General features: G+C 35.6%; 105 protein-coding genes and 1 tRNA gene (2 of these 106 only partly in view). 42 read left to right on the forward strand and 64 right to left on the reverse strand.

From position 1 onward, the window contains the following. The 23 genes from rpmD to rpsL all read right to left on the reverse strand — a co-directional run. Nucleotides 1-143, reverse strand: the 5' portion of a protein-coding gene (gene rpmD / locus KO493_RS02025) for a 50S ribosomal protein L30 (RefSeq protein ID WP_150939535.1). The gene continues 37 nt to the left of window position 1, outside the view; the window shows 143 of its 180 coding nt (coding positions 1-143); it begins with the start codon at nucleotides 141-143; the stop codon falls past the left edge of the window. 11 nt (nucleotides 144-154) lie between these two features. Beyond that, nucleotides 155-679, reverse strand: coding sequence for a 30S ribosomal protein S5 (rpsE, locus tag KO493_RS02030; protein WP_216066275.1), 525 nt, complete (start codon nucleotides 677-679; stop codon nucleotides 155-157). A gap of 6 nt (nucleotides 680-685) precedes the next feature. Next, nucleotides 686-1,042 (reverse strand): 50S ribosomal protein L18, encoded by a 357-nt coding sequence (rplR, locus tag KO493_RS02035; RefSeq protein WP_216066276.1) that lies wholly within the window; start codon nucleotides 1,040-1,042, stop codon nucleotides 686-688. 10 nt (nucleotides 1,043-1,052) lie between these two features. Next, a complete protein-coding gene (gene rplF, locus KO493_RS02040) occupies nucleotides 1,053-1,595 on the reverse strand; it encodes a 50S ribosomal protein L6 (protein WP_216066277.1) in 543 nt (180 codons plus the stop codon). A gap of 17 nt (nucleotides 1,596-1,612) precedes the next feature. After that, nucleotides 1,613-2,011: a 30S ribosomal protein S8 gene (gene rpsH, locus KO493_RS02045; protein WP_216066278.1), complete on the reverse strand. Its 399-nt coding sequence runs from the start codon at nucleotides 2,009-2,011 to the stop codon at nucleotides 1,613-1,615. A 79-nt stretch (nucleotides 2,012-2,090) separates the two neighbouring features. After that, nucleotides 2,091-2,360 (reverse strand): 30S ribosomal protein S14, encoded by a 270-nt coding sequence (gene rpsN / locus KO493_RS02050; protein ID WP_042499141.1) that lies wholly within the window; start codon nucleotides 2,358-2,360, stop codon nucleotides 2,091-2,093. A 3-nt stretch (nucleotides 2,361-2,363) separates the two neighbouring features. Next, entirely contained in the window at nucleotides 2,364-2,915 is a 552-nt protein-coding gene (gene rplE / locus KO493_RS02055; protein WP_216066279.1) for a 50S ribosomal protein L5, read from the reverse strand. Between the two features lie 2 nt (nucleotides 2,916-2,917). Next, a complete protein-coding gene (gene rplX, locus KO493_RS02060; protein WP_150939550.1) occupies nucleotides 2,918-3,229 on the reverse strand; it encodes a 50S ribosomal protein L24 in 312 nt (103 codons plus the stop codon). Between the two features lie 15 nt (nucleotides 3,230-3,244). Continuing rightward, nucleotides 3,245-3,613, reverse strand: a complete 369-nt coding sequence (gene rplN, locus KO493_RS02065; protein ID WP_069831953.1) for a 50S ribosomal protein L14 — start codon at nucleotides 3,611-3,613, stop codon at nucleotides 3,245-3,247. Between the two features lie 2 nt (nucleotides 3,614-3,615). Further along, nucleotides 3,616-3,873 (reverse strand): 30S ribosomal protein S17, encoded by a 258-nt coding sequence (gene rpsQ, locus KO493_RS02070; protein WP_019386276.1) that lies wholly within the window; start codon nucleotides 3,871-3,873, stop codon nucleotides 3,616-3,618. Between the two features lie 13 nt (nucleotides 3,874-3,886). Continuing rightward, a complete protein-coding gene (rpmC, locus tag KO493_RS02075; RefSeq protein ID WP_150939552.1) occupies nucleotides 3,887-4,078 on the reverse strand; it encodes a 50S ribosomal protein L29 in 192 nt (63 codons plus the stop codon). Nucleotides 4,079-4,091: 13 nt separating this feature from the next. Beyond that, complete coding sequence (gene rplP / locus KO493_RS02080) at nucleotides 4,092-4,511, reverse strand: 50S ribosomal protein L16 (protein WP_216066280.1); 420 nt, start codon at nucleotides 4,509-4,511, stop codon at nucleotides 4,092-4,094. A 21-nt stretch (nucleotides 4,512-4,532) separates the two neighbouring features. Beyond that, on the reverse strand, nucleotides 4,533-5,258 hold the full coding sequence (rpsC, locus tag KO493_RS02085; protein WP_068602672.1) for a 30S ribosomal protein S3: 726 nt from the start codon (nucleotides 5,256-5,258) through the stop codon (nucleotides 4,533-4,535). Between the two features lie 9 nt (nucleotides 5,259-5,267). After that, the gene (gene rplV / locus KO493_RS02090; protein WP_216066281.1) at nucleotides 5,268-5,675 is read right to left on the reverse strand and encodes a 50S ribosomal protein L22; all 408 of its coding nucleotides are present in this window, start codon (nucleotides 5,673-5,675) and stop codon (nucleotides 5,268-5,270) included. 6 nt (nucleotides 5,676-5,681) lie between these two features. Further along, on the reverse strand, nucleotides 5,682-5,960 hold the full coding sequence (rpsS, locus tag KO493_RS02095) for a 30S ribosomal protein S19 (protein ID WP_150939558.1): 279 nt from the start codon (nucleotides 5,958-5,960) through the stop codon (nucleotides 5,682-5,684). A gap of 3 nt (nucleotides 5,961-5,963) precedes the next feature. Then, on the reverse strand, nucleotides 5,964-6,791 hold the full coding sequence (gene rplB / locus KO493_RS02100; protein ID WP_216066282.1) for a 50S ribosomal protein L2: 828 nt from the start codon (nucleotides 6,789-6,791) through the stop codon (nucleotides 5,964-5,966). Between the two features lie 10 nt (nucleotides 6,792-6,801). Continuing rightward, nucleotides 6,802-7,092 carry a 50S ribosomal protein L23 gene (gene rplW / locus KO493_RS02105; RefSeq protein ID WP_216066283.1) on the reverse strand — a complete coding sequence of 97 codons (291 nt, stop codon included), beginning with the start codon at nucleotides 7,090-7,092 and terminating at the stop codon, nucleotides 6,802-6,804. Between the two features lie 7 nt (nucleotides 7,093-7,099). After that, entirely contained in the window at nucleotides 7,100-7,729 is a 630-nt protein-coding gene (gene rplD / locus KO493_RS02110) for a 50S ribosomal protein L4 (RefSeq protein ID WP_150939562.1), read from the reverse strand. Then, entirely contained in the window at nucleotides 7,729-8,346 is a 618-nt protein-coding gene (gene rplC, locus KO493_RS02115; protein ID WP_216066284.1) for a 50S ribosomal protein L3, read from the reverse strand. Before rplC ends, rplD begins: the two co-directional genes overlap by 1 nt. A gap of 417 nt (nucleotides 8,347-8,763) precedes the next feature. Beyond that, complete coding sequence (gene rpsJ, locus KO493_RS02120) at nucleotides 8,764-9,069, reverse strand: 30S ribosomal protein S10 (RefSeq protein ID WP_007650482.1); 306 nt, start codon at nucleotides 9,067-9,069, stop codon at nucleotides 8,764-8,766. Between the two features lie 18 nt (nucleotides 9,070-9,087). Further along, nucleotides 9,088-11,208 (reverse strand): elongation factor G, encoded by a 2,121-nt coding sequence (fusA, locus tag KO493_RS02125; RefSeq protein WP_216066285.1) that lies wholly within the window; start codon nucleotides 11,206-11,208, stop codon nucleotides 9,088-9,090. A 5-nt stretch (nucleotides 11,209-11,213) separates the two neighbouring features. Further along, nucleotides 11,214-11,690, reverse strand: a complete 477-nt coding sequence (rpsG, locus tag KO493_RS02130) for a 30S ribosomal protein S7 (RefSeq protein WP_216066286.1) — start codon at nucleotides 11,688-11,690, stop codon at nucleotides 11,214-11,216. 21 nt (nucleotides 11,691-11,711) lie between these two features. Next, nucleotides 11,712-12,086, reverse strand: a complete 375-nt coding sequence (gene rpsL / locus KO493_RS02135; RefSeq protein ID WP_019386263.1) for a 30S ribosomal protein S12 — start codon at nucleotides 12,084-12,086, stop codon at nucleotides 11,712-11,714. 112 nt (nucleotides 12,087-12,198) lie between these two features. On the opposite strand from rpsL, the gene KO493_RS02140 reads away from it, so the two are divergent. The 6 genes from KO493_RS02140 (at nucleotide 12,199) to rlmB (ending at nucleotide 20,935) form a co-directional block, all read left to right on the forward strand. Next, nucleotides 12,199-13,959, forward strand: a complete 1,761-nt coding sequence (locus KO493_RS02140; protein ID WP_252723135.1) for a POTRA domain-containing protein — start codon at nucleotides 12,199-12,201, stop codon at nucleotides 13,957-13,959. 117 nt (nucleotides 13,960-14,076) lie between these two features. Then, the gene (locus KO493_RS02145) at nucleotides 14,077-17,238 is read left to right on the forward strand and encodes a SusC/RagA family TonB-linked outer membrane protein (protein ID WP_216066287.1); all 3,162 of its coding nucleotides are present in this window, start codon (nucleotides 14,077-14,079) and stop codon (nucleotides 17,236-17,238) included. 10 nt (nucleotides 17,239-17,248) lie between these two features. Then, nucleotides 17,249-18,766 carry a SusD/RagB family nutrient-binding outer membrane lipoprotein gene (locus KO493_RS02150; protein WP_216066288.1) on the forward strand — a complete coding sequence of 506 codons (1,518 nt, stop codon included), beginning with the start codon at nucleotides 17,249-17,251 and terminating at the stop codon, nucleotides 18,764-18,766. 17 nt (nucleotides 18,767-18,783) lie between these two features. After that, nucleotides 18,784-19,452 carry an immunoglobulin-like domain-containing protein gene (locus tag KO493_RS02155; RefSeq protein ID WP_216066289.1) on the forward strand — a complete coding sequence of 223 codons (669 nt, stop codon included), beginning with the start codon at nucleotides 18,784-18,786 and terminating at the stop codon, nucleotides 19,450-19,452. 14 nt (nucleotides 19,453-19,466) lie between these two features. After that, nucleotides 19,467-20,138, forward strand: coding sequence for a lipid-binding protein (locus KO493_RS02160; RefSeq protein ID WP_216066290.1), 672 nt, complete (start codon nucleotides 19,467-19,469; stop codon nucleotides 20,136-20,138). A gap of 62 nt (nucleotides 20,139-20,200) precedes the next feature. Continuing rightward, nucleotides 20,201-20,935, forward strand: a complete 735-nt coding sequence (gene rlmB, locus KO493_RS02165) for a 23S rRNA (guanosine(2251)-2'-O)-methyltransferase RlmB (protein WP_216066291.1) — start codon at nucleotides 20,201-20,203, stop codon at nucleotides 20,933-20,935. Here rlmB and KO493_RS02170 read toward each other — a convergent pair. After that, nucleotides 20,932-21,663 carry a rhomboid family intramembrane serine protease gene (locus tag KO493_RS02170; RefSeq protein WP_216066292.1) on the reverse strand — a complete coding sequence of 244 codons (732 nt, stop codon included), beginning with the start codon at nucleotides 21,661-21,663 and terminating at the stop codon, nucleotides 20,932-20,934. The two genes, rlmB and KO493_RS02170, sit on opposite strands and share 4 nt — an antisense overlap. Nucleotides 21,664-21,806: 143 nt before the next feature. Here KO493_RS02170 and KO493_RS02175 point away from each other — a divergent pair, with 143 nt between their 5' ends. Continuing rightward, nucleotides 21,807-23,084 (forward strand): replication-associated recombination protein A, encoded by a 1,278-nt coding sequence (locus KO493_RS02175; protein WP_216066406.1) that lies wholly within the window; start codon nucleotides 21,807-21,809, stop codon nucleotides 23,082-23,084. Between the two features lie 8 nt (nucleotides 23,085-23,092). Here the strand turns inward: KO493_RS02175 and KO493_RS02180 are convergent, their stop codons facing one another. The 3 genes from KO493_RS02180 to radC form a co-directional block, all read right to left on the reverse strand. Then, nucleotides 23,093-23,869, reverse strand: coding sequence for a hypothetical protein (locus tag KO493_RS02180; protein ID WP_216066293.1), 777 nt, complete (start codon nucleotides 23,867-23,869; stop codon nucleotides 23,093-23,095). A 111-nt stretch (nucleotides 23,870-23,980) separates the two neighbouring features. Beyond that, nucleotides 23,981-25,282: a polysaccharide deacetylase family protein gene (locus KO493_RS02185; protein ID WP_216066294.1), complete on the reverse strand. Its 1,302-nt coding sequence runs from the start codon at nucleotides 25,280-25,282 to the stop codon at nucleotides 23,981-23,983. Next, nucleotides 25,282-25,980 carry a RadC family protein gene (gene radC / locus KO493_RS02190; RefSeq protein WP_216066295.1) on the reverse strand — a complete coding sequence of 233 codons (699 nt, stop codon included), beginning with the start codon at nucleotides 25,978-25,980 and terminating at the stop codon, nucleotides 25,282-25,284. The genes KO493_RS02185 and radC overlap by 1 nt, the downstream gene beginning before the upstream one ends. 108 nt (nucleotides 25,981-26,088) lie before the next feature. Here radC and KO493_RS02195 point away from each other — a divergent pair, with 108 nt between their 5' ends. Both KO493_RS02195 and KO493_RS02200 read left to right on the forward strand, forming a co-directional pair. After that, on the forward strand, nucleotides 26,089-26,976 hold the full coding sequence (locus tag KO493_RS02195) for a dienelactone hydrolase family protein (protein ID WP_216066296.1): 888 nt from the start codon (nucleotides 26,089-26,091) through the stop codon (nucleotides 26,974-26,976). Between the two features lie 54 nt (nucleotides 26,977-27,030). Then, nucleotides 27,031-29,700 carry a mechanosensitive ion channel family protein gene (locus KO493_RS02200; RefSeq protein WP_216066297.1) on the forward strand — a complete coding sequence of 890 codons (2,670 nt, stop codon included), beginning with the start codon at nucleotides 27,031-27,033 and terminating at the stop codon, nucleotides 29,698-29,700. A 228-nt stretch (nucleotides 29,701-29,928) separates the two neighbouring features. Here KO493_RS02200 and KO493_RS02205 read toward each other — a convergent pair whose 3' ends face one another. From KO493_RS02205 to KO493_RS02215, 3 genes are all read right to left on the reverse strand, one after another. Continuing rightward, nucleotides 29,929-30,147, reverse strand: a complete 219-nt coding sequence (locus KO493_RS02205; protein ID WP_216066298.1) for a cupin domain-containing protein — start codon at nucleotides 30,145-30,147, stop codon at nucleotides 29,929-29,931. 15 nt (nucleotides 30,148-30,162) lie between these two features. After that, nucleotides 30,163-31,518, reverse strand: a complete 1,356-nt coding sequence (locus KO493_RS02210; protein ID WP_216066299.1) for a UDP-N-acetylmuramate--L-alanine ligase — start codon at nucleotides 31,516-31,518, stop codon at nucleotides 30,163-30,165. Between the two features lie 230 nt (nucleotides 31,519-31,748). Continuing rightward, entirely contained in the window at nucleotides 31,749-32,699 is a 951-nt protein-coding gene (locus KO493_RS02215; protein ID WP_216066300.1) for a tetratricopeptide repeat protein, read from the reverse strand. 219 nt (nucleotides 32,700-32,918) lie between these two features. On the opposite strand from KO493_RS02215, the gene KO493_RS02220 reads away from it, so the two are divergent. Genes KO493_RS02220 through KO493_RS02230 form a run of 3 tightly spaced genes read left to right on the forward strand, consistent with a single transcriptional unit; the run spans nucleotide 32,919 to nucleotide 41,328 of the window. Continuing rightward, entirely contained in the window at nucleotides 32,919-39,398 is a 6,480-nt protein-coding gene (locus KO493_RS02220) for an MG2 domain-containing protein (protein WP_216066301.1), read from the forward strand. An 8-nt stretch (nucleotides 39,399-39,406) separates the two neighbouring features. Then, the gene (locus KO493_RS02225) at nucleotides 39,407-39,910 is read left to right on the forward strand and encodes a hypothetical protein (protein WP_216066302.1); all 504 of its coding nucleotides are present in this window, start codon (nucleotides 39,407-39,409) and stop codon (nucleotides 39,908-39,910) included. Between the two features lie 32 nt (nucleotides 39,911-39,942). Beyond that, nucleotides 39,943-41,328 carry a T9SS type A sorting domain-containing protein gene (locus KO493_RS02230; RefSeq protein WP_252723137.1) on the forward strand — a complete coding sequence of 462 codons (1,386 nt, stop codon included), beginning with the start codon at nucleotides 39,943-39,945 and terminating at the stop codon, nucleotides 41,326-41,328. 8 nt (nucleotides 41,329-41,336) lie between these two features. Here the strand turns inward: KO493_RS02230 and KO493_RS02235 are convergent, their stop codons facing one another. The 5 genes from KO493_RS02235 to KO493_RS02255 all read right to left on the reverse strand — a co-directional run bounded on the left by KO493_RS02235 (nucleotide 41,337) and on the right by KO493_RS02255 (nucleotide 46,077). Continuing rightward, the gene (locus KO493_RS02235; RefSeq protein WP_216066304.1) at nucleotides 41,337-42,062 is read right to left on the reverse strand and encodes an SDR family oxidoreductase; all 726 of its coding nucleotides are present in this window, start codon (nucleotides 42,060-42,062) and stop codon (nucleotides 41,337-41,339) included. Between the two features lie 250 nt (nucleotides 42,063-42,312). Then, complete coding sequence (locus KO493_RS02240) at nucleotides 42,313-42,861, reverse strand: HNH endonuclease (protein ID WP_216066305.1); 549 nt, start codon at nucleotides 42,859-42,861, stop codon at nucleotides 42,313-42,315. A 182-nt stretch (nucleotides 42,862-43,043) separates the two neighbouring features. Then, a complete protein-coding gene (locus KO493_RS02245) occupies nucleotides 43,044-43,562 on the reverse strand; it encodes a DUF4136 domain-containing protein (protein WP_216066306.1) in 519 nt (172 codons plus the stop codon). A 272-nt stretch (nucleotides 43,563-43,834) separates the two neighbouring features. Further along, on the reverse strand, nucleotides 43,835-44,830 hold the full coding sequence (obgE, locus tag KO493_RS02250; RefSeq protein ID WP_216066307.1) for a GTPase ObgE: 996 nt from the start codon (nucleotides 44,828-44,830) through the stop codon (nucleotides 43,835-43,837). A 137-nt stretch (nucleotides 44,831-44,967) separates the two neighbouring features. Continuing rightward, nucleotides 44,968-46,077: an adenylate kinase gene (locus KO493_RS02255; RefSeq protein WP_216066308.1), complete on the reverse strand. Its 1,110-nt coding sequence runs from the start codon at nucleotides 46,075-46,077 to the stop codon at nucleotides 44,968-44,970. A gap of 141 nt (nucleotides 46,078-46,218) precedes the next feature. On the opposite strand from KO493_RS02255, the gene KO493_RS02260 reads away from it, so the two are divergent. The 4 genes from KO493_RS02260 (at nucleotide 46,219) to KO493_RS02275 (ending at nucleotide 50,646) form a co-directional block, all read left to right on the forward strand. Beyond that, nucleotides 46,219-47,373 (forward strand): 5-(carboxyamino)imidazole ribonucleotide synthase, encoded by a 1,155-nt coding sequence (locus KO493_RS02260; RefSeq protein WP_216066309.1) that lies wholly within the window; start codon nucleotides 46,219-46,221, stop codon nucleotides 47,371-47,373. Nucleotides 47,374-47,375: 2 nt separating this feature from the next. Continuing rightward, nucleotides 47,376-47,855, forward strand: coding sequence for a 5-(carboxyamino)imidazole ribonucleotide mutase (gene purE, locus KO493_RS02265; RefSeq protein WP_216066310.1), 480 nt, complete (start codon nucleotides 47,376-47,378; stop codon nucleotides 47,853-47,855). Nucleotides 47,856-48,007: 152 nt separating this feature from the next. Continuing rightward, the gene (locus KO493_RS02270; protein WP_216066311.1) at nucleotides 48,008-50,047 is read left to right on the forward strand and encodes a M3 family metallopeptidase; all 2,040 of its coding nucleotides are present in this window, start codon (nucleotides 48,008-48,010) and stop codon (nucleotides 50,045-50,047) included. A 47-nt stretch (nucleotides 50,048-50,094) separates the two neighbouring features. Then, complete coding sequence (locus KO493_RS02275) at nucleotides 50,095-50,646, forward strand: sigma-70 family RNA polymerase sigma factor (RefSeq protein ID WP_216066312.1); 552 nt, start codon at nucleotides 50,095-50,097, stop codon at nucleotides 50,644-50,646. A gap of 242 nt (nucleotides 50,647-50,888) precedes the next feature. Here KO493_RS02275 and KO493_RS02280 read toward each other — a convergent pair whose 3' ends face one another. Continuing rightward, entirely contained in the window at nucleotides 50,889-51,707 is an 819-nt protein-coding gene (locus KO493_RS02280) for a hypothetical protein (RefSeq protein ID WP_252723138.1), read from the reverse strand. 120 nt (nucleotides 51,708-51,827) lie between these two features. Here KO493_RS02280 and gcvP point away from each other — a divergent pair, with 120 nt between their 5' ends. The 4 genes from gcvP to KO493_RS02300 all read left to right on the forward strand — a co-directional run bounded on the left by gcvP (nucleotide 51,828) and on the right by KO493_RS02300 (nucleotide 57,299). Then, nucleotides 51,828-54,677 carry an aminomethyl-transferring glycine dehydrogenase gene (gene gcvP, locus KO493_RS02285; protein WP_216066313.1) on the forward strand — a complete coding sequence of 950 codons (2,850 nt, stop codon included), beginning with the start codon at nucleotides 51,828-51,830 and terminating at the stop codon, nucleotides 54,675-54,677. Between the two features lie 104 nt (nucleotides 54,678-54,781). Continuing rightward, nucleotides 54,782-55,843 (forward strand): 3-oxoacyl-ACP synthase III family protein, encoded by a 1,062-nt coding sequence (locus KO493_RS02290; RefSeq protein ID WP_216066314.1) that lies wholly within the window; start codon nucleotides 54,782-54,784, stop codon nucleotides 55,841-55,843. A 60-nt stretch (nucleotides 55,844-55,903) separates the two neighbouring features. Beyond that, nucleotides 55,904-56,425: a methyltransferase gene (locus KO493_RS02295; RefSeq protein ID WP_216066315.1), complete on the forward strand. Its 522-nt coding sequence runs from the start codon at nucleotides 55,904-55,906 to the stop codon at nucleotides 56,423-56,425. Between the two features lie 25 nt (nucleotides 56,426-56,450). After that, nucleotides 56,451-57,299: a glycosyltransferase family 2 protein gene (locus tag KO493_RS02300; RefSeq protein WP_216066316.1), complete on the forward strand. Its 849-nt coding sequence runs from the start codon at nucleotides 56,451-56,453 to the stop codon at nucleotides 57,297-57,299. Here the strand turns inward: KO493_RS02300 and KO493_RS02305 are convergent. Further along, nucleotides 57,292-58,101 carry a DNA/RNA non-specific endonuclease gene (locus tag KO493_RS02305; protein WP_216066317.1) on the reverse strand — a complete coding sequence of 270 codons (810 nt, stop codon included), beginning with the start codon at nucleotides 58,099-58,101 and terminating at the stop codon, nucleotides 57,292-57,294. The two genes, KO493_RS02300 and KO493_RS02305, sit on opposite strands and share 8 nt — an antisense overlap. After that, nucleotides 58,102-59,745, reverse strand: coding sequence for an alkaline phosphatase PafA (pafA, locus tag KO493_RS02310; RefSeq protein WP_216066318.1), 1,644 nt, complete (start codon nucleotides 59,743-59,745; stop codon nucleotides 58,102-58,104). 108 nt (nucleotides 59,746-59,853) lie between these two features. On the opposite strand from pafA, the gene KO493_RS02315 reads away from it, so the two are divergent. From KO493_RS02315 to KO493_RS02325, 3 genes are all read left to right on the forward strand, one after another. Continuing rightward, on the forward strand, nucleotides 59,854-60,591 hold the full coding sequence (locus KO493_RS02315; RefSeq protein ID WP_216066319.1) for an MlaE family ABC transporter permease: 738 nt from the start codon (nucleotides 59,854-59,856) through the stop codon (nucleotides 60,589-60,591). Next, a complete protein-coding gene (locus tag KO493_RS02320; RefSeq protein WP_216066320.1) occupies nucleotides 60,591-61,358 on the forward strand; it encodes an ABC transporter ATP-binding protein in 768 nt (255 codons plus the stop codon). The genes KO493_RS02315 and KO493_RS02320 overlap by 1 nt, the downstream gene beginning before the upstream one ends. A 104-nt stretch (nucleotides 61,359-61,462) precedes the next feature. Beyond that, a complete protein-coding gene (locus tag KO493_RS02325) occupies nucleotides 61,463-63,211 on the forward strand; it encodes a sulfatase-like hydrolase/transferase (RefSeq protein WP_216066321.1) in 1,749 nt (582 codons plus the stop codon). A gap of 106 nt (nucleotides 63,212-63,317) precedes the next feature. On the opposite strand, the gene KO493_RS02330 is transcribed toward KO493_RS02325, so the two are convergent. From KO493_RS02330 to porU, 11 genes are all read right to left on the reverse strand, one after another. Then, on the reverse strand, nucleotides 63,318-64,790 hold the full coding sequence (locus KO493_RS02330) for a DUF389 domain-containing protein (RefSeq protein WP_216066323.1): 1,473 nt from the start codon (nucleotides 64,788-64,790) through the stop codon (nucleotides 63,318-63,320). Between the two features lie 6 nt (nucleotides 64,791-64,796). After that, nucleotides 64,797-65,876 carry a mannose-1-phosphate guanylyltransferase gene (locus KO493_RS02335; protein ID WP_216066324.1) on the reverse strand — a complete coding sequence of 360 codons (1,080 nt, stop codon included), beginning with the start codon at nucleotides 65,874-65,876 and terminating at the stop codon, nucleotides 64,797-64,799. Between the two features lie 5 nt (nucleotides 65,877-65,881). Beyond that, entirely contained in the window at nucleotides 65,882-66,478 is a 597-nt protein-coding gene (locus tag KO493_RS02340) for a SprT-like domain-containing protein (protein ID WP_216066325.1), read from the reverse strand. A 64-nt stretch (nucleotides 66,479-66,542) separates the two neighbouring features. Next, nucleotides 66,543-67,193, reverse strand: a complete 651-nt coding sequence (locus tag KO493_RS02345; RefSeq protein WP_216066326.1) for an HAD family hydrolase — start codon at nucleotides 67,191-67,193, stop codon at nucleotides 66,543-66,545. Between the two features lie 57 nt (nucleotides 67,194-67,250). Further along, on the reverse strand, nucleotides 67,251-67,934 hold the full coding sequence (locus tag KO493_RS02350; protein WP_216066327.1) for an SDR family NAD(P)-dependent oxidoreductase: 684 nt from the start codon (nucleotides 67,932-67,934) through the stop codon (nucleotides 67,251-67,253). Then, a complete protein-coding gene (locus KO493_RS02355; RefSeq protein WP_216066328.1) occupies nucleotides 67,927-68,874 on the reverse strand; it encodes a M28 family metallopeptidase in 948 nt (315 codons plus the stop codon). Before KO493_RS02355 ends, KO493_RS02350 begins: the two co-directional genes overlap by 8 nt. 83 nt (nucleotides 68,875-68,957) lie before the next feature. Beyond that, nucleotides 68,958-70,601 (reverse strand): pyruvate dehydrogenase complex dihydrolipoamide acetyltransferase, encoded by a 1,644-nt coding sequence (locus KO493_RS02360; protein WP_216066329.1) that lies wholly within the window; start codon nucleotides 70,599-70,601, stop codon nucleotides 68,958-68,960. A 3-nt stretch (nucleotides 70,602-70,604) separates the two neighbouring features. Beyond that, on the reverse strand, nucleotides 70,605-71,603 hold the full coding sequence (gene pdhA, locus KO493_RS02365; RefSeq protein WP_216066330.1) for a pyruvate dehydrogenase (acetyl-transferring) E1 component subunit alpha: 999 nt from the start codon (nucleotides 71,601-71,603) through the stop codon (nucleotides 70,605-70,607). Nucleotides 71,604-71,806: 203 nt separating this feature from the next. Continuing rightward, entirely contained in the window at nucleotides 71,807-72,292 is a 486-nt protein-coding gene (cdd, locus tag KO493_RS02370; RefSeq protein ID WP_216066331.1) for a cytidine deaminase, read from the reverse strand. A gap of 115 nt (nucleotides 72,293-72,407) precedes the next feature. Beyond that, on the reverse strand, nucleotides 72,408-73,628 hold the full coding sequence (porV, locus tag KO493_RS02375; protein WP_216066332.1) for a type IX secretion system outer membrane channel protein PorV: 1,221 nt from the start codon (nucleotides 73,626-73,628) through the stop codon (nucleotides 72,408-72,410). A 34-nt stretch (nucleotides 73,629-73,662) separates the two neighbouring features. After that, on the reverse strand, nucleotides 73,663-77,547 hold the full coding sequence (gene porU, locus KO493_RS02380) for a type IX secretion system sortase PorU (protein ID WP_216066333.1): 3,885 nt from the start codon (nucleotides 77,545-77,547) through the stop codon (nucleotides 73,663-73,665). 264 nt (nucleotides 77,548-77,811) lie between these two features. Here porU and gldJ point away from each other — a divergent pair, with 264 nt between their 5' ends. Together gldJ and KO493_RS02390 are read left to right on the forward strand one after the other, a co-directional pair. Further along, complete coding sequence (gene gldJ / locus KO493_RS02385; protein ID WP_216066335.1) at nucleotides 77,812-79,500, forward strand: gliding motility lipoprotein GldJ; 1,689 nt, start codon at nucleotides 77,812-77,814, stop codon at nucleotides 79,498-79,500. An 81-nt stretch (nucleotides 79,501-79,581) separates the two neighbouring features. Further along, nucleotides 79,582-80,862 carry a UDP-N-acetylmuramoyl-tripeptide--D-alanyl-D-alanine ligase gene (locus tag KO493_RS02390; RefSeq protein WP_216066336.1) on the forward strand — a complete coding sequence of 427 codons (1,281 nt, stop codon included), beginning with the start codon at nucleotides 79,582-79,584 and terminating at the stop codon, nucleotides 80,860-80,862. Nucleotides 80,863-81,084: 222 nt separating this feature from the next. Here the strand turns inward: KO493_RS02390 and KO493_RS02395 are convergent, their stop codons facing one another. The 8 genes from KO493_RS02395 to KO493_RS02430 form a co-directional block, all read right to left on the reverse strand. Beyond that, nucleotides 81,085-81,855, reverse strand: a complete 771-nt coding sequence (locus KO493_RS02395; RefSeq protein WP_216066337.1) for a LuxR C-terminal-related transcriptional regulator — start codon at nucleotides 81,853-81,855, stop codon at nucleotides 81,085-81,087. A 114-nt stretch (nucleotides 81,856-81,969) separates the two neighbouring features. After that, nucleotides 81,970-82,044, reverse strand: a tRNA-Val gene (locus KO493_RS02400). Between the two features lie 65 nt (nucleotides 82,045-82,109). Further along, nucleotides 82,110-83,327: a bifunctional folylpolyglutamate synthase/dihydrofolate synthase gene (locus tag KO493_RS02405; protein WP_216066338.1), complete on the reverse strand. Its 1,218-nt coding sequence runs from the start codon at nucleotides 83,325-83,327 to the stop codon at nucleotides 82,110-82,112. A gap of 3 nt (nucleotides 83,328-83,330) precedes the next feature. Continuing rightward, nucleotides 83,331-84,218 (reverse strand): energy transducer TonB, encoded by an 888-nt coding sequence (locus KO493_RS02410; RefSeq protein WP_216066340.1) that lies wholly within the window; start codon nucleotides 84,216-84,218, stop codon nucleotides 83,331-83,333. Between the two features lie 2 nt (nucleotides 84,219-84,220). After that, complete coding sequence (locus KO493_RS02415; protein WP_216066341.1) at nucleotides 84,221-84,613, reverse strand: ExbD/TolR family protein; 393 nt, start codon at nucleotides 84,611-84,613, stop codon at nucleotides 84,221-84,223. Nucleotide 84,614: 1 nt separating this feature from the next. Continuing rightward, the gene (locus KO493_RS02420) at nucleotides 84,615-85,316 is read right to left on the reverse strand and encodes a MotA/TolQ/ExbB proton channel family protein (RefSeq protein WP_216066342.1); all 702 of its coding nucleotides are present in this window, start codon (nucleotides 85,314-85,316) and stop codon (nucleotides 84,615-84,617) included. Between the two features lie 112 nt (nucleotides 85,317-85,428). After that, the gene (gene nhaD, locus KO493_RS02425; RefSeq protein ID WP_216066343.1) at nucleotides 85,429-86,823 is read right to left on the reverse strand and encodes a sodium:proton antiporter NhaD; all 1,395 of its coding nucleotides are present in this window, start codon (nucleotides 86,821-86,823) and stop codon (nucleotides 85,429-85,431) included. A gap of 487 nt (nucleotides 86,824-87,310) precedes the next feature. Continuing rightward, on the reverse strand, nucleotides 87,311-88,375 hold the full coding sequence (locus tag KO493_RS02430) for an anhydro-N-acetylmuramic acid kinase (protein ID WP_216066345.1): 1,065 nt from the start codon (nucleotides 88,373-88,375) through the stop codon (nucleotides 87,311-87,313). 95 nt (nucleotides 88,376-88,470) lie between these two features. Between KO493_RS02430 and KO493_RS02435 the strand changes: the two genes are divergently transcribed. The 7 genes from KO493_RS02435 (at nucleotide 88,471) to KO493_RS02465 (ending at nucleotide 96,660) form a co-directional block, all read left to right on the forward strand. Next, nucleotides 88,471-89,613, forward strand: coding sequence for an acyl-CoA dehydrogenase (locus tag KO493_RS02435; RefSeq protein ID WP_216066346.1), 1,143 nt, complete (start codon nucleotides 88,471-88,473; stop codon nucleotides 89,611-89,613). A 146-nt stretch (nucleotides 89,614-89,759) separates the two neighbouring features. Then, nucleotides 89,760-90,095: an arsenosugar biosynthesis-associated peroxidase-like protein gene (locus tag KO493_RS02440; protein WP_216066347.1), complete on the forward strand. Its 336-nt coding sequence runs from the start codon at nucleotides 89,760-89,762 to the stop codon at nucleotides 90,093-90,095. Nucleotides 90,096-90,159: 64 nt separating this feature from the next. Further along, the gene (gene arsS / locus KO493_RS02445; RefSeq protein WP_216066349.1) at nucleotides 90,160-91,215 is read left to right on the forward strand and encodes an arsenosugar biosynthesis radical SAM (seleno)protein ArsS; all 1,056 of its coding nucleotides are present in this window, start codon (nucleotides 90,160-90,162) and stop codon (nucleotides 91,213-91,215) included. Nucleotides 91,216-91,243: 28 nt separating this feature from the next. Further along, nucleotides 91,244-91,738: a rhodanese-like domain-containing protein gene (locus tag KO493_RS02450; RefSeq protein ID WP_216066350.1), complete on the forward strand. Its 495-nt coding sequence runs from the start codon at nucleotides 91,244-91,246 to the stop codon at nucleotides 91,736-91,738. Continuing rightward, nucleotides 91,731-92,333, forward strand: coding sequence for a TIGR04282 family arsenosugar biosynthesis glycosyltransferase (locus tag KO493_RS02455; protein WP_216066351.1), 603 nt, complete (start codon nucleotides 91,731-91,733; stop codon nucleotides 92,331-92,333). The genes KO493_RS02450 and KO493_RS02455 overlap by 8 nt, the downstream gene beginning before the upstream one ends. Before the next feature lie 126 nt (nucleotides 92,334-92,459). Continuing rightward, entirely contained in the window at nucleotides 92,460-95,408 is a 2,949-nt protein-coding gene (locus KO493_RS02460; RefSeq protein ID WP_252723139.1) for a PEP/pyruvate-binding domain-containing protein, read from the forward strand. 4 nt (nucleotides 95,409-95,412) lie between these two features. Then, nucleotides 95,413-96,660, forward strand: a complete 1,248-nt coding sequence (locus KO493_RS02465; protein ID WP_216066353.1) for a serine hydrolase — start codon at nucleotides 95,413-95,415, stop codon at nucleotides 96,658-96,660. Here the strand turns inward: KO493_RS02465 and KO493_RS02470 are convergent. After that, the gene (locus KO493_RS02470) at nucleotides 96,644-99,397 is read right to left on the reverse strand and encodes an NTP/NDP exchange transporter (RefSeq protein WP_216066354.1); all 2,754 of its coding nucleotides are present in this window, start codon (nucleotides 99,395-99,397) and stop codon (nucleotides 96,644-96,646) included. The genes KO493_RS02465 and KO493_RS02470 overlap by 17 nt on opposite strands. Nucleotides 99,398-99,471: 74 nt before the next feature. After that, nucleotides 99,472-100,188, reverse strand: a complete 717-nt coding sequence (locus tag KO493_RS02475) for a serine hydrolase (RefSeq protein WP_354667414.1) — start codon at nucleotides 100,186-100,188, stop codon at nucleotides 99,472-99,474. A 310-nt stretch (nucleotides 100,189-100,498) separates the two neighbouring features. Between KO493_RS02475 and KO493_RS02480 the strand changes: the two genes are divergently transcribed. The 5 genes from KO493_RS02480 to KO493_RS02500 all read left to right on the forward strand — a co-directional run bounded on the left by KO493_RS02480 (nucleotide 100,499) and on the right by KO493_RS02500 (nucleotide 105,146). Beyond that, on the forward strand, nucleotides 100,499-101,311 hold the full coding sequence (locus tag KO493_RS02480; RefSeq protein WP_216066356.1) for a purine-nucleoside phosphorylase: 813 nt from the start codon (nucleotides 100,499-100,501) through the stop codon (nucleotides 101,309-101,311). Between the two features lie 216 nt (nucleotides 101,312-101,527). Beyond that, on the forward strand, nucleotides 101,528-102,496 hold the full coding sequence (arsM, locus tag KO493_RS02485) for an arsenosugar biosynthesis arsenite methyltransferase ArsM (protein WP_216066357.1): 969 nt from the start codon (nucleotides 101,528-101,530) through the stop codon (nucleotides 102,494-102,496). Nucleotides 102,497-102,773: 277 nt separating this feature from the next. Further along, nucleotides 102,774-103,670 (forward strand): sterol desaturase family protein, encoded by an 897-nt coding sequence (locus KO493_RS02490; RefSeq protein WP_216066358.1) that lies wholly within the window; start codon nucleotides 102,774-102,776, stop codon nucleotides 103,668-103,670. Nucleotides 103,671-103,675: 5 nt separating this feature from the next. Then, a complete protein-coding gene (locus KO493_RS02495) occupies nucleotides 103,676-104,449 on the forward strand; it encodes a DUF547 domain-containing protein (protein ID WP_216066359.1) in 774 nt (257 codons plus the stop codon). Beyond that, the gene (locus KO493_RS02500; protein WP_216066361.1) at nucleotides 104,442-105,146 is read left to right on the forward strand and encodes a TIGR04283 family arsenosugar biosynthesis glycosyltransferase; all 705 of its coding nucleotides are present in this window, start codon (nucleotides 104,442-104,444) and stop codon (nucleotides 105,144-105,146) included. The genes KO493_RS02495 and KO493_RS02500 overlap by 8 nt, the downstream gene beginning before the upstream one ends. 18 nt (nucleotides 105,147-105,164) lie before the next feature. On the opposite strand, the gene KO493_RS02505 is transcribed toward KO493_RS02500, so the two are convergent. Further along, nucleotides 105,165-105,893, reverse strand: coding sequence for a metallophosphoesterase family protein (locus KO493_RS02505; RefSeq protein WP_216066409.1), 729 nt, complete (start codon nucleotides 105,891-105,893; stop codon nucleotides 105,165-105,167). A gap of 195 nt (nucleotides 105,894-106,088) precedes the next feature. Next, the gene (locus tag KO493_RS02510) at nucleotides 106,089-106,247 is read right to left on the reverse strand and encodes a hypothetical protein (protein ID WP_216066362.1); all 159 of its coding nucleotides are present in this window, start codon (nucleotides 106,245-106,247) and stop codon (nucleotides 106,089-106,091) included. Nucleotides 106,248-106,262: 15 nt separating this feature from the next. Between KO493_RS02510 and KO493_RS02515 the strand changes: the two genes are divergently transcribed. From KO493_RS02515 to KO493_RS02535, 5 genes are all read left to right on the forward strand, one after another. Next, nucleotides 106,263-107,582, forward strand: coding sequence for an NAD(P)/FAD-dependent oxidoreductase (locus KO493_RS02515; RefSeq protein ID WP_216066363.1), 1,320 nt, complete (start codon nucleotides 106,263-106,265; stop codon nucleotides 107,580-107,582). 154 nt (nucleotides 107,583-107,736) lie between these two features. Then, entirely contained in the window at nucleotides 107,737-109,338 is a 1,602-nt protein-coding gene (locus tag KO493_RS02520) for a 4Fe-4S binding protein (protein WP_216066364.1), read from the forward strand. Between the two features lie 334 nt (nucleotides 109,339-109,672). Continuing rightward, nucleotides 109,673-110,365: a glycosyltransferase family 2 protein gene (locus tag KO493_RS02525; protein WP_216066365.1), complete on the forward strand. Its 693-nt coding sequence runs from the start codon at nucleotides 109,673-109,675 to the stop codon at nucleotides 110,363-110,365. Then, a complete protein-coding gene (locus KO493_RS02530; RefSeq protein ID WP_216066366.1) occupies nucleotides 110,362-111,849 on the forward strand; it encodes a cellulose synthase family protein in 1,488 nt (495 codons plus the stop codon). The genes KO493_RS02525 and KO493_RS02530 overlap by 4 nt, the downstream gene beginning before the upstream one ends. A 98-nt stretch (nucleotides 111,850-111,947) precedes the next feature. Beyond that, nucleotides 111,948-113,417: a mannosyltransferase gene (locus KO493_RS02535; RefSeq protein ID WP_216066367.1), complete on the forward strand. Its 1,470-nt coding sequence runs from the start codon at nucleotides 111,948-111,950 to the stop codon at nucleotides 113,415-113,417. A gap of 452 nt (nucleotides 113,418-113,869) precedes the next feature. On the opposite strand, the gene KO493_RS02540 is transcribed toward KO493_RS02535, so the two are convergent. From KO493_RS02540 to KO493_RS02550, 3 genes are all read right to left on the reverse strand, one after another. Continuing rightward, the gene (locus KO493_RS02540; RefSeq protein ID WP_216066368.1) at nucleotides 113,870-114,091 is read right to left on the reverse strand and encodes a hypothetical protein; all 222 of its coding nucleotides are present in this window, start codon (nucleotides 114,089-114,091) and stop codon (nucleotides 113,870-113,872) included. Nucleotides 114,092-114,162: 71 nt separating this feature from the next. Then, nucleotides 114,163-114,471, reverse strand: a complete 309-nt coding sequence (locus KO493_RS02545; RefSeq protein WP_216066369.1) for a hypothetical protein — start codon at nucleotides 114,469-114,471, stop codon at nucleotides 114,163-114,165. Between the two features lie 42 nt (nucleotides 114,472-114,513). After that, nucleotides 114,514-115,343, reverse strand: the 3' portion of a protein-coding gene (locus KO493_RS02550; RefSeq protein WP_216066370.1) for a bifunctional GNAT family N-acetyltransferase/carbon-nitrogen hydrolase family protein. 706 nt of this gene lie beyond the right edge of the window; only the last 830 of its 1,536 coding nucleotides appear in the window; its start codon lies off the right edge, out of view — the gene reads right to left on this strand; the stop codon is at nucleotides 114,514-114,516.

The raw sequence follows: 115,343 nt of genomic DNA on the forward strand, positions 1-115,343 counted from the left end.
GCAACCATACCAAGAATATTTGGTGTAGCTTCATGCTCTTTTACTTGACCAATCTTGTTAAGACCTAGAGCTACTAAAGTTCTCTTTTGTCTTTGTGGGCGATTGATTGCGCTTTTAACTTTTGTTACTTTAATCTTTGCCATCTCTGTCTATATTAAGCGTTAAAAACCTGTTCAAGTGAAATACCTCTATCTTTAGCGATAACGTTTGCATCCCTTAATTGTAATAAAGCATCAAAAGTTGCTTTTACTACGTTATGCGGGTTTGACGAACCTTGAGATTTAGATAATACATCGTGTACACCAACTGCCTCTAACACAATTCTTACAGCACCACCGGCAATTACACCTGTACCAGGAGCAGCAGGAATAATATTTACTCTAGCTCCACCGTATTTACCTTTTTGCTCATGTGGTAAAGTTCCTTTAATAATAGGAATTCTAACTAGGTTTTTCTTAGCATCTTCTACTGCCTTTGCAATCGCACTAGCAACATCTTTAGATTTACCTAAACCTTGTCCTACAACACCTGCTTCATCACCAACCACTACAATTGCTGAAAAACCAAATGCTCTACCACCTTTAGTTACTTTTGTAACTCTCTGTACACCAACTAAACGATCTTTAAGATCTAATCCACCTGGTTTTACTAACTCTGCACTTTTATATTTTTGAAACATAATTTCTTAGAATTTAAGTCCTGCTTCTCTAGCTCCTTCAGCTAATGATTTAACTCTACCGTGGTATAAGTAACCACCTCTATCGAAAGAGATCGTTTCTACACCAGCTTTTAAAGCTTTTTCAGCAAGTGCTTTACCTACTAATTTAGCTACTTCAGATTTAGTTGCTTTTGCAGAACTAATGTCTTTATCTCTTGAAGATGCTGCACTGATAGTATTACCAGTAACATCATCAACTATTTGAGCATAAATTTCTTTATTACTTCTATAAACAGCTAATCGTGGTCTTGCTTCTGTACCAGAAACAACCTTACGGATTCTGTTTTTTATTCTTAGTCTTCTTTCGTTCTTTGTCAATGCCATAACTTAATTATTAAGCTGATTTACCTGCTTTTCTTCTTATTACCTCACCTACGAACTTAACTCCTTTACCTTTATAAGGCTCTGGTCTTCTGAAACCACGAATTTTTGCCGCTACTTGACCAACAAGTTGTTTATCGAATGATGTTAGTTTTATGATTGGATTCTTTCCTTTTTCAGAAATCGTTTCAACCTTAACTTCTGGAGCAATGTTTAAAATGATATTGTGAGAAAATCCTAAAGCTAAATCTAATTTTTGACCTTGGTTAGATGCTCTATAACCTACACCAACCAATTCAAGTTCTTTTGTCCATCCTTTAGATACACCTTCAATCATATTATTCATTAAAGATCTGTATAAACCGTGTTTGGCTTTTTGATCTTTAAGATCAGAAGAACGTGTTACTAAAACATTTCCATCTTCCACCTTAATTCCAACAGTGTCGAAATTTTGTGTTAATTCACCTAATTTTCCTTTTACAGTAACAACGCTATCTTTAACATCTACTGTTACACCTTCTGGAATGGCTACTGGATTATTTCCTATTCTTGACATTTCTTTCTGGCTTTAAATTAGTATATGTAACATAAAACTTCACCACCTACGTTATCTCTTTTAGCTTGTTTGCCTGTCATAACTCCGTGAGAAGTTGAAACGATAGCAATACCAAGACCATTAAGGATTCTAGGTAAATCTTTAGATCCAGAATACTGACGTAAACCTGGAGTACTAATTCTTTGAAGTTTCTTGATTACTGGTTCTTTTGTTTCTTTGTTGTACTTAAGCGCTATTTTAATAGTCCCTTGTACTGAAGAATCATCAAATTTATAACTTAAAATGTATCCTTGTTCGAATAAAATTTTAGTTATGTCTTTTTTCAAATTAGATGCTGGAATCTCTACCACTCTGTGGTTAGCACGCACCGCGTTTCTAATTCTTGTCAAATAATCCGCAATTGGATCTGAGTACATAATGAATTGATTTTGTGATTTTGGTTTTCGTCTCAATAATTATCGAGATCGAACCTTAAATCTGATTATTTAAATAATATTACCAACTAGCTTTTCTTACTCCAGGGATAAGACCTTGATTAGCCATTTCTCTAAAAGTTACACGAGAGATCCCGAAAGTTCTCATATACCCTTTTGGTCTTCCTGTTAATTTACATCTATTATGCTGACGAATAGGAGATGCATTTTTAGGTAACTTTTGTAATGCTTCGTAATCTCCAGCTTCTTTCAAAGCTTTACGTTTCTCAGCATATTTTGCTACTGTTTTTGATCTTTTTACCTCACGGGCTTTCATTGATTCTTTAGCCATATCTTAGTTCTTTTGAAAAGGTAATCCTAATTCGGTTAATAATGATTTTGCTTCTTTATCAGTATCTGCTGTGGTTACAAATGTAATATCCATTCCTGAAATTTTGTTGACTTTGTCAATGTTTATTTCTGGGAAGATAATTTGTTCGGTAATTCCTAAGTTGTAATTACCTCTACCATCGAAACCTGTTGCTTTTATACCGTTAAAATCTCTAACACGTGGAAGTGCAGAAGTTACTAAACGGTCTAAAAATTCATACATGTTATCACCACGTAAAGTTACTTTTGCCCCAATTGGCATCCCTTTACGTAATTTAAATGATGCAACATCTTTCTTAGATAAAGTAAATATTGCTTTTTGTCCAGATATAGTTGTTAATTCTTCAACTGCATAATCAATCAACTTTTTGTCTGCTACCGCTGCTCCAACACCTTTAGATATTACTATCTTAGTAAGTTTAGGAACTTGCATAACATTCTTATATCCAAATTCGTCTGTAAGAGCTGCAATTACTTTGCCTTTATACTCTTCTTTAAGTCTAGGTGAATATGCCATAACTATATTACTTCATTAGATTTTGTTGAAAATCTTACTTTTTTATCGCCTTCTACTCTATATCCAACTCTAGTTGTTTCTCCTTTTGAAGTTAACAATGATAAGTTTGAAATATGAATAGCTGCTTCTTTCTCTACGATTCCACCTTGAGGATTTTGTGCACTTGGTTTAGTATGTTTCTTAACCATGTTTACACCCTCAACAATCGCTTTGTTCTTTTCTATTAATACTTTTTGTACAACACCTTCAGATCCTTTGTGATCTCCAGCGATTACTTTTACAGTATCTCCAGTTTTTATTTTAAGCTTTGTCATCTTACTTATTATGTATTAAAGCACCTCTGGTGCTAATGATACAATCTTCATGAATTGTTTATCACGAAGCTCTCTAGCAACAGGACCAAATACACGTGTACCTCTCATCTCACCCGTTGGGTTTAATAATACACAAGCATTATCATCAAATCTTATATAAGATCCGTCTGGTCTTCTTACTTCCTTCTTGGTACGCACAACAACTGCTGTAGAAACTGCTTTCTTCTTAATGTTTCCATTAGGCGTTGCATCTTTCACAGAAACAACTATTTTGTCTCCTACAGAAGCGTATCTTCTTTTAGTACCTCCCAATACACGGATAACCAAAACTTCTTTTGCTCCTGTATTGTCTGCTACTTTTATTCTTGATTCTTGCTGTAACATAATTATTTAGCTCTTTCTAGGATTTCTACTAATCTCCAACATTTAGATTTACTTAAAGGTCTTGTTTCCATGATCTTTACTGTATCTCCAATATTACAATCGTTTGTTTCATCGTGTGCAACGTATTTTTTCGTTTTCAACACGAACTTACCATACATAGGGTGTTTTACTTTTTTAACCTCTGCAACAACTATTGATTTTTGCATTTTGTTACTAGTAACAACTCCTATACGTTCTTTTCTTAAATTTCTTGTTTCCATCTTTTCGGCAGAATTATTGTAATTCTCTTTTAGTTAATTCGGTCGCAATTCTAGCTACAGATCTTCTTACTGAACGTAATTGAATTGGATTTTCTAAAGGAGATATTGCATGAGCCAATTTTAGGTCTGAATAACTCTTTTTTGTTTCACTAAGTTTCTCTTGTAACTCAGCTACAGATAATTCTTTAATTTCTGATTGTTTCATAATATCAAATAAATTATGCTTCGTAATCTCTAGCGATTAAAAACTTAGTTTTTACAGGTAGTTTTTGTGCTGCTAAACGTAATGCTTCTTTTGCAACGTCTAAAGGCACACCACCTATTTCAAATAAAACACGACCTGGTCTACAAACGGCTACCCAATACTCAACGGCACCTTTACCTTTACCCATACGTACTTCAAGAGGTTTCTTTGTGATAGGCTTGTCTGGAAATATTTTAATCCATAACTGACCTTCTCTTTTCATGTAACGTGTAGCGGCAATACGTGCTGCTTCAATTTGACGTGACGTTATAAAAGTTGCGTCTATTGCTTTTATTCCAAAAGTACCATTTGAAAGTTGGTGTCCTCTACCAGAGAGACCTTTCATACGTCCTTTTTGTTGTTTACGAAATTTTGTTCTTTTAGGCTGTAACATTTTTCTTTACTTTATAAAAAATTACTTTCTACGACGAGGGTTAGATTTGTTTCCACCACGTCCTCCGGCTCCACCTTTTCCTTGCTTCTTAGATAAACCAACAAGCGGAGAAAGTTCTCTTTTACCATATACTTCACCTTTCATGATCCATACTTTAACACCCAATCTACCATAAGTAGTGTGTGCCTCAACTAAAGCATAATCAATATCGGCTCTGAAGGTTGATAAAGGAATACGTCCTTCTTTGTAGTGCTCAGAACGTGCCATTTCAGCACCATTTAAACGCCCACTAATTTGGATTTTAATTCCTTCAGCATTCATACGCATTGTAGCAGCAATAGCCATCTTGATTGCACGTCTGTATGAAATTCTATTTTCAATTTGACGAGCGATGCTTGATCCTACTAAAAATGCATCAAGTTCAGGTCTTTTGATTTCAAAAATATTAATCTGAACTTCTTTTCCAGTAATTTTCTTAAGTTCTTCTTTTAACTTGTCTACCTCTTGACCACCTTTCCCGATAATAATACCAGGTCTTGCAGTTGTGATAGTAACGGTTACAAGTTTTAAAGTTCTTTCGATAATTACTCTACTAACACTAGCTTTAGATAAACGCGCGTGAACGTATTTTCTAATTTTATCGTCTTCGGCAAGCTTATCTCCATAATCATTACCTCCGTACCAGTTAGATTCCCATCCTCTGATAATACCTAAGCGATTTCCGATTGGATTTGTTTTTTGTCCCATACTTCTATCTTAGCTTTGTGTGTTATTTTTAGCTCCAACAACGATTGTTACGTGGTTTGAACGTTTTCTAATTCTGTGTGCACGACCTTGAGGTGCTGGACGTAATCTCTTTAACATTGATCCGCCATCAACTCTAATCTCTTTTACTATTAATCCAGCCTCTTCGATGTTTCCTTCTTCGTTTTTAGCTTGCCAGTTTGCAATTGCAGACAATAACAATTTCTCTAAACGCCCAGAAGCTTCCTTTTGGTTGAATTTTAAGATATTTAGTGCATGTTCAACTTTTTCACCTCTTACTAAATCGGCTACTAAACGCATTTTTCTCGGTGATGTAGGACAATTATTAAGTTTAGCGAAAGCTACTTGCTTTTTACCTTCCTTAATAGCGTCTGCCATTTGTTTTTTACGACTTCCCATAGCTTACTACTTTTTACCTTTATTTTTAGCACCTGCATGTCCACGGAATGAACGTGTTGGTGAAAATTCTCCTAATTTATGACCTACCATGTTCTCAGTAACATATACTGGAACAAATTGACGGCCATTGTGTACTGCAATTGTTTGTCCAACAAAATCTGGAGTAATCATACTTGCTCTTGACCAAGTCTTGATTACTGTTTTTTTGTTTCCTTCAACATTAACAGCAACTTTTCTTTCTAATTTATAATGAACGTAAGGTCCTTTTTTTAATGATCTTGCCATGTCTTATTTCTTTCTACGTTCTACAATATATTTATTACTTGCTTTAGTCTTAGAACGGGTTCTGTAACCTTTAGCTGGAATACCGTTTCTAGAACGAGGATGTCCACCTGAAGATTTACCTTCACCACCACCCATTGGGTGATCAACTGGATTCATTACAACTGGTCTAGTTCTTGGTCTTCTACCTAACCATCTTGTTCTACCTGCTTTACCTCCAACTAATAATTGGTGGTCTGAGTTAGAAACAACACCTATAGTAGCCATACAGTTAGCAAGAATTAATCTTGTTTCACCTGATGGTAACTTTACTGTTGCAAACTTACCATCTCTTGCCATTAACTGAGCAAAAGCACCAGCACTACGAGCCATAACAGCTCCTTGTCCTGGACGTAACTCTACACAAGAAATAATAGTTCCTAATGGAATTTCACTTAACGGCATTGCATTTCCAATTTCTGGAGCAATTCCTTCTTGACCAGATACTACATTTTGTCCAACTTGTAAACCATTTTGAGCAATAATGTATCTTTTCTCGCCATCTTGATAATTCAATAATGCAATAAAAGCTGTTCTGTTTGGATCGTATTGGATTGAAGCTACTTCAGCAGGGATTCCCCCTTTGTCTCTTTTAAAATCGATAATACGATACTTTCTTTTATGACCACCACCAATGTAGCGCATAGTCATTTTTCCTTCACTGTTTCTACCACCAGATCTTTTGTTCGGAACGAGTAAACTCTTTTCCGGCTTATCAGTAGTAATGGCATCGTATCCATTTACTACTCTAAAACGCTGTCCTGGGGTGATTGGTTTTAATTTTCTTACTGACATTTGTCTTTAATTACATGTTACTGTATAAATCAATCATTTCACCTTCCGCCAGTTGTACAATTGCTTTTTTAACGGCATTTGTTTTACCATGTTGAATACCAGTTTTAGTAAACTTGGTACTACGATCTGGACGGACATTTATAGTACGAACTTTTTCAACAGAAACACCATAAGCAGCTTCCACCGCTTTTTTGATTTCTACCTTGTTCGCCTTAGTGTTCACTGCGAAAGTATAGCAATTTCTTAACTCGCTATTTGCAGTCGCTTTTTCTGTGATTATAGGTTTAATTAAGATACTCATCTGTTTCTTATTTACTTAAGTTTGTTTCAATTCCTGCTAATGCTCCTTCTAATAAAACAACTTGTCCTGCATTTAGGATTTTGTAAGTGCTCAATTCTGAAGCAGTAATAACCTCTGTACGTTGTACATTACGAGACGCTAAATAAACATTGTTATTTGCAGCACCTAATACGAACAAAGTTTTTTTGTTTTCAAGCTCTAAAGCTTTTAAAACAGCTGTAAAGTTTTTTGTTTTTACAGAATCAAAATTAAAGTCTTCTAAAACTGTAATTGATTTTTCTCCTGCTTTGATACTTAAGGCAGACTTACGCGCTAAACGCTTTAAGTTTTTATTAAGTTTGAAGCTGTAGTTTCTTGGTCTTGGACCAAACATACGCCCACCACCTTTAAATACACCTGACTTAATACTACCTGCTCTTGCTGTACCAGTTCCTTTTTGCTTTTTAATCTTACGTGTAGATCCAGAAATCTCAGCTCTCTCTTTCGATTTGTGAGTTCCTTGTCTTTGGTTTGCTAAATATTGTTTAACATCCAAATATACAGCGTGATTATTAGGCTCAATAGCAAACACATCTTTAGAAAGGTCTGCCTTTCTACCTGTGTCTTTTCCGTTTATATCTAAAACTGCTACTTTCATTACTTTCTAATAATTACATAAGCGTTTTTGTGTCCAGGTACACACCCTTTAACAACAAGTAAGTTCTTTTCAGTAACTACTTTTAAAACTCTTAAATTTTGAACTTTAACTGTGTCTCCACCCATTCTTCCTGCCATTTTCATTCCTTTGAAAACTCTTGCAGGGTAAGACGCAGCACCAATAGATCCTGGCGCTCTTAAACGGTTATGTTGACCGTGAGTAGCTTGACCTACACCACCGAAACCATGACGTTTTACAACACCTTGAAATCCTTTACCTTTAGATGTTCCAGCTACGTCAACAAATTCACCTTCAGCGAAATGTTCAACAGTAATGGCATCTCCTAATTTGTACTCCGCATCAAAACCTTTGAATTCAACGATTTTACGCTTAACAGAAGTACCCGCTTTTTTAGCATGACCTAAGTCAGCTTTAGTAGCGCTTTTTTCTGTCGCGTCATCGAAACCAAGTTGTACAGCACTATAACCGTCAACTTCCTCAGTTCTGACTTGGGTAACGATACATGGTCCAGCTTCGATTACTGTACAAGGAATGTTCTTCCCGTTTTCATCGAAGATGCTGGTCATACCGATTTTCTTTCCAATTAACCCAGACATATTTAATTATTTATTAATGATTTACTATTTATTAAAAACATTCAAGGCTGAAAAATACGTTTCAGCCTTGAAGTGTATTTTTTGCCGTTTTTCCCGCAACCGCATTGGTGGGACATGTAAATATGAGCTTAAACCCCATATTTTAGGAGTGCAAATGTAGCCTTTTATTTTGGTTTAAAAAAATGATTATCAAATAATTCGGCATAAATTCTTTATAGCCACACATTTAGTGTCTTTTGTCTTGTTTTTTTAATCGGTATTTATTGAATTACAAACCTAAAAATTTGATTGAATTTATGGCAAAACACCAATAAACACGGGACAAAACCTCCTAACATGAAAAAAGCATCAAGATAATTGCTTATCCTGATGCTTAATTTATTAAGTACTCATAAAAGTTTACACTTTCGAGTATACTTATACTTTAATTTCTACTTCTACACCACTTGGTAACTCTAATTTCATTAGAGCATCAATCGTTTTTGAAGATGAAGAGTAAATATCAAGTAAACGCTTGTAAGAGCTTAATTGAAATTGTTCTCTAGATTTCTTGTTTACGTGTGGAGAACGTAATACAGTGAAAATTTTCTTGTGAGTTGGTAATGGAATTGGTCCCGTTACAACAGCTCCAGTACTTTTTACTGTTTTTACAATCTTATCAGCAGACTTATCTACTAAGTTATGATCGTAAGACTTTAATTTTATTCTGATTTTTTGACTCATTTTCTTAACTTTTTAAGATTATTCTCCTTTTGCTGCTTTGATAACCTCTTCAGATATGTTAGAAGGTGTTTCAGCGTAGTGTGAAAATTCCATTGTTGATGTTGCACGACCTGAAGATAATGTTCTTAATGTAGTTACATATCCAAACATCTCAGATAATGGCACAGTAGCTTTTACAGTTTTTGCACCTGCTCTATCTCCCATGTCACTAACTTGTCCACGTCTTCTGTTTAAATCTCCAACAATGTCACCCATGTTTTCTTCAGGAGTAATTACCTCAAGTTTCATGATTGGCTCCATGATTACAGCTTTTGCAGCTTTAGCACAAGCTTTAAATCCTAATTTAGCAGCTAATTCGAAAGAAAGTTGATCCGAATCCACATCGTGGTAAGACCCATCTTTCAATGTTACTTTCATAGCATCAATTTCGTATCCTGCTAAAGGACCATTAACCATCGCTAATTTAAATCCTTTTTCAATTGAAGGGATAAATTCTTTAGGAACGTTACCACCTTTAATAATAGATTCAAACTGTAAACCTACAGCACCTTCTTCAGCTGGCTCTACCGTAAATACGATATCGGCAAACTTACCACGACCACCAGATTGTTTCTTATAAACCTCTCTATGATCTGCAGATTGTGTGATAGCTTCTTTATACTCAACTTGTGGTTGACCTTGGTTAACTTCTACTTTGAATTCACGTTTTAAACGATCAACAATTACATCTAAGTGAAGCTCACCCATTCCAGAGATAATAGTCTGTCCTGAAGCCTCATCTGAACGCACAGTAAATGTAGGATCTTCTTCAGCTAACTTAGCTAATCCCATACCTAATTTATCTACATCTGCCTTAGTTTTAGGCTCAACCGCGATACCAATTACTGGATCTGGGAAGTCCATAGATTCTAAAACAATAGGATGCTCTTGAGAAGAAAGGGTATCTCCTGTTTTGATAGATTTAAATCCAACAGCAGCTCCAATATCTCCAGCTTCTATAAAGTCAATTGCATTTTGCTTGTTAGCATGCATTTGATAGATACGAGAAATACGCTCTTTTTTACCTGAACGGTTATTTAAAACGTAAGAACCTGCATCTAAACGACCAGAATATGCTCTAAAGAAAGCTAAACGTCCTACGAAAGGATCGGTAGCAATTTTAAATGCTAAAGCAGCAAATGGCTCCTTTACATCTGGTTTACGTAAAATAGAATCTCCTGAATCAGGATCTGTTCCTACGATTCCTTCTTTATCCACTGGAGAAGGTAAATAACGACAAACAGCATCTAATAAGAACTGTACCCCTTTATTCTTAAAAGCAGAACCACAAATCATTGGAATGATAGCCATATCCATTACAGCAGCTCTAAGTGCAGCGTGCACTTCATCTTCTGTAATAGAATCTTCATCTTCCATGAATTTTTCAAGTAAGTTCTCGTCGTAACCTGCTACTTCTTCAATTAATAAAGCTCTATATTTTTTAGCTTCAGCTTTAAGCTCTTCTGGAATTTCAATAACATCAAAAGTTGCCCCTTGTGTATCATCATGCCAGATAATTGCTCTATTCTTAACTAAATCGATAATACCTTTAAAGTCATCTTCGTCACCAATGTTTAAAACGATTGGCACCGCATTAGACTTTAACATATCTTTTACTTGTTGACAAACATTTAAAAAGTCTGATCCTTGACGGTCCATTTTGTTAACGAAACCAATTCTAGGCACTTTATAGTTATCAGCTAGTCTCCAGTTAGTTTCAGATTGAGGCTCAACACCATCAACTGCACTAAATAAGAATACTAATCCATCAAGTACACGTAATGAACGGTTTACTTCAACCGTAAAATCAACGTGGCCCGGAGTATCAATAATATTAAAGTGATAATCTTTTGTATCTGGTAATGGCTGTGCATTCTCTAAAGGGAATTTCCACTCACAAGTTGTTGCAGCAGAAGTAATTGTAATACCTCTTTCTTGCTCTTGCTCCATCCAGTCCATTGTTGCAGCACCATCATGTACTTCACCAATTTTATGAGACACACCCGTATAATAAAGAATACGTTCTGTAGTAGTGGTTTTACCTGCATCAATATGTGCAGCAATACCAATATTTCTAGTTAATCTTAAATCTCTTGCCATTTCTATTAAAATCTAAAGTGAGAGAATGCTTTGTTTGCTTCTGCCATTTTGTGAGTATCAACTCTTTTCTTAACGGCTGCTCCTTCTTCTTTAGCTGCTGCTAAAATCTCAGTAGCTAAACGTAACGCCATAGACTTTTCATTTCTTTTACGAGAATAGCTAATAAGCCATTTCATCGCTGTAGAAACCTTACGGTCTGGACGGATTTGCATTGGAATTTGGAATGTTGCACCTCCAACACGACGACTACGTACTTCTACGTGAGGCATCACATTAGATAAAGCATCTTTCCAGATCTCTAAAGCTGTTTTCTCTTCGTCAGTTTTTTTCGAATCTACAATATCAATTGCATCGTAGAATACTTTAAAAGCTACCGATTTCTTACCATCCCACATCATCATGTTAACGAAACGAGTTACTAACTGGTCGTTAAAACGCGGATCCGGTAAAAGCGGTCTCTTTTTTGCTGCTCTTTTTCTCATGTCTTCTTCTTAAAGTTTTAATTACTTCTTAGGGCGTTTTGCACCATACTTAGATCTACGTTGCGTTCTACCTGAAACACCTGCTGTGTCTAAAGCACCACGTACAATGTGATATCTAACTCCTGGTAAATCTTTTACCCTTCCACCTCTAACCAATACTATCGAGTGCTCTTGTAGGTTATGTCCTTCACCACCGATGTATGCGTTAACCTCGTTACCGTTCGTTAAACGAACCCTTGCTACCTTACGCATTGCTGAGTTAGGTTTTTTAGGAGTCGTTGTGTAAACACGAGTACACACACCACGTCTTTGCGGACAAGAATCTAAAGCAGCCGATTTACTCTTCTTGGTTATTTTGGCTCTTCCTTTTCTTACTAATTGCGAAATTGTTGGCATATATATTATATATAAATTTTATTATCCTCTTCTAAGAGGGCTGCAAAGGTAGAAATTAAAAATTAGATTTCAAATCCTAATTCATTAATTTTCAACAGAAAGTAAAAATAATTTGCGCTATTATATTATTAGCCTTTATTTTCCGTTAGATTTACACATTAAATTAGCCGTTATAAAAGTGCATAAACCAACCTATCTCTTTATCCTTATATATATACTTTTTTCTTCGGAAGGGTTTTGCCAAAACTTACACCTTATCATTTATGGTGGCTCAAAAACTGAAACAGCCACAATAGATTCATTAAATTATTCTAAAACCCACATTGACTACCAATCCATATCGTCAGAAATTGAAAACTTTCAGAACACCTTATTAAAACAAGGTTATATTGAAAATCAATTGATGGGTATTGAAAAAATTAATGACTCTACGTTTCGTTCTGAAATTCATCTAAAAAAGAAATTCAACACCATATATATATACTACAATAATCTAGAGGTAGAAAAATCAACTTTAAAACGCATTTCAAAAGAAATAACAGATGATTATTTCACACTACATATTACAGAAATAGAAAGTGGTTTAAACTTTATTAATTCAGAGTTTTCAAAAAATGGCTTTCCATTCTCAAAACTAAACCTTACTAATATTCGAAAACAATCAAAAAACAGGCTAGAAGCCGATTTAACCTTAAACCGTTCTTCTTCAAAAAGAACCATCAATGAAATTATAATAAAAGGCTACGAAAAGTTTCCAAGATCCTACGTAAAACACTACTTAAAAATTAAACCTAACCAAATTTTCGATCTGCAAACCATTCAAAACAAAACAACACAACTCAACAACCTAGCTTTTGCACGAGAAACAAAAACTCCGGAAGTATTATTTTCTCAAGATTCAACTAACCTATACCTCTATTTAGAAAAAACAAAAAGCAATACTTTTGATGGGTTTTTAGGTTTTGGAACAAACGAAAACACCAACAAATTGGAATTTGATGGCTACCTGAATTTAAGCCTTATTAATAATTTAAACTATGGAGAAGCATTTAGGGTGCTATATAAAAGCGATGAAAATGATCAAAAAACATTCGAGGCCGATTTATCAATACCCTATTTATTTAAGTCACCTATAGGTGTCGATTTCATGCTACGCATATTTAAAAAGGATTCCTCCTTCACAACCGCGAATCAATCAGTAAAGATTCATTATCAAATTAACGCAAAGCATAAAACTTTTGCTGGTATAACAGCGACAGAATCAAACAACTTACTTTCTTCTAATCCTACAGGACTATTATCGGACTTCGAAACATTTAATTACAATATAGCTTATCAATTTTTAAATGCGCAAGTATTAAACCGCCTTTTTCCATTAAACTCAAAACTATATGCCGAAGCTGGATATGGAAATCGCAAAACGACAGACACTAAAGAAAAGCAATCAAATTTTACTCTAGATGCTTTTAAAATATTTAATCTCAATCCAAAGAATAGTCTTTATTTAAGAGTTAATGGCGCTACTTTAATTTCCGACACCTATTTTGAAAATGAGTTACTACGCTTTGGAGGTATTAATTCTGTTAGAGGTTTTGAAGAAAATAGTATTTACGCCACACTTTATGGTGTAATTAACACAGAATATCGCTACCAAATTAACAATAGCATCTACATACACTCCATAATAGATGCATCCTATTTTGAAAACCAAATAGCCAATGCAGACCAAAAACTTTTTGGTTATGGTTTTGGTTTCGGACTATTAACTAAGGCTGGATTGTTTAAATTAAACTACGCAAACGGCAAAAATGAAGGCTCGAATTTCAAATTCTCAAATTCAAAGCTACATTTAAGTTTATTAGCTAATTTTTGATATTCGATTACAATTTTATTACATTTTTTAACCTAATTGGTAAATTTTAACCATAATTTGTTGTTTTATTAACTTATTATTATGACTTTTGGCGTGACTAATTCAAATAATTATAAAATGAAAACAAAGTTTAGTGGAATTCTAACGCTATTACTAGTGTTAGTTGTGCAACTTACGTTTGCACAAGAAAAGACAATTTCAGGTACGGTTACAGATGATACTGGCCTACCGCTTCCTGGAACGACAGTCTTAGTAAAAGGTACAGCAAATGGTACCTCAACAGATTTCGATGGTAATTATTCGATTCTTGCAGAAACAGGAGATGTTCTTGTTTTTAGTTTTGTTGGTTACACGACAAAAGACGTTACAGTTTCTAAAGAAACCATTAACGTGGTATTAAAAGAAGATGCTGAATCATTAGACGAAGTAGTTGTGACTGCAATGGGGATTTCAAAAGAAAGAAAAGCCGTTGGTTCTTCTGTTCAATCTTTTGACAACACAGAATTAACTAGTGCTAAAGTAGTAAATACTATGGATGCATTACAAGGTAAAACTTCTGGTGTTGACATTACTGCAGCGCCTTCACCTGGTTCTACTCAGAACGTAATCATTCGTGGAGCATCTTCTTTCGGGAACAATCAACCATTATATATTGTAGATGGTGTTCCATTAACAAATGATCAGAATAGATCTGGAGATAACTTAAACTCACAAGTTGATTTTGGTTCTGGTATTAACGCCATTAACCCGAATGACATTGAAACACTTACTGTACTTAAAGGAGCATCTGCAACGGCCATTTATGGTTCGCGTGCTGCTAACGGTGTTATCATGATTACAACTAAAAGTGGTAAAGAAGGCGTGCTACAAGTAAACTTCAATAACTCTCTCTCTCTTTCAAGAGTTGGAGTATTACCTGAAAGACAAACTCAATTCGGACAAGGATGGAGTGGAGATAGAGCGCTAGATGAAAATGGAAACTGGGGATCTGCATATGATGGTAAGGACCGTGTATGGGGTAACGTTGTTGATAACAGTCAACAAATAAAACCTTACGTTTATTTAGAAGATAACGTAAGAGATTTTTATGACTACGGAAAAAACATTGCGAATTCATTATCATTATCTGGTGGTTCTGATATCACAAAATATTACTTCTCTGTGTCTCAAAACTCAGTTGATGGTGTTGTACCAGAAGACAAGGATACTTATGAGAGATTAACATTATCTACTAGAGGATCTCACAAATATAAAAACTTACTTATTAGTTCATCTATTAACTACAGTAACGAGATCACTCATGCTGTACCTACTGGACAAGGAACTTCTTTATTAAGATCTTTATACGAAATTCCTAACGATGTTTCAATTGTAGATCATAAAGATTACAATAACAAATTCAATAACTTAGACAACTACTTTACACCTTACGGTGTTAACCCATACTTTATTTTAGATAATGATGGAGCAGAACAAGTTAAAAATAAGTTTTTCGGTAAATTTCAATTGGATTATGATCTTTTAGATAACCTTAAATTAACTTACCGTTTTGGTGGTGATATTGAAAACACAATCGAACAAACACATACTGGAATTATTAGTTTCAGCGAGGGGGCTATTAACGCAGGATCTAGTACAGCTAATCCAGGTTCATATAGAGAAGAGCGTATTCAAAGAGTTCAAATGAATCACGACTTTACTGCTAGTTATAATACAACAATTGGAGAAGACACTTCAATTCATGGTTTGGCTGGTTTTAATGCCAACGAAAGAAAATGGTCTTCATTATACGGAGAAATTTCTTCTATTGATGTGCCAGGTTTTTACAACCTTTCAAACAGTTTAACACCAGCCACTTCTGGTCAAGATCATTCTCAAAGAAGACTGTTAGGTGCTTATATTAGTGCAGATGTTAGTTATAAAGATTATTTCTTCTTAAACATGACAGCAAGAAATGACTGGTCTTCTACACTACCTCTTGAGAATAACTCATTCATGTATGGAGGTGTGAACGCCAGTTTTATTATTACTGATTTCTTAAAATCACACGATGTTAACACAGGTGTTTTTGATTTTACAAAATTAAGAGTTGCCTACGGTAGTACTGGTAATGATGCCGGAGTATACCAAGTGTATAACAGATTTGTACCAGGATATTCAACTAACCCAGGATTTCCAAACGTAGACGATTTAACATTCCCATTAGGTGGTGTAAATTCATACAGTAACTCTAATGTATTAGGGAATTCAGATCTTAAGCCTGAATTAACAGGAGAGTTTGAGGTTGGTATTGAGAATAGAATGTTTAATAATCGTTTTGGTTTTGAAGTTTCTTATTACAACAGGTTAACAAAAGGTTTAATTGCAACATTACCTATTGATCCATCAAGTGGATACACACAAATAGCTTCTAACTTAGGTGATGTTAGAAATGCAGGTGTAGAGATTAGTGTTAATGTGAAACCTATTAGAACTGATGATTTCCAATGGGACATCAACTGGAACTACACTCAAAACAAAAATACCGTTGAAAGTTTAGACGTAGGAGAAGTATTTATCTCAGGATTTGGTACTGGTGGTGTATATGCTATTGAAGGTATGCCATTAGGACAGTTCAAGTTTGCTACTGCTAAAAAAGTGATGCACAATGGTGTTGAATCTACAGTAGTAGATGGTAGTGGTAACCCTCAACAAACAACAGATCAAGAGTTATTAGGAAAAGACATCAACGAAAAGTATAGAATGGGTTTAACAAATACCTTGAGATATAAAAACCTTTCGTTAGCTGCAACTTTTGATTTTAGATATGGCGGTTATATGTACTCTGGTACTAAAGATTACATGCACTGGACAGGAAGTTCTCCAGAAAGTGTTATAAATGATAGAAACGCTTTTATCATACCAAATTCGGTAGTAGAAAATAGTGATGGATCATTTTCAGAAAACTCAACTCCGGTTGATCCAACAGCTTTACATACCTTCTATAGTAATGGAGGATTTGAAGGCGATGGATACGCTGTTATTGACAAGTCTTTCTTAAAACTAAGAAATGTTACTTTGGCCTATGAGATGCCACAAACGCTTTGTAGCAAATTAAAATTAAAAAGCATCGTAATTTCGGCAGTAGCAAGTAACTTCCTTTTATGGACTCCAGCTGAGAACCCTTATATCGATCCTGAAAACACTACTTTCGGAACTGATATTAGTGCTAAGTTCGGTGAATTCATGGGTAACCCAAGTCAAGAAACATTTGCTTTAGGTCTAAATATTAACTTATAAAAAAGTAATAATGAAAAAATATATATATAAAATAGCATTATTTGCATTAGTAACTACAGCTTGGAATTGCGATAGTTATCTAGATGTAAACCATGATCCAGATGTATTGGAAGAAACCGATTCACCTGAAATCATCCTACCTTCTGCACAAGCCAGTTTAGGTAACAATTTAATGGGTTGGGACTTTGGTTTTGCTGGAGGATTCTGGAACGAATACTGGACTCAAACTTATACGGCTTCTCAGTTCAAAACATTATGTGAATATGAAGAAACAGGTTTTAGCAACCAATACACTGGTTTAACAGCAGGAACTTTAAGTGATTTAGATATGATTAAAAAATTATCTGGATCGGCCGATAACCAAGGGTACTATTATATTGCCGAAGCACTTTCAATTTATACTTGGCAAGTGATGACCGATATTTGGGGAGATATTCCTTATTCGGAAGCATTACAAGGTAACACTATTAAATCTCCAGTATTTGATCCAGCAGAAAGTATTTATGCCGATTTGATAAATAGAGTTGATGATTTATTAGCAATTGATAACTCAACATTTTCTATTAGAAGTCAATATGATTTTATCTATGAGGGAGATATGGATGCTTGGAAGAAATTTGTAGCATCTTTAAAGTTAAAATTAATGTTACGTCAATCTGAAACAACAGGTTACAACAACGGTCAAGTACTTGCTTTTGTTAACAGTAACAGTTTTTTAACAAGCTCAGCTAAAATTGCTGGTAGCTACTGGGATGACAGTGCTGAAGGGAAAAGACACCCAATGAGAGAGTACGAAGCAGGCGGTGCAAGTTACTTATCTACAAATGTTATCGGTTGTAAAACGTTTGTTGATTATTTAAATGTAAATTCTGACCCTAGACTTGATGCGTTATTTACCGCTCCAAGCTCAGGACATCAAGGTGCTTTCTTTGGTGATTTTGATTCTAAAGCAGATTCTAATTCTAATGGAACCACTGATGACCAAGAAGACTATAGCGAACCTATTTTCAAGGGTGATATGGACTTAATGATTATGAGTGACTGGGAAGTATACTTCTATTTAGCTGAAGTGTACACAAGAGCTTCAGACATGACAAACGCCAAAGCATATTATGATATGGCTGTTGAAGCTTCTTTAGCTCAAAACGATATCACAGATAATTCAATTTTAACTTCTGGTTATGCTACATGGACAAATGGTTCTATTGAAGATGGTATCAAAATGATTGCTATGCAGAAATGGGTAGCCAATGCGAACTACCAACACATTGAGTCATTCTTAGAGCGCAACAGAACTAAATACCCTTCTGTAAGCGAAATGGATATTAAAGCAGATAGACAAAATGCCTTTTTAAATTTCCCTGTTGGACAGTTAACCATATCAGTTAACGGAAGAGATAAAACTAATGGTTTCTTACCTGCAGCTCCTGTATACCCAAGTAACGTATTAAATAGTAACGTTAATTCTCCAGGTCAAAAAGTAAATCTATTAGAGAAAATTTGGTGGAATAAAAAAGCTGGTAAATAATTTTAAATAAAAAAAAGATGAAAAATATACTTATAAAAATTTTACCACTATTTCTTATCGCATTCATGTCTTGCGAGCAAGATGATAGTACAGCGGATATATCGCGTATCACATACTACAATGATATCGAATTTGTAGGAGATGAAACCATGTATGTTGAATTAGGAGGAACCTTTAATGACCCAGGCGTAACAGCTTTTGAAGGTGACGAAGATGTTACTGAAGACGTTACAGCTACTGGAAATGTAGATACTGCTACAATTGGAATCAATTATGTAACATATTCAATTACAAATTCAGATGGTTTTTCAAAAGAAATCACAAGAACTGTAATTGTATACCCTGGATATACATCACCAATAGACCTTAGCGGAAGTTATACCGGTAATGCAAGAGGTGAAACTATGCCTGGAGGTTGTGTAATAACAAATGTAGCACCGAATACTTATTTAGCTTCAGATTTCTTTGGAGGTGTTTACTGTTGTGGTATCCGTAACTACGGTTTAGCTTACAGACTTAAAACATACTTCTACGTAAGCCAAGATGGAACAACGTATACAGCAATGTCTACTGATTCTCCTTGGGGACCATGGAACATCCTGAACGCTACACTTACCGGAACAACTTTTTCACATGCAGTTGAACAAGGTGGATTTAGCTTTGCAGTTGAATTGATTAAAGAATAAAAAAAACAAAGAAGATGAAAAAAAATATAATATACATGTTGCTTGTATTAGTCTCAGTTAGCTTTACGTCTTGCGATGAAGAGTTAGAAATTTGGGATAGTAATACTTTAGATTACTCAGGAACTTATTTTTATGAGTTATATAACGAAGATATGACTGCTAAATATATAGAATACAGTCATAGTAACCAGATCTTAATTTACAATACAGCAAACAATAACTCTAATGAGTTTTGGCTAGAAGATCACGGTACTGTGTTTCCAATAAAAAGCAAATTTTTCGTAGATGGAAGTACTCAAGACTTTAATTCTGCATCATTTGATTTTACTGATTTAACAAACAACATTAGTACAGTTATATCTGGTTCTGCAAAACCAACTGGTTTAAACCAAGAGGTTATAGAACCTACAGGTTATATTAGATCTGCAATATTAGAAGGTAAAATACTAAAAAATGAAGGAACTACAGTTAGTGGCAACCCTGTTGATAGTATTTATGTTAAGATAGCCCTTTACAGTGGACAGGTTAAATACACTAGTTATGAAGTTGCTGTAGCAGATCGTGTTGACCCTGAAGTAGAAGAATTTGCTTGGGAATACGATAGTGCTATTTACGATAGCAGCCTTGATGAAACTTATGTTATTTCTGGTCACAGAAAAACAGGTTTTGCTGAAGACGACCATTAAAATTTACCCTTAAATATTCTAAACCACCTCAAACGAGGTGGTTTTTTTATACCTTTACCCCAATGGAAGATCAAACACAAATATTCGGCATAAGAGCAATAATTGAAGCAATTAACGCTAACAAAACAATAGATAAAGTATTCCTTCAAAAAGGTTTAAGCGGTGATTTATTTTCCGAGCTAGAATCTTTAGTGAACAAGAAATCGATTAACAAATCTTATGTTCCAGTTGAAAAACTAAATAGACTTTCTAAAGGAAATCACCAAGGTGCTGTGGCTCAAATCTCCCCAATTGCCTTTTATGATATGGAAACGTTAGTTACCAACGTCTTGGAGTCTGGAAAAACACCATTATTTCTACTTTTAGATCAACTGAGTGATGTTAGAAATTTTGGAGCCATCATAAGAACTGCAGAATGTACTGGTGTTGATGGTATTATCGTTCAGAAAAAAGGTGGTGCGCCCGTAAACGGCGATACCATTAAAACAAGTGCTGGCGCCGTTTTTAAAGTACCTATTTGTAAGGTGGATCACATTAAAGATGCTGTGTTTTTCATGCAAGCTTCTGGTATAAAAGTTATTTCAGCAACCGAAAAAACAAACGACACCCTTTATGATGTTTCTTTTACCGAACCCTGCGCAATCGTAATGGGCTCTGAAGGTCGCGGTATTAATCCTTCCATTATAAAAGTATCTGATGCTAAAGCAAAACTTCCTTTACTTGGTGAAATTGAATCCTTAAACGTATCCGTTGCTTGTGGGGCTTTCTTATATGAAGCTTTAAGACAACGTCGTTAATCCGTGTCTTTTTCCTCTTTATAGATATAGTTATAGCTTATTGGCTTGTGCTCCTCCTCTAGTTCTAGATTTTCTATGAAGTTCCCGTCTTGATCAAAGTGTTTTAAAAAAGGGTCGTCCTCTTCATTGAAATCATCTTGCTCCCAAACATACTTTTTGGGTTTAGCGATACGTTTTCTAAAAATGAAAGCAAAAAGCAAACCCGTTATTAACCCTGCTGAATGGCCTTCCCAAGAAATCCCTTCTTCAATGGGTAGGGTATGCCAAATCATACTTCCGTACAGAAAAACAACAACGAGCGATAAAGCTATTAATCTGTAATGTTTAGCAAAAACCCCTTTAAAAAATGTAAAACTTACTAAAACATAAATAAGTCCACTCGCCCCAATATGATAGGATGGTCGTCCAATGCACCAGGTTAATAACCCTGAAAGCAAAATACCATAGCCTAAAACCTTCCAAGCTATGGGCCTATAGAAATAAAACAAGGCTGTTGTAAGTACAAATAACGGAATCGTATTATGGTATATATGTTTAATATCTCCATGTATAAATGGACTTAACACAATACCTCTTAACCCTTTAATGGTTTTTGGATACACACCATATTTATTAAAATGATAACCAAAACGTACCTCAAACCAGAATACTAACCATATAAATAGCACTAAAAACAGCGGGTATGCGATAACACCTGTTGAAAATTTAAATTGGTTATTGGTATTCATAAACTAAATATAACAAATAACTATCCAAAAAGGATCATGTGCTAAATTGACAGTTTTACAGTTATTAGCGTAAACTATATTCAAATTCTTTGGTTAAATTCGGCCTCAAGCCTAATAAATATTTTAATTTTACAATTATGAATGTGAATGAACCATTAGCCGAAAGACTCCGACCAAAAACCTTAACAGACTATGTGAGTCAAACACATTTGGTAGGAAAAAATGGCGCGTTAACACAGCACATTAAACAAGGCTTAATTCCTTCAATGATTTTTTGGGGCCCTCCTGGAACAGGAAAAACAACCTTAGCGAATATAATTGCATCAGAGTCTGGAAGGCCTTTTTATACCTTAAGTGCCATTAATTCTGGCGTGAAAGATATTCGCGATGTTATTGACAAAGCCAAACAAAGTGGTGGTTTATTTACGACTAAAAATCCGATTTTATTTATTGATGAAATCCATAGATTTAGCAAATCACAACAAGATTCGCTCTTACAAGCCGTTGAAAAAGGTTGGATTACCCTAATTGGTGCGACCACCGAAAACCCCAGTTTTGAAGTCATTTCAGCACTTTTATCACGTTGTCAAGTTTATATTCTTAATGCTTTTGATAAAAACGATTTAGAAACCCTTTTGAATCGTGCTATTGAAACTGACGAGTTTCTATCAAAGAAAAGTATTCGACTGAAAGAAACCACCGCCTTATTAAAGCTGTCTGGTGGTGATGGCAGGAAATTGCTTAATATATTTGAGCTTATTGTAAACTCTTATAATTCTGAAACGGTTAACATCACAGACGAAGCTGTTTTACAACGTATTCAAAACAATACAATTCGATATGACAAAACTGGTGAGCAGCATTACGATATTATTTCGGCATTTATAAAAGCCATTCGTGGTAGCGACCCTAATGCTGCTGTATATTGGTTAGCCCGTATGATAGAAGGCGGCGAAGATGTTAAGTTTATTGCGAGACGCTTACTAATAGCAGCCAGCGAAGATATTGGAAATGCCAACCCTACAGCTTTAGTTATTGCGAACAATACATTCCAAGCGGTTTCTACAATAGGCCATCCGGAATCTAGAATAATTTTAAGTCAATGTGCCACCTACCTTGCCTGTTCTCCAAAAAGTAATGCGGCCTATGCAGCCATAGGAAAAGCACAGCAATTGGTAAAACAAACAGGAGATTTGAGCGTACCCTTAGAAATTAGAAATGCACCTACAAAACTAATGAAAGAATTAGGTTATGGCAGTGATTACAAATATGCCCATAATTATGAGAACAATTTTGCACCCCAAGAATTTCTGCCGAACGAGATAAAAAACACCAAATTGTATGACCCAGGGAATAATGCCAGAGAACATGCACATCGTGAGTTTTTAAAAACTCGCTGGAAAGATAAATATGGTTATTAGCAAAAAATCTAAAACTTAATATTAAGCACTTCTTGCTTTAAAACATCATTTTCATAATATTCAAGTACCCACTCGTCCCCTTTTTTATAAACAGTAGCACTTTTCCCTCGCACTAAAAACATATCCTTAGCATTAGTTTTTTGTAATTTATAAACCACTTTAGGAGTGCTGTCTACGAGTTGATAACCATTTTCAATCTTTTGAGCATATAAAATATTATTTGCATTTTCAGGAACTTCCACTTTTGGTGACGCGGATACCAAAGGCGCTACGGCAACAGTTTTAGCTTGAGCTTGTGGTGCCAATTTAACTGGTGGCACAGTAGGCACAGGTACCTCCACGCTTTCACTGTCATATTTGTAGTGCACTGTATTTAAAGAAGTAAACGCCTCTCTTAATGCTAATTGATAAGCTGTTTTAAATTCCTTTTCTCTACTGGAACCTTCTTTAGATGTAAAAACAACTTGACCAGAGCAATTTTCAAGAACAACAGTCAGTTTCGTATTAAACATACTAGAGTTTTTATGCAATTTAGTTTTTAAACCTAAGCATCCATTATCAATCAAATCTTGTGGATAATCGCCATCACCTTCCTTAACTGGTGTAAAACCATATTTCTCAAACAAAAACGCTGTTAATGAATTTAATTGATATTGATCTGCCTCCCTTAAAAACTCATATTTACTAGGAACGATTACATATTTATAAGCGTTAATACTTTTTTGAGCAAAGGCTACACACGTCGTAAAAAGTGCTAAACCTATCGATAAAAATTTCAATTTCATTTTTTGTTTTTTTTATTAAATACCAAATGCAAGGTAAAGATACGTATTTTCAATATTCCAATTCTCATTGAAAAAGTTACAAAAGTCTTAAATAATAAGCGTATTAATTCTTTAGTCTGCTTCTACCGAATCTAAAATCAAATTAAACAACTCCTTAAACCCTTCCCATTTTTTATCTTCTGAAAAGGTATAATTATGAAAAACTGGAACAAACTCACCATTTACAGCCTTTATAGTATTGATAAGCTCATTTAACACCTTCTTTTTATCCAATAACGACCATTGTTTTAAAAGCGCAACATCCATAAGTTGATACGGTATGATTTTTAGCGGGGTCTGCACTTCATAATCCAAATCATAAAATAAAAAAGGCGTGCATGAACCTGCCCTAAACCCCAAATGATTAAAATACCCCATAGTATAATCCTCCTTAACTTCTAAAGCAATAAGGTTTCTATAGGTTTCAGGTAAATTAAGCTTAGAGTGAGATTGCCTAGATGCTTCCAAATTGGTATTCAGAATATCTTCCATTTTTTCTTTTTCTCGTTTTAAACGATTAGCATCATCTAAAGCAAAATATGACACTTTTAATCCCACCTTACAGTAGTCTGCTACATGTTTAATTAAGGAAACAAAATCTTTTTTATTTGGACTAACCCCTTTATCGTATGTTGACAATTGCCCAATTAGGAAAAAGAAAACAAAATTAGATTTGACATTCTTTTGTCTATTTAACAGGTACTTAAAAGTATCATGAGGATCGTGTTTAAATCGCAGTAAAACACCAAATCGCTCATAAAGACTAACAAGTTTAAATTTTGATAAGTCTGAAAGCGCCCCTCCAAAAGTTCTCAATAAGCCTTTGAGTTTATAATTATAAGGACAAGGCACATCAATAACTGGATTTACAGTATAACTTTTATTAGGAAATTTAAATTTTGGAAATTGCGCTTGTAAAGCGGCTTTAAATTTATAGGCCCAAATATCCACAACTGGTTGATGTAGAAAACCCTCTTTATAAGCTAAACTTTCTTCGGCAGTAAAACGACCGAATTCATCCTTAACATGAGGTAAATACTCTTCATAACGCGATAGCATGTAAAAGGAAGCCGCAAAAATATCAAAAGGCATGGCACTTTTATCTCCATTAGGAAAAAAGCATTTCGTATTACCCCACTTTTGAATATTAATATCAACATCACTCAACCCTTGTTCAAACAAAATGTCGTGACTTTTAACAAAGAACTCCTTTCCAAGGGCCTGCTTAGTGTAGGACATTTTTAAACTATCATGAGCAATAAACGCCTCGATTTTTGTGGTAAACTTAACCTCGAAGCCTAAAACCCTGGCACATATATGCTTAAAAATATAATTTAAACGGGGGGAAATATTATGAGTGTATACTAAAAGCATTATAGGAAGGTTTCATCAGCAAAACTAAAATATGCCTTTTCTGTTATTATTAAATGGTCTAAGACTTTAATATCTAAACTCTGAGCCGCAACTTTTAATTTTTGAGTAATTTGTTTATCGGCTTCACTAGGGATTAATGTTCCTGAAGGATGGTTATGTGCTAAAATTAAGCCCGTAGCACCAACTTCTAATGCCGTTTTTAATACCAAACGTACATCTACTAAAGTTCCCGTAATGCCCCCTTTACTTAATTGATTTTGTTGTATAACCTTATTCGAATTATTCAAATAAATAATCCAAAATTCTTCATGCTCCAACTCCCCTATTATAGGTTGCATCAACTCGAAAACAGACTTACTTGATGTTATTTTTTTTCGGTCAAGAGCCTCTTCTCCTCGGCGTCTTCTCCCTAACTCTAGTGCTGCTAAGATCGTAATGGCTTTTGCTTCACCAATGCCTTTAAAAGCCATAAGTTGCTTTATAGACAACTTACCTAAGGCACTTAAGTTATTGTTTGTACTCGCTAAAATGCGCTTACATAAAGCCACCGCACTTTCATCTCGATTACCCGAACCTATTAAAATAGCCACCAGCTCGGCATCGCTTAAAGCCATTTTACCCTTAATCAATAATTTTTCTCGAGGTTGGTCGTCTTGGCTCCAATGTTTAATGGAAAAGGAGGCGGCTTTTTCTTGCATCTGATAAATATAAATATTGTAAATTTATAAATCAACAAACGTGAATTTTAAATCACGATTAAGTTGAATCCTTTTAAAATTTGCATTAGAAACTAAAACCGATTTCCTATGAAACCACTAAAAAAAGAAGATTTAAATCAAGATGTTTACGATTTATACGATGACTACGCACACAATAAAATAAACCGTCGTCAATTTGTAGAAAAATTGTCCTTGTTTGCCATTGGTGGTTTAACGGTTTCATCGCTTCTAAGTTTTGTTTCTCCAAATTATAAAGACAACCTACTAATTGCCCCCAACGACCCTAAGTTAGACTCTGATTACATCCATTACAATTCACCAAAAGGAGGTGGTAGTATTAAGGGATTGCTTTCTACACCTAAAGGCACTAAGAAAAAATTACCAGGAGTTATCGTAGTTCATGAAAATCGTGGCCTGAACCCTTACATTGAAGATGTTGGAAGACGCACTGCTATTGAAGGTTTTATTTCGTTGGCTCCAGACGCGCTAACACCACTAGGAGGATACCCTGGAAATGACGATGACGGTAGAGCCATGCAAAAAAAACGGGGCAAAAAAGAAATGCTTGAGGACTTTATTGCTGCTTACAACTATTTAAAGGAGCATGAATATTGCGATGGTAATATTGGCGTTGTTGGCTTTTGCTTTGGTGGCTGGATATCTAATATGATGGCTGTAGAAGTACCAACGTTAAAAGCAGCAGTTCCCTTTTATGGTGGGCAACCTTCCGACGCGCAAACTGCCAAAATTAAGTCGCCGCTCCTTTTACAATTTGGTGAACTAGACACCCGAGTAAATGCGGGCTGGCCAGATTACGAGGCTTCTTTAAAGAAATATAACAAAAACTACCAAGCCTATATTTACCCCGGAGCCAATCATGGGTTTCATAATAATACCACTCCAAGATACGATGAAGCCGCTGCAACTTTAGCATGGGATAGAACCATTTCATTTTTCAAAAAACACCTAGTTTAACCTTATCAAAACCTTATTTTATAAGCATTTTTAATTAACTATAATATCCCAGACATGGCACAAAATACTATCTTTGTGCCACTAATTTTAGCCAAAAAAATGAATCTTAAGCATTTTATATCATTATTCTTTATTTGCATTATCTGCCTGTTTAATTCTTATAAAACAAACGCTCAAGACCTAATACCTCAAGCAGAAAGCGTAGAAGAAAAGGAGGTAGACTCCACGCAAGTTCAGCCAGAAGCAATTCCTCTTATCAATATAGTACGCCAAATTAAGGAAACCAATAAGAACATTAAGACGATCCAAAGGAAAATTAAAATTCCTGCGGACATTAGGAAAATCGATTCACTTCTCCATACTTACTCCGAATTTCTAAAAATAGAAGGTAAGCGTACAGAGCACTTTATGAAGGCCAACCCTAATGGTCAAAAAGTGGACAATACTATGGTAACATGGACCGGATATTCATCTTATTTATCGGGGTGGATGGCCAAAGTTAATGATCAAGAAGAGCGAAACTCTATCCTTATCGAGGATATTCTTTTAAAAGACAAAATATGGAAATTAAGCTATCAAAACGCCATTAAAAGGCAAGTGCCTATAGAAGTTCTAGAAGGTATAAAAAACACTTTAAATGAAGTTGAAATCACTAAAAACACCATTTTAGAAAACAACAATTATTATTTAAAACTTGAAAATAAACTTAGTGAGCAAACCAATTATATTGAAGATATAACAAGTGAATTATTAGCATTAAAAAATTCTGATGTCTATCAGCTTTTACACAAACGTCATCCTTCCATTTGGAAAACATCCTTTACAAAGTCTGAAACAGATATTGCAGAAAAGGAAGAAATTGACTCTTTAAATACTCAATCTGATAAAATCCCTAATCTAGGAACCAACTACATAAGTAGCGTGATACCATTTTTAATTTTCATAGCTATTTTTGCTTTCACCCTTAGATATTTTAAACGAGGATTTTTAAAATACCCATATGAAGATAAGGATGAAACCATAATTGTTGCTAAGAATATCATTCTCAACCAAACCTATTTATGTGTACTCTTTCTATCTTTTTTGTTTGCTGAAATATTCTTGTCAAATCTCCCTAGATTATTTAAAGACAGCTTAACACTTTTAACACTTCTAACGGCTATTCCTTTGCTTACACCAATAATGTCTGAGAAGTTTAAAAAGATCTTATATTTTGTCACCCTATTTTACATCTTAGACACCGCAAAAACTTATTTCTGGTATTCTTCTTTAGGTTATAGGTTATACATTTTAACAGAATCTATAATCGTTATTGCCATTTTATACCACTTTACCTCGCCTTATATAAAAACGTTAAAATCGCTTGAAAAAGGCTTTGGTAAATTACTATTCCGCTTAGTTCCTGCGGTTTACATTTTAACCATTATTTCTATAATTTCAAACATATTTGGCTATACAAACTTAACGGATATCACCTTAAAAATAAGCACTCAAGGCTCTCTAATCACCATGCTATTTTATACAATAGCGTTAATAATAAATGGTATTGCAATTAGTATTATCCACCGCCATTTTACTGTAAAACACACCTATAATGCCGTTGAACGCAAAAGCATAGAAATTAAAGTACTAAAACGGATTCGTATTATGATGTATATCCTTTGGGGTATATTCTTTTTAGGAATGATAGAGCTATTAAGACCTACTTTAACTTTCCTAGGTGATATTTTATCGGAGCCCTATAAAATGGGCAGTCTCACCTTTACGCTAGGCGCCATTGTAAGTTTTAGTTTTACTTTGTTTGTTGCGTTTTCTTTAACCAAACTTGTTTCCTTTTTAATAAATGATGGCGATGGGATATTAAGATTTTTAAAATTACCCAAAGGCATCCCAGCCGCTATATCATTAGTAATTCGTTATTTTATTATAGGGTTTGGTACAATATTAGCACTTTCTGCATTAGGCATAGATTTAAGTAAATTTAACCTAATGGCTGGTGCTTTAGGTGTTGGTATTGGTTTTGGTTTACAAAATATTGTTTCCAACTTTATTTCAGGATTAATTCTGGTTTTCGAACGCCCCATATTACCTGGGGATACCGTTGAAGTGAATAATCTGTTGGGTACCGTTTCCCGTATTGGGATTAGAGCATCAAACATTAGTACCTTTGATGGTTCTGAAGTTGTGGTCCCTAACAACAACCTTATTTCTAACGACCTAATTAACTGGACACTATCAAATAACACCAAGCGAATTGAAATTTTAATTGGCACCACTTATGACTCAGACCCAAATCAAATTTTAAAAATCCTTACTGAAGTGGCTTTAGAATGTGATTTTCTTTTAAAAGACCCAGCACCACGCGCGCTTTTTAATGATTTTGGAGATAGTTCTTTAAACTTCAGATTGCTTTTTTGGGTGCATTATGAGTTAGGCCTGCAAGCAAAAAGCGACATCTCAATTGGCATTTACAACCGTTTTAAAGAAGAAGGCATTGAAATCCCGTTCCCACAACGCGATCTTAATCTCAGAAATGTTCCTGAATCTTTTAACCTTATTCCACCACAAAACACAACGGAAACACCCGTTGACCTAGCAAAAACAGACAACGAAAAGGAAGACGTTGAAGCCTTAGACAAAAACTTAAAACGCCCCATTATAGAACCTATAAAAACAGATATTGATTCTGATGGATCAGACAGTGATGGCGATGGTGCGAAATAAACCAGTGTCTAGAATAAAAATATAAAAGCGTTAAGATTTAAAACTTAACGCTTTTTTATTTTAGATTATTTTGAATTTGGATCAATCAATCTAAAAAGATTTTAATTCCATATCATCAAATCGATCTCCACGAGTTGTTGGCTCTGAAATTACAATAAACTCTAAAATTACCGATTGATCATTTCGAATGCAATGCTTAGTTTTGGGTGGAATATGAATACCTTCTCCTTAGCCTATCTCAAAGATTTTACCATCGATTTCAAAAGTTGCTTTTCCTCTTAATATCCTAAAAAATTGTTGCGACAAGTTGTGGTAGTGTCTTTTTTCTTGAGTTTTGGGAGGCATCAGCTCCTCTATCACACTTAAAGTTTGAGATGTCACCAAATGCCATCCGCTACAACCATCTCCCCATGAATAATGCGGGCTATTTTCTTTTGATTTTTTCACTTTTACCTCAACAACTTATTTCATCAAAGGCTTCACTTCATTAAAATCTAAACCACCGTAATTCCCAGAACTCATTAATAGCAATGCCTTGTTCTCAAATTCTTGAGCGAACAAGAAGTTCTTGAAATCTTCTGGGTTCGTATAAATAATTAAGCCATCTCGTTTAAACGCTTCGGCAATTTGATCGTGAGTAATATTTTCTAATTTTTTTATTTCAACAGCATTGGGAGAATAGAAAACCACCGCCACATCTGCAGCATCCAGAGCGCCTTTGTATTCTTTTAAAAACTCAGCATTTAGACTACTATAAGTATGTAACTCCAAACACGCTACTAATGTTTTGTTTTTATATTGTTCTTTTACTGCTTGCGTTGTCGCCTCCACTTTACTTGGTGAATGCGCAAAATCTTTATAAGCCACACTGGTTTTCCCTTCAGCTATTTTTTCTAAACGCTTACTAGCACCCTTAAATGTAGCAATGGCCTCATAGAAATCATCTTCATCAATTCCCATATGCTGGCAAATCCATTTGGCACCCGCCAGGTTATTCAAATTATGTTTTCCAAAAACCTCGATTGGTAAATCACCTTCGGAAGTTTCTAAAATAGTTTCACCATCTTGAACGGTATATTCTGGCGTTTGATAGGCGATTTTCCGAATAGGATTTGTACTTTCTTCAACCACACGCTTTACTTCTGGATCTTCTTCGTTGTAATTAATGTTACCACCACTTACAATAGAATCTACAAAAATGCGAAACTGCTCGACGTAATTATCATAAGTAGGGAACACATTAATATGATCCCATGCGATACCACTCAATAACGCAATATTTGGTTTGTACAGATGAAATTTAGGACGCCTATCTATGGGCGAACTCAAATACTCATCACCCTCTAAAACTATAAAATCATTTTCTTCTGTAAGTTTAACCATGACATCAAAACCTTCCAACTGCGCACCAACCATATAATCGACATCGCGATCGTGATAATGCATTACGTGTAATATCATAGAGGTTATGGTTGTTTTTCCGTGACTTCCACCAATAACCACTCTGGTTTTATGTTTAGATTGCTCGTACAGAAATTCAGGATAGCTATATATTTTAAGCCCCAATTCTTGTGCTTTTAACAACTCAGGATTATCGGCTTGCGCATGCATACCCAAAACGATAGCATCTAAATTATTGGTTATTTTTTCTGGAAACCAACCAATACCTTCAGGCAACAAACCTTTGGCTTCTAATCGCGATTTTGATGGCTCAAATAATGAGTCATCACTTCCTGTAACTTGATATCCTTTATTATGTAATGCAATGGCCAAATTGTGCATAGCTGCACCGCCAATGGCTATAAAATGTACGTTCATGTTGAAATTTTGAATGTATCAAATATAGTTTTTTCGTTACGAATTCTCGAAGGAATTATACTGAAATTACTATTAAAACCTGTTAATTTATAATGCCAAAATTGATAAAATTTAGGTTTAAAAGCACCTAACAAGGCAGTAAAATCTATTCTACCTCTACTAATTTCATAAAGAATGCCCGCGCTAGTGATTGCAGTGGATAGCTTTTTGCCAGCGGATGCTCCCAAAATTCATAGGTCTAAAATCTCAGCTTTTTCAGCTTGAAATTTTTCTTCCTTCGGAAACTCCTTTAATGCCAAATTTATGTGCTTTAAGGCCTGGTTTTTATCGTTCTGGTAACTATAAATTTGAGATAAACGATAATGTGCCCAGGCTTTTGGAACTTGATCTTTTTCAGTAAAATATTTAAGATACAGATTTAAATTAATTTTACCATTTTCCAACTGAATTCTATATTTTGCACTCAAACGCCCTATTTGATAACGCACGCTATTCTCCTGAAGATTTTGCTGCGCCTCTTGTAGTGTTTCTATCGCTTTCTTTGGCAGATCTACCTGCTCATAAAGCGTCATAAGTTTCATGTAACAGGTTAATGACCCTCCCTCTTTTATAGCTTTGATATAATAGGCTTCAGCCTCCTCAAAATCGTCATCATACGCATAAATAAACCCCTTGGCTAAGTAGCCATCAACTTTAGAAAGTGTTTCGAGTTCTTGAGCGTATCGCAATGCCTCTAACTTACTTCCTCCAAGGATACCAGGCAAATTCATATATAAATGAACCAAAGCCCAACGCGCATCGATATGTTTGCTATCCAAAGCGACAGCCTTAAGAAATGCCGACTCAATATCGTTAACTAAAGTCATGCCTTTAAGCCTATTCTCTAAAGCCTTCATACTTAAAAAGGCGCCGTAATTATAATAATAATCGGCATTGAACTTTTCTTTATCAACAACTATTTCGTAAATATTTATAGCCTCATCCCACCTTTTTTGATACCCATAGGTATCGCCTAAAAGCGCTTTTGCCTTTACATTATTTGGATTATTTTTCAAATAATTTGATAGAAAAAGTTCGGCCTGTCGGTACTGTTTTTTTTGAATTAAGGTATCAATATTAGAAAAATTGCCTTGAGAAAAACTAAAGAGTGGTAAAAGAGTAAAAAGCCAAATTTTAATCATTTAAAAAAACTATTTATAACAAATGTAAACTTAATTTACGAAGTATGAATTTATTGGATTGAGCTTAGTAAATTAGCACCTTCATGCCTGTTTTTTATTTACAAAATGATTAACTTACCTGATTAAACATGAGGACTCTCAAATGATTGTTTTTTTGGAACAGATTTTGAGACCAACTAAACCACAAATAAAATAGACCCCGACACAAACTCAGTATATATGAGGCCTACGCTATTATTAATATGTATTCTTTTTTTCTCAAATCTTACCAATGCACAGAATCCTTACTCCGATTTATGGGAGAAAGTAGAAACTTTTGAAGTTCAAGGCTTACCAAAATCGGCATTAAAAACCTTGAAATCAATTGAAAAAAAAGCTAAACGTGCCGAAAACCATGAACAAATCATAAAAGTCATGCTTTTTAAGAGTAAGTTCAATCTTATCTTAGAAGAAGATGCCATACTGAATATTATCAATGATTTTAAGTCTGAAATTGATAAAAATGAGCGTCCTACTAAAAATGTTCTAGAAAATATTTTAGCTCATTTATACTGGCAATATTTTAACAAAAACAAAGATCAATTTTACAGTAGAACAAAAACTTCAGAAAAAGTAAACCTGGAAGATTTTAGAACTTGGGACCTCCAAACCCTTTTCAATGAAATTCATTTGCTTTACCAAAAATCTCTAAAAAATGACGATTTACTAAAGCAAGAACAGCTAGAAAATTATAGCGCACTAATAAAAAAACAAGGTAACTCTAGTAAATTACGACCAACATTATTCGATTTTTTAAGTCATAATGCCTTAGAGTTTTACGAAACCAACGAGACACATATTACCCAACCCGCTTATAAATTTGTGTTGGACGCCCCAGAATATCTAGCCAATGCCGAACAGTTTTCTACCTTACAAATAGCATCAAAAGACAGTACTTCCCTGCAATTAAACGCACTTAAAATATACAAAGCGCTTATAAGATTCCATTTAAAAAATAAAAATTATGACGCGCTTACCAATGTTGACATCGCCCGTATTAAGTTTGTTTACAACCATGCTACTTTTAATGATAAAGAAAAATTAAAGATAGAAGCTCTAAAAAAAGCAAGTAAAAACATTGAAAACCACGAAAGTTCTGGTTTATATGATTTTGAAATCGCTTCCACTTATTATGAGCAGAGCAAAACTTACAGTCCGAAAACCAATAAAGACAACCGCTGGAAAGCCAAGGAAGCCGTAACACTTTGCGATCAAGTTATTAAAACACACCCAAAAAGCAGTGCCGCCGAAAAGTGTGAAATTTTAAAAGCGCAGATTGAAGATTTAAGCCTTCAAATTACTACCGAAAAGTATCTCCCCATTGCTAAGGCATCTCGATTACTGATCACTTATAAAAACCTAGATTCTTTACAGTTTTATATTTACAAACTTACCGAAGAACAGGTTGAAACCTACGATGATCTATATAGAAAAGACCAAAAGCTATCTTTTTTAGAAGCATTAATACCAACCGAATCCTGGGTAAGCAAACTAAGGAATGAGCATGATTATCAAACCCACACTACAGAAGTTGTGCTTCCTAAATTAAACAACGGAAAGTATTTAGTACTTGCTAAGGTTAAAAAAGACGAAGATACATTCGCTTTTGCACACATTCAAGTGACCGATTTTGCCTTGATTGAAACTCAAACGACCGCGTTTAAACTATTCCAAATTATAAATAGAAATAACGGTAACCCTATTAGAAACGCACAGGCTGAATTATCATACTTTCCACAAAACTCCAGAACCCGAGAAACCAAAACATTTGAGACCAATAATTTAGGTCAGTTTAAAATGGAAAAAGGTGAAGACTGGTACAGAAACATTAAATTAAAAGTAACAAAAGGCAAAGAAATCGCCTATTTTGGAGACTACTACCTCAACAAAAGCTATAAACAACAAAACAATAACCCAACAAAATACAAGTCTTTTATATTCACAGACCGCAGTATTTATAGGCCAGGACAAACGGTTTACTTTAAGGCTATTGCGATGCAAGTTACAGCAGGTAAATCACAAGTTTTAGCAAGTAGACCTATACTAGCTACGTTGCACAATGTGAATAATGAAAAAGTAACGCAATTGGAGCTTAAAACCAATGATTTCGGATCTGTTTCTGGGGAATTCATTCTGCCTAACAACGGCCTTACTGGGCGTTTTAGCATATCGATTAACGACAACGATGGACATATAAATTTATTTGCATCACAAAATTTTTCAGTTGAAGAATACAAGCGTCCGAAATTTGAAACGCAATTTGAAACCATTACCGAAACCTTTCGTGTTAATGATTCTATAACCGTAAAAGGAAAAGCGCAATCTTTTTCAGGCAGTAACATTACAGATGCTAAAGTCGTTTACCGCGTAAAACGTAAAGTGGAATACCCACATTGGTCTTTTGGTTATCGCCCTTTTGCTTACAACTCCGGACAGGAAATTACCCATGGTAAAACAAAAACTGATGCTTCTGGGAATTTTGAAATTATCTTTAAAGCGATTCCAGATGAAAGTATCGACAAAACCACTCGCCCTATTTTTAAGTACGAAGTTATTGCCGATGTTACCGATATAAACGGCGAAACTCATAGTGAAACTACGACGATTAATGTAGGCTACCATGCTTTAACTGCCAATATAAATATTGAAAACGCTATTGATAAATCGGCCAAGAATCAGATATTAACCATCGAGACAAAAAACTTAAATGGTGCTTTTGTCCCTACAAAAGGCCATATTAAAATTTATAAACTTAAAGCACCCAATTCCGTTTTAAGAGTACGCCCTTGGAGTGCTCCAGATTATCAAGAATTAACAAAGCATGACTTTAAAGCCTTGTTTCCGTATGAAGCCTTTAAGGATGAAAACAACCCAGATTCTTGGGAGAACGGTAACTTGGTTTTAGAGAAGCATTTTAATACGGAAGACTCCAAAACATTAGACTTAGGGCAATTAAGCCACTGGCAATCTGGACAGTATACCATCACCTTAGAATCCAAAGACAAATTTGGTCAATTGGTGAAGGATGAAGTTAAAACGACGCTCTACAGTGATTCAGACAAAACATTAGCCGACAATGAACTTTTCAGTATAACCACTAACAAAACAGATTATAACATCAACGAATCTGCTTATATCACTTTAGGGACTTCAGCAGAAAATGTTTCGGTAACAGTAACTATTGAGAAGAATAGAAAATTCGTAAAAACGGAAATTATAAAACTAAGTAACAATAAAAAGACCATCGCAATTCCTATCACCAAAAACGATGTTGGTGGTTTTGCAGTACACTATAGTTTTGCCGCATATAATAGTTACCAATCTGGCACAAAATTAATTGCTGTGCCACACCCAAGCACAAATTTAGAAATTGAAACCTCCACTTTTAGAGATAAAATTCAACCCGGTAGCGAAGAAACATGGCAGTTTAAAATTAAAGGGCCAAATGGAGAAAAAGTAAGCACTGAATTACTGGCTAGCATGTACGATGCTTCATTAGATCTTTTCAAATCACATACCTGGAAATTCAACCCTATAAATAAACCCACTTATTATACTAGAAGTTACAGCAACGCGTATAATAACTTTAGAACTCAAGATTTTACCGCTTATAACCCAAATCATCAATTCAATTATCCTGAGCAAGAATACGACCAATTTAACTGGTATGGTTTTGATATGAATAACGACAACATCCATAAACGTTATTTAAATCAATTACGCTCTAAACAAGAATCAAAATATAGCAACTCTGTAAAAAAAGGCTTCGTTTCGGGTACTGTTTACGACGAAACTGGAGCACCTATCCCTGCCGTAACCATTATTATAAAAGGCACTACTGAAGGTACAATGACTAATTTTGACGGTAATTTTTCCATTGAAGCAGAACAAGGAGACATACTAGAAATAAGTTACATCGGTTTTGATTCGCAAGACATTCTGATAGGAAACAAAAACTTTTTTCACGCGTATTTAACGGCAAACAACAGCCATCTTAACGAGGTAACGGTTATTGGTCTAGCAGCTGCTCCCAGCGCAGTAACCAACCTTGCTAGCGCCACGCAGAAAATAGAAGTGGAAGATACCGAATCGGATGACACTGCTACAGGTTCAGTAACTATACGAGGAAATTCTAGTATTCTAGGAAATAACAAAGCATTATATATTGTTGATGGTAAAATTACTGAAGACATTTCAGATATAAGCCCAGACGACATTTTGTCTATGAATGTTTTAAAAGATTCTGCCGCTACCGCCATTTATGGTAGTAAAGCAAAAAATGGCGTTGTAATCATCACTACTAAAAACGCATTGAATGCCATTTCTCTAGTTGAAGTTAGAAAAAACTTAAAGGAAACGGCTTTTTTCTTTCCGCAGTTAAAAACCGATGAAAATGGCAACATTAGTTTCAGTTTTAATACACCAGAAGCTTTAACGCAATGGAAATTGCAATTATTAGCACATACCAAATCACTAGAAAGCGCTACTAAAACCTTAACAACGGTCACTCAAAAAGAGTTGATGGTGACTCCAAATGCGCCTCGTTTTTTACGTGAGGGCGATCGTATTAACATCAGTTCTAAAATTGCTAACCTCACGAAAAAAACAATTTCGGGTGATGCGATGTTACTACTAACCGATGCCATTTCTGGGAAAGACATAAACATTAGCCTTGGTAATGCTGTAAACAACAAACCATTTTCGGTTAATGCACATGGCAACACAGAGGTTTCATGGCAATTAAATATCCCTGAGAATATACAAGCTGTACAATATAAAGTACTTGCTAAATCGGAAACTTTTAGTGATGGCGAACAAAACACCTTACCAGTTTTATCGAATCGCATGTTGGTTACAGAAAGCTTACCGATGTGGATTAAAAGTAACGAAACAAAAACCTTCACCTTAGACAAACTCAAGAACAACGCTTCAACAAGCCTTACAAACCATAAGTTAACTTTAGAAGTAACTTCCACCCCTGCTTGGTATGCGGTTCAAGCTTTACCTTATTTAATGGAATACCCTTATGAGTGTAATGAGCAAACGTTCAGTAAATATTACGCAAATGCTTTAGCGCAGCATATTGTACAGTCGAATCCGAAAATTGAAGCCGTTTTTAATCAGTGGAAATCACAAGATGTTTTAATTTCTAACCTAGAAAATAACGATGAATTAAAGTCAATCTTAATTCAAGAAACCCCTTGGTTACGTGATGCACAAAGTGAAACAGAACAGAAAAAACGCATCGCCTTACTATTCGATTTAAATAAAATGGATAGCGAATTACAAACCGCTATTAATAAAATAAAATCGAACCAACTCCATTCTGGTGCCTGGCCTTGGTTTAATGGGGGAAGAGCAAACCGCTATATCACGCAGCATATTATTTCAGGTTTTGGGCGTTTAAAAAAGCTTCAAATTAATTCTGAAAGCACTTCTCAAATGGTTAAAAATGCCATTAAATATCTCGATGAGCAATTTATTGAGGAATATGAAACATTAAAAAAACACAATGAAAAAATAGATTTAAGCAACGATCATTTAAGCGCGACACAACTGCATTATCTATACATGCGAAGCTTCTTCCCTGAAATTGAAAAATCTAATGACGTTGAAAATACCAGCAAATATTACCAAATACAAATTGAAAACTACTGGCTAAAACGACCTTTATATTCTAAAGGCTTAATGGCTTTAATTTCTTTTAGAAATAACGATTTAAAAACAGCCAATGCGATATTAGAATCACTAAAGGAAACCAGCATCACTTCAGAAGCATTGGGCATGTATTGGAAAGAAAACACAAATTCATGGTTTTGGTACCAAGCCCCTATTGAAACCCAAGCGCTTTTAATTGAAGCTTTTTCAGAAATTAAAAAAGACATCCAAACCATTGATAACTTAAAAATCTGGCTTATTAAAAACAAGCAAACAAATCACTGGAAAACAACGAAAGCAACAACTAATGCGGTTTATGCTTTATTACTTGAAGGTAGCGATTGGTTAAGCGTTACTGATAGGGTTGATGTAACAGTAGGAAATAAAACTATTGAACCTGCTAAATTAGATAATGTAAAAACGGAAGCTGGAACAGGTTATTATAAAACCTCTTGGACTGCCACTGAAATCAACCCTGCAATGAGCGAAGTAACCCTTACTAAAAAAGGAGACGGCATCGCTTGGGGGAGCTTGTATTGGCAATATTTTGAGGATTTAGATAAAATTACAACTGCAGAAACACCGCTGAGTATTAAGAAAAAATTATTCGTTAAACATGATACAGATTTGGGTGAAGAAATTACCGAAATAACACCTAACACCACCCTTAAAGTTGGTGATCTTGTTCGCGTACGCATCGAATTACAAAGTGATCGCGACATGGAATTCCTTCATATGAAAGATATGCGTGCTGCTGGTTTAGAACCTATAAACGTTATTTCAACTTATAAATGGCAAGATGGTTTAGGCTATTATGAAAGTACCAAAGACGCCAGCACCAATTTCTTTATTGACCGCTTACCAAAAGGTATTTATGTTTTTGAATACGATTTAAGAGTTAATAATGCTGGCGACATGAGTAATGGTATTACAACCCTACAAAGTATGTATGCTCCTGAATTTAGTAGCCATAGTGAAGGCATTCGAATTAAAACGGAATAAACCATTTTATGAAACTAACAAAATCTATAAAGTTTAAGATTATTGCTATACTTCTTGTAGCTTTAGGTTTTGTACAAGCATGTAAACCTGCAAAAACTGAAATTCCGATAGAAACTACTATTGCGGAAAACCCTAAAATTATATTTTTAACTTATAGCATAAGTGAAACAGCTTCAGGAAAAAGAAGCATGCAACTTGTTAGTCAGAAAATAGTTGATGGCTACTTAAAACCGAATAACGATCGCTCAGCACAAAACGCTGTAGACGGCGATTTAATTTGTTTACAATTTGATGGGCAATCAAATATTATAAGCCGGAGTTTAATTAAGAATCCGCTAAAAAAATCGGTAGAATCCTTAAATGAGTCAAAAAGTTTCGAAACACAATCTATTAATTTAAATAAAACCAAATTTTCAACAAGAATAGCTTTAAGAAGTCATACTAAGCACCTTACAATTAGTAACTTTGTAAACTCAGAAAACCTGATTAGCACCAAGATAAATCAAGAATGAAAATACACTGCTTTCTTATTATTTCCATTTTAATGTCTACACTTGTCCTGCACGGGCAAAACTTTCCTTTGGAAGCCATTAAAATTTCTGGAAATGATGACAAAAAAATAAATATTGTTTTTTTAAGTGAAGGGTATCAGGCTAGCGAAATGGACAAATTTATCACCAATGCCACCAGTTTCACCAATACCTTTTTTAATACTAGTCCGTTTAGAGAATATGCCGACTACTTTAATGTGTATGCTTTAAAAATACCTTCTAATGAAAGCGGTGCCGATCATCCTGGTACCGCAACAGATTTAACCGAACCGGCACATCCAATTACCAATGTAGACACCTATTTTAACGCCACTTATGATGCTTATAACAGACACCGTTTACTGTATTATGAAATTGACGGTAATGCTGCGAATGATACACATACCAAGATTTTCAATGTGCTTGCAGATAACTTCCCCATGTATGATCAAGGCTTTATCATTGTAAACTCATCACATTACGGCGGTAGTGGTGGTGATTTCCCTGTTACATATAATGGATATTGGGGACCTCATGTTGCCATGCATGAAATGGGACATTCCTTGTTTAACCTCATAGACGAATACTATCCAGGAGATGCTCTAGCCCGTGAAGGCATTAATATGACTCAAGAAACTGATCCAACACAGGTTCGTTGGAAAAATTGGTACCATACTAATCAAGCGGGTATTTATCAACATTATTCGGGAGCAGTGCCCAAAGACTGGTACAAACCAAATAGTGGAACGTGCATCATGGAATCTGTCGACAAGCCGTTTTGCTCGGTATGCAAAGAAGGCATTATAGAAAAAATTCATGAGTTAACCAATCCAATAGATAGCTACTCACCGAATAATACAACGGTTGATGCTGAAAATTTTCCAATTGAATTTGAATTGCAACTCACAACACCAAATCCAAATACTCTAAAAAATAGATGGAATTTAAATGTCTTTGAATTTGCTACCGATATGGAAAGCGTTTTTATAACGGAAGCCGATTTACTTAAAGGTACAAATGCCTTAACCGTGGTTGTAACAGATGACTCCAATTTATTGATGATAGATAATCACGAAAGAGTTCACGCCTATATCGTAAATTGGACGATTAACTATTCTACTTTAGGCATTACAGACATAGAAAGTGTCGTTAATAAGCTTCATATTTCTATGTTTCCTAACCCAGCAAACACGATTATTAATTTCGAGTTTGAAGGCAACCATAACACACCGTTAACAGTAGACATTATCAGCATGGACGGCAAACGTGTAAAGTCATTCACATTATCTCACTTGAGACCTCAGCAAATAGATATCAGCCATTTAAATTCCGGAATTTATTTAACGAATTTTTACACAGGAAACACCTTAATTTCTAGCAAACGCTTAGTTAAAAATTAGATTAATCCCTAACCCTTAGTTGGTGGCATAGTAGGACGCACCTCAATTTTACTAGGTAACGTTCTTGGGTTCATTTTTAGTAAATCAACAACCATCTCACCCAAGTCTTCCTTTTGAATTTTCCAATCGTCTTTAGCATCGGGTTCGTTACCATTAAAATGTGTAGAAACAGATCCAGGCATAATTGTACTCACTTTAACGCCGTGTTGTCTTAAATCTAACATCACAGCTTGTGTAAACCCCGTTAAGCCAAACTTACTCGCATTATAAGCAGAACCTTTCGCAAAAAAGTTTGCCCCTGCTAAACTTGAAATGGTAATAAAATACCCTTTAGATTTTTTAAGCGCCTCAACACTAGCTTTTATTGTATAAAACGCACCTGTTAAATTCGTATCAATCGTGTCTTGCCACTGTTCTATAGATAACTCTTCGATGCTCCCAAAATGCCCCAACCCCGCATTAGCAATGACAAAATCTAATTGATTAAACTGACTCAGAACTTTTCTAACAGCGTTTTGCTGACTTCCAAAATCACGTACATCAGCTTTTACTCCAATAGCAAGAGCACTATATGAGCTCGAGTTTAACAATTTGGCAGTTTCATTGGCCGCTTCGGCGCTTCTACTTGTTACTGCAACATTAACGCCTTGAGCTAATAAGGCTTCCGCGATGCCGTAACCTATACCTTTCGTACCGCCAGTAATTAGCGCTACTTTATTTTTTATTGTATTCATTATTGCAGTGTTTTCGTATTATAAGTTTATTAATAAACTGAAAAATAATTTATTAAAATTAAAACTATTCTTGTATAACCAATTAAATTATGTCGGATTCCAATTTGGATTATATTTTGTTCAAATAAAACAGAAAATTCAAGCACGGCATGAGCTATGGTTTTATTTCATATGGAAATATAGCCAAAAAAGAAACAAATTTTATGTGATATAATTTGGCTAAAAAAGTGTAGAATTTCACACATGTAGTTTACTCTTCTACGTAGCCCCAATTTTCACCTGTTTGAATTCTGTAAAGTTGCATCGTGGAAATCCCAAATTGTTTGGCTATCATTTTTAACCGTGTTTTTCTGTTTGGGTCGTTTAATTTTCGTTTAATATATTTAACTCTAGTTTCAGTTAATTTTGCAGTTGAAGGTATGGTTCGTGCTCGATTTTTAAATTCAGGCCCCGTGAATTGGTGCGTTTCCTTTTCTTTCTTTGTAGCCCATTTTAAATTTTCAAGCTTGTTGTTTGTTTTATCATAATCTAAATGTATCACACAAACACCATCTTTCTGTTCAAGAAAATGTTCGGCGACAAGTTTGTGTACATAACGGCTTGTTAATTTCCCATTCCTTTTTTGTCTAAGAGGTAAATTTTGATAACCATTTATATAAGAAACTTTTACAAGATATTCTTCGTCCGTTTTACAATTTATAATTCTTCCGTAATTTGATATTTTAAATTTTTCCTTGTCAGAAATTTTATCATCAAACTTTATTTCTTTCCATTTTTCATTCCAATAATTTCGAATCATTTTTTGCTATTTTTAATTTGAGAGTTTATTTTTTATCACATAAATAAAACAATTAAATACGATAAACCACTATAGTTATCAATTTGATTAATTTCACCATGTACAGCGTATTCTAAATCGTAATCATACAAAACCATAAAGTAAACTTATAACATCAGTTGTTATGATAATTAAAATACTTTCTACTTAGGAGGATATTGAGAAAGAACGTCCTCTATCACTATTTTAAACTTTTTTTCCTTTTGATCTGGTGTTTGATTGGAGTTAAATTTAAAGTCACTAATAGCTTGCCAAAAGAGTTGGTTTTTCCCTTGGTCTACAAAATCGATAGTTAGCATGCAATTAACTTCGCTTTCACCAATTGGGATACCAACAGAAACACCACCACCAACATTTCTACCTCCGCCACCTAAACCAACACCAATACTACTTTGTCGAGGATTTTGATAGGCCTTACTTTTTATATCTATATAAAAATCTGGAGATTCTGTAACCCTATAGCCTAAAGTTTTCATTTTTAAATCTATCGCATTTAAAAGCCTATTGGTATCAAATTCACTTAATCCGGTTTGCATATCGGCGAAATATTGATAAGTTTTATAATTTGAAAATTTAGTGGTTTTATCATAATCATAGCGTACCTTAACGGGGGCACAAGCCACAAAAAGAAATGCGAATAAAATGATTATAGAAAACTTCATAACTGCTTATTTCTCTTCTAAAGTTACTTAATTTTCCTGAATGTTCCTATTTGTGCTGTTTTTCCGTTCGGGATTGCAAAGGAAATTCAGACCATTTACTTAAGCACAGACGGAGGAAATAGTCATGTCCATAAAAGTATGATGTTCACCAACAAAAACCCCTTCAGGTTTTGATTCATGAAGGGGCAACAATCGTAATGCTGTTATCGCTCATTAAATAAGCAATATTATGCTATTAAAATACTTTCGCTTTCGCGGAAGATTTAACGGGTTTAATTCAACATTTTCCACAGTACATCTTTAAGCTCAGTAATGCCTTTTTGGGCTACTGAAGAGATGAACATATACGGAATTGGCAATTCGTTATCAAGTTCGATTTTCATTTCAGCTTTAAGCTCATCATCAAGCATATCACTTTTAGAAATGGCGATAATACGGTCTTTATCCAACATTTCTGGATTGTAACGACGTAACTCATCTAAGAGAATATCATATTGTTTTTTAATATCTTCAGCATCGGCTGGAATTAAAAACAGTAAAATGGAGTTACGTTCGATATGACGTAAAAAGTAATGTCCTAAACCCCTTCCTTCGGCGGCACCCTCGATAATTCCAGGAATATCGGCCATAACAAAGGTTTGGAAATCACGATATTGTACAATTCCTAAATTAGGTTTTAGCGTGGTAAACTCGTAATCGGCAATTTTTGGTTTTGCAGAAGTGACTACAGAGAGTAATGTTGATTTCCCTGCGTTTGGAAATCCTACTAAACCAACATCTGCAAGCACTTTAAGTTCCATGGTTACATAAAACTCTTCCATAGGCATACCTGGCTGTGCGTAACGTGGCGTTTGATTTGTAGAGGTTTTAAAATGCCAGTTTCCTAAGCCACCTTTCCCTCCTTGGGCTAAGATGCGCTCCTCGCCTTCTTCGGTGATTTCAAAAAGGACACTATTGGTTTCGGTATCGCGAACTACAGTTCCTAATGGCACATCGATGTAAACATCTTCACCATCGCTACCAAAACTTCTACCACTACTACCGTGCCCACCATGTCCAGCACGAATGTGTTTTTTAAACTTTAAGTGAAGTAGGGTCCATAAATTAGATTGCCCTCGAATAATAACATGACCTCCACGACCACCATCACCACCGTCTGGGCCACCTTTGGCTATGTACTTTTCGCGATGTAAATGCGAAGAACCTTTTCCTCCGTTTCCAGAAGATACATACATTTTTACGTAGTCTACAAAATTCCCTTCAGTCATTCTTTTGCTTGTATTTATCATGCCCGCGAAGGCGCGAATCTTTTTAATGAAGTTATATTAAACCAAAAATGGCCTAAACGAACTACAATTAAAACGTATAGTTCTTTAATGAGATTCCCACCTTCGTGGGAATTCCACTATAATTTATCTATCACAGCACTTAAACGCTCTGTAATGTCTTCGATGCTACCTACACCATCAACACCAAAATATTTATCTTGAGCCGAATAGTATTCTTTTAAAATAGCTGTTTTGTTGTAATATTCTGTAATTCTATTTCTAATAATAGATTCGTTAGCATCGTCTGCGCGCCCGCTAGTTTTACCTCGACCAAGAAGACGTTCTACAAGAATTTCATCATCAACTTCCAAGGCTATCATGGCATTAATTTGAGAATCTTTTGAAGTCATGAGCTTGTCTAAAGATTCTGCTTGCGCGTTGGTACGTGGGAAACCATCAAAAATAAATCCGTTAGCATCGGCGTTTTTTTCAACTTCTGCGTTAAGCATGTCGATAGTCACTTGATCTGGAACCAATTCACCTTTATCAATAAACGATTTTGCTAACATCCCTAATGCTGTTTCGTTTTTGATATTAAATCTAAAAACATCACCTGTAGAGATATGTACTAAATTATACTTTTCCTTTAAAAATTCTGCTTGAGTTCCTTTACCGGCACCTGGAGGGCCAAATAACACTAGGTTTGTCATATGTTGAGTTTGTTTTATTTGATATACTTCTGGCAAATTTCGCCCTAAACCATCATAATCTAAGCCGTAACCTACTATGAATTTGTTTGGAATTTCGATGCCAACGTAATGCAATTTAAAATCCTTCTTATAAGCTTCAGGCTTGTAGAAAAGCGTGGCTATTTTTAAAGATTTTACATTTTCATTTTTAAAAATGCGATGAACTTCCGCTAAAGTATTTCCTGTGTCAATAATATCTTCCAGAATAATTACGGTACGCCCGGTTAAGTCTTGTGTTAATCCTATTAACCGCTGTATATCTTCGGTAGATTTTACGCCTTCGTAAGATGCTAACTTTATAAAAGTGACCTCACAAGGTTTAGGATATTTTTTTACAAAATCGCTAACCACCATAAATGAGCCATTCAAAATACCAATAAAAATAGGGATTTCGTCGCCTACATCGTTAGCAATTTCGGTTGCTAGACGTTGCATCACTTCATCTATTTGTTTCGCAGGTATAAAGGGCTTAAAAAATTTATCGTGTAGCTTTATCAAAACTTAAATATTTTTTAAAGAGGCAAAGATAATCAATAGATTGAGCAATAACCATTTTTTGATTTATGATTTTAGGAACTAATTTAAGATTTAACCGTATTTTTGCCTATCCTAATTTCGATTTAGTAAAAAACACATTTAATGAATTATTTTTCATCAAACTTTAAACTTGGTATTTTAGGTGGCGGCCAACTTGGTAAAATGCTACTGTACAACACACGGAAATTCGATATTTACACAGCTGTTCTTGAGTCTAGCGATGAAGCGCCTTGCAAAATTGCTTGCGACCATTTTCAGCTGGGTGATTTAATGGATTATGATGCGGTTTATAATTTTGGAAAACAAGTAGATGTTTTAACTTTTGAAATTGAAAACGTAAATGTTGATGCGCTCGAAGCTTTAGAAAAAGAAGGAGTGAAAGTATATCCGTCTTCTAAAACGCTAAGAACCATCCAGAATAAAGCCACTCAAAAATTATTTTACGTAGATAACAACTTACCTACCGCTCCATTTTCACGTTTTGCATATACTTCTGAAATTGAAGAAGCCATAAACCACGGTGGTTTAAGCCTACCCTTTGTTTGGAAATGTGCACAATTTGGTTACGACGGTACAGGCGTAAAAATTGTAAAATCTGTTGATGATTTAAAAGATTTACCAAACGTAGAATGTATTGCTGAAACCTTAGTGCCTTTTAAAAATGAATTGGCTGTTATTGTTTCTAGAAGTGCATCTGGCGAAATTAAAACCTATCCGGTTGTTGAAATGGAATTTCACCCAGAAGCCAATCAAGTGGAATATGTGATATGCCCTGCAAGAATTCCTGAAGCCATTGCTGAAAAAGCGGAAGATGTAGCGCTACGTGCTTCAAAAGCATTTAATCATGTTGGTTTATTGGCTGTTGAAATGTTTCAAACCCAAGACGATGACATTCTTATTAACGAGGTCGCACCAAGACCTCACAATTCTGGTCACCAAACAATTGAAGCGAGTTATACCTCGCAATTCGAACAGCACATTAGAGCCATATTAAATTTACCTTTAGGACGTACCGATAATAAAGTTGGTGGTGTTATGGTTAACTTAGTGGGCGCTGAAGGCTATTCTGGAAATGTCGTTTACGAAAACATAGAAAACATCATGAAAATGGATGGTGTTACACCACACATTTACGGTAAAAAACAAACCAGACCATTTAGAAAGATGGGGCATGTCACGATTGTGAATGAAGATTTGAATGAAGCGCGACGCGTAGCAGAACAAGTTAAAAACAGTATTAAAGTAATAAGCGAATAGATATGAGTAAAGTAGGCGTAATCATGGGAAGCAAAAGCGACCTTCCTGTAATGCAAGATGCGATTGACATCTTAAAAGGTTTTGATATTGAAGTTGAAGTTGATATTGTTTCGGCGCACCGTACACCAGAAAAATTATTTGATTATGGTAAAAATGCCCATACCAGAGGTTTTTCGGTCGTTGTTGCTGGTGCTGGAGGTGCTGCGCATTTACCAGGTATGATCGCTTCTTTATCGCCACTTCCTGTAATTGGAGTGCCTGTAAAAAGCAGTAACTCTATAGATGGTTGGGATTCTGTCCTATCCATTTTACAAATGCCAGGTGGTGTTCCTGTAGCTACAGTGGCCTTAAACGGTGCCAAAAACGCAGGTATTCTCGCTGCTCAAATTATTGGCGCCAGCGATAAATGCGTGCTTGATAAGATTATTATGTACAAAGAAGGGTTGAAAGTTAAAGTTAACGAATCTGCCAAAGACCTATAGCATGAAAAAAGCCTCGAAACAATTTCGAGGCTTTTCAGCTATTAACAAATAATTCTATTGAGTTAGTCACTCTGCAATTATTACTTCAAAAATACATATTTTTTTATTATGCGCACATAGTAAAATAAATATTTAACACTTAAATTAAAGAAATGATAAACAAATCATTAATTACACCATATAATACGCAATACAACACCCCTCCATTCTCAAAAATTAAAAACGAAGACTTCCTACCGGCATTTAAAAAGTCTATTGAAAACGCTAAAAAAGAGATAGATAGCATCGCGAACAGCCAAGAAAAGCCTTCATTCGAAAACACGATCGTAGCTTTAGATTTCTCGGGGGAACAGTTGGATCGTTTGGGTAGTATTTTCTTTAATTTAAACTCAGCAGAAACTAATGAAACCATTCAAAAAATAGCACAAGAAGTTTCGCCTTTACTTTCTGAATTTAGTAATGATATTACTTTAAATGAGAATTTATTTAAGCGTGTTAAAGCGGTTTACGAATTTAAAGCTGATTTGGACCTTACCACAGAACAACAAACACTGCTTGATAAAAAATATAAAGGTTTCTCTAGAAATGGTGCGAACCTAGCGGAAGAAAAAAAGCAAAAACTAAGAGATATCGACAAGCAATTGAGTCAGTTAACGCTTAAATTTGGCGAGAATGTTTTAGCCGAAACCAATAAGTTTGAAATGCTAATTACCAATGAAGCCGATTTATCTGGTCTTCCAGAAGGTACTATTGAAGCTGCGAAGCAATTGGCAGAATCTAAAGAAAAAATCGGTTGGATGTTCACCTTAGATTATCCAAGCTACATTCCGTTTCTTACCTATGCCGATAACCGTGAACTTAGAAAAAAATTAGCTCTAGAAGCGGGTGCTAAAGCTTTTAAAGGTGATGCTTTAGACAACCAGGAAAACGTGCTAAAAATAGTAAAACTACGTTATGAGCGTGCCAACTTATTAGGGTACAAAACCCACGCTCATTTTGTTTTAGAAGAACGTATGGCGCAAACTCCAGAAACCGTTACAAACTTTTTAAACGAACTTTTAGAAAAAGCCAAGCCTGCGGCTGAAAAAGAATTCGAAAAGCTAGAAACCTTTGCTAAAGAACTTGATGGCATCGATCATTTAGAAAAATGGGATGGGGCTTATTATTCTGAAAAACTCAAGCAAAAATTATTCAGTTTAGATGATGAGTTATTAAAACCATACTTCAAACTAGAAAATGTAATAAATGGCGCGTTTACCATTGCTAATAAATTATTCGATTTAAACTTTGAAGAAATTAACAATATCGATAAATATCATGAAGATGTTCTAACTTATAAAGTAACCAACAGCAACGGAGACTTGGTTTCTATTTTCTACGCCGATTTTTTTCCAAGAGCAGGAAAACGTAACGGCGCATGGATGACCTCCTACAAGCCTCAATACATAAAAGATGGCGAAAACAGCAGACCACATATTTCTATCGTTTGTAATTTCACGAAACCAACAAAAAGCAAACCATCACTTTTAACCTTTAACGAAGTCACCACTTTATTTCATGAATTTGGTCATGCCTTACACGGTATGTTAGCTAATACCACCTACCCTAGTATATCCGGAACAAGCGTGTATTGGGATTTTGTAGAATTACCAAGTCAGGTTTTAGAAAACTGGTGCTACGAAAAAGAAGCCTTAGAATTATTCGCTACCCACTATGAAACTGGAGAAGTGATTCCTATGGATTTAGTTGAAAAAATTAAAGAATCGGCTGCTTTTCACGAAGGCATGCAGACCTTACGTCAGTTAAGCTTTGGTCTTTTAGACATGAGCTGGCATGGTGAAGATCCTAGCCCAATAAAAAATGTGAAAGCGCACGAAAAAGAAGCTTTTAAAGGCACAACTCTTTATCCTGAAGTTGAAGAAAACTGTATGAGCACCGCCTTTTCACATATTTTTCAAGGCGGGTACTCCTCTGGGTATTACAGCTACAAATGGGCCGAAGTTCTAGATGCCGATGCTTTTGAATATTTCAAAGAAACGGGAATTTTTAATAAAACTGTAGCTAAGAAATTTCAGGACAACGTCCTGTCTCAAGGTGGTACTGAAAATCCAATGACACTTTATAAGCGATTTAGAGGTCAAGAACCTCAACCAGAAGCTTTATTGAGACGTGCGGGATTAATCTCTAAATAAAATTCATTTTTTTCAACTACTTTTGAAACACTAAAACTTGTTCCTCAATGCCAAATCATCAAATTAACCCTAATAAGTGGATCGATTCGTATTCAGATTACTTATTCAATTACACCATTTCTCGTGTAAGTGACAGGGAGATTGCCCAAGATTTGGTACAAGACACCTTTTTGGCTGCTTTAAAATCGATGAAAAACTTTAAGGGAGAAGCCAGTGAACGCACCTGGCTAATCTCCATTTTAAAGCGAAAAATTATTGACCACTACCGTAAAATTAATTCAAATAAAGGCAAAGCCGAAGTTAGAATTAACTATAGAGATTCTGAAAGTGAAGGCGATTGGTTGGAAGAACGCGTTGCCGATCCCTTTGATAAAACCGCTGAAGACGCTTTAGAGAATTCGGAACTTGGTGATGCCATACACAATTGTTTAAGTAAGCTTCCAAAGAAACAAGCTGAAGTTTTTAAAATGAAAACCATTCTTAATTACGAAACAGAAACAATCTGTAATGAACTGAATATTACAGCGTCTAACCTTTGGGTAATCATTCATAGAGCACGAACGGCCATGGCAGATTGTTTAAAAGAAAATTGGTTATAATTATGAGTAAGATAAAGGTTTTCATGCCGTGCGAAGAAGCGAGTCATATTTGTGACAAGGTGCAATATAAGGAAGCGTCTCTATGGGATAAAGTCAAGCTGAATTTACATATCATTTATTGTAAAACTTGCAGAAAGCATACAAAAATTAATACTAAACTCTCTAAATGCATAAAAAAATCGCGGGTTGACTGCCTGGATCCCGAATGCAAGGAAGCCATGCGAAAAACTGTTGATAAAGCACTAGCCGACAATCAACATCAAAATTAACCAAACTACAGGAAGTGCTTCCACCCAAAAAGCACAGTAATATTTCGCTTGTTCCTGTTTAGATCTCCATACAAATACACCCGTTACAAAGAGAACAATACCTAAAGCAATTCCACTAGAAGCAGACGCCTCAGCTTTAAAGTACTCTAAAACAAGCATAAACACTAAAAGTACAACACCCAAAAGCTTCGTTTTTTTTACCCCTATTTTCTGCGGAATGGTTTTCAAGTTTAAAGGATCATATTTTAAATCACGAATTTCAAAAGGCAACATCAATACCAAAACATAAGCAAAACGCTGAAGCCCCATTAAAAGCACCTCTTTTGTGATGTCATGGCCAGATTCAATAACCGGAAGAAAAACACTAACCCCCATCCATACGAAAGCAATAATGTAAACCTTTAGTCCTTCAACATGGCGTAAATTTTGTGTTTTGTTCCGTAAAAACGGAATGGAATACAACACCGTTAATACAGCAAATCCACTTACGATAAAAACGGTTTTCGTTTGTAATTGAATCATGTAAAACCCTGTCATTAAAACTGAAAAAAGGGTTAAAACAGGAATGGCTTTTACACGATTTGCCAACCTAGGATAATAAAACTTAAGATCGCTAAAAAATTTAACAAAATTATAACCCGAAATAGCAGCAAAAAAGATGAAGCAAAGGACTACTTTACTAGGTTTCAACCCAAGCTCTAACAGGGTTACACAAGCTAATGCACACACGGCTAAAGCCACGTGAATACTACTATTGATATAAAATGCAAAACCCTTTTTTAAAAAATTCATTAAACAAATGTAACTAAAGTGCCGCTAGGGAATTCAACTGGTTAAAAACTTTCTATTTTTCGCAATAAATCACGATAAATATTCATTATTTTTGCGAATTATTTATACAAATACACTTTTATGAATACAAACGCGTTTGCTTTGCGTCATATTGGCCCTAGAGAAGAGGACCAAAACCTAATGTTAGAAACTCTTGGTTTAGACTCATTAGATCAGTTAATTTACGAAACCATTCCAGATGATATTCGTTTAAAAAAACCTCTTAATTTAGACGAGCCTATGACAGAATATGAATATTTATTACATATTCATGCGTTGTCTCAAAAAAATAAAGTTTACAAAACTTATATCGGTTTAGGGTATCATCCAACAGTCTTACCGGCGGTGATTCAACGTAACGTTTTAGAAAACCCAGGTTGGTACACAGCATATACGCCTTATCAAGCTGAGATTGCTCAAGGACGTCTTGAAGCTTTATTGAATTTCCAAACCATGATTATTGACTTAACCGGTATGGAAATTGCCAATGCATCACTTTTAGATGAAAGTACTGCTGCTGCAGAAGCTATGAGTTTGTTATTCGCCGTTCGCGAACGCGATCAGAAAAAAGCGGGTATTAATAAGTTTTTCGTTTCAGAAAATATATTACCTCAAACTTTATCAGTGCTGCAAACTAGAGCCACACCTATTGGCATTGAATTAGTGATTGGTAATGAGGAATCCTTCGATTTTTCTTCTGAATTTTTCGGAGCTATTCTACAATACCCAGGAAAAGAAGGACAAATTACCGATATAGAATCCTTTATAACACAAGCAAACGACGCCAGAATTAAAGTAGCCGTTGCTGCCGATATTTTAAGTTTAATAAAATTAGAAGCTCCAGGAAAATTTGGTGCCGATGTTGTTGTTGGAACAACGCAACGCTTTGGAATCCCTATGGGTTATGGTGGCCCACACGCGGCTTATTTCGCAACAAAACAAGCTTACAAACGTGATTTACCAGGTCGTATTATTGGAGTTACCAAAGATACCAACGGAAACCGTGCACTGCGAATGGCGCTACAAACGAGAGAGCAACACATAAAACGTGACAAAGCAACATCTAACATTTGTACGGCTCAAGTGCTATTAGCTGTGATGGCTAGTATGTATGCCGTATATCATGGTCCGAAAGGCCTAAAATTTATTGCAAACAAAATTCATAACAAAGCAGCAACTTTAGCTCATGCCTTAGAGCAATTAGGATACGAACAAACGAACACTTCGTATTTTGATACGCTTCAAATAAAAACCAAAGCAAAGAAAATAGAAAAAATTGCTACCGCTAAAAAGGTAAATTTCTTCTACCCTGATAAGCATACCGTTACCATTTCTATAAACGAAACGACTTCGGTTAGCGACATCAACGATTTAATTTCAGTTTTTGCTAAAGCAGCGAAGAAAAAAACGATTGTAATTTCTGAAGTTGAACAATTCAATAACATATCAGAAAACATTCAAAGAACCACAGATTTCTTAACAGAACCGGTATTTAACAGTCACCATTCTGAAACGGAATTAATGCGTTACATCAAAATGCTTGAGCGCAAAGATTTATCGTTAAATCATTCTATGATTTCTTTAGGATCTTGTACGATGAAATTAAACGCAGCTTCAGAAATGCTACCGCTTAGTTCGGTTAACTGGGGGACTATTCACCCTTTTGCACCACTAAAACAAGCTAAAGGTTATTTAACGATTCTTAAAGCTTTAGAAGATCAACTCACAGAAATCACAGGTTTTGCTGCTACTTCTTTACAACCAAATTCTGGTGCTCAAGGTGAGTTCGCTGGACTTATGGTTATAAAGGCTTACCACGAATCACGTAATGATCATCATAGAAACATCTGCTTAATTCCTTCTTCCGCACACGGAACAAATCCTGCAAGTGCTGTTATGGCAGGTATGAAAGTAGTGGTTACAAAATCTACAGCTGAAGGTAATATTGATGTAGACGATTTACGTGAAAAAGCCCAATTACACGCCGATAATTTATCATGTTTAATGGTAACATACCCTTCTACGCACGGGGTTTACGAATCTGCGATTAAAGAAATCACCAAAATTATTCATGATAATGGCGGACAAGTATACATGGACGGTGCCAACATGAATGCCCAAGTAGGATTAACAAATCCTGGAAACATTGGTGCAGACGTTTGTCACTTAAACCTTCATAAAACATTTGCCATTCCTCATGGTGGTGGTGGCCCAGGTGTTGGCCCTATTTGTGTTGCTGAACAACTTGTACCTTTCTTACCTGGAAACCCAATTATAAAAACTGGTGGTAAAGAAGCGATTACAGGAATTTCTGCAGCGCCATTTGGTTCTGCTTTAGTTTGTTTGATTTCTTACGGATACATTAAAATGTTAGGCGCTGAAGGATTAACCGAATCTACTAAAATAGCCATATTAAACGCCAATTATATCAAGCACCGTTTACAAGGAAGTTTTGATACTTTATATTCAGGTGAACGTGGTAGAGCGGCACATGAAATGATTGTAGATTGTCGTGCTTTTAAAACTAATGGTATTGAAGTTACCGATATCGCAAAACGATTAATAGACTACGGTTTTCACTCGCCTACCCTATCATTCCCTGTTGCAGGAACTTTAATGATCGAGCCTACGGAAAGCGAAAGCAAAGCTGAAATCGATAGATTCTGTGATGCTTTAATTGCCATTAAGAATGAGATAGATAACGCTTCAAAAGACGATAATAATAACGTTTTAAAGAATGCACCACATACTTTAGCGATGGTAACTAACGATACTTGGGACTTCCCATACACGCGTGAACAAGCTGCTTTTCCATTGGATTATGTAAAAGATAATAAGTTTTGGCCAAGCGTAAGACGTGTGGATGATGCCTATGGTGATAGAAATTTAATATGTTCTTGCGCTCCTATTGAAGACTATATTGAGGCTTAAAATAAGGGTTGAACATCGTAAATTATTTACAAATTAAAACCATCATTATTTAAAACTATTTATATTGCTAGATAGTAAACCTAATCAAGGCAATTTCCTATTTTATGAATATAAAAATAACAGGAACTGGAAGTTACATTCCTTCTAACATAGAGCGTAACGAAGACTTTCATAATCATGAATTTTTAAATAGTGATGGTTCAACAATAAATGCACCAAGTGAAGTTATTGTCAAAAAATTTAAAGCCATTACTGGCATTAAAGAAAGGCGTTATGCTAAACCGCATTTAACCACTTCAGATATCGCTTCTTTTGCGGCTAAAAAAGCCATCGAAAACGCGAATATTTCAAAAGAAGACCTTGATTATATCATTGTTGCCCACAATTACGGTGACGTAAAAAGCGACAGCATACAAAGTGATACCGTTCCTAGTATTGCCTCTCGAGTAAAACACCTTTTACGTATTGAAAACCCTAAATGTGTGGGTTACGATTTACTCTTTGGTTGCCCAGGATGGATTCAAGGGGTTATTCAAGCGGAAGCCTTTATTAAATCTGGCATCGCTAAAAAATGCTTAGTGATTGGTGCTGAAACATTATCTAGAGTTATCGATCCTTTCGATAGAGATTCCATGATTTATAGCGATGGTGCTGGTGCGGTTATTGTAGAAGCGACGACAGAGCAACAAGGTGGTATTTTAGCCCATGAAGCTGCAACTTTTGCCTTAGATGAGGCACATTTTATTTACTTCGGAGAAACCTACAACCAAGACATTAGCGACAACAGACGTTACATAAAAATGCACGGACGTAAAATTTACGAATTTGCATTAACGAACGTCCCTATGGCCATGAAATCTTGCTTAGATAAAAGTGGTATTGACATTTCTAAAATCAAAAAAATCCTAATTCATCAAGCTAACGAGAAAATGGACGAAGCCATCGTTAAGCGTTTCTACGAGCTTTACGACATGGAAATGCCTGATGGTATTATGCCTATGAGTATTGGAAAACTTGGGAATTCTAGCGTGGCTACCGTGCCAACTTTATACGATTTGATTTTAAATGGTGAGATGGACGGACAAGAAATCAACAAAGGTGACCACATTATGTTTGCTAGCGTTGGTGCTGGCATGAACATTAACGCCATTGTTTACGAGGTATAAACTATTGAGTCTTTATTTAAATTTTCCGTTTTCACGGAAATGATATAGTAAAACAAATTCATGTACGAAAAAACATTCCCTAATAAACGTTTTAAACATACGATTGAATTTTTAGAAAAACACATTGCAACTTCTGAATCTATTTTAGATTTAGGCGTTGTGAATCCGTTTTCTAAAATCATGAAAGATCATGGCTTTCAAGTAGAAAACACAAAAGGAGAAGACTTAGACCTCGACACCACAAATATTGTAAATTCTGAAGCCAGAGTCGTTACAGCCTTTGAGATTTTTGAACACCTGCTCTCCCCTTTTACCGTTCTTAAAGCCATTAAATCAGATAAATTGGTGGCGAGTATCCCCTTGAAACTTTGGTTTTCTTCTGCTTATAGAAGTAAAACTGATATGTTAGACAGACATTATCATGAGTTTGAAGATTGGCAATTCGACTGGTTACTAGAAAAAGCGGGGTGGAAAATTATAGACCGTCAAAAATGGACAAACCCGACTAAAAAACTTGGAATTCGCCCTATTTTACGTTGGTTCACCCCAAGATATTATATTGTTTATGCAGAGCGCATTTAACGTCACGCTATAAAAAAATTCTACTTTGAATTTCTACATTATCATTCCAGCGCATAACGAAGAAACCTCGATTGGGCTTACTTTAGAGTCTCTGGTCAATCAAACCTTGTTGCCAAAACGTGTAGTTGTGGTGAATGATAATTCAACAGACAAAACGCAATCTATTGTAAACGCTTTCGCGGAAAAGCATCCGTTTATTTCATTGGTAAATTCAAAATCATCAAACAAGCATTTACCGGGTTCAAAAATCATCAATGCTTTTTATAAAGGGTTTGAAACTTTAGATGAAAGTTACGATGTGATTTGTAAGTTTGATGCCGATCTTATTTTTCCGAAGCAGTATTTAGAACAATTAGCCTCCCATTTTAAAGCCAACCCGAAACTAGGTATGGCTGCTGGATTCTGCTATATTGAAAAAAACAAGGATTGGGTTTTAGAAAACCTCACCAATAAAGATCATATCCGAGGTGCTTTAAAAGCCTATAAAAAGGCTTGTTTTGAGGAAATCGGACAACTTAAACCTTCCATGGGTTGGGACACCGTTGATGAATTACTTGCTAAATATTACGGCTGGGATATTCTAACCGATGAATCTTTACATGTAAAGCACTTAAAGCCCACTGGAATAAGTTACAATAACTCTTCAAAATATTTACAAGGTGAAGCCATGTACAAAATGCGTTATGGTTTTTTGATCACACTAATTTCAGCTGGAAAACTAGCTTTTAAAAAGAAAAGCTTGACCTTGTTTAAAGATTATTTAGCTGGTTATTTTAAAGCCAAAAAACACCAAATCGGTTTTTTAGTTTCCGAAGAAGAAGGTCAATTTATAAGAAACCTACGTTGGAAAGGCATGCGCTCTAAGCTTAGTTAAACACCCAATCTTTGTAACTGGTTGAGGCTTCTAATTTATCTTCTTTAGCATCATCCAATTGCGGAAAAAAATCAATTCCTGTAAGTTTTTCAAGATCATCTACAGAAACCACGAATTCATACAAAGGTTTATTAGAATTTTCATGAGGCATTAAAAACCCAATCATTTTTGGGTCTCCAGAATTATAATCAATCAACACTTTATAAAAGGCATTAGGAACGGCAACGGCTTCATCACCAATAGCTTGCATATCTCCTCTTAAAACACCCCCTGTTACCACAAAAATACCGTCATATTTTACTGCCCAATAGCGTACTTTTTGTTCTAAAGTATTCCAAATACCGGCGTTAAAATTATGTTCTTGCGGACTAATATTACTGGTCAGAAACGTTTCATCATAGGCTGCCTTACTTGAGCGTCTGTCACCTGCTGGGCATAGATGTCCGCGATCATATCCTGAATTCTTATAATTACGCCAATGGGCTGCACCTGTTTTTACGGCCGAATCTATTTCAAAATAAGGCCGTTTGAAATTATGATTTGATAAATCAGATTTTTTCAATTCATAAGCTACCCATTCAGGTTGTTCATGAGCTTCACTATACGACAACGAATAGCCTTCATGATGAACAACCTGCCCTGTCGTGCTCGTAGGTAGGAAAAAAGTATTTGTTTGCGTTTTAGGCTGGCTTCCGTCAGCAATAATAACTTGCTGTTCTTCTTCCTTTAAAAAATGCTCATAACTATAAACACCTAATAAAATAAGTGCGGCTACTATAGAATACAAACTGCGTTTACTCATTTATTTTAACACGTAACCTAAAGGTTTTCCCGTAGAAGCATTTGGAAAACTAATACCTAATAAAGTTGAAATAGTCGGTGCAATATCGGTAATATTTGTACGCTCTGAGGTTTCACCATGCGCAACACCTTTACCAAAAAACAATAATGGCACATGCGTATCATAATTTAAACCACTACCGTGTGTTGAACCCGTTTTTCCGTATGAAATATAAGCAGGATCATTCACCAAAACAACATCACCAGAACGCTTTTGATTGAAACCTCTTTTAATCATGCCTTCAATACCTTCTGTAAATTCCGTTGATACAATAGCATCTCTAGTATATGCTTTTGAAATATGCTTATAAGTCATTTGCTCGGCAACGATGGCATTTTGCACATCAACGGAGTTTAAACCTAATTCTTTTAATTTGGCAGCATTCAAAAAAACTTGATTATTACTAATGTTTTCAACAACATCTTTTGTTCCATAAGTTGCAACTAAAAAGTCATTAAACACCTTTTTACGCTCTTTATTATCCAAATATCCAGAAGGGATATTATGTGAATGCAAATACGCAGGCACATCAATAGCACCATGGTCTGCTGTTAAGAAAACCACATACTCACCTTTACCAACTTCTTTATCTAAAACTTTAAAAAAACGTTCTAAATCTTTATCTAAACGGATATAAGTATCTTCTACTTCTTTGGAGTTTACTCCAAAATTATGTCCTACATAATCGGTACATGAAAAACTTAGCGTAAGCACATCGGTAATGTTATCTTTCCCTAAATCTTCACCTTCAATAGCAGCAATAGCAAAATCGGCAGTTAAACTATTCCCATAAGGTGTCGCTTTTAAAATACTAAAGTTTCCATTTTCGCTTTTTAGTTTTTTTAAATCATAAGGAAATGTAGCCGTCTCTTTGCCTTTAAACCCCCCTTCATAATCATTTAAATCAGCGCCACTAGCAGTATAAGTGTCCATATCATAAAAGGTATCCCACTTTTTCAAGTACGATGCTGCTTGTTTGCTTGAATTGAATTTATTTACCCATTTAGGTAGCGCCTCCATATAGAAAGAACTTGAAATAAAAACACCTTCATCGTCTCCATGAAACCAATAGGCGGCATCAGCTGTGTGACCCGCTGGTAAAATAGCCCCACGATCTTTCACCGAAACACCAATGGTTTTACCTTTCATTTGGGTAAATAATTTATTTTCATCTGTAAATGTAGTTGTTAACATGCGGTTTGGCGACATTTTACCAGCCTTATCTTTTGTTCCAATAGACTGCACACTGGCGTCCTCCGCACAGTACACACTTTTCTTATCTACCTTATCATACCAATTGTTACTTATTATACCATGATATTTTGGTGTTGTTCCGGTAAAAACAGAAGCATGTCCTGGCGCGGTATAGGTAGGCACATAATTAAAATGATTGTTTTTACAGTTGTAACCTTCAGCCATCATACGTTTAAAACCACCTTCACCGTATCTTGAATAAAACCGTGTTAGATAATCGTAACGCATTTGATCAACCACAATACCAACCACTAACTTAGGTCTCGAAGAATCATTTGAAAAAGATTGACTTAGCGCTTTATTAGAAAAGCAAAATGCAATGGAAAAAAGGACGTAATATATATATTTCATTAGTAATTAAATTTGAATGCCAAATATACATATTTAATACTGCCTTAATTTAAAATTAAGGTTAAATACCCCTAAGTTTTTTTTACTTTAGCAGCTACAAAACTGCATATGAAATACCTGCATAATATAGGAACCTATTTTTTAATGATCGGTGAAATGTTTCACAAACCCACAAAGTGGAGCGTCTTAAAAAAACTTATTTTAAAAGATATCGATGATTTAATCATCAACTCTTTAGGCATTGTTGCTTTTATTTCTTTCTTCGTTGGTGGTGTAGTTACCATTCAAACGGCATTGAATATAGACAATCCCTTAATCCCCCAATCTCTTATTGGATTCGCTACTAGACAGTCCATTTTATTAGAGTTTGCCCCTACATTTGTCTCCATTGTTATGGCTGGTAAAGTGGGTTCATTTATAACATCTAGTATAGGTACCATGCGTGTTACCGAACAAATAGATGCCCTTGAAGTAATGGGTATTAACGCGGTAAACTATTTGGTTTTCCCTAAATTCATCGCTTTACTGCTTTACCCTTTTCTTATATGTATTGGTATGTTTTTAGGTATTCTTGGCGGATTAGTAGCTTGTATGTATGGCGGTTTTAGTTCTCCTGAAGCTTATATTACTGGTGTACAAATGGATTTTGATCCTTTTCATATCACCTACGCTTTTATAAAAACATGTGTTTTTGGTTTTTTATTAGCAACCATTCCTTCTTATCATGGCTTTTACATGAAAGGTGGTGCACTTGAAGTTGGAAAAGCAAGTACGACTTCTTTCGTTTGGACCAGTGTTTTTATCATTCTTTTAAACTATTTATTAACCCAAATGTTATTAAGCTAATGATTGAAGTTAAAGATTTACGTAAATCGTTTGGCGATTCTGAAATATTAAAAGGAATAACTACAACTTTTGAAAAAGGTAAAACCAGTTTAATTATTGGGCAAAGTGGGGCAGGAAAAACGGTATTCTTAAAATGTTTATTGGGTATTTTTGATTATGAAGGTGGCTCGATTGCCTATGATGGGAATGTATTGTCGAATTTAGATGAAGACGAGAAAAGGAATATCCGCGCACAAATTGGCATGGTTTTTCAAGGCAGTGCTTTATTCGATTCTATGACCATTGCTGAAAACGTAATGTTTCCTTTACGTATGTTTACCAAACAGAGCAAAAGTGAAATGCAAGACCGTGTTGACTTCGTATTGAACAGAGTGAACTTAGAAAATGCACATAACAAAATGCCAAGTGAAGCTTCTGGTGGTATGCAAAAACGTGTGGCTATTGCCCGTGCTATTGTAAATAAACCAAAGTATCTCTTTTGTGATGAACCCAATTCTGGATTAGATCCAAAAACGGCTATTGTTATTGATAACTTGATTCAAGAGATTACGGACGAATACCAAATCACAACCGTTATTAACTCGCATGATATGAATTCGGTGATGGAAATTGGCGAGAAAATCGTGTTTTTAAAAGACGGATTAAAAGCTTGGGAAGGCTCTCATGAAAATATTTTTAGAACAGACAACGAAGTGGTTACCGACTTTGTTTATTCCTCAAACTTATTTAAAAAAGTACGTAGAATGTACTTGGAGGAAAACAGTTAACAACCTTCAAACGAGATAATTTCGAGTATATTTAGGATAAATACAGGTAAACATAGCTAGGGCGATCAATATACCTTTCAGGATTTTTAATTAAAACCTGAATCATGTTATCCAAAAAATTACTTTTAAGCTTATGTTTTATAAGCTTCTCCTTTTTAACCGGGCTTAGTCAAGCACCTAATATCATTTTTATCCTTACTGATGATTTGGGGTATGCTGATGTAGGCTTTAATAACGGTGCTCCAGACATCGCAACACCCAACCTTGACAACCTTGCAAACAACGGAACTATTTTCTCTTCAGCCTATGCTGTACATCCTTTCTGTGGTCCAAGTCGAGCAGGACTATTAACAGGGCGTTATCCGCATGAAATTGGTGCACAATTTAATTTAAATGATAATGAATATAACTTAGGGGTAGATGCTAATGAAACCTTTTTCAGCACCGTACTCAAAAATGCTAATTATAACACAGCCTTAATAGGAAAGTGGCATTTAGGCCAATCCTCAACACATAGTCCCAACGCTCGTGGTTTTGACTATTTCTACGGGATGCTAACTGGTGGCCATAACTATTGGACGAACTCTACTGCTGATGGAGGCTTTGGTGGGGCATATAACAGACCATTACGTAAAAACACAGGACTGGCTAACGAACCAAGTAACGTTTATTTAACAGACTTGTTCACCGACGAAGGCGTTGCTTTCATCCAGAATGCCGAAACTAACGACAGTGATCCCTTTTTCCTTTTCATGTCTTACAATGCTCCACACACACCACTAACAGCTTTAGACTCCGACAAGAACGCTTTAACCAATGCACCTTACAACTTTACTTATACGGATAATAACCGTCATACTTATGCGGCAATGGTATATTCGGTAGATCGAGGTATTAAAAAAATTGTAGATGCATTAACGGCTAATGGAGAATTAAACAATACTCTCATCGTTTTTATGAGCGACAATGGCGGTCGTATAGATCGAGGTGCAGACAATACACCGCTTCGAGGTGTTAAAGGAGATACCTACGAAGGCGGTTTCCGCGTTCCTATGTTTATGTACTGGCCAGGACAAGTTCCTGCTGGCGCTACCTTCGACTATCCTGTTTCAGCCTTAGATTTATATCCAACTTTGGTTAATCTTTCAGGTGCTTCTTTGCCTAATGGAAAACAAGTAGACGGTAAAAATATTATGCCAAATGTTATTACTGGAACCAACCCTCGTGCTGGCGAATCTATATATTCTATAAGACATAGAGCCATTAATAATGTTGGTATTAGACGTGACAATTTAAAGGCCTTTACTCAAGGAAATGGAAGGTGGTACTTATTTGATCTAACTACAAATATTTCAGAAAATAACGCACAAGATTTAAGCAACGATCCAGCTTACCAAGATATTTTAGAAGAAATGATTAACGATGCTTACCAATGGTCGTTAACACATATTGAACCTGAATTCTTTGATAGCACAGGAGCCGAAAGTACATGGTATAATAATCACAGTAGTAACAACCCAGTTAACACGACACCTTGGCAAGATATTACTTTTGATGGCTATACTACCTTATCCATTGAAAACATAAGTATGCACACCAATAGCGGTTATATCTACCCTAATCCTGTTACAAACGCAGCACTCACCGTTCAATTTAGTGCGCCAATATCTGGCAACATCTCCTTGGTAATTTATGATGCGCATGGGCGACCAGTTCAAATAGAGTCTAATGTATCAAACACATCTAGTACTAAAATAGAATTAAATATAAACCCAAATATAGCCCAAGGACAGTATTTCTTACGAGTAAAATCTGCAGAAGGCATGTTTAGCAAGGCTTTTATTGTGAAGTAATAAAACTTTTCAAAATTAACATAAAAAAACCCAAGATTTGAAACAATCAAATCTTGGGTTTTACTTTTAAAATAGTTTTAGTATACTAGTGGTATGTTAGAAAATTTTAATTCAAGCGTTTAACCACCAAAGTGTCCAAATTAAGCTTTAGCTTCAGCCACTTTTCTAATTTCGTTTTCTCTTTCGCACGTTGTGCCTCTTCATAATCTTCTTCCCACTTCACCGAAAAAACTGAAATTGTATCTTTCTTTTTAAAATCTGTATTAATCACATTAGAATATGAAAACCGATCGATGTTTTCATAATTAATTTTAAGCTCTTCTGTTAACCCATCAAAAGCCAAGTAAGTACTTTCAAGCTTCGAAAAGCGCCTTAAACGATTTTCTAAATATCTAATTTTATCCGATTGAGATAGAATATCTAAAGAATCACGGGTACGTAACTCTTCCATATACTTAAAGTTATCTAAGTTTTTAGAACGGTTCTGATTCACAACCAATTTCGTATTCTTCAAAGCACTATAATCTTCCAGACGGCTACTTAATAAGGCAATTGTAGTTTCAGGAATCTCTTCTAAACCAAAAGTATTTATCTCAATCATAGTGTTTTCATCATCTACGAAAGTGTACGATGCATTGCTTTTTAGATAGTCACTATGAGGTAAAACACTTAATTCCTCTCTAATAAAATTCCCAGCATCACGCTTAAAATTACTTTCTTTTAAAACATTTAAAAAGGTCCATACTGCTGGAACCATGACAACTATAGCCAATAACATGGCCGCCCTAGATATAAATTGACGGCGTTTAGAATTTGCATATTTCAGCATTGGAAACCTTAAAAGTTTCAATACTAAAAAGGTTGCTAAGGCTATGAAAATAGTATTAATTGTAAACAAATACATGGCGCCTCCAAAGTAAACCCAATTCCCTTTAGCTAAGCCATAACCTGCCGTACACAGCGGAGGCATTAAAGCTGTAGCAATAGCAACTCCAAAAATTACAGATGCTATGGTGCCTTTTTTAGTTCGTGCGATAATCAGGGCTAAACCACCAAAGAAAGCGATTAACACATCTCGAATATCAGGTCTCACACGCCCTAAAAGTTCCGATGTATCTTCACTTAATGGGAATAGCCAGAAGAAAAGAAAAGCCGTCAATAAACTTAAAACAATCATCGTTGCTAAATTTATCAGAGACTTTTTAAGCGTATCGATATCATTAATGGCTATAGATAAACCAATACCTAAAATAGGCCCCATTAAAGGAGAAATTAACATGGCTCCAATTACCACTGCCGTAGAGTTAGCATTTAACCCAATTGATGCCACAAAAATAGAACAAACCAGAATCCAAGCAGTAGCTCCCTTAAAAGGAATATCGGCTACAATGGCCTTAGTCGTGGCTTCCCTATCCGTTTCCTCCCTAAAGTCTAGGAGTTCTCTTAAAAAAACCTTGATACTATCAAAAAGACCTTGGGCGTCTTTTTTCACGGCGTCCTTGGACTCTTCTACACTTTTTTCTTTCTCGGCTTCTTTAGCTTCTTCCTCCGAAAAATTAAATTTATTTTCTTCGCTCATTTGTGATTATCCGTATTGCTCTCCAAATGTGTTTTTCACATTTTGAAGCACTTTTTTAATATCCTGTTCTTTAGACTTAGGAAAGATAAGTAAAACTTCCTCTTTATCAACAATAATATAGTCGTTGAGACCGTCTACAACCACGATTTTATCCTTTTTAGTACGAATCATATTTCCTGAAGCATCTTCAGGCAAAACTCTAGCATTCACTACGGCATTACCATTGTCAGTTTTATCCAGCTTATCGTATAAACTTCCCCAGGTTCCTAAATCGTTCCAATCGAACTCTGCGGCGATCACATAAACATTTTTAGACTTCTCCATGATGGCATAATCGACAGAAATATTTTCTGCTTTAGGATAGTTCTCTTTAATAAAATCTGCTTCACTTTCGGTATTATACACACTTATTCCAGATTCAAACAACTCATATAAACCAGGTTGATTTTTCTTAAATGTATCAATAACCGTTTTTACGCTCCACATAAAAATTCCAGCGTTCCAAAGAAAGTTTCCTTGAGCGATAAATTCTTTAGCGGTTTCATAATCTGGTTTTTCACGAAATTGACTCACCGATTTTATCGCTTCCGCGGAAGACTTATCGTATTCAATATAACCATAACCTGTATTCGGGAAGGTTGGCTGAATACCTAAAGTCATAAGCGCATCATTTTCTGAACAAAATTCGAAAGCCTGCTCCACATTTTTTGAAAAGGTATTTTCATCTTCAATCCAATGATCACTAGGAGCCACAATCATAACTGCATCCGGGTTTTCTTTTTGAATTTTTAATGAAGCATACAAAATACAAGGTGCCGTATTACGCATCGCTGGTTCTAATACCACTTGACGCTGAGTAACATCTGGTAATTGTTCCAATACCAAATCATTATAACGCTCATTGGTTAAAATAAAAATATTTTCTTTCGGGATAAGTTTTGCTAAACGGTGAAAAGTTTTTTGAATAAGCGTATCCCCCGTTCCTAACATGTCGTGAAATTGTTTGGGAAATTCTTCGGTACTTACTGGCCAAAATCGAGATCCAACCCCGCCAGCCATTAATATGGCATAATAATTCTTGTTCATTGTTTTTATTTTATAAGTTCTACTTCAGCATTCGGATTAAACAAATATATTCTACCTGTTTTAACCTCAATACATTCAAACCGTTTTACACGTTTATTTCCCATTTGAAAGATTTTACCATTATAAGTTTTAAAAACACTTCCAACGGGTACTTCAAAAATATAGGTTTTATCGTTAGGTTCATCAAATTGTTTTAAGGCCAACGATAAATTGGCATCCGTATCACTACTCGCCTTGGGGTTTTTAAAATGTCTTGCCAATAAAGGCAACAACTCAACAGGGAATATTTCAGGATTTAAAAATGGTAACATTAAATGCTGAAAGGTGTGTTTCCACTCTTTCCCATGTGGTTTTATAGCTCTCCCATAGGTTTTGAAGGCTTCTAAATGCGCCACTTCATGAATCAAAGTTATTAAAAAACGATACGAATTTAAATTGGAATTGATTGTGATTTCATGCTTTCCGTTAGGCAGACGCCTATAATCACCATGACGCGTTTTCCGCTCTTGCTTGATTTTAACAACTAAATTCTCGTGTTGTAAGAGCTCTGAAATTTGAGATAAAGCCTTTGGCGGAATGTATTTTTGAAGTTGCTCCTGCATTATAACAAAAATAGAAGAATTCTTTTGAAGTCCTTTTTAATTTGTGAAGAGAAATTGATAAAACTTAAGCCCTTTCATTATTAATGAGGGCTAATAAGTCATCCATTTTAGAAAAAGTTTTAGTGGCAAGCGTTTGCAATTCGTTTTCTGGATCATGTGCGGTATAGCCAAAAACGTCGAACCCACCTGCTTTGGCTGCTCGAACTCCAGAGAGACTATCTTCAATTACCAAACATTCTTCCGGCTTGAACCCCATAGTCTTTGATGCCCATAAAAAAACTGCTGGGTCTGGCTTCCACTTTTCAAGGGCATAGCAGCTAAATATTTTACCTTCAAAGAAAGGTAACAGCCCTGCCAGACCAAGATTTAATCTTATTTTCGATTCAGGGCCACTAGAGGCCACACAAAATGGCCGGTTTAGATTTTCAATAACATCTCTAACGCCATCAACAGCCTCCATCTTTTTCTCGAAAGCCTCAAAACTACGAACACGATAAATATCCTCCAGATCATCAGGAAGCTTCCGTTGGGTTAAATCGGCAATCATTTGTTTACAGGCCACGAAAAAGCTGCCTTTAAAGTGTTTCATACCGTATTCTAAGTCAATGTTTGCACCGTATTCATTAGCAATGTCAACCAAAACTTGAATACTCGTGGGTTCGCTATCTACAAGAACACCATCGCAATCGAAAATGACACATTTGTATTTGCTCATAAAACAGTTTTAATTAGCTTATTAAGAAAATGAGTTAATAGTTCTATATCCGTTTATTTAAGGCGTAGAGCTAGAAACCTGTAGCATTTTTCCGTTATAATATTTGTTCCCATTTAAAGAAAAATCTAAAATATATTCAGCCATTTCTAGGGCTGTTGTTGGGGCTTGATAACCCGGAAAAGCTTCTTCTAGCATTTCGGTTTGTACGGCTCCTAAAGCCAAAACATTAAATGAAATACCAGATTCTTTATACTCTTCCGCTAATAATTCTGTTAAGGTAATTACTGCCGCTTTACTTGAACTGTAGGCTGCGAGCCCAGGAAATTTCATTGAGCCTTGCACGCCTCCCATGGAGCTAATAGTGACCACATGACTTTTAGCCTTCATAAAAGGCAATACCACCCGAGTTAATTCGGCAACACCATAAACATTCGTTTTATACACGCTTTCAAAATCAGCCATTGATAATTCTGAAAAAGGCTTGTTAACTAAAGCACCTGCGTTATTAATTAACACATCAACCTGTTTCCAGTTTTCATTAATGAAGTCTTCAACTTTCTTATAAGCATTACTATCGGCTAAATCAAATGAAAAGGCCAATACATTTTTTAAGTTTAAATCGGCAATCGGTTTTTCATTCCGCGAAAGCGCTAACACATGATGCCCTTGTTTAGCAAATAGTTGAACCAATTCGAAACCAATGCCTCGACTTGTTCCAGTAATTATAATATTTTTACTCATGTAATTTAATTTCTTTTGCTTCTGAATTAATCATCCCTTCAAGAGAAGGAAGCATTTTTTGAATGAATGTTGTCATATGCTCAAAATCTAAAGCTTCCACTTCGTCATCTACATGGTGGTAATAGTCAAAATTGGTAAAATCGAAGGTAGAAATAGCCTGTGCAGGCACCTTAAAAGCTTTATAAAACGGATAATTATCAGAACGCTTAAATAAATTATAAGCTTTGGCTTGGGGTAAAAAACCAATTAATTCTTCTTTAGCATAACTGTTTAGTTTATCAGCCATATTAGATTCTTTATACCCCGTAACATAGGCCATGATTTCACCTTCAGCTCTGGGCACCCCAATCATCTCAAAGTTAATCATGGTGTATAGATTAATTTTCATTTCTTTTAAACGCTTTGCTAAATGTTCCGATCCTTTCAAGCCCATTTCTTCAGCATCATAAAGTGTGAATAAAATACTGCGCTTATTAGATTTTGTTTGGGCAAAATATTTAGCCCATTCCATGACAGCAACGGTTCCTGAGGCGTCATCATTAGCTCCATTGGCAATTGTATCACCGTTTACAGCTTTTGCAGAACCAATGTGATCGTAATGCCCACCTAAAACCACAAATTCATTTTTCAATTTAGGATCCTGACCTTCGATGTAACCAACGACATTATAACCAACAAGATCTTTAAGGTTAAAGCTATCTCTATAAGTTTCGAAAAAAGGTTTTACGTGGTTATTTTCAAAAAAGGTCTCGATATAAACCGCTGCTTTTTCTAAACCTTCGGTTCCTGTTTTTCGGCCTTCTAAAGCATCCGAAGCGAGATAATTCATGCTTTTTTCAATACTTTCTTTTAAAGCAGAAGCTTCTGATTGATTTTGTGACTCCTGTGCACCACAGGTTAAAATAGGCAGTAAAAAGAGTAAATAGTAGATTTTTTTCATACTTTAAAGATAAAAAAAACCTGTTTCTTTTAACGGAAACAGGTTTTTATATTATAATTAGTCCTCTTAAGAGGAAATAACAATTATACTAACATCGTTACTGGGTTTTCAATAAATCCTTTTAATGTTTGAAGGAATTGAGCACCCGTTGCTCCATCAATCGTTCTGTGATCACATGCTAACGATAATTTCATGGTATGCCCCACTACAATTTGTCCGTTTTTAACCACTGGTTTCTCAACGATATTACCAACAGATAGAATCGCTGAATTAGGTTGGTTGATGATTGAAGTAAATGTATCAATACCAAACATACCTAAGTTAGAAACGGTGAACGTACTACCTTGCATATCATCTGGAGTCAGTTTTTTGTTTCTCGCTTTTCCTGCAAGTTCTTTAACAGCAGCACCAATTTGAGGTAAAGTTTGCTCGTTAGCAAATTTCACAACAGGAACTACTAAACCATCTGGAACGGCTACGGCAACACCAACATGTACGTGGTTGTTTAAACGCATTTTATCTGCGAACCATTGTGAGTTTACTTGAGGGTGTTGTTTTAATGCTAAAGCACAAGCTTTAACAACCATATCATTATAAGATATTTTTGTATCTGGTATCGAGTTGAATTGTGCACGGAATGCCATAGCATTTTCCATATCAAACTCTACATTTAAGTAATAGTGAGGTGCCGAGAATTTAGAATTCGTTAATGCTTTAGCAATCGCTTTACGCATTTGCGAGTTATCAACTTCGTCGTAATCTTCTTGACCAGCAGGAACAAATTTCCCAGCTGAAGCTGCAGAAGCTGCAGGTTCGTAATTCTCGATATCACGTTTAACGATACGACCATTTTCACCAGAACCTTGAACTTTAGTCAAGTTAATACCTTTATCTTCAGCTAATTTCTTAGCTAATGGAGACACATACACGCGTCCGTTTTCTGTAACCGGCGTTGGTGCTGGAGCTGATGCCTTTTTAGGAGCCGAAGCAGCTTTTGGTGCAGTTGCAGCAGCAGCCTTAGGCGCTTCCTTTTTAGGCGCTTCTGCTTTTGCAGGAGCACCAGCAGCAGTAAAATTAGCTGCAACTCCAGAAACATCTGTTCCTGCAGGGCCAATAATAGCTAATAATGAATCTACTTTTGCAGACTCACCTTCTTTTAATCCAATTTCTAATAAAGTACCAGACTGGAATGATTCAAACTCCATAGTCGCTTTATCGGTTTCAATTTCAGCTAAAATATCACCTTCATCAACCGAGTCACCAACTTTTTTCAGCCAAGTTGCAACAGTACCTTCTTCCATGGTATCACTTAAACGTGGCATAGTGACCACGATAACACCTTCTGGTAATGCAGCAGCTGCTGGAGCAGCCTCTTCAGCAGGAGCTTCTTCAGTTTCAGTTGAAGCTGCTTCTGCAGATTCTTCTTTAGCTTCATCAGCAGCAGGAGCTTCGCTTCCACCACCGTTTAATATTCCAGAAATATCTTCACCTTCATCACCAATAATAGCTAAAAGTTCATCTACTTTAGTAGTTTCACCTTCTTGAACACCAATATGAAGTAACGTTCCTTCGTTGAAAGATTCGAATTCCATGGTTGCTTTATCGGTTTCGATTTCAGCTAGAATATCACCTTCTTCAATTTTGTCTCCTACTTTTTTTAACCAAGCCGCTACCGTACCTTCTTCCATGGTATCGCTTAAACGCGGCATATTTACTACTATTGCCATAGTCTATATTTTATGTTGAATGAATGGATAATCTTCTTGTTCGTAAACCATATCGTAAAGCTGTTGCTTTTCTGGGTATGGAGACTCATCTGCAAATTTCTCACATTCTAAAACGCGTTCTTTAACACGTTTATCAATTTCTTTAATATCGTCTTCAGTTGCGTATTTCTTATCAAGAATAACATCTTTCACTTGCGTGATAGGGTCAATTTTCTTGTATTCTGCAACTTCGTCTTTTGTTCTATAATGTTGAGCATCACTCATTGAGTGTCCTCTATAACGGTACGTTTTTAACTCTAAAAAAGTTGGCCCGTCTCCACGACGCCCTCTTTGAATGGCTTCATCAAAAGCTTCAGCAACTTTAATTGGGTTCATACCATCAACTGGTCCACAAGGCATATCGTATCCTAAACCTAATTTCCAAATATCGGTATGATTTGCTGTACGTTCTACTGAAGTACCCATGGCATATCCGTTGTTTTCACAAACAAATATAACAGGCAGTTTCCATAACATAGCTAAGTTAAAAGCCTCATGAAGCGACCCTTGTCTTGCAGCACCGTCACCGAAACAACATAATGTAACGGCATCACTACCGTGATATTTATCTCCGAAAGCAATACCAGCACCTAAAGGAATTTGACCTCCTACAATACCGTGACCACCATAAAATCTAAATTCCTTAGAAAAGATATGCATAGACCCACCCATTCCTTGAGATGTTCCTGTAACTTTTCCGTATAACTCTGCCATAACACGTTTAGGATCTACGCCCATACCAATTGGTTGCACGTGATTACGATAAGCGGTAATCATTTTATCCTTACTTAAGTCCATAGCGTGTAAAGCACCGGCTAATACAGCTTCTTGACCGTTATATAAGTGAAGAAATCCTCTTACTTTCTGTTGAATGTATACTGCAGCTAGTTTGTCTTCAAACTTTCTCCAGAACAACATGTCTTCGTACCATTTGAGGTAAACCTCTTTTGTGATTTTTTGCATGGAATAATTTTATGATAATTTATAAGCGACTACAAAAGTAACACATTGTGCTGTAATGCGAAAACGCAATTTCACTAAAGTGCTAAAAAAATTGAAATATATAGTCTTAATTCGCTCCTTTGATTATTTGATAATTTTTTGACTATAATATCTATTTATTTCAAATTTCATCGTGAAAACGGTTACCAAAAGCGCTTTAATAGTTAAAAAAGAACTGATTTATCAAAAACAAAAGGCAGCAAATTCGATACAGATTCAGATTTTGCTATCGCCCCCATTTCACCCATAAAATATATAGCTATGGGTAGATCTTGCTTTAATTCGTACTCCACCATAGCTTGCCTACAAGCTCCACAAGGCGGAATTGGTTTATTGGTTGGACTAGTTTTGGCTGTTGCAGTAATAGCCATGGACACTACTTTCGCATTTGGATATTGAGATCCCGCATAATAAATAGCGGTGCGTTCGGCACAAAGCCCCGAGGGGTAGGAGGCATTCTCTTGGTTATTTCCAGTTATTACCTCACCGTTATCGAGTAATAAAGCAGCTCCTACTTGAAAATTAGAATACGGCGCATAAGCACGATTTCTCGCCGTAACCGCATTTATCATTAAGTCATACACATCACTCGGGAGCTCTGCTAAGCTTTCAAAAACAAATAACTTCGATTCTATTTTTACTTCTTTCATACAGCCTTATTAAATTATTAATCAATTTCGTACTACAAGTTAGGAAACTCTTAGAAACAAAAAAACTATTGCTTTCACAATAGTTTTTTTCGAAAAAATAAAACTTAATTTACTTTTAGTATTCAGTATATGTACCTGCTCCAATATTAAATGTTAGGGAGAAACGTAAAGTTCCTTCTAAAGGACTTTGCACTTGCGAAGTTGAAAACAAGTAAGACAAATCAACATTAACAACACTTGCTTTAAACCCAGCTCCTAAGGCCATAAATTGTCTCGCTCCTTTTTCTTCAGATTCATGAAAATACCCCGCTCTAAAAGCAAAAGCCTCTTGATAGGTGTATTCAGCACCTAACGCCCATGTAATTTCTTGCATTTCCTCTTTAAATCCTCCTGGCGCATCACCAAACGATTGGAACATACCTTTTAAGAAACCTACATCATCAGATTTCCCTTCGTAAATAACACCGTTAACCGGTGGAACTTCGGTCTCGTAATCGCCATCTCCATTTGTATCTTGGTATACCGTCCCCATAATTGGAGGGGTTGGCACCAACAATTTAGTAACCTCTGTTGTCACAGCAATTTTGTTATAATCATCAAAGATAAAATCAAATCCTCCTCCTAATCTTAAGTTCGTTGGTTGAAAATTTTCTTGTCCAGCTTCATCATATTTAAATTTCGGACCAATATTTTGAATGGCAAATCCACCACGCCATCTACCGTTAAAATCGGCATAAGCCACTTCTTCACTCTGATAATATCCAGAAATATCAACACCAAAGGTACTTGCTGGCGCTGTATCACTAGTTCCATCATTCAATTTTAAATTTGAATTTAAATAACGCATAGCAACCCCCATTGCAAAACGATCATTTAATCGTAATGAATACGCCGCATCTATGGCAAACTCATTAGGCCGTTGTGTATAAGGCGTTGTAAATTCATTATCTGTAAATTCAATATCTCCTAATGAAAAATACCTTAAACTTCCTGAAAACGAACTACGTTCATCTATTCTATTATAATAAGTTAAACTTCCTAAAAAAATATCATTCACCAATTTACCTAAATAGGGCGTATAACTTACGCCAATTCCAGACTTGGTTTCTGCAAATGCATATTTTGAAGTATTCCATTGTTGTGAAAATGCATCCACAGAGGTGGCAACCCCCATATCACCCATACCTGCTGATCGGGCATCTGATGCAATAAGTAAAAATGGCACCCCAGTAGTAATAACTCTAGAGTCGTGACTATTAGGTTTTATAGTAGTATTTTGGGCTTCTAATTTAAAAATAAAAGCAAAAGCTATTAATAGCAATATTCTATTCTTCATGAAATATGGTTTAGTTAGCAAATATAAATTTTTCTTACAGTATTACAAGTTTCTCAATTTTTTCGACAGTTTTATTTAATAATTCCGAATGTACTTTTAGTTTATACACATAAACACCTTTTCCTATTTTACTCCCAAAATCATCTCTACCGTCCCAGACAATATCTCTAGACAACGAGCTATTCACCACTGCGCCGCCAGAAGTACTTCCGTTTAAAGTTCTTACCAGCTTCCCAGACACGGTAAAGATCTGTATAGAAACGCTCAAAGACTCCGAACTATTGTGGTTAAACCAAAATTCTGTGTAATCTACGAATGGATTTGGATAATTTAGTACGTTATTTATAACCAATTCCTGATTTTCGTTAAAAACCATGAATTGAATTTCTGAAACCGAAGAATTATTATAAACATCCCAAGCCTTAAGGGTTAAGGTATGTAATCCTGGCTCTAAATCTCTTAATGGAAAACTCACAATACCTCTTGTATAATCATCAACTTCAGTTTGATAATAATCGTTAAGAATTATTGGATTTTTTTCATCACCATCAAGTATAGCAACAATATCATGACCAACACCACTAGACGTATTCACCCCATTAGCATCTTCTAGCTTAACTAATAAGGTAGGCGATTCATTAGTGATACCTCCTGACACGAAGTTTTCATCATTCATGTATAAATTAATCACTGGCCCCACATTGTCTTCAGCAGCATTTTCATTTAAACCACCAATTTTAACTGTATTCACACTAGCTCCTGCTTGATCAAGTGTTAAGTCTTCATTTTTCGAATAAAAACTTACCCTACCATAACCAACTGGAATTCCAATATCTTTAGGCACTACAAAATCAAACTCAAATTGTCCATTTGAGACAGAAGCCTGCCCTCGGAATATAATTTCACCTAGGGTTTTAAAATCTAATATAACCAGCTTCCCGTTTAAATACTGCCCATCATTACCTAAAGTGCTTCTTTCAATGTACTTATCGTAAATCGTTGTAGAAAGTATACCTGAATAATTATTCAATACATTCCCCGAACCATCGATAACCTCTCCGGCCAGTTTCACTTTACTTAAGGCTTTTATGGTATCTGTAGACTGCGCTAATGGCACATCATTAATTTTAGTCAACCTAATGCTAGGTTTGGGAAAGCTCAATTTCATCGCAGGGTCTCCTATAAAAAACACCAATCTACGCTGACTATTATTTGACACCGCAGGATCTGCCTTTGCCAATCTCAAAGCTTCGGCCATAGAAGGATATTCATTATCATCGTAAGTATCATTATTACTATATGAAAACAAATATTGCCCCAATATATTATTGAAATTAATGGCGAAACTCACATAAATCTGACGGGTTGTGGTTATTAAACCAATGGCTCCGGCTTGTTTGTTCCAAAATGTAAATTCACCAGCAGTTTCACGATATGGGTTATCAAACCGTGTAAACTCACAAGTAACGGTTACAAAACAATTTAGTTTATTATAATTTTTAAAATTTTCAATATCTGGTTTAGTCAGAATACGTTCTTGAGCCAATCCATCTTCTCCACCGTGACCAAAATAATTAACAACTAAAGCACCATTATCAACGGCATTTGAAATTGCTGTATTTACGGTAGGATACCTATTACCTCCAGCAGAAGTTTCTTGCAAATAAGAATCGGAGTGAATTTTAACAACATTGATAAATGGCTTTTTTTCGGCAACTACATTTCCAATGCTATCGGTGGTCTCTTGTAGCACCCCTTCCCAACTAGCATCAACATCATCTGAAATAACAACAAAATTATTACGCCAGCTTCCAAAAGATTCTTTTTCGTAATAATAAGCAATTTTATCAACCAAGTCTTTTGCACGCTGTTGAGAATCTGCAATGATCCTACCCACGGCAATATCTAACATTTCTGTAGACCCCATATCGCCTTCATTATCATCCATCATTCCATAAAAATCATCGGACACAAATGAATTTGTCAAACTAAAACTATTGTAAGAATACCAGGAAGGCACAATATTCGTGTTATTTGGAACTCGATCTTTATAATCAAAAGATCCATCACCAAATAAGCATAGATATTTTATTCGCTTATCTGGTGCACTAGCATTATCATAAACATATTTTACCACATTTCTAATCGCACCAACATCTTGATTTCCTGTACTGAATTCTGCATAAATTTCATTCAACCCTAAAACCTTAACATTTAAGCCGTATTGATTGCGATTAATATCTGCCAAACGCTCGGCTTGATTCATCATATTATTAGGAGATACAATAATATAATCGATGTCCTGAAAAACGCCCTGTGCATTTTTAAAAATAGTGCCTTTAATATCTTGATTGACAACATTAGTTCTTGAATCCAATTTCGGCTCAAAAAAATCTGTAGGAGACATAGCAACATAAGTTTTCAAACTCCCTAATTGAGCTGTAAAACTAAACGTAGCATTGCCTTGCGTATTCTCAACATTTGAAACATTATACAAATCAGTAACATCCCAAACCTCAGAAACATTTGATGCATTCGCGATGTTGTACTGCCCAATTCCGGCCACCGAAGTCACCACACTATTTTTAAACTGAAATTGTTTACCAGAGAAGCTTAGAGCACTCATTGCCTCGATAGAAATATAATCTAAATACGCATCGATACTCGGGTTTCCTTGATTGTCAAAATTAAGTCCAACGGAAATTTTAGAATCATTTACAGCAACATTTCTATATAACGCACCACCAGAAGCTAAATTTGGACTTGAAACACCTCGTAAACTAATTGTTGAAACAGCAGCGCCATTTACACTAACATCGAAGGTACAGTTTGTATTATTGACCGCCCCTACTAGCACACTAAGTGTTATAGGCTCACTCGTTATTAAGTTTGGAAAATCAAACTCAAAAGTCTGATTGTTTTGAATATCAAATTTATCACCAAACCAACGCCTACCTAGGGCAATTAAATTGTAATCATCTACCTCATGAAACTGGTAGGACTCATAACTATCAATCATTAAATCTACAGGTCCTGAAGGTTGTGAAAAGGATTGAATTCGTTTACCGTCTCCTGCAGTCCCAACATTAATATAATAATAAGTCTTATCATTATAGCAATTAATATGTGTTCTGCTCTTAACATCAAACCCTTTTGGACCGCGCCCATAAAACAAAATATAATCCTGATCGTTAAAAACCCCGTCTTCTTCCCCAACAAACTTTATGGCATTTTCCGGAACATCGTAAGGGTAAGGCTCTGCATTCGAATAAGGGATCATCTGTCCGCCATGACCATACAATTTGACGGTTTTAGGATTAACAGAATTCACATCAACCCCTAGGCCCTGTAAAAAGTTTTTCGACAATTTGAAAACGCCAGTTGTATCGATATAAAACTTATACCATTTACCTGTACTTAAGGCTGAATTAGACAAACCTTTGGAGGAAACGTAACGCTTTACTTGCGAACGTCTATTTGAGGTAAAACCCTGTTTATAAACCAACTGAAATGATGTGATTTTTTTATAACGTCCATCGGCATCCTTAATAATAGGTTTTAATTGAAAAGAGAGATAGCGTTTATTTCTAGCCAAGGAATTCTTAAGCTGAAACTCTAATTTACTGGGTATCAAACTCACATCTAGATCATGTAATTCAGCGCCTGAAATATTTTGATAAACAATATTGGTCAACGCTGCTGATGCTTCATCAATTTGCACCGAACTCTCCCACTGATCCACAAAAAGAAGACCCTCTTCTGTATAAGTAAAATGCTCCTCATTAAAAGCAGGCAATTCTATTGAAAAACCAGCTCCAGAAAGCTTCGTTGAGCCCTGCCAAGAAATACTATATTTTTTCTGTTGGGCTAATAAAGAAACAGAAGTAAACAGTAATAGAAAGAAAATATTATTTTTCATTGATAAAATAACGTCATTAATAGTATGTTATTATTAAAGCAAATAACATTTTTAAAAAGTACTTCAAAAATACAATAATAAATTTGTTAAACCTTCGTTAACATAGCAGAAAACACAATGAAAAACGTCCAAAATCATCGTTGTAAGGCTAAAAAAACAGGACGAAATACATGATTTTTTAGTCAAAATGTAATTATTAGCTTGCGATATTCGGTTTAATTCTTATATTGCAGCACCAAAACATTATTTAGCTTACTTAAAAGTATGGATATGAAAAAAGTAGTCGTATGCAAAGTTTTAGCGGTTTTAGCACTTGCTATAGCTTCAACTAGTTGTTCAAAATCTTCGAGCTCAAAAAACAGTTCGCGAGCGACTGGATGGCAATTAAACTCCAAAGAGGGTGGCTTCCAGTATAATACAAATTTTAGAGAACAAGAAACTGCTCCTGGATTGGTTTTTATTGAAGGAGGAACCTTTACAAAAGGACGTGTTCAAGACGACGTGATGCACGACTGGAATAATAGCCCTAGTCAACAACATGTGCAATCTTTTTACATGGATGAAACCGAGGTTACCAATATGATGTACATGGAGTACTTAGACTGGTTAAAACGTGTTTACCCGCCATCGGAAGGAAACTTTAGAGCGATATATAATGGCGCTTTACCAGATACATTAGTTTGGAGAAACCGTTTAGGATTTAACGAAGTTATGACTAACAACTATTTACGTCACCCAGGTTATGGTGAATACCCTGTTGTTGGTGTAAGCTGGATTCAAGCGGTAGAATTTGCTAACTGGAGATCTGATCGTGTTAATGAGAAGAATCTTGAACAAGCAGGTTACTTGCAACGTGACTCAAAAACAACAGAAGTTACATCCGATCAAACATTTAGTACGGATACTTACATAAATGCACCATCTGCGACATATGGGGGTAATGAAGAAATTCATGATGGCCGAGCTAGAAGCAGAAATGCTAGAGTTGATGAAGAAGGTAATGAAACAGGAATCTATGCAACTCGTGAAACAGGAATCCTTTCTCCAAAATACAGACTTCCAACTGAAACAGAGTGGGAATATGCAGCCTTAGGTTTAAGTGAAATTAGAGATTATAACTTATACCGTGGACGTAAAAAATACCCATGGGATGGTCAATATACTCGATCAGGGAAACGTAAAATACGTGGTGATCAATTGGCTAACTTTAAACAAGGTAAAGGTGATTACGGTGGAATTGCTGGTTGGTCTGATGACGGTGCCGATATTACAAATGCTGTAAAATCTTATGATCCTAATGATTTTGGATTATACGATATGGCTGGAAATGTTGCCGAATGGGTTTCAGATGTTTACCGTCCAATTATTGATGATGAGTTTAACGATTTTAACTATTACCGTGGAAACATTTATACAAAAAATGCAATAAACGAAGATGGTACCGTAAAAGTTGTCACACCTGGAAACATTGTTTATGATACACTTTCAAACGGAAGAGTAATAGCTAGAGACTTGCCTGGAGAAATTTCTCAAGTGCCTGTTGATGAAAATGAAACATACTTAAGAACGAACTTTGATAGAAGTAATCATATCAATTATCGTGATGGTGATAAACGTTCTTCTCGTTATTTCGAAAGTTTTAATGATGATGATTTAGGTAAAAATCCTGATGCTGAAACAAGACAGATGTACAATTCTCCAAAGCACTCAATTTCTAGAGATTCTTTAGGTAACATTATTAGAGAATTTGATAAAGCATCGCACAGAACCTCTCTAATTAATGACGAAGTTCGCGTATACAAAGGAGGATCATGGAAAGACAGAGAGTACTGGTTAGACCCAGCTACAAGACGTTACTTCCCGCAAGATATGGCAACAGATTACATCGGATTTAGATGTGCAATGTCTAGAGTTGGATCGAAAAGTAAATCGAAAGCTAAAACTAAAAATTAAGCTTACTTTTAACAGATAAATTAAAGTCCTAACACCAGTTGTTAGGACTTTTTTTATACATTTATTTAAAATTTATATCACTTGAAAACATCAGAACTCCACAGCCTATTTTTAACTTGTCATTCAGCCTGTACAGATACACGAAGCATTAAACCAAATGCCATGTTTTTTGCTTTAAAAGGCGATAATTTTAACGGTAATACCTATGCTGAAAAAGCTTTAGAAGCAGGTGCTAAATATGCTATCGTAGATGAAGAAAAGGCAAACACCTCTGAAAATACCATCTTGGTAGATGATGTTTTATCAACACTTCAAAAATTAGCTTCTTTTCATCGCAGTTATTTAAACATTCCTGTAGTAGCGCTAACAGGAAGCAACGGTAAGACTACAACTAAAGAACTTATCAACGCGGTGTTATCTCAAAAATATAAGACTACAGCAACAGTAGGGAACTTAAATAACCACATCGGGGTGCCTCTAACCTTACTTTCTATGACTGGCGTTACCGAAATAGGTATTGTAGAAATGGGTGCAAATCACCTAAAAGAAATTGAATTTTTATGCCGAATCGCCAAACCTGATTTTGGATACATTACTAATTTTGGTAAAGCACATTTAGAAGGTTTTGGTGGCGTTGAAGGTGTTATTAAAGGTAAAAGTGAAATGTATGCCTATTTAATAGAAAATGATAAAACCATTTTCATTAATGCCAATGATAAAATTCAGGTCGATAAAACAACAGAAGCTCACACCTATACTTTCGGAAATTCTTCTAATAACAACGACGTTAACATAAACTTTATTAAAGCACAACCCTTTGTAAAAAGCAAATACAAAGATTTAGAAGTTCAAAGCAACCTTATAGGCGATTACAACTTCAATAATATCGCGGCAGCAGTCACTATTGGAAATTATTTTAAAGTCGATGATACCGCTATCAAAACCGCTATAGAGCACTACACCCCTACCAATAATCGTTCGCAAATTATCACTAAGGGCACCACTAAAATCATTTTAGATGCTTACAATGCCAACCCTACAAGTATGCAAGCAGCTTTACTTAATTTTGAAAAACAAAAAGGCTTTAAAATTGCTATTTTGGGTGATATGTTTGAACTTGGAGACAATGCCAAAACAGAACATCAAAATATCGTTAATTTAGTCGAATCACTAAGCATTGATACCGTGTATTTTTTAGGTGATAATTTTTATAACACCAAAATACAATCTGAAAAAGCCAGCTCGTATCCTTCTTTTTCAACGTTTAAATCACAACTTAATACAGACTCACTTAAAGACTCTAACCTTTTAATCAAAGGCTCTAGAGGCATGGCGTTAGAACGTGTTCTAGAACTCCTTTAGGATGAAAATAAAATGCCTGCCCTATAAACCAATATAAGACAGACATCTATAAATAATTCTCCCTAAGAACTAATTAATAGCAATTCAAAGTTGCAATTATATAAGTTATGAGCCAATACTCAATTTGAGTAATTATAACATTATTCGACTAACTACCAATTATTCGGACAATCTACAAGATTTACATTTAATCACTTTTGATACCGTATAATAGTAAAGACGCTAAATCAGATTCGTGTGCATTTTAATCATACCGACTAATTCTCCTGTTGAAGATACATTTAGTTTTTTTAGAATGTTTCGTCGATGGGTGTCTACCGTATTGGGGCTAATGTTAAGTTTTTTAGCGATTGCCTTACTAGATTGATTCAAAACTAAAAGCCGAATAACATCACGTTCCCGATTACTAATGCCGTTTGAAAGTAATTTTTGAGAAAAATTATTATAATAAACAGTTTCATATTCATTATTCCCATTTAACAATTTAGCAGAGGCACAAATTTGCATATTAATTTCCGGAACTAATACCGTGTAATGCGCCAGGCCAATTATAGGTTTATTGCCACTATCAAACTCTAAGGGCGTTGTGTTTTGAACGATATTAACATACTGACCATGATTATTCATTAACCGATAATTCCAAGTATAGGTCATCTTACTACGCTCCTCCACACTTATTTCATTTAAGGTAAATTTCATAAGGTCACTCAAGGCATGTAACCATAAATCTAAGTCCTCTGGATGCATTCTACTCCAAAAATACCGCATGCCTTTAGCCTTTACTTCCATGCCATCTAGGCCTAAACAAGCATGTATATTTTTACTAACGTATTCAAAAGTTAAATCTTGGGTATTTGTAATGCAAAAAAAAGTTGAACTATAAGGAAGGAAAACATCAAGTTCGATTATTTTCTCTATATGCTTTTCCAACGATGGATGATCATGCGAACTAAATATCTCTTTATAAATATCTCTAATACTATCACCTTTCATATGGATATATTTTTCTAAAAAAATAATGCTTTAAATTACAATATTATTTTGAAATACAAATCTTATAGAAAACAAAAAGCCTGATGAAAATCATCAGGCTTTTTTTAAATTCTGTGGGCGCGAAGGGATTCGAACCCCTGACCCCTTGGGTGTAAACCAAGTGCTCTGAACCAACTGAGCTACGCGCCCTAATTATTAGGAGCTGCAAATATACACTACTTTTTCACTTTGCAAAAACTTTTTTAAAAAAATTTTTAAATTATTTCTGCGACTACAAAAGTGCTTCCTCCAACATAAATAAAATCGTTTGGTTTTGCACGATTAAGTGCCGATTCATATGCTTCATTTACAGACGCATAAGCTTCACCCACTAGGCCGAACACCGATAGTGCGCCTTTTAATTCCTTCGAATCTAATCCTCGAGGAATATCGGGTTTACAAAAATAATAAGTTGCTTTTTTAGGCAACAAATCTACTATTGTACTTAAATCTTTATCATTTACCACTCCAAAAACGAGGTGTAAGTCGTCAAAAACTTCTTTTGATAGTTGATTCATGACATCTTTTAGACCACTTTCGTTATGTCCGGTATCACAAACGACCTTCGGATTATGACTTAAAACTTGCCATCTACCTAACAGTCCTGTGTTTTTTACAACATTCAGCAAACCTTTAATTAAACTATCTTCTGAAACATCAAAACCTTTTGCCCGAAGTTCTTTAATCGACTGAATAGCAGTTTTAATATTTTTCTCCTGGTAGCTACCTATTAAATCGGATTTATAGTCCGTTTTCACCTCCTGATCGGCATACACAATTTTCGAGTGATGCGTTTCAGCCAATCCTTCAAAAACTGAAATCGTTTCTCCTTGGGTTTCTCCAATAACCACCGGTACGTTTTCCTTAATAATACCTCCTTTTTCAAAAGCAATCGCTTCTAAGGTGGTTCCTAAAAACTGAGTATGATCTAATCCGATATTAGTAATCACAGAAACTTCCGGTGTTATAATATTTGTAGAATCTAAGCGCCCGCCCATACCAACTTCAACAACCGCCATATCTACTTGTTCTTCCGAAAAATATTCAAAAGCCATACCCACAGTCATTTCAAAAAAAGACAGGGATTCTGCCTCTAAAAAAGCTTTGTTACGTGTTATAAAATCGACCACAAAAGTTTCAGACACTTCCTGACCATTAATTTTAATACGTTCTCTAAAATCTTTTAAATGCGGGGAAGTGTATAATCCCACTTTATATCCTGCCTCTTGTAAGATAGACGCTAACATATGACTTGTAGAGCCTTTACCATTGGTTCCAGCGACATGAATGGACTTGAATGTGTTTTCGGGAGATTTTAGATGCTTAGCTAACTTAACAGTGTTGCTTAAATCCTTTTTAAAGGCTGTGCTACCTTGTTTTTGATACATAGGGAGTTGGGAAAACATCCACTCTAGCGTATCGTTATAAGTCATTTGCTATTCACTAATTTTGAAGTTAACACTCACGAATCCAATTTGACGCGTAGGTGCTTTAGAATCTGCTGGCCATTTATGAGATAATGCTATCTTCTTAGCTGGATCCAACAAACACCCAGCCGTATTGGTCGTTCCTTTTACTCCAGGAGTCGCTTCAATAACATTACCATTTTGATTTACAACAATTTTAACGATAACCATTCCCGATTCATTACAATCTTGTTTCAACTTTTTAAACGATGCATTACCCCGTCCGTTTAAACCGTACCCAACACCGCCACTGCCAGAGCCTTGCCCTCCAAAATAACTAGAAGCATACGGATTACCATCTAATTGCCCTTTATCTCCAGATTTATTGTCATTACCCTCACCGCCAACTTCAGAACCTTCAGATTTTTTAACACCTCCAATTAAGGCGTCTAATTTCTTCTTCTTTTCGTCTTGTTCACGTTTTTCTTTAGCTTCTTTAGCCGCTTTTTCCGCCTGAATCTTTGCTTCTGCGTCGGCCTTTGCTTTTGCTTTAGCATCTGCCACAGCCTTGGCCTTTGCTTCAGTTTCTTTCTGCTTTTTAATAGCGATAGCTTCAGAATTATCTTCAGTAATGACTTCTTCCTTAGTTTCGGCAGGAGCAGCAAGTGCAGGCTCAGGTTCCGAGACCTCAGGCTCAACAGGCTCTTCAACCTCTCTAGGTTCAGATTTTACAGGCTTCATGGGTTGCACATCACCTTTACCAACACTAGAATTACCAAAATTTACAGCAACGCCATATTCCTCTGGCGGATCCATATACTTCGTACCAACCACGAATAAAAGCAACAAAATAATGAGACTTATTAAAGCCGTTAACTTTGCTGAGTTCCGTTCATGTTTGGTTCTTAAGTACTTCATTCTTAATTAGGTCTTACCGCTAAGATAACTTTGAATTTATTTCTATTGGCAATATCCATTACCTTCACTACGTTTTCAACAGGTACCGATTTTTCAGCTCGCAAAACAATTGTAGGTTTTTCAGCGGTTGACAGCAGGGCAAGCAATTCATTTTCTAGAACACTCTCTCCAACACGTTTTTGATCTATATAATACGTTAAATCTTTTTTAATGCTTACCGCAATAGACTTCTTATTCTCTGTTTTACCACTAGCTTTTGGCAATAAAATATCAATAGCATTTGTAGTCACCAAAGTAGAAGCAATCATAAAAAAGATAAGCAGTAAGAACACAATATCCGTCATAGACGACATATTGAATTCTGGTGTTACTTTATTTCTTCCTCTTAGATTCATACTATGTAGGTTCGTTTAAGTGATCTAAAAACTCTAATGAATGTGCCTCCATTTGGTAAACAACTTTATCTGTTTTCACGACCAAATGATTATAGGCCATATAAGCTACAATACCCACAATTAAACCAGCCACTGTTGTTGTCATGGCTGTGTATAAACCACTAGCTAAAACATCCATTTGAATACTTCCTCCAGCATTTGCTAACTCGAAAATTGCCAAAATCATACCAACTACAGTACCAAGGAAACCAATCATAGGCGCAGCCCCAGAAATTGTTGCCAAAACGCTAACATTTTTTTCCAAACCGTAAATCTCTAATCGACCCGCATTTTCTATAGCTGTATTGATATCTGCCAAAGGCTTACCAATTCTAGAAATCCCCTTTCCAATTAAACGGGAAACAGGTGAATTCACTTGAGCACATAACTCCTGAGCAGATTCAATCTTACCATGACTTACATGGTCTTTTATTTGATTCATAAAATTAGCATCAATAGTCGAAGCCGCTTTTATAGCGAAAATACGCTCAAAATAAATATAAATAGCCCCAACAAGCAGTAAAAATAGTATGGCTATAATTACTTGTCCGGCTACGCCACCGCTAGCAATCAACTCAATAATTGAAAGCGTTTTCTCAACCGATTCTCCTTCTGGAACAACATCCACTCCCTCTTGTACTTCTTGTGTTAAAATGTTCAGCATATTCTGTTAGATTTGGTGCAACTCTATAACGCTGCTTTTATTATTAAATTATAACCCTCAATTGAAAGTCTATTAATTTCACTCTAGGGCTTACTTTTATTCTTATTATCAATTAAAATAAAGTTCTGGTAACCATAAATGCAGCAGAGCCTACTATAAATCCTATTAATGCCAGCCAAGCAATTTTCTTTAGGTACCAAAAGAAATCAATTTTCTCCATACCCATGGCTACAACTCCAGCCGCAGAACCAATAATCAACATACTTCCTCCTGTTCCCGCCGAAAAAGCGATAAAGTGCCATAGTTCATTATCGGTTGGTTCGTGAAACATACCTAAACTAGCCGCCACTAGTGGTACATTATCAATTACTGCAGAACCTACTCCTAATAAAATAACTACCAAATCTGAAACGCCATTGCCTGCATGTATCTCTGTACCCATCATTGGCATCATTTCTTGTAATCCACCAGCAAACCCAAATAAAATCCCTAAAGATTCTAGTGCAGCTACGGCCATTAAAATTCCCAAGAAAAATAAAATACTTGGCAATTCAATTTTAGATAAAGAATGGTGTACTGGACTATGGTGTGCTTGCTCATCACTTTCTTCAGAATCCAAATCTGTAATACTAAATTTAGATTTACTGTAAATTTCTGCAAAAACGGCAACGACTGCTAAAGATAACATCATCCCGACATAAGGAGGCAAGTGCGTTACTGTTTTAAAAACAGGAACAAAAACAATAGCCCCTAAACCTAAGTAAAGCATTACACTGCTTAATTTTGAAGGTTTTTTATCTTCAACATCCTCAGATATTAGTTCGCCTTTAAAAATAGGTAAAAACGAAGCGATAAAGGTTGGAACAGCCATACACAATAAAGATGGCAGAAATAAATACCCCACCAAATGACCAGTAGTTACCTTATTACCTATCCAAAGCATGGTTGTAGTGACATCTCCAATTGGAGACCATGCCCCTCCCGCATTGGCAGCAATAATAATTAAACCTGCATAATATAAACGTACTTCTTTTTCTTTTACAATTTTTTGAAGTATAGAAATTAATACAATGGTCGCTGTAAGGTTATCAATGATTGCAGATAAGATAAACGCCAATATGGCAAATATCCATAGTATTTTTGTTTTCTTTTTTGTTGTAATAAAACCTTTAATAGTGGCAAAACCATCAAAATAATCGATAATTTCAACAATAGTCATCGCTCCTAATAGAAACACTAATATCTCAGCCGTTTTACCTAAATGGTGCAACAAGGTTTCTTCCATAAGGTGCTTTTTCTCATCGGAAGTAAAGCCGCTAAAAGTATCAATTAGTGTATGAGTTGAAGAGTCAAACCAATTCGGAAACGTTTCTAATCCTAAAGCGACTAGAGCCCAACAAATTGCCATCATGACCAATGCTGGAATTAACTTATCAATTTTTATACTGTGTTCCATTGTAATGGCCAAATAGCCCAATACAAATACTAAAATAATCGCTGCTTCCATAAAATTTGTTCGTTAGTTTAGTGCTTTTAAAATACGGTAGCACTTAGTTCCGTTTCATTAATGTTCGTTTTAAATGGTTCTTCACTACGCAATAAAAAAGGCTCCATTTAGATTTTGCATGCCCTTCCTTTAACACGCAAATATATGAGCCATTCTATCATTCTAAAACATAATATTGAATACGCTCTGCTATTAATGTGGTTCAAAAAAATAGCTTTTCGGGTATTTCACAGTATAAAAGACATTCAAAAACCTTAAAACCTCAATTAAGGCCGCTTAATTCTTGAACTTCTTCCTGTTTTTATGTTTTCAACTTTTTTAACAATCTTTATAAATTTAAAATCACAAACAACTTATCTACAAGTAATTAGACACATCATTATTCATATTGAATCTAATTAAAAGCTATTCGATACTAAAATCTACAAAATTATCAACCGAACAAATATAAAAAACAAAACTCTTTAGACTTCATTTTTTGAAGTTTTTAGGGAAGAAAAATTTTACCGGAACTATGATTTTTTAAAGCTCCCGTAACACTTTGTAGGCAATTCACTTCATTCCTTAACCTTAAGACCCCTAAAAAACCAAAAATAAGAGCCTCCTTAAACTCAACAACTCTTTTTGAGGGGATTATAATTTTATTTGCTGAATGATGCTGTATGCGGCGCATCAAAAAACTATTATAAGCACCACCACCAGTTACCAAAACAGAGCGCTTTGCTTTCAATCCAAATTGAGAAGCAATTTGAATGGCCATGTGTTCAACAGCTGTTTTGAGGACATCCTCAATACTTAAATCATATGAATCAATTAAAGGGAAAACTTGGTGTTTCACCCATTCGAGACCTAATGATTTTGGAAAAGGTTCTTTGTAAAAAGGAAGTTTATTCAATGCCTCTAGAAGCAGACTATGTACTTCACCTGTAGAAGCTATTTCTCCATCATCATCATAATCAAAACCTAGCCGATTCACATAATGATTTAAAACCAGATTAACAGGACAAATATCGTAGGCAACACGAGCGCCTTTAATTTCCATAGAAATATTAGCGAATCCTCCTAGGTTTAAACAAAAGTCATATTCTGAAAACAAAAGCTGATCACCAATAGGCACCAAAGGCGCTCCTTGTCCGCCCAGCTGAACATCTTGAACTCTAAAATCACAAACTACTTTTTCATGAAGCCATTTTGAGATTTCTGGCAAATTCCCAATTTGAAGGGTTAATTTATCCGCAGGTTGATGCAAAGCGGTATGTCCATGTGAACAAACTGCATCAATATTATTAATGTTATTCTTTTTAATGAATGTTTTTATAACATCGGCAAGATAAGCCGTGTACTCGGTATCAATATTCTTTAATTTTTCTTCGGAATATGACACTAAAGCGCTTAATTGGGTTTTCCATAACGGCGTATAAGAAACAGTTTCAGCATTCAAAATTTCAAAACTCCAAACGCCGTTAAACTGAAAATTAACCTCAACAAGATCAATCCCGTCTAATGACGTACCAGACATAATGCCAATAACATGATATTTATCTTCTAACATAAGTGCGTAAAAATAGTAAAGCCAATTAAATAATTCACATGAAAAAGCTATATTTGATAAAAAAAATGACTAAATAAACTAAATAATTACGAATTATGGATTTTAAGCTCTCTGAAGAACATATCATGATTCGCGATGCTGCTCGCGATTTCGCACAAACCGAATTACTTCCAGGTGTTATTGAACGTGACACTAACCAACACTTCCCTAAGGAATTAGTAAAAAAAATGGGCGATCTTGGTTTTTTAGGCATTATGGTGAACCCCAAATATGGTGGTAGCGGCATGGACGCAATTTCCTATATACTTATTATGGAGGAGCTTTCTAAAATAGACGCTTCAGCTTCAGTGATTGTTTCTGTAAACAACTCCTTAGTTTGTTACGGTATAGAATGTTATGGCACTGAAGATCAAAAACAAAAATATTTAACCAAATTAGCGACAGGTGAATTTATTGGAGCCTTTTGCTTAAGTGAACCAGAGGCAGGTAGTGATGCGACTTCGCAAAAAACGACGGCTATCGATAAAGGCGATCATTATCTAATTAACGGCACCAAAAACTGGATTACAAGTGGTGGCCGTGCTGATGTTTATCTAGTGATAGCACAAACAGATAAAGAAAAAGGTTCCCATGGTATTAATGTTTTTATTGTTGAAAAAGGCACTGAAGGCTTTCATATTGGCCCGAAAGAAGACAAGCTAGGTATCCGCGGAAGCGATACCCACACTTTAATATTTAATGATGTTAAAGTACCGAAGGAAAACAGAGTTGGCGTGAATGGATCTGGGTTTCGATTTGCCATGAAAACCCTTTCTGGTGGCCGCATAGGCATTGCCGCCCAAGCCTTAGGTATTGCTTCTGGGGCTTACGAATTGGCACTAAAATATTCTAAAACACGCAAAACCTTTGGAGTTGAAATCTGTAACCACCAAGCCATTGCTTTCAAATTAGCAGACATGGCTACCGATATTGAGGCTGCAAGACATTTAGTTATGAAAGCGGCTTGGGAAAAAGACCAAGGAAAAAACTACGATTTTTCGAGTGCTATGGCGAAATTATTCGCTTCTAAAGTTGCTATGGAACACACGGTTGAAGCCGTACAAATTCATGGCGGAAATGGCTTTGTTAAAGAATATCACGTAGAACGTTTAATGCGCGACGCCAAAATAACTCAGATTTACGAAGGCACTTCAGAAATTCAAAAAATCATTATTTCTAGGAGTATCACAAGAGACTAACTATAATTTCAACCATAAACCTATCAATCCGTTGTTAATTAATTTCAAATATTACAGCGGATTTTTGTTATGTTGATTTAAACATATCGACTTAAAATTTTAGATTTACAGACTAACACCATTTCAACCCTATAATATCGCACATCATGCAAAAAACATATTACGACCCTGCCGACTTAAAGAAGTTTGGAAAAATTACCGAATGGAATCCTGAATTAGGCGACAAATTTTTTGATTACTACGGTAAAGTTTTTGAAGAAGGTGCCCTTACAGCGCGTGAAAAAGCACTTATTGCTTTGGCTGTTTCTCACACCGAACAATGCCCTTATTGTATTGATGCCTACACAAAAGACAATCTACAACGCGGTGTGACCAAAGAAGAAATGATGGAAGCCATTCATGTTGGCGCAGCCATTAAAAGTGGTGCTACGTTGGTTCATGGTGTTCAAATGATGAATAAAGTGAACAAACTAGACATGTAACCTGCTTCCAACAGCAAATTTTCACCCTATTTCAAATCGAAACCTATAAATTTAAAACTGATTAATGGCTATTAAGTCCTTAAATAAGCGCGAAAGCGCCTTAGCAAACAGCGAAAAGCAACTCAAAATTTTATCGAATGGTATTTTCCAAAATGGAGATTTGCCCACTTTTAAAGCTAAAATTTCTGAAACGCATCAATTTCCGCTTAAAGCGAAAAAACTAGAGATTTTACAAATAAATCTGGGCTACATGTGCAACCAAGTTTGTACGCATTGTCATGTTGATGCTGGCCCAGACCGCAAAGAAATTATGACGCGTAACACCATGCAACAGTGTTTGGACGTAATAAAAACAACAGGTGCACACACATTAGATTTAACCGGTGGTGCCCCAGAAATGAACCCAGAATTTAGATGGTTTGTTGAAGAAGCAGCCAAAGCGGGAATTAAAGATTTTATTGTGCGCTCCAATTTAACCATCATTAGAGCGAACAAAAAATACCATGATCTTCCAGAGTTTTTCAAAAAACATAAGGTTCATGTCGTTAGTTCTATGCCACACTGGTCCCGTGGAAAAACTGACAAACAACGTGGCGATGGTGTTTTTGATAAGTCGATTAAAGCACTGAATGACTTAAACGCGATTGGTTACGGCATACCCAATAGCGATTTAAAACTTGATTTAGTTTACAACCCTTCTGGCGCTTTTTTACCTGGTGACCAAGCATCGATGGAAAAAGAGTTTAAAAAAGCATTGAAAGAAGATTTTAATATTGACTTCCACAACTTATTTGCCATTACAAATTTACCCATTTCACGTTTTTTAGATTATTTAATTGCTTCTGAAAACTATGAGGATTACATGTATGCTTTGGTGGAAGCCTATAACCCTGAAGCAGTAAAAAATGTGATGTGCACCAATACACTTTCGGTAAGCTGGGACGGCTATTTATATGATTGTGATTTTAATCAAATGCTCGAACTTCCTGTAAACAGTAAAGTAAAACACATATCTGAATATAATGAAGATTTGTTAGAAGGGCGAAATATTTCAATTTCACAACATTGCTATGGCTGTACTGCGGGTGCCGGTAGTAGTTGTCAAGGTGTTGTTGCTTAATTCCTGCGCAGGCAGGAATCTCATGACTATGAAAAACATAATCCTATTCATACTACTATCATGTACTACAGTAAGTTTTGCTCAAAAATCATTGGACAAACTGCTCAAAAAATATAACAAAGAAAGTATTCCTTATATCAAGGCTTCAGAATTACAAAACACTCCTTCCGAAGTCATCTATTTAGACACCAGAGCACCTAATGAATACGCCGTTAGCCATCTTAAAGACGCCATTTTAGTAGATTATAACAACTTCAGCATGGATACAATTCAGAAGATAATTCCGAATAAAACTTCAGAAATCATTGTGTATTGCACCCTAGGCATGCGATCGGAAACTATTGGCGAAAAATTAAAAGAGGCCGGTTATACTCATGTGAAAAATTTATACGGTGGTATCATCACATGGAAAAACAGCAATTTCCCTGTTTATAACGAAAATAACAAACCAACCGATAGCGTACACACTTATTCAAAATCGTGGCGCAAATGGTTAAAAAATGGCATTCAAGTTTATGAATAAAGAACTCGTTATTGTATTTGTAAAAAACATACAACTCGGCAAAGTAAAAACACGATTGGCTAAAACCGTAGGTGATGATAACGCCGTAAAGGTTTACAAAGCCCTATTAGAAATCACTGAAAATGTCACGAAAAACATTTCAGCTGATGTGTGTATTCATTTTTCTGAAACCTTAGACGAGACGATTTGGAAAAACACAAAAAAAACCATACAACACGGAGAAGACCTAGGTGCCCGAATGAAAAACGCCTTTAAAACGAGTTTTGAAAAAGGTTATGAACGCATTGTTCTAATTGGTTCTGATTTACCAAGTTTGACTACCGCGCACCTCAATACTGCTTTAACCAAACTTAAGTATAACGACATTGTTTTTGGCCCTGCTGAAGACGGTGGTTACTATCTCGTTGGTCTTTCTAAAATGCATGATTTTATTTTTGAAAACAAACCCTGGAGTGAAACCCACTTACTCGAAACAACCTTAAATGAAATTAAAACAAAAAAGGCAACTTATGATGTTTTAGAAACCCTAAACGACATAGACACCATTGAAGACCTTAATGCTTTTCCTCAGCTCATGAAACTCATTTCAAATTAACACACACACTAACAACGACATAACTCACTTATTTACATTATATTTTAACAATTTATTAACAAAGACACTTTTTATACAGGCTAAAATTCATATCTTTATTAGCTTATTAATTAAAACCAATTTGTCTTGCAAACTACAATCTCCTTGTGGGGGCTAAAACCTCTATCCCTTAGAAAAACAACCACCAAAATCTTAGCGCTTGCTTGCCTGATATCGACAAGTGCTGCAACGGCTCAAGAACTACCCGTTGATCAGATAAAATCACAAATCAAAGCTTATAAAAAAGACGTTCGCGGACCATATTACAGAATAAAATGGTTTTGTGATGATGGTACCATACGTGAAGCCAAAGACCCTTGTCCGGATGAGATTGGTGGTATCCAACACGCCAGTTTGAAATCTGATGTTGAAAAACTAGGAAAAAAGCATCATATCTTTTTTGGCAACTTATTAGTTCAAAATGAAAATGAAGACTTTTGGGACCACAAGCATAACCATAGCCGATTAAAACAATATCAAATAGTTAAGTATTTACAAAGTGTTGACGAAGGCTGGATTTATAGACGCGGGCAATTTTACCGTGGGGCAATGCAATCTGAAGATGAACAAGCCTGGGGCCTAGAATTCTACAAATGGCTACTAAAAAACAAGAGTTACACCAAAGGTCAATTCTTTTTACTGAAACAATCATTACATGATATCCCGCATTCTGGAGACAGCAATTTAGCTCAAAAAATGCGTAGCGAATCTAAAGTTTTAGGAAATGAAATTAGTTCATTTATGAAACTAAGAATTAAGATTCATGGTAATCCTGAAAAAAGAGATATCGCTTCGGTAAAAAGCTTTGTTTCAAAACATAACTCAGATCTTAGTGCAGATCAAAAAAAGGAATTCAAGACCTTATTAGCCACCATGGAGGATTACTACAAACCTCTAAACATAAAAGATATTAAAGGATTAAGCAACCAACTTTCTAATCCGCATAAAACCGAATTAAATAATTTATTAGCGCCTTATAACGCCGGTTTATCAGCAAAAGACAAGATTGAAACTTTAGGCCCCGTGCTCATGTATATTCGTGAACATTTTGAAGGTTTAAATTCGGCAAACGATAAATTAGCAGCATTAGATATTTCTAATAAGATTGAAAAAACCGTTTTTCAGAATTCTCAAGAATGGACGCCGAACGACCTAAATGGTATCCTGCAAAAAATTGATTACTTAAGCTATGTGGCGGCTTCTACAGGTTTAATTGAACTTTGGGAATACAACAAAATCAAATCGACTTTAGGAAAATACAAAAATAAAAAACAATTAACTATTGCCGAATTAAACAAGGTATTAAGCACTTCTAGAAGTGTTGTAGAATGGAGTGCTGGAATGGTAAAGGCAAATTATAGTGAAATTGTTGAAACTTACTCACAATTCGAACCTTTATCTTATGGTTTTATTGATGATAAAATTCGTTCATCTATCGCCTTAGACTTAGGAAATAGTGTTGGGGTTTTAGGAAAATATATTTCTGAAAAATCATCGATTAAAAATGAAGTGATTGGTGTTTCAAAACCAGCAACCATAAGAGGATTAAACCCTGGTTATGCTTTTGGTGAATTGGTTGTAGTTGAAGGTTCGATTGAAAATATCAATTTTTCAAAAGATAAAATTTACGTATTCAACAGACCACCTTCAGGACTAAAACCTATAGCTGGAATTATGACCGTTTCCGAGGGAAATTTAGTATCACACGTGCAATTATTAGCTAGAAACCTAGGTGTACCAAATGCGGCACTTTCACAAGAAAACTTAGACGATTTAGCCAAGTACAATGGTAAAAAGGTATTCTACGCGGTTTCGACAAAGGGTAATGTGATTGTTAAAACTGAAGGCCAAATGTCTTCCGAAGAAAAAGCTCTTTTTAGTAAAGTAGAGCGCAGCACCAATAAAATCACAGTACCTGTAGATCGCATACAATTGGATCAAACCGATATTTTAAATATGCGTGAGGTGGACGCTTCCGATTCAGGAAAACTTTGTGGTCCAAAAGCAGCAAATTTATCACAGTTAAAATCGATGTTCCCCGATCATGTGGTAGAAGGTTTTGTCATTCCATTTGGTATTTTCAGAAAGCACCTTGATAATCAAATGACAGGTCAAAACATGACCTATTGGGCGTTTTTAACGCAAACCTATGCTGAATGTGAAGCCATGAAAAAGGCTAACAAAACAGAAAATGAAGTTGAAGCCTATCAATTTAAACGCTTAAGTACTTTAAGAACTGCGATTATAAACATGGACCTTAATCCTGATTTTATCGCACAATTACGTAAAAATTTCATAGATGCTTTCAAGAAACCTATTGGTGAAGTTCCTGTTTTCTTAAGAAGTGACACCAATATGGAGGATCTCAAAGAATTTACTGGAGCTGGTTTAAACTTAACGTTGTTTAATGTTCTAGCGGAACAAAAAATCATTGAAGGCATCAAAAAAGTTTGGGCGTCACCTTATATGGAACGTAGTTTAAAATGGCGTCAAAAGTACCTTTTAAACCCTGAATATGTATTCCCTTCAATTTTGGTTATTCCTGGGGTAAACGTAGATTATTCTGGCGTTGTAGTAACAACCGGAATTAACGCTGGTGGCGAAGATGATTTAACCATTGCTTTTAGTCGCGGTGTTGGTGGTGCGGTTGATGGTCAATCGGCTGAAACACGAATGGTTTCAAAACACAATAACTTATTATTATCACCTTCTAGAGAACCTAGTTTTTTAACCCTTCCAAAAACGGGAGGCACGAATCGCGAATACACCACGTTTGAAGATCCTATTTTATCAGAAAAAAACATGCAGTCTATTCGTGAAATGGTAGAACAAGTCCGTAAAAAGATGCCAGAGCAAACGGGTTCGGACTACAAAGGCCCTTATGATATGGAAATGGGCTTTCAAAATGATAAACTTTGGTTATTCCAAATACGTCCTTTTGTACAAAACAAAAAAGCATCAAGCTCGAAGTATTTAAAATCGATTACTCCAAAAGTAAACTACAATCAAAATATCCCTTTAAACTCAAACTTGTAACAATATGCAAAAATTACTTTTTCTTGGCATAGGAATTCCGCTTATTATTTTAGGCGCACTTTATCCAATAGACGGCTACAAATCAACAAAAATCGCAAGATTACTTTATGTAGAAAAGGCTGTAAATAGCGAAAAAGGCTATAGACGAATTCCAGAAGGCGCTTTATTAAAACTCGAAGACATTAAACTAAATTTAACTTCATGTAATGGCGAAGTAGTAGATAGTCTTTTAAAAGAAGATCCTGAATTTTCAAGGGCCATAAAAAGAGCCATCCCTAGTGGGAATTACTCTTTAACAGCGGTAGATATGTCTGACCCAAGCGATTTAAAATACGCCGCTTACCGCGAAAACAGAGGTTACCAACCAGGCAGCGTTGGTAAACTTGTTGTATTAAACGCGTTCTTTTCAGAATTAAAAAAACTGTATCCTAATTCATGGAACAAAAGAACCGATTTGATGCGCGACAAAAGAGTCGCTTCTGGTATTTTTGGAACTGGAGACCACCACACCATTCCGGTTTATAATATTGAAACCGAAAAACAAGTAAAACGTAAAGTTGTTTCTAGCGATGTATTTTCATTATATGAATGGTTAGACCACATGGTATCGGTAAGTAATAATGGCGCAGCAACTGTTGTGTTTAGAGAAACCATGCTACTCAATCACTTTGGAGAAAAATACCCAGAATTAACCGATGAGGAGGCCTTAAATTATTTTAAAGAAACACGTCGTGATACGTTAACTAATCGTGCACATCGCGTAATAAACCAACCATTAAGAGACATAGGTATTACGGAAGACGAATGGAAACTTGGCGGTATGTTCACACACGCTTCAGCAAAATATGTTGGTAGAAAAGGTGGAAGTAGTGCCACACCAAAAGGATTAATGAAGTTTCTAGTCCTATTAGAACAAGGAAATCTTCATGATAGAAAAACGAGTTTAGAAATGAAACGTCTAATTTATTTAACAGACAGACGTATTCGTTATGCACAGTCACCACGTTTAAAAGAAGCTGCCGTTTACTTTAAATCGGGTAGTTTCTACAAATGTAACCGCGAAAAAAACCCAAACTGTGGCGATTACCAGGGTAATGTTTTCAATTACATGAATTCCGTAATCATCGTAGAACAACCGAATGGCAAAAAATATATGGTTTGTTTAATGACCAATGTTCTGAATAAAAATTCGGCTTGGGCTCACTTAGATTTAGCAAATAAAATAGACCGAATTATTAATCCGGACGCTTAATAGCATTTAAAATTTGATGCGCCTTATTACTTATTTCCGCTTCTGCATGTCGCGTTAATGGTTTTAAGGCGTTTTTATACCCACTAGCATCTGGCATGTTTTCTAAGACATGGAGCGCTGCTAATTTCAATGTGACATTCCCGTCTTTAAGTAGTGTGATTAAACAGATTTCTACATCACTAAATTTGGCTTGAACTTGGCTTAAATCCTGTATTTCACGCTCTTCAATAAAATGATACTCAACTATAGGAATCAGTTCTGCCTTTAAACTTACATGCAGAATATTATCTAGAAACTCTATAGAATTTACCTTAACGGATTCAGCTTCATCTTTTAAACCGAAATATGCAATTTCCATATCATCTTCATTAAGTACAAGAGATAAAATTTCAAAAATAACATGCATAGAACAATCTAATTCCTCTTGAATAACATGAACTAATTGTTCCATCGAAATTTGTAACGCTGTGTTTTCAGTAACTAATTCCTCTTCTTTCTGTATTGTTTTTATTATGGATATGCGTTGTAAATAAAATTCACATTCTTTAAGTACATTTTCAAACACCCTGTCTTTATCCATTTTCACGCCGATATCCTGAAAATGCAAATCTACCATAACTTTAACCGCTTCAAATCGCATATAAGGATCACTAGAAATACCCAATCGGATTAGTAGTTTTAAGGAATCCCTATTTTTTATAGTCGCCAAGACTTTTGGCAAGTGCTTTTTTACTTTTGAATCTAGATTTTCGTAAACACCATATTCAAGTAAATAATTTGGTACATGGTTCCCGAAACTATGAAGCGCACTTATGGTAACTTCTCTAAGCTCTTCTTGATTTAATCGGGGTAGCAAATCCTTAATAAATTCATCATGCCCAGACAACCCAGCAGCTTTAATAGCATGCTTCAAAATATAAGCCGTATCTGATTTTAAATACTTCTTTATAAATTCGAAAAATTCAGAAAAACGGGCGTAACCTACAGTCACCAGGAATTCTGCAATTTCCTCTTTAGAATGCGACACTGTTTCGTCTTCAATGGCCTTAATACGTTTTCTTAAACGCTCATGTAGTCCGTATTTTTTAACTAAATTCTTATTATCTACCGCAAGTTCAGCAAGACAAAGTAGCGCGGCATCGGCAATGTATTTCTTTCGGTGATCTAAATATTTTTTAAATACATTGTTTTCACCTATTTTAGTATGCAACAGCATATACTCCATAGCTTCATAAACAACCTCTCTATCGTTGTTTACCTCAATCAACTTATTAACTTTACTTGCAGCGGCCCCATGCTTAAAATAATAAATCTCCTTAATTGCCGCCGCTTTTACTAAATTAGAAGGGTGGTCTAAGAGTTTTATAATATGAGGCTTATGAACATCGGTAATACTATCACCTAAGCGTTCTAGAAGGTTTATAATCTCCTCTTCTCCTCCAGAGGTTAAAACCTTTATAACCGAAGCATGTAATGCTTTTTTTAAAGTCTTAATACCATCTATATCATGATTACCTATAGCGCTTAAAATATTGGTTTTAAAAGTATCAAAATAAGCATTCCGTAACTGATAGATTAGTATAATCCAAACAAACAGAAAGAACAATATAATGACGGTGATATAATGTTCATGTAAATCTAAACCTCTAACAACAAATATCAATAAAAAACCTGCAATACCAGTAGCTATACTATCTACCACCACATCGATAAAAGACTTGGCTTGTTTTTTATCTTCATATGGGATAGGCATAATAGATAATTCTACAGCTGCTTTATTTATGGATTGCTTAAAACTGCCATCTACACCTTTCAATAAAATTAACACCCATAATTCTGGAAAAACCAAAAACAACAAACAGCCCATTGCTATCCCTAAAGGTAGCAGTAGTAAATTAGAAGTCACCCCTAACCAAGCCAATAAACGGTTGGTTAAGAACAATTGAATTAAAAGGGACGCGACATTGAAAGAAGAGAACCAAAAACCAAAAAAGGAAGCCAATTCGTTAGGGTCTTGAATTTTTAAATTTGCAAAATCACTAAATTGATAGTCTACCAATTTCGCCATGATCACAGAAACGCCAACAGTTAATGCTAAATACGTTAGGTGTTTCGATTTAAAAATTATTTTAACGGCTATCTGGCTTCTTTTCTTTTTCTGCTTAATTGATTTTCCTGTTTGGATATCGGTAGTATTATGTAAACGGTGGTTCCACACCCAAAAAATAATAGGTATACATACCAAAATCAAACCTGAAGCTAAATAAATGACATATAAATTCCCAAAAGCCTTTGAGATAATAGTGGTTAAATAACCTCCAAAAATCCCACCTGCAATAGCTCCCGAACCTATAAAACCAAACAAACGTTTTGCCTCTCTTGCATTGTAAACCATATTGGCTATAATCCAAAACTGAGAAGTCACTAAAACACCAAAAAGCGAGACACTTACATAATAAGCATACAGAATAAAATCGCTATTTAACTGATACTGAATTATAAAACCAAGCGCTAAAAAACAAGCACTAAAAAATAAAAGCGTTACAATAGCTATAGATTTAATACTAAAAAACCGGAGAGATTTATCGTAAAAATAAGAAGAGAGCACGGCTGTAACCGCAACAATCAAATAAGCATTTGGCAGCTCGGAAGCTCCTAAATTTGATAAGAAAAGGGCACTAATAGTGGGTTTTACCATGAGCAAAACCGAAATAACTATAAAGATATAAAGTTGCATCAAGAAAGAGATTCGAAACTCTCCCTCACGAATATTAAAAGTCTTTTTTACAAAGTTTTTTAGCATGCACTAATTTACTCAGAACAATTTAACATCCTAGATTTTTTTAGCACTTTTTCAACTGGAGTAATTAGATTTCTAATTATTTGTTCGCCATGAGAACTCTCTATTAAAGCGACCAAAATATACCGTCTATCCTTTCCCCAAACTAATACTGAATCGGAATGATAATTTTTCCATGAGCCCGATTTTCTAAATAATTTGGCATTGGGAGCGACCTTATTTAAAGTATATACAAACTTATGCCCCAATTGTGGGTTTTTTAAAATTTCTAACATTTCAGCTGAACGCTGGTTATTAATTAGTTTTCCAAAAACCAAATGGTAATATAAATTTGCTGCTTGGTAAGATGTTGCCGCATGACTTAAGCCTTTTAAGGGATCTGGATACCTTGCTCCCGCCGCTGCATAGCGTTTACCAACCCATAAACCGCCACCTTGTTCAGCATCATATAAAGTTGTTTTTGTACTACGTAAAACCTTTTCAATACGCTTGTATCCAACCAAATCAATCATTCTTGTAGAAGCCGCATTATTCGATTTACTAATCATAAGACTCAAATCTTTCCGAACAGCAGGAGTGTCTTTAACTATACCCTTATCAATGGCATCCATAACCGTATAAAGCACAGCGATTTTAGGTAAACTCGCCGCATACATCATATTATTTTCGTTCACACCTGCAAACCCAATATGATTGATATCATGTAAATCTACCAATGAAATAGACATTTTCTTTGACTGAATTAGAGCCTTCCAACTTTTATTCTTGTTAAGTTCTGCCTTTAAATTTTTTTCCAGAGCTTCACACTTATTGGATTTTAATTCTTTAAATTCGGTCGTGCGAATAGGCAATGGCTTTTGGGCCGCTACAGTAAGCACTAGCAAACAAAAAAGAAACGACAATTTACTTTTAACCTCAGAATAATTCAAACTTAAAATATTTACTTAAACAATAGATTTTATGAAACTTACATCCTTTCAAGCTGCAAAGATATAACAAAATGCATGCTATTGTTTAAACGAAATCTTAAAATACATCATGGTAAATCAAATAGAAAAAACAACGGCATACTTAATAGAGAAGGGTTTTGACAAACCTGAAATCGGCATTATTTTAGGCACAGGACTAGGTCAACTCATTGATGAAATAGAGATCATTAAAGAAATAAGCTATAACCACATTCCGTATTTCCCTACAGCCACAGTAGAGTTTCATAAAGGTAAATTGATTTTTGGTTTACTAGAAGGTAAAAAAGTTGTAGTCATGCAAGGTCGTTTTCATTTATATGAAGGCTATACATTACAAGATGTGACCTACCCGGTACGAATCATGGAAAAATTAGGCATTCACACTTTATTAGTTTCCAATGCTGCAGGTGCGATTAATTTAGATTTCAAAAAAGGCGAACTTATGCTTATTGAAGATCACATTAATTTACAATGCAGCTCTCCCCTAGCCTTCAATGGTGTTGAAAAAATGGGCGAGCGTTTTGTTGATATGAGTGCGCCTTATGACGCCGAAATCAATGCGAAATTTAAAAGTATCGCCAAAGCCAACAACATCAATTTACATGAGGGCGTTTACGCCAGTGTTGTAGGTCCGCAATTAGAAACCCGCGCCGAATACCGCATGCTGAAAATCATAGGTGCCGATGCCGTAGGGATGAGTACTGTTCCAGAGATTATCGTAGCCAATCATTTAAAATTAAAAGTGGCTGCTGTGTCAGTTTTAACAGATGAATGCGACCCAGACCACTTAGAACCTGTAAACATAGAAGAAATTATTGCCATGGCTCACAAAGCTGAACCGGTGATGATTACTTTGTTTAAGGAACTTATAAAAAGTTTATAGAATACGATGTAATAAAACTTTCATAACGTCATGCCGAACTTGATTCGGCATCTCATTAATTTTGAAAGCAAAAAACTTATGATTAAGCCTCTGAAATCTAAGATTCAACACAACTCTCTAGATTTGAGGTGAACATATTCTATTATGTTTTTTTACAGAAATTCGAAATAATCAACTTAAAATCAAGAGATTCCCACTTTCGTGGGAATAAAAACTATGAGTTACTTAGAAACCACACACGACGTATACAAAGAAGCCGCATTAACGCCAGATGTTGGTTTATGCTGCACTACCAATCCGATTTGGGAATTACCAGGATTAAAGATCCCGAAAATCATGCAAGAGATGAATTACGGTTGTGGAACGACAGTTCATGCACGCGATTTAGCAAACAACCCCAAAATGCTTTATGTTGGTGTTGGTGGCGGCATGGAACTACTACAATTCGCCTATTTTAATCGTCAAAAACATGGGGTTATTGGAATTGATGTCGTTGATGAAATGCTTGAAGCTTCAAGAAAAAACTTTATTGAAGCTGAAGCGCAAAACCCATGGTTTAAAAGTGAATTCGTAGATCTTAAAAAAGGCGATGCGATGCACCTTCCGGTTGAAGATAACAGCATTGATGTGGCCGCACAAAACTGTCTGTTTAACATTTTTAAGGCTGAAGATTTAAAGAAAGCTATTGCTGAAATGTACCGCGTTTTAAAACCTCATGGGAAATTGGTGATGAGCGACCCAACCTGCGAACAACCAATGAATGACACTTTACGTAACGACGAACGCCTACGTGCTTTATGTCTTAGCGGAAGTTTACCTATAGCCGATTACGTTAAAGCACTGACCGATGCTGGTTTTGGAACCATTGAAATTCGTGCTAGAAAGCCCTACAGAATTTTAGACCCTAAAAACTACCCTACCAAGGAGTTAATCTACATCGAATCCATTGAAGTGGCTGCCATTAAAGACCCCATGCCAGAAGATGGTCCATGTATCTTTACTGGAAAAGCAGCCATTTATTATGGTGAAGACGATTATTTTGACGATAAAAAAGGTCATGTTTTATTGAAAAATCAGCCCTTAGCCATTTGTGATAAAACCGCTGGTGCTTTAGCCGATTTAGGTCGTGATGATATTTATATTAGTCAATCAACTTACCATTATGATGGTGGCGGGTGTTGCTAGGCGATAATCGCCATTTGATTATTAATTAAACGTCAGACCTGCCTTTCTGCAGAATGACTCAGTCGAAGTTGAATCTTATGAAGAGAAATTAAAAACTAGGTTTTAATAATGTTGTTCAGAAAGAGGTACGACTGAAGAATCTTTACATGATTCGTGAGATTCCTCGGAATTATAAAGGTTAAGTCACTAGAGGACAAAACAGATGATTATGAATTTATCTTTACTTTGGGATTCTGAACTTTAAAACATGAGATTCCTGCCTTCGCAGGAATAAGAGATGGAAAAATATTTAAACCTCATAAAAAAAGCCTATTCGGGTTACTGGAATTACCTCAAACACGAGGTACAACTCCCTAGTGACTGGGACAACTATTTCTATGGTTTAATCATTATTTCTCTGGTAGTTTGGGGCCTAGAAATTATATGCCCTTGGCGGAAAAACCAATCGATATTCAGGAAAGATTTTTGGCTGGATACCTTTTATATGTTCTTCAATTTTTTTCTACTGAATCTCATCATATTAATAGCACTTTCAAACACCGCTGCCGAAGTTTTTAACGATCTCTTAAACATTTTAGGATTATCGCTTTCAAATTTCCAGCTCTTTGACGTGAATCAATTACCGGCTTGGTTGGGCTTATTAGTATTTTTCTTGGTTTCAGATTTTGTGCAATGGAACACCCACCGTCTTTTGCACCGCCTGCCTTGGCTGTGGAATTTTCATAAAGTGCACCATTCGGTTAAAGAAATGGGCTTTGCCGCACATTTACGTTACCATTGGATGGAACCCATAGTTTATAAATCATTGCTTTATATTCCGCTGGCGATCATTGGGAATTACAGCTCCAAAGATGTGGCCATTGTTTACTTTTTCAGTATTGTTATTGGGCATCTAAACCATGCGAATTTAGGTTGGGATTACGGCATTTTAAAATACATTTTAAACAACCCCAAAATGCACATCTGGCATCACGCTAAAGCCTTACCCAATCAACTAAAATATGGTATGAACTATGGAATCACGTTCAGCTTTTGGGATTATATTTTTAAAACAGATTACATCCCGCATAGCGGAAAAGACATCGAATTGGGTTTTGAAGGCGACGAAAATTTTCCAGAAGATTTTTTTAAACAGGAAATGTATCCTGCAAGCACTAAACCTTCTGAAAACTAAGTCTTATGAAAAGCGTTTCATTTTTAATTATTAATTTTTTACTACTTGGAAACTTTCAGGTTCACGCTTATAATATCATAATAGAGCCTTTCACAATCGTTACGGCTGAAGATTCTATTTCAACAGAACCACAAGAAGCTTTTAACCATCAATTATGGGATGATCTACTTCAAAAACACGTTTCTGAAGACGGAAAAGTAAATTACAAAGGCTTTTTATCAGATAAAAACCGTCTCGACCAATACATTTCAAGTTTAGCTAAAAGCACACCAAAAACTTCTTGGAATAACGCTGAAAAACTCGCTTACTGGATTAACGCTTACAACGCTTTAACGGTCGATTTAATCCTGAGAAACTACCCCATAAAAAGTATTAAAGACATCAGAAACCCATGGAAACAAAAACTTTGGAAGCTAGGAGACACCGCATACAACCTTCATGAAATTGAGCATAAAATCTTGAGAGACATGCATGAGCCGCGTATACATTTCGCAATAGTTTGCGCCGCAGTTTCTTGTCCGAAATTACTAAATAAAGCATACACCGCTTCAAAATTGGAGTATCAGTTAGACCAAGCGACTACCGCTTTCATACGCGACGATTCTAAAAATAGCATCTCCAAGGAACACCTGGAATTATCAAAGATTTTTCAGTGGTTTACCAAAGACTTTAAGCAAAATGGTTCTTTAATAGATTTTCTAAACCAGTTTTCAAGCGTTAACATTTCCGCGAAAGCGAAAACACATTATAAAGAGTATCTTTGGGAGCTCAATGAGTAGCCAAATCTCCATAATCATCCCTGTTTTAAACGAAGCGCCTTTTATTAGAAAGCTTTTAGAGCATCTTTTTGAAAACGCTTCCGCGGAAAATATTGCTGAAATTATTGTTGTTGATGGTGGTAGTATTGATAACACGAGAGAAATCGTTGAATCCTTTTCGGCTCAAAACATCATGTCTTTAGAATCTGAAAAAGGTCGTGCCAAGCAGATGAATTTTGGCGCAAAACATGCCAAAGGCAACATTTTATATTTTCTTCACGCCGATTCTTTTCCGCCTAAACATTTCGATACTTTTATTATTGAAGAATTTAATAAAGGGCATGAAGCGGGTTGTTTTAGGATGCAGTTTGATAATAACCATTGGTGGTTAAAACTAGCCAGTTGGTTAACAAAATTTAGCTGGAGAGCTTGCAGAGGTGGCGACCAAAGTCAGTTTATCACCAAATCCTTATTTCGCGACATTGGTGGTTATAATGAAAATTTCATCATTTACGAAGACAATATTTTGATTAACGCACTCTACGCTCGAAAGCAATTTGTGGTGATTAATAAAAAATTACAAACATCGGCACGTTGCTATGAAAAACACGGCGTTTGGAAATTGCAGTATTTATATTGGAGCATTTATGTAAAAAAATGGTTTGGCGCTTCCGCGGAAGAACTTTACCAATTTTATTTAAATCGCGTGGCAAAGTAATTCATTAATAGAAACCTCCTATTTATTTCGCCCTTTTTCGTTAGGGTATAAAGCTGGTAAATTATCACTTTGAACAAACGCTTTGGTATCAACGTTCATAGCGGTTACACGACCTTTAAAAGCAGCACCAGTATCAATATTCCATATATTCATGGCATTCATAGGCACCTCAACACCAAAATTAGTGGTTGGGGTGTGCCCGATATAAACTTCTTTGTAAAATTTTAAACGTTTTGGGTAAATGACATCATTTTCGTCAATATCGGTTTTCATGGTTAAAGCCATTTCCCATAAGGTGCGATCTAAATAAAAATAACGCTTATCAAGCTCATGCTCAATCCCTTTCACCGAGGTAAATCCTGCATGCAAAAACAAACGATTTTCATCATCTAAATGATACAACGGCATGTTTTCAAAAAAGGCTAAATGAGCCTTTTTATCTTCATCTGAAAACGGGGCATAACTTTCCATTGTTTCCTTACCACCGTGCATGTACCAAGTTGGATTTACTTCGCCAGAACGCAACCATTCTTCTGCCCAAACATCATGATTTCCTTTAATACACACACAGTTTACTTTTTGGGAAAGCTCGATTAAAAGTTGTACTACCTGAGCTGCTTCACTCCATCCATCAACATAATCGCCAACAAAAATAAGTTTGTCTTCATCTTTAACTTCAACTTTATTCAGTACTTGAGTTAGTGCTCTTAAACCCCCGTGAATATCTCCAATTGCTATTGTGCGCATCATAAAATCTGTTTTCAGCAAAACTAAAGGTTTCTTTGAAGAATAATTAATGGGTGGGTTAAGTAATTATTATTTTTTTGAGGTTATACGTGAAATATGTCATATTGAATCAAATTCAGTAGTACGGTAATTTTCATTCAAAGCTTGTCTAAAAAACACGAACTGGCGTCATTCTGAACTCTATTCATAATCTCATCACACTGAGAACGAATCATTATAAAAGCCCAAATCAATTTCGATATGACCAGAATTTTCATGAGACACCCAGTCAAGCTGGGTGTTTTCAATAAAAACACCAACTAAATGACATTCTGCTGTTAAGTTATTACCTTTAACTACGACCCAATACAACATAATCTAAAAAAGTCCATGGAAGAACATATTGTTATTATAGGAAATGGGATCTCTGGCGTGACGGCGGCTAGACATATTAGAAAATTATCCGATAAAAAAATTACAATTATTTCTGCGGAAACCGATTATTTTTTCTCCAGAACAGCCCTCATGTACATTTACATGGGACACATGACTTTTGAGCATACCCAACCTTATGAAAACTGGTTCTGGGAGAAGAACAGAATCGAATTAAAAAAAGGCTATATAAAAACGGTTGATAGCGACTCTAAAACCCTTCATTTTGACGGTGGCGAGACTTTAAATTACGACAAACTCATCATTGCCACAGGAAGTAAACCTAACAAATTTGGCTGGCCGGGGCAGGATTTAAAAGGTGTTATGGGCTTGTATCACAAACAGGATTTAGAGAATTTAGAACAACATGCCCCAGATAATAAAACTTGTAAACGCGCAGTGATTGTTGGTGGCGGCTTAATAGGCATCGAGCTAGCCGAAATGCTGAATTCACGTAATATTCCGGTGACTTTACTAGTTCGAGAAAAAAGTTTTTGGAACGGGGTTTTACCAAAAGGTGAAAGTGAAATGATAAACCGTCATATAAAAAACCACCACATCGATTTACGTTTAAACACGAATTTAAAAGAAATTGTTTCAGATGACAATGGTCAGGTGAAATCGGTTATCATCAAAGAAACTGGTGAAGAAATTCCTTGTACAGTCGTCGGACTTACAGCAGGGGTTTCTCCAAATATCGATTTCCTTAAAAACTCCAATATTGAAACAAACAGAGGCGTACTTGTGAATCGATTTTTAGAAACCAATATTCCAAATATTTATGCTATTGGCGATTGTGCCGAGCAAAATGAAGCTATTGGTCAGCGTCCACCTATTGAGTCGGTTTGGTACACGGGCCGCATGATGGGTGAAGTCTTAGCTCAAACCATTTGCGGGAATCACATGGCCTACAACCCTGGGCACTGGTTTAACTCTGCTAAATTTTTAGACATCGAATACCAAACTTATGGTTGGGTACACGGATTGAAAGGCAGACTAGAATATGAACAACATTTTCACTGGAAACATGACGATGACACGAAATGCATAACTATAGCTTTTCATGAAAATACGAATCAGTTTTTAGGCATTAACACGTTTGGTATTCGTATGCGTCACGAAACCTTTGACCGCTGGCTTACTGAAAAACGCGATTTAGATTATGTGATTACAAATTTAGCTGAAGCTAATTTCGAACCTGAATTTTATAAAACTTACGAAAAAGATATTCTTCAATCGTATAGAAACCAATTAAAACTAGTAGATGAACACCTATAACACAAACTTCTTATTGTTTTGAAAACAAAAAAAAAGCAAATCATATATTCTTGTCAGTTCGAACGCAGTCGAGAACCCTCTGATGAGAAAGAAACTCAATCTCGACTGCGCTCGATTTGACATTCAATTCCAAACTGCATAATTAAAACCACACATGAGCGATAAACAAAACCATAGCATGTCTTTAACAACACCTGACACCAATGTGCTTTCAGGAAAGCAAAAAGCAGCGGTTTTCCTTGGGGTATCGGGGCTTTTCATTTTAGCACTTGCCGTGTTCAACACCAACTTTCCTAATAAAACATGGTTCTTAAGTTTGTCTTTAGGACTTATAACGGCAGGTACCATTCTTTTTTCAAACAGTTTGTATCTCAACAAAATGGAAGGCATCAAAAATAATGGTGTTTGGTTTAAGTCACTTACTTCAAGAGGGGTTTTGGCTTGGATTACCGGCATTTTTTTAACTGGGTTTTACATTGTGCTTTACTTTTTCCCGCAGTACTTAGGACAGGGTCGTAATGGCGAGGCCAATGGAGGACTTATAGCTCTTTTTGATCCGCTAAGTTTCCTTTTAAGCGGAAGACCTGCGAGCCAATGGTTCGTTTACGGCACCCTTTACACACTGGCCATATTAATTTTTGGCTATAAATACATTTTAAAATACCGCCACAACCGCTACCAACAGTTACGAACGGTTTCGGTGATGGTTTTTCAACTTGCTTTCGCCTTTCTTATTCCCGAATTTATGGCGCGATTAAATGAAAGTGCCGATTATAATTTACCTTATTATGATTTAAAAAGCATGTGGCCCTTGAACTATTATTTGTTTGATGGCTGGTCTATAAATGGTTTTCTTTCTTCAGGGTATTTAGGTCTAGGTCTTTTAATTTTTGGTGTACTTTCCATATTTGTGGTTTCACCCATTTTAACCTACAAGTACGGCAAACGCTGGTATTGTTCTTGGGTTTGTGGTTGTGGTGGCTTGGCCGAAACTGCCGGTGATGCCTTTCGTCAATTAAGCAGTAAAAAATTATCTGCATGGAAATTGGAACGCTGGCTCATTCATACCGTTTTAGTATTTTCAGTTATCATGACGACAGCCGTCATATATTCTTATTTAGGAAACGACCCTAACAAATATTGGATTTCACGCCCCACTTTCCTTATTGGAGTTGGCGTATTATTAACATTGGTATTCTCACTTACTTTTATTTTTAAGCGCCACGAACTTGGTAAGGATGCCAAATACGGTGCCTTAGGTTTCTTTGTGATTATTGCAGCACTTTTCGCGATGCATTATACTGGAACGAGCGACAAATTATTTTTCGTAAAATCGAGTAGCCTACGTTCTGCCTATGGTTTATATATTGGCTCCATATTTTCTGGTGTGGTTGGCACGGGTTTCTATCCGATTTTAGGGAATCGCGTATGGTGCCGATTTGGATGCCCAATGGCTGCTATTTTAGGGTTTCAGCAACGTTTATTTTCGAAATTTAGGATTACCACCAATGGCGGACAATGTATTTCATGTGGAAATTGTTCTACATACTGTGAAATGGGTATCGATGTGCGTGCCTATGCTCAAAAAGGTGAAAACATAGTACGTTCAAGCTGTGTTGGTTGCGGCGTTTGCTCTGCTGTTTGCCCTAGAGGCGTTTTAAAATTGGAAAACGATACGATGAAAGGACGCATCAACTCTAATGACATACTTTTAGGTAATGATGTCGATTTAATGGATTTAGTAAACCAGAAATAACACAAAGCTTAAAGCCATACTTTGACACGTAAAATAGAAGTGAATTCTAAATAAATCACTGTTAAAATATTAGCTAATTCAATGAAACACTAAAAATATGTTACATTTGCGGCAATCTCATACCATTTCTGCTTTTAATTTATGGTAAAAGAAAATAGCCTGCCCCGTTGCAGAACGGGGATGATTTTTTGTTTTATAGAAATCAGAAAAATAAAGCATAGCCATAGCTACGGTTTCTTTTTATGTTGCACTAGAAAGCAAAATGGCGCATTTTATTGACAGAAATTAAAAGCAGAAATGGTATTATTAACCCAAATACTAACCCAGCCCTACAATGGCTATTATAAAGGTCATTATTCCTGCCTACAATGAAGCTGATTCTATCGGCCTTGTTGTTAAAGCAATCCCTAAATTGGTCGATGAAATTATTGTGGTGAGCAACAACTCAACCGACAATACTGAAATCAATGCCAAGGAAGCAGGCGCCACCGTGTTATCTGAACCCCATAAAGGCTACGGCTATGCTTGCTTAAAAGGCATGCAGCACATTGCCAACCAACCTACCAAACCTGATATTATTGTTTTTCTTGACGGTGATTACAGTGATTATCCCGAAGAGTTAACTAAAATTGTCTCACCTATTACTAATGACAACATCGATTTTGTTATTGGTGCACGTGTAAAAAATCTTCGTGAATCTGGTTCCATGACCAGCCCTCAAATTTTTGGAAATTGGCTCGCCACATCACTCATGGCGCTGTTTTTCAAATCTACCTTTACCGATCTCGGCCCGTTTAGAGCTATTAAATATGCTAAACTTTTAGAGCTCGATATGGAAGATAAGACCTATGGGTGGACTGTCGAGATGCAATTGAAAGCTCTAAAAAGAGATTTTTCATACACGGAAGTCCCTGTAAATTACAGAAATAGAATTGGCGTCTCAAAGGTGTCAGGTACAATAAAAGGTGCTATATTTGCAGGCGCAAAAATTCTTGGTTGGATTTTTAAATACAGTATAAAAAAATGATTCTAGAAACCACAATAATAGTAATTTATAGCATTTCGCTACTGCTTATTTTCATGTATGCTTTAGCTCAGCTGAACCTACTTTTTAACTATTTATCATCTAAAAAGAAGGAAGATGATTCGCCTCAACTTGATTTATCGAATCCAGATGAAGTGCCTTTCATCACCATACAGCTTCCGGTTTATAACGAAATGTATGTTATGGAACGTCTATTAGACAATATCGTTGAATTGGAATACCCTAAAGACAAACTTGAAATTCAGGTTTTAGATGATTCTACCGACGAAACTGTTGTAAGTACTAGAAAACAAATTGAAAGACTTCATGCTACGGGAATAGATATCACACATATTACAAGAGTAAACAGGGTTGGTTTTAAAGCCGGAGCGCTAAAAGAAGGTTTAGAAATTGCCAAAGGTGACATTATTGCGATTTTCGACTCTGATTTTCTTCCGAAAAAAGACTGGTTAAAACGTACTGTACCTTATTTTAAAGATGAAGCTATAGGCGTTGTTCAAACACGTTGGGGACATATCAATAGAAATTATTCAATACTAACTAAAATTCAAGCGTTTGCTCTTGATGCACATTTCACGCTAGAACAAGTCGGTAGAAACAGTAAAGGGCACTTTATCAACTTTAACGGAACCGCTGGTTTATGGCGTAAAACCTGTATTATCGATGCGGGAAACTGGGAAGGTGATACCCTTACTGAAGATTTAGATTTAAGTTACCGCGCCCAATTAAAAAACTGGAAATTCAAATATTTAGAAGATGTTGAAACACCTGCCGAACTGCCAATCGTAATAAGTGCCGCACGTTCACAACAATTCCGTTGGAATAAAGGTGGTGCAGAGAACTTTAGAAAAATGCTTAAACGTGTTTTAACCTCAGACATTTCACCAAAATCTAAGGTACACGGTTTACTACATTTATTAAACAGTACCATGTTTTTAAACGTACTTATTGTTGGTATTTTAAGTATCCCAATGTTGTATATCAAGAATGAATATGCACACTTAAGACCTTACTTTTATGTGATGAGTTTCTTTGTTATGAGTACCATCATCTTTTTTATCTGCTACTGGTTCATGTATAAAAACACCTATGGTAGTGGCTTTAAAAACTTCATTAGGTATATTGGTATGTTTTTCGTGTTTTTCTCCATTGCTATGGGCTTTTCGTTACACAACTCGATTGCTGTAATTGAAGGTCATATTGGAAAAAAATCTGAATTTATTCGTACGCCAAAATTCAATATCAGTAAATACAAAGACAACTGGAAAAGCAACAAATACATGGCAAAAAACCTTTCTATCAACGTAGTTTTTGAAGGTTTACTCATGTTATACTTTGCTTTTGGTATGTATAGCGCCTTTACCGTAGGAAATCAAGGTGGTGACTTTGGATTGTTCCCTTTCCACACGATGCTTTTCGTTGGTTTTGGCTATGTATTCTTTAAGTCTTTACGTTCGAAGGTGTAGTTTTAATTGGTTTTTGGTTGATGGTTATTAGTTAGTGGTTTCGATCTTAACTTTGAAACTTACTAAACTAACAGGGCTTTTTCATAACTTCGAGGTTTATGCAAATTAATGCTTCCTTTTTAAAACTGAACAAAACACCAGTGCTTTTAGCGCTGTCCTGTTTGTTTTTTTATTGGGCATTTGCTTATAACTTAGTTCGAACCGATTATGTGAAGCTGATTGGTCTTTACATAGCGCTTTTCTATTTATTTTATAAACTGGTTCAGCTTTTAAAAGGAAATACAAAAGCACTCACCTATTTCGCTTTTGCTTTTCGAGCCATTTTTATATGTGCCATTCCTAATCTTTCACAAGATTTTTACCGTTTTATTTGGGACGGACGAATCATTCTCGAAGGCATTAACCCCTATGTAAACACGGTTAATGCGCTTATCGCGGAAGGCCATGCTCCCGTTGCCCAAGCCTATGAACTTCAAAAAGGCATGGGCGATTTAAACGCCAGTCATTTTTCAAATTACCCACCCATTAATCAGCTTTGTTTTGCAATTGCAGCCTTATTTTCGAGTCAGAACATCCTTGGGGCGGTCGTGGTCATGAGATTGCTGATTATTGCTGCCGATTTCGGAACCCTTTACTTCGGAAAAAAACTGCTTGAAAAACTCCAACTTCCATCCTATCTTATATTCTGGTATGTTCTAAATCCGTTTATAATTATAGAACTTACCGGAAACCTGCATTTTGAAGGGGTTATGATTTTCTTTTTAATATGGAGCCTTTATTTACTACACCTCGGAAAATGGCCATGGGCAGCGGTGGTGTTTTCCTTATCCATATCGGTGAAATTGATTCCTTTAATTTTTCTGCCGCTATTTTATCAATGGTTTGTGAAACGTTCTACGTCTCAAAGAGCGCAACATATACCTATTACGCCATCAGAGCCTTGTCCTAACTCTAAAATCATAAATGAGGACAATATCAACCAAGCACCAAATACATTCAAAAAAGGGCTATTTAAGCTCAACTCTTTTTATGCTATTATAGGTTTTTGCACCCTTTTACTTTTTGCACCTTTTTATGCTTCAGAATTCATAAATAATTATGCTACTACCGTGGCTTTATGGTTTCAGAATTTCGAATTTAACGGCAGTTTGTATTATATCGCTAGAGAAATAGGCTATACTTTTCGAGGTTATAATGAAATAGCTTTTATAGGCAAAGGCATTGCTGTTTTAGTGATTTTAGTCGTTCTCGCGCTTAGCTTTTTCAGGCAAAATAAAACTACCGTTCAGCTTATTACAGCGATGCTATTCGCGCTATCATTTTACTATTTTACAGCCACTACCGTACACCCTTGGTACGTGGCCACCCTTTTAATTTTATCGATTTTCACGAAGTACAAGTTTCCTTTGGTTTGGAGCTTTATGATCATCTTAAGCTATTTGGCTTACCTCAATATTAATCAAGCCAATAAATCGGAGAACCTATGGATAATTGCGCTGGAGTACAGTGTGGTTTATGGGGTTTTTATTGGGGAGGTTTTTGTGAAGAGTTTCTCGCAAAGACGCTAAGACGCAAAGAAAGTAGACCGAAAAATCTGTGAAATCCGTGGAATCTGTGTCTAGAATTATTGGTTGTTAGACTTACTTTTACGCTAATTTTCAAAAATAGTAAAGTATCAATTCTTATCTAAAAAAATCTCTGCGAGTCACTGCGGAACCTCAGTGTGGCTCTGTGTCACAGCCCAGCAAGAGTAAGCAACCAAAAACTAAAACAATTTCTCGCAAAGACGCTAAGTCGCAAAGGAAGTAGAACGCAAAATCTCTGAAATCCGTGGAATCTGTGTCTAGAATTATTGGTTGTTAGACTTACTTTTACGCTAATTTTCAAAAATAGTAAAGTATCAATTCTTGTCTAAAAAAATCTCTGTGAGTCTCTGCGAAACCTCAGTGTGGCTCTGTGTCACAGCACCGCAAGAGTAAGCAACCAAAAACCAACAACGAGCAACCAACAACTAAAAAATCTACAGCGGTTTCAAACTCTCGATACGATAAAAAACATCATCGCCATCTTCGTCTTCCACGAAAGTGATTTTAAAGTCTTTATCTATAAGACCTTCATCGTTTTTTAAATCAAATTGTTTCAAAACACGTGGGTGAACATCTTCAAAAGCAAGTTCTTCACCATTTTCAAACCAAAAATTGTAATAACCGTTTTTGTAGGATTTAAAAGCGGCAGTTCTCATAACTCTATATTATTTATTATTGAATATTTTTTATTGTCAATTCGTATGTGAGCACGATGAATTGAACATCACTAATCTTCGTCTGCAATTTCGGGTGGTTGCACCGCTTCAGGATCATTATTATCGAAATCTTCATAATCGTCCTCATCATAATTTTCCATAGTAATCGCAAGTTTTGTACTTACCTTCACTAGGTATTTAGTATCATGAGTTGTTACTTCAACGGCTTCGATAATTTCGTTATGTTGATTTTTAAAAGAAATGATCTGATCTTCATCATAACCATCGGGGTAGCGCTCAACCAACAAAGCTAAAATCTCTGGAGTTAACTTCTTAAAATCAACAATGACACGTTTTAAATTATCATTTCTATTTTTCATTTTGTAAGGGTAAAATGTTATTTAGTTTCAAGTTTAAATATACTATTTCTGATTTTTAATACGAATAACATCGTAAAAATCTTTTCTTCGATCCTTCAAATTTTTAACGGCACCGAATGAGTGCAATTCTCTTAGCAAGCTTAAATCGACATCGGCAACCAAAATCATTTCGGTATTCGTGGTGGCTTCTGCCTTAATACCATTACTTGGAAATGAAAAATCACACGGTGTAAACACGGCTGATTGCGCGTATTGGATGTCCATATTATTCACATTTGGCAAATTACCAACACTTCCTGAAATCGCTACATAACACTCATTCTCTACAGCACGGGCTTGCGCACATAAACGCACACGAGAGTAACCATTTTGCGTATCGGTTAAAAACGGAATAAACAAAATATCCATACCCTCGTCGGCCAATAATCGTGCTAATTCTGGAAACTCTGAATCATAACAAATCAAGATTCCTATTTTACCACAATCGGTTTCAAAAGTTTGCAGTTTATTTCCACGTTGCATACCCCAAACTTTAGCCTCATCGGGCGTTACATGTATTTTTTCATAACGCTCAAAACTTCCGTCGCGACGGCATAAATAGCCTACGTTGTACAACTTATCATCTACAACTTCTGGCATAGACCCAGAAATAATATTGATGTTATATGAAATGGATAACTGTTTAAGCTTTTCAACAATCGTTTCTGTAAATTTAGCTAACTCTCGAATGGCATCAGGCTCATGCATGTGGTTGAACTTCGCCATTAACGGCGCGTTGAAAAACTCAGGAAACACGGCAAAATCCGATCGATAAGCGGCTACACTATCAATAAAATATTCTACCTGCTGCATCAAATCGTTTAGTCCTTTAT

This window comes from Pseudotamlana agarivorans (assembly GCF_018860245.1).
Classification (GTDB): Bacteria; Bacteroidota; Bacteroidia; order Flavobacteriales; family Flavobacteriaceae; genus Pseudotamlana; species Pseudotamlana agarivorans_A.

Bases quoted from the DNA above. Each gene is read 5' to 3' on its own strand.
- rpsE (WP_216066275.1), bottom strand. From the start codon at position 679: ATGTTTCAAAAATATAAAAGTGCAGAGTTAGTAAAACCAGGTGGATTA.
- rplR (WP_216066276.1), bottom strand. From the start codon at position 1,042: ATGGCATTGACAAAGAACGAAAGAAGACTAAGAATAAAAAACAGAATC.
- rplF (WP_216066277.1), bottom strand. From the start codon at position 1,595: ATGTCAAGAATAGGAAATAATCCAGTAGCCATTCCAGAAGGTGTAACA.
- rpsH (WP_216066278.1), bottom strand. From the start codon at position 2,011: ATGTACTCAGATCCAATTGCGGATTATTTGACAAGAATTAGAAACGCG.
- rpsN (WP_042499141.1), bottom strand. From the start codon at position 2,360: ATGGCTAAAGAATCAATGAAAGCCCGTGAGGTAAAAAGATCAAAAACA.
- rplE (WP_216066279.1), bottom strand. From the start codon at position 2,915: ATGGCATATTCACCTAGACTTAAAGAAGAGTATAAAGGCAAAGTAATT.
- rplX (WP_150939550.1), bottom strand. From the start codon at position 3,229: ATGACAAAGCTTAAAATAAAAACTGGAGATACTGTAAAAGTAATCGCT.
- rplN (WP_069831953.1), bottom strand. From the start codon at position 3,613: ATGTTACAGCAAGAATCAAGAATAAAAGTAGCAGACAATACAGGAGCA.
- rpsQ (WP_019386276.1), bottom strand. From the start codon at position 3,873: ATGGAAACAAGAAATTTAAGAAAAGAACGTATAGGAGTTGTTACTAGT.
- rpmC (WP_150939552.1), bottom strand. From the start codon at position 4,078: ATGAAACAATCAGAAATTAAAGAATTATCTGTAGCTGAGTTACAAGAG.
- rplP (WP_216066280.1), bottom strand. From the start codon at position 4,511: ATGTTACAGCCTAAAAGAACAAAATTTCGTAAACAACAAAAAGGACGT.
- rpsC (WP_068602672.1), bottom strand. From the start codon at position 5,258: ATGGGACAAAAAACAAATCCAATCGGAAATCGCTTAGGTATTATCAGA.
- rplV (WP_216066281.1), bottom strand. From the start codon at position 5,675: ATGGGAAGTCGTAAAAAACAAATGGCAGACGCTATTAAGGAAGGTAAA.
- rpsS (WP_150939558.1), bottom strand. From the start codon at position 5,960: ATGGCAAGATCATTAAAAAAAGGACCTTACGTTCATTATAAATTAGAA.
- rplB (WP_216066282.1), bottom strand. From the start codon at position 6,791: ATGTCAGTAAGAAAATTAAAACCAATCACCCCAGGACAGCGTTTTAGA.
- rplW (WP_216066283.1), bottom strand. From the start codon at position 7,092: ATGAGTATCTTAATTAAACCTATAATCACAGAAAAAGCGACTGCAAAT.
- rplD (WP_150939562.1), bottom strand. From the start codon at position 7,729: ATGAAAGTAGCAGTTTTAGATATAAACGGAAAAGACACAGGTAGAAAG.
- rplC (WP_216066284.1), bottom strand. From the start codon at position 8,346: ATGTCTGGGTTAATTGGAAAGAAAATCGGTATGACCAGCATCTTCGAT.
- rpsJ (WP_007650482.1), bottom strand. From the start codon at position 9,069: ATGAGTCAAAAAATCAGAATAAAATTAAAGTCTTACGATCATAACTTA.
- fusA (WP_216066285.1), bottom strand. From the start codon at position 11,208: ATGGCAAGAGATTTAAGATTAACTAGAAATATTGGTATTGCTGCACAT.
- rpsG (WP_216066286.1), bottom strand. From the start codon at position 11,690: ATGAGAAAAAGAGCAGCAAAAAAGAGACCGCTTTTACCGGATCCGCGT.
- rpsL (WP_019386263.1), bottom strand. From the start codon at position 12,086: ATGCCAACAATTTCGCAATTAGTAAGAAAAGGAAGAGCCAAAATAACC.
- KO493_RS02145 (WP_216066287.1), top strand. From the start codon at position 14,077: ATGAAAACAAAGTTTAGTGGAATTCTAACGCTATTACTAGTGTTAGTT.
- KO493_RS02150 (WP_216066288.1), top strand. From the start codon at position 17,249: ATGAAAAAATATATATATAAAATAGCATTATTTGCATTAGTAACTACA.
- KO493_RS02155 (WP_216066289.1), top strand. From the start codon at position 18,784: ATGAAAAATATACTTATAAAAATTTTACCACTATTTCTTATCGCATTC.
- KO493_RS02160 (WP_216066290.1), top strand. From the start codon at position 19,467: ATGAAAAAAAATATAATATACATGTTGCTTGTATTAGTCTCAGTTAGC.
- rlmB (WP_216066291.1), top strand. From the start codon at position 20,201: ATGGAAGATCAAACACAAATATTCGGCATAAGAGCAATAATTGAAGCA.
- KO493_RS02170 (WP_216066292.1), bottom strand. From the start codon at position 21,663: ATGAATACCAATAACCAATTTAAATTTTCAACAGGTGTTATCGCATAC.
- KO493_RS02180 (WP_216066293.1), bottom strand. From the start codon at position 23,869: ATGAAATTGAAATTTTTATCGATAGGTTTAGCACTTTTTACGACGTGT.
- KO493_RS02185 (WP_216066294.1), bottom strand. From the start codon at position 25,282: ATGCTTTTAGTATACACTCATAATATTTCCCCCCGTTTAAATTATATT.
- radC (WP_216066295.1), bottom strand. From the start codon at position 25,980: ATGCAAGAAAAAGCCGCCTCCTTTTCCATTAAACATTGGAGCCAAGAC.
- KO493_RS02195 (WP_216066296.1), top strand. From the start codon at position 26,089: ATGAAACCACTAAAAAAAGAAGATTTAAATCAAGATGTTTACGATTTA.
- KO493_RS02200 (WP_216066297.1), top strand. From the start codon at position 27,031: ATGGCACAAAATACTATCTTTGTGCCACTAATTTTAGCCAAAAAAATG.
- KO493_RS02210 (WP_216066299.1), bottom strand. From the start codon at position 31,518: ATGAACGTACATTTTATAGCCATTGGCGGTGCAGCTATGCACAATTTG.
- KO493_RS02215 (WP_216066300.1), bottom strand. From the start codon at position 32,699: ATGATTAAAATTTGGCTTTTTACTCTTTTACCACTCTTTAGTTTTTCT.
- KO493_RS02220 (WP_216066301.1), top strand. From the start codon at position 32,919: ATGAGGCCTACGCTATTATTAATATGTATTCTTTTTTTCTCAAATCTT.
- KO493_RS02225 (WP_216066302.1), top strand. From the start codon at position 39,407: ATGAAACTAACAAAATCTATAAAGTTTAAGATTATTGCTATACTTCTT.
- KO493_RS02230 (WP_252723137.1), top strand. From the start codon at position 39,943: ATGTCTACACTTGTCCTGCACGGGCAAAACTTTCCTTTGGAAGCCATT.
- KO493_RS02235 (WP_216066304.1), bottom strand. From the start codon at position 42,062: ATGAATACAATAAAAAATAAAGTAGCGCTAATTACTGGCGGTACGAAA.
- KO493_RS02240 (WP_216066305.1), bottom strand. From the start codon at position 42,861: ATGATTCGAAATTATTGGAATGAAAAATGGAAAGAAATAAAGTTTGAT.
- KO493_RS02245 (WP_216066306.1), bottom strand. From the start codon at position 43,562: ATGAAGTTTTCTATAATCATTTTATTCGCATTTCTTTTTGTGGCTTGT.
- obgE (WP_216066307.1), bottom strand. From the start codon at position 44,830: ATGACTGAAGGGAATTTTGTAGACTACGTAAAAATGTATGTATCTTCT.
- KO493_RS02260 (WP_216066309.1), top strand. From the start codon at position 46,219: ATGAATTATTTTTCATCAAACTTTAAACTTGGTATTTTAGGTGGCGGC.
- purE (WP_216066310.1), top strand. From the start codon at position 47,376: ATGAGTAAAGTAGGCGTAATCATGGGAAGCAAAAGCGACCTTCCTGTA.
- KO493_RS02270 (WP_216066311.1), top strand. From the start codon at position 48,008: ATGATAAACAAATCATTAATTACACCATATAATACGCAATACAACACC.
- KO493_RS02275 (WP_216066312.1), top strand. From the start codon at position 50,095: ATGCCAAATCATCAAATTAACCCTAATAAGTGGATCGATTCGTATTCA.
- KO493_RS02280 (WP_252723138.1), bottom strand. From the start codon at position 51,707: ATGAATTTTTTAAAAAAGGGTTTTGCATTTTATATCAATAGTAGTATT.
- gcvP (WP_216066313.1), top strand. From the start codon at position 51,828: ATGAATACAAACGCGTTTGCTTTGCGTCATATTGGCCCTAGAGAAGAG.
- KO493_RS02290 (WP_216066314.1), top strand. From the start codon at position 54,782: ATGAATATAAAAATAACAGGAACTGGAAGTTACATTCCTTCTAACATA.
- KO493_RS02295 (WP_216066315.1), top strand. From the start codon at position 55,904: ATGTACGAAAAAACATTCCCTAATAAACGTTTTAAACATACGATTGAA.
- KO493_RS02305 (WP_216066317.1), bottom strand. From the start codon at position 58,101: ATGAGTAAACGCAGTTTGTATTCTATAGTAGCCGCACTTATTTTATTA.
- pafA (WP_216066318.1), bottom strand. From the start codon at position 59,745: ATGAAATATATATATTACGTCCTTTTTTCCATTGCATTTTGCTTTTCT.
- KO493_RS02315 (WP_216066319.1), top strand. From the start codon at position 59,854: ATGAAATACCTGCATAATATAGGAACCTATTTTTTAATGATCGGTGAA.
- KO493_RS02320 (WP_216066320.1), top strand. From the start codon at position 60,591: ATGATTGAAGTTAAAGATTTACGTAAATCGTTTGGCGATTCTGAAATA.
- KO493_RS02325 (WP_216066321.1), top strand. From the start codon at position 61,463: ATGTTATCCAAAAAATTACTTTTAAGCTTATGTTTTATAAGCTTCTCC.
- KO493_RS02330 (WP_216066323.1), bottom strand. From the start codon at position 64,790: ATGAGCGAAGAAAATAAATTTAATTTTTCGGAGGAAGAAGCTAAAGAA.
- KO493_RS02335 (WP_216066324.1), bottom strand. From the start codon at position 65,876: ATGAACAAGAATTATTATGCCATATTAATGGCTGGCGGGGTTGGATCT.
- KO493_RS02340 (WP_216066325.1), bottom strand. From the start codon at position 66,478: ATGCAGGAGCAACTTCAAAAATACATTCCGCCAAAGGCTTTATCTCAA.
- KO493_RS02345 (WP_216066326.1), bottom strand. From the start codon at position 67,193: ATGAGCAAATACAAATGTGTCATTTTCGATTGCGATGGTGTTCTTGTA.
- KO493_RS02350 (WP_216066327.1), bottom strand. From the start codon at position 67,934: ATGAGTAAAAATATTATAATTACTGGAACAAGTCGAGGCATTGGTTTC.
- KO493_RS02355 (WP_216066328.1), bottom strand. From the start codon at position 68,874: ATGAAAAAAATCTACTATTTACTCTTTTTACTGCCTATTTTAACCTGT.
- KO493_RS02360 (WP_216066329.1), bottom strand. From the start codon at position 70,601: ATGGCAATAGTAGTAAATATGCCGCGTTTAAGCGATACCATGGAAGAA.
- pdhA (WP_216066330.1), bottom strand. From the start codon at position 71,603: ATGCAAAAAATCACAAAAGAGGTTTACCTCAAATGGTACGAAGACATG.
- cdd (WP_216066331.1), bottom strand. From the start codon at position 72,292: ATGAAAGAAGTAAAAATAGAATCGAAGTTATTTGTTTTTGAAAGCTTA.
- porV (WP_216066332.1), bottom strand. From the start codon at position 73,628: ATGAAGAATAGAATATTGCTATTAATAGCTTTTGCTTTTATTTTTAAA.
- porU (WP_216066333.1), bottom strand. From the start codon at position 77,547: ATGAAAAATAATATTTTCTTTCTATTACTGTTTACTTCTGTTTCTTTA.
- gldJ (WP_216066335.1), top strand. From the start codon at position 77,812: ATGGATATGAAAAAAGTAGTCGTATGCAAAGTTTTAGCGGTTTTAGCA.
- KO493_RS02395 (WP_216066337.1), bottom strand. From the start codon at position 81,855: ATGAAAGGTGATAGTATTAGAGATATTTATAAAGAGATATTTAGTTCG.
- KO493_RS02405 (WP_216066338.1), bottom strand. From the start codon at position 83,327: ATGACTTATAACGATACGCTAGAGTGGATGTTTTCCCAACTCCCTATG.
- KO493_RS02410 (WP_216066340.1), bottom strand. From the start codon at position 84,218: ATGAAGTACTTAAGAACCAAACATGAACGGAACTCAGCAAAGTTAACG.
- KO493_RS02415 (WP_216066341.1), bottom strand. From the start codon at position 84,613: ATGAATCTAAGAGGAAGAAATAAAGTAACACCAGAATTCAATATGTCG.
- KO493_RS02420 (WP_216066342.1), bottom strand. From the start codon at position 85,316: ATGCTGAACATTTTAACACAAGAAGTACAAGAGGGAGTGGATGTTGTT.
- nhaD (WP_216066343.1), bottom strand. From the start codon at position 86,823: ATGGAAGCAGCGATTATTTTAGTATTTGTATTGGGCTATTTGGCCATT.
- KO493_RS02430 (WP_216066345.1), bottom strand. From the start codon at position 88,375: ATGTTAGAAGATAAATATCATGTTATTGGCATTATGTCTGGTACGTCA.
- KO493_RS02435 (WP_216066346.1), top strand. From the start codon at position 88,471: ATGGATTTTAAGCTCTCTGAAGAACATATCATGATTCGCGATGCTGCT.
- KO493_RS02440 (WP_216066347.1), top strand. From the start codon at position 89,760: ATGCAAAAAACATATTACGACCCTGCCGACTTAAAGAAGTTTGGAAAA.
- arsS (WP_216066349.1), top strand. From the start codon at position 90,160: ATGGCTATTAAGTCCTTAAATAAGCGCGAAAGCGCCTTAGCAAACAGC.
- KO493_RS02450 (WP_216066350.1), top strand. From the start codon at position 91,244: ATGAAAAACATAATCCTATTCATACTACTATCATGTACTACAGTAAGT.
- KO493_RS02455 (WP_216066351.1), top strand. From the start codon at position 91,731: ATGAATAAAGAACTCGTTATTGTATTTGTAAAAAACATACAACTCGGC.
- KO493_RS02465 (WP_216066353.1), top strand. From the start codon at position 95,413: ATGCAAAAATTACTTTTTCTTGGCATAGGAATTCCGCTTATTATTTTA.
- KO493_RS02470 (WP_216066354.1), bottom strand. From the start codon at position 99,397: ATGCAACTTTATATCTTTATAGTTATTTCGGTTTTGCTCATGGTAAAA.
- KO493_RS02475 (WP_354667414.1), bottom strand. From the start codon at position 100,188: ATGTCTATTTCATTGGTAGATTTACATGATATCAATCATATTGGGTTT.
- KO493_RS02480 (WP_216066356.1), top strand. From the start codon at position 100,499: ATGGTAAATCAAATAGAAAAAACAACGGCATACTTAATAGAGAAGGGT.
- arsM (WP_216066357.1), top strand. From the start codon at position 101,528: ATGAGTTACTTAGAAACCACACACGACGTATACAAAGAAGCCGCATTA.
- KO493_RS02490 (WP_216066358.1), top strand. From the start codon at position 102,774: ATGGAAAAATATTTAAACCTCATAAAAAAAGCCTATTCGGGTTACTGG.
- KO493_RS02495 (WP_216066359.1), top strand. From the start codon at position 103,676: ATGAAAAGCGTTTCATTTTTAATTATTAATTTTTTACTACTTGGAAAC.
- KO493_RS02500 (WP_216066361.1), top strand. From the start codon at position 104,442: ATGAGTAGCCAAATCTCCATAATCATCCCTGTTTTAAACGAAGCGCCT.
- KO493_RS02505 (WP_216066409.1), bottom strand. From the start codon at position 105,893: ATGCGCACAATAGCAATTGGAGATATTCACGGGGGTTTAAGAGCACTA.
- KO493_RS02510 (WP_216066362.1), bottom strand. From the start codon at position 106,247: ATGTTGTATTGGGTCGTAGTTAAAGGTAATAACTTAACAGCAGAATGT.
- KO493_RS02515 (WP_216066363.1), top strand. From the start codon at position 106,263: ATGGAAGAACATATTGTTATTATAGGAAATGGGATCTCTGGCGTGACG.
- KO493_RS02520 (WP_216066364.1), top strand. From the start codon at position 107,737: ATGAGCGATAAACAAAACCATAGCATGTCTTTAACAACACCTGACACC.
- KO493_RS02525 (WP_216066365.1), top strand. From the start codon at position 109,673: ATGGCTATTATAAAGGTCATTATTCCTGCCTACAATGAAGCTGATTCT.
- KO493_RS02530 (WP_216066366.1), top strand. From the start codon at position 110,362: ATGATTCTAGAAACCACAATAATAGTAATTTATAGCATTTCGCTACTG.
- KO493_RS02535 (WP_216066367.1), top strand. From the start codon at position 111,948: ATGCAAATTAATGCTTCCTTTTTAAAACTGAACAAAACACCAGTGCTT.
- KO493_RS02540 (WP_216066368.1), bottom strand. From the start codon at position 114,091: ATGAGAACTGCCGCTTTTAAATCCTACAAAAACGGTTATTACAATTTT.
- KO493_RS02545 (WP_216066369.1), bottom strand. From the start codon at position 114,471: ATGAAAAATAGAAATGATAATTTAAAACGTGTCATTGTTGATTTTAAG.